This window comes from Aliiglaciecola aliphaticivorans (genome assembly GCF_054782055.1).
In genome coordinates, this window is the sequence record NZ_BAAGTF010000060.1 from 1,234 (window position 1) to 100,056 (window position 98,823).

Annotated in this window: 101 protein-coding genes, 1 pseudogene and 1 riboswitch; of the genes and pseudogenes, 49 read left to right on the top strand and 53 right to left on the bottom strand. The window is 40.5% G+C overall.

Features of this window, described 5'->3' with window-relative positions; translation table 11 throughout:
• Window positions 1–177, top strand: a pseudogene (locus ACYVIL_RS19665) (IS110 family transposase); the annotation flags it as partial.
• A 417-nt stretch (window positions 178–594) separates the two neighbouring features.
• Here the strand turns inward: ACYVIL_RS19665 and ACYVIL_RS19670 are convergent.
• The 5 genes from ACYVIL_RS19670 to ACYVIL_RS19690 all read right to left on the bottom strand — a co-directional run bounded on the left by ACYVIL_RS19670 (window position 595) and on the right by ACYVIL_RS19690 (window position 3,030).
• Window positions 595–975: a hypothetical protein gene (locus tag ACYVIL_RS19670; protein ID WP_460314384.1), complete on the bottom strand. Its 381-nt coding sequence runs from the start codon at window positions 973–975 to the stop codon at window positions 595–597.
• A 126-nt stretch (window positions 976–1,101) separates the two neighbouring features.
• Entirely contained in the window at window positions 1,102–1,494 is a 393-nt protein-coding gene (locus tag ACYVIL_RS19675) for a hypothetical protein (protein WP_460314386.1), read from the bottom strand.
• A gap of 84 nt (window positions 1,495–1,578) precedes the next feature.
• Entirely contained in the window at window positions 1,579–2,010 is a 432-nt protein-coding gene (locus tag ACYVIL_RS19680) for a GNAT family N-acetyltransferase (protein WP_460314388.1), read from the bottom strand.
• Between the two features lie 126 nt (window positions 2,011–2,136).
• Window positions 2,137–2,571, bottom strand: a complete 435-nt coding sequence (locus ACYVIL_RS19685; RefSeq protein ID WP_460314390.1) for a hypothetical protein — start codon at window positions 2,569–2,571, stop codon at window positions 2,137–2,139.
• A gap of 114 nt (window positions 2,572–2,685) precedes the next feature.
• Window positions 2,686–3,030 (bottom strand): VOC family protein, encoded by a 345-nt coding sequence (locus ACYVIL_RS19690; RefSeq protein ID WP_044446102.1) that lies wholly within the window; start codon window positions 3,028–3,030, stop codon window positions 2,686–2,688.
• Between the two features lie 445 nt (window positions 3,031–3,475).
• On the opposite strand from ACYVIL_RS19690, the gene ACYVIL_RS19695 reads away from it, so the two are divergent.
• Together ACYVIL_RS19695 and ACYVIL_RS19700 are read left to right on the top strand one after the other, a co-directional pair.
• The gene (locus ACYVIL_RS19695; RefSeq protein ID WP_460314393.1) at window positions 3,476–3,871 is read left to right on the top strand and encodes an STAS/SEC14 domain-containing protein; all 396 of its coding nucleotides are present in this window, start codon (window positions 3,476–3,478) and stop codon (window positions 3,869–3,871) included.
• 248 nt (window positions 3,872–4,119) lie between these two features.
• Window positions 4,120–4,521 (top strand): hypothetical protein, encoded by a 402-nt coding sequence (locus ACYVIL_RS19700; RefSeq protein ID WP_460314395.1) that lies wholly within the window; start codon window positions 4,120–4,122, stop codon window positions 4,519–4,521.
• Window positions 4,522–4,536: 15 nt separating this feature from the next.
• On the opposite strand, the gene ACYVIL_RS19705 is transcribed toward ACYVIL_RS19700, so the two are convergent.
• From ACYVIL_RS19705 to dapA, 4 genes are all read right to left on the bottom strand, one after another.
• On the bottom strand, window positions 4,537–5,151 hold the full coding sequence (locus ACYVIL_RS19705) for a flavin reductase family protein (protein WP_460314397.1): 615 nt from the start codon (window positions 5,149–5,151) through the stop codon (window positions 4,537–4,539).
• A gap of 127 nt (window positions 5,152–5,278) precedes the next feature.
• Window positions 5,279–6,382 (bottom strand): phosphoribosylaminoimidazolesuccinocarboxamide synthase, encoded by a 1,104-nt coding sequence (locus tag ACYVIL_RS19710; protein ID WP_460314399.1) that lies wholly within the window; start codon window positions 6,380–6,382, stop codon window positions 5,279–5,281.
• A 35-nt stretch (window positions 6,383–6,417) separates the two neighbouring features.
• Window positions 6,418–7,524 carry an outer membrane protein assembly factor BamC gene (bamC, locus tag ACYVIL_RS19715; RefSeq protein WP_460314401.1) on the bottom strand — a complete coding sequence of 369 codons (1,107 nt, stop codon included), beginning with the start codon at window positions 7,522–7,524 and terminating at the stop codon, window positions 6,418–6,420.
• Window positions 7,525–7,546: 22 nt separating this feature from the next.
• Entirely contained in the window at window positions 7,547–8,434 is an 888-nt protein-coding gene (gene dapA, locus ACYVIL_RS19720; RefSeq protein WP_460314403.1) for a 4-hydroxy-tetrahydrodipicolinate synthase, read from the bottom strand.
• Between the two features lie 230 nt (window positions 8,435–8,664).
• Here dapA and ACYVIL_RS19725 point away from each other — a divergent pair, with 230 nt between their 5' ends.
• Together ACYVIL_RS19725 and bcp are read left to right on the top strand one after the other, a co-directional pair.
• Window positions 8,665–9,192: a glycine cleavage system transcriptional repressor gene (locus ACYVIL_RS19725; RefSeq protein WP_303474044.1), complete on the top strand. Its 528-nt coding sequence runs from the start codon at window positions 8,665–8,667 to the stop codon at window positions 9,190–9,192.
• 75 nt (window positions 9,193–9,267) lie between these two features.
• Window positions 9,268–9,735 carry a thioredoxin-dependent thiol peroxidase gene (bcp, locus tag ACYVIL_RS19730; protein WP_303474043.1) on the top strand — a complete coding sequence of 156 codons (468 nt, stop codon included), beginning with the start codon at window positions 9,268–9,270 and terminating at the stop codon, window positions 9,733–9,735.
• A gap of 79 nt (window positions 9,736–9,814) precedes the next feature.
• On the opposite strand, the gene ACYVIL_RS19735 is transcribed toward bcp, so the two are convergent.
• Entirely contained in the window at window positions 9,815–10,888 is a 1,074-nt protein-coding gene (locus ACYVIL_RS19735; protein ID WP_303474042.1) for an AI-2E family transporter, read from the bottom strand.
• A gap of 319 nt (window positions 10,889–11,207) precedes the next feature.
• Between ACYVIL_RS19735 and bepA the strand changes: the two genes are divergently transcribed.
• Entirely contained in the window at window positions 11,208–12,668 is a 1,461-nt protein-coding gene (bepA, locus tag ACYVIL_RS19740; protein WP_460314510.1) for a beta-barrel assembly-enhancing protease, read from the top strand.
• Here bepA and ACYVIL_RS19745 read toward each other — a convergent pair.
• Window positions 12,665–13,159: a TlpA family protein disulfide reductase gene (locus ACYVIL_RS19745; RefSeq protein WP_460314406.1), complete on the bottom strand. Its 495-nt coding sequence runs from the start codon at window positions 13,157–13,159 to the stop codon at window positions 12,665–12,667. The two genes, bepA and ACYVIL_RS19745, sit on opposite strands and share 4 nt — an antisense overlap.
• Before the next feature lie 133 nt (window positions 13,160–13,292).
• On the opposite strand from ACYVIL_RS19745, the gene arsC reads away from it, so the two are divergent.
• From arsC to ACYVIL_RS19760, 3 genes are read left to right on the top strand one after another with little or no spacing between them, the layout of a single operon-like run.
• Window positions 13,293–13,646 (top strand): arsenate reductase (glutaredoxin), encoded by a 354-nt coding sequence (gene arsC, locus ACYVIL_RS19750; RefSeq protein WP_303474040.1) that lies wholly within the window; start codon window positions 13,293–13,295, stop codon window positions 13,644–13,646.
• Entirely contained in the window at window positions 13,646–14,236 is a 591-nt protein-coding gene (wrbA, locus tag ACYVIL_RS19755; protein WP_460314408.1) for an NAD(P)H:quinone oxidoreductase, read from the top strand. The genes arsC and wrbA overlap by 1 nt, the downstream gene beginning before the upstream one ends.
• The gene (locus ACYVIL_RS19760) at window positions 14,233–14,655 is read left to right on the top strand and encodes a DUF2069 domain-containing protein (protein WP_303474039.1); all 423 of its coding nucleotides are present in this window, start codon (window positions 14,233–14,235) and stop codon (window positions 14,653–14,655) included. Before wrbA ends, ACYVIL_RS19760 begins: the two co-directional genes overlap by 4 nt.
• Before the next feature lie 88 nt (window positions 14,656–14,743).
• Here the strand turns inward: ACYVIL_RS19760 and hda are convergent, their stop codons facing one another.
• Together hda and ACYVIL_RS19770 are read right to left on the bottom strand one after the other, a co-directional pair.
• The gene (hda, locus tag ACYVIL_RS19765) at window positions 14,744–15,466 is read right to left on the bottom strand and encodes a DnaA regulatory inactivator Hda (protein WP_303474038.1); all 723 of its coding nucleotides are present in this window, start codon (window positions 15,464–15,466) and stop codon (window positions 14,744–14,746) included.
• 1 nt (window position 15,467) lies between these two features.
• On the bottom strand, window positions 15,468–16,586 hold the full coding sequence (locus tag ACYVIL_RS19770; protein ID WP_460314411.1) for a DUF2066 domain-containing protein: 1,119 nt from the start codon (window positions 16,584–16,586) through the stop codon (window positions 15,468–15,470).
• A 237-nt stretch (window positions 16,587–16,823) separates the two neighbouring features.
• Between ACYVIL_RS19770 and purM the strand changes: the two genes are divergently transcribed.
• From purM to fadE, 4 genes are all read left to right on the top strand, one after another.
• A complete protein-coding gene (gene purM, locus ACYVIL_RS19775) occupies window positions 16,824–17,864 on the top strand; it encodes a phosphoribosylformylglycinamidine cyclo-ligase (RefSeq protein ID WP_460314413.1) in 1,041 nt (346 codons plus the stop codon).
• Entirely contained in the window at window positions 17,865–18,515 is a 651-nt protein-coding gene (gene purN / locus ACYVIL_RS19780; protein WP_460314415.1) for a phosphoribosylglycinamide formyltransferase, read from the top strand.
• Window positions 18,475–19,215 carry a DUF3108 domain-containing protein gene (locus ACYVIL_RS19785; protein ID WP_303474032.1) on the top strand — a complete coding sequence of 247 codons (741 nt, stop codon included), beginning with the start codon at window positions 18,475–18,477 and terminating at the stop codon, window positions 19,213–19,215. The genes purN and ACYVIL_RS19785 overlap by 41 nt, the downstream gene beginning before the upstream one ends.
• 214 nt (window positions 19,216–19,429) lie before the next feature.
• A complete protein-coding gene (fadE, locus tag ACYVIL_RS19790; RefSeq protein WP_460314417.1) occupies window positions 19,430–21,892 on the top strand; it encodes an acyl-CoA dehydrogenase FadE in 2,463 nt (820 codons plus the stop codon).
• Window positions 21,893–22,041: 149 nt separating this feature from the next.
• Here fadE and ACYVIL_RS19795 read toward each other — a convergent pair whose 3' ends face one another.
• The 3 genes from ACYVIL_RS19795 to ACYVIL_RS19805 all read right to left on the bottom strand — a co-directional run bounded on the left by ACYVIL_RS19795 (window position 22,042) and on the right by ACYVIL_RS19805 (window position 24,709).
• Window positions 22,042–22,731, bottom strand: coding sequence for a hypothetical protein (locus ACYVIL_RS19795; protein WP_460314419.1), 690 nt, complete (start codon window positions 22,729–22,731; stop codon window positions 22,042–22,044).
• A 314-nt stretch (window positions 22,732–23,045) separates the two neighbouring features.
• Entirely contained in the window at window positions 23,046–24,041 is a 996-nt protein-coding gene (gene add, locus ACYVIL_RS19800; RefSeq protein WP_303474029.1) for an adenosine deaminase, read from the bottom strand.
• 44 nt (window positions 24,042–24,085) lie between these two features.
• Window positions 24,086–24,709, bottom strand: coding sequence for a response regulator transcription factor (locus ACYVIL_RS19805; RefSeq protein ID WP_460314422.1), 624 nt, complete (start codon window positions 24,707–24,709; stop codon window positions 24,086–24,088).
• A gap of 198 nt (window positions 24,710–24,907) precedes the next feature.
• Between ACYVIL_RS19805 and cmoA the strand changes: the two genes are divergently transcribed.
• Both cmoA and cmoB read left to right on the top strand, forming a co-directional pair.
• Entirely contained in the window at window positions 24,908–25,636 is a 729-nt protein-coding gene (gene cmoA / locus ACYVIL_RS19810) for a carboxy-S-adenosyl-L-methionine synthase CmoA (RefSeq protein ID WP_303474027.1), read from the top strand.
• A 1-nt stretch (window position 25,637) separates the two neighbouring features.
• A complete protein-coding gene (gene cmoB, locus ACYVIL_RS19815; RefSeq protein ID WP_460314424.1) occupies window positions 25,638–26,609 on the top strand; it encodes a tRNA 5-methoxyuridine(34)/uridine 5-oxyacetic acid(34) synthase CmoB in 972 nt (323 codons plus the stop codon).
• A 73-nt stretch (window positions 26,610–26,682) separates the two neighbouring features.
• Here cmoB and ACYVIL_RS19820 read toward each other — a convergent pair whose 3' ends face one another.
• The 11 genes from ACYVIL_RS19820 to moaA form a co-directional block, all read right to left on the bottom strand.
• Complete coding sequence (locus tag ACYVIL_RS19820; protein ID WP_303474025.1) at window positions 26,683–27,084, bottom strand: YkgJ family cysteine cluster protein; 402 nt, start codon at window positions 27,082–27,084, stop codon at window positions 26,683–26,685.
• Between the two features lie 75 nt (window positions 27,085–27,159).
• Entirely contained in the window at window positions 27,160–27,513 is a 354-nt protein-coding gene (locus ACYVIL_RS19825; protein ID WP_368411641.1) for a RidA family protein, read from the bottom strand.
• A 90-nt stretch (window positions 27,514–27,603) separates the two neighbouring features.
• Window positions 27,604–28,080 carry a Rid family detoxifying hydrolase gene (locus tag ACYVIL_RS19830; RefSeq protein WP_303474023.1) on the bottom strand — a complete coding sequence of 159 codons (477 nt, stop codon included), beginning with the start codon at window positions 28,078–28,080 and terminating at the stop codon, window positions 27,604–27,606.
• Between the two features lie 21 nt (window positions 28,081–28,101).
• A complete protein-coding gene (locus tag ACYVIL_RS19835; RefSeq protein ID WP_460314427.1) occupies window positions 28,102–29,175 on the bottom strand; it encodes a dienelactone hydrolase family protein in 1,074 nt (357 codons plus the stop codon).
• Window positions 29,176–29,185: 10 nt separating this feature from the next.
• On the bottom strand, window positions 29,186–31,441 hold the full coding sequence (locus tag ACYVIL_RS19840) for a TonB-dependent receptor (RefSeq protein WP_303474021.1): 2,256 nt from the start codon (window positions 31,439–31,441) through the stop codon (window positions 29,186–29,188).
• 280 nt (window positions 31,442–31,721) lie between these two features.
• A complete protein-coding gene (gene moaE / locus ACYVIL_RS19845; RefSeq protein ID WP_303474020.1) occupies window positions 31,722–32,195 on the bottom strand; it encodes a molybdopterin synthase catalytic subunit MoaE in 474 nt (157 codons plus the stop codon).
• Window positions 32,196–32,197: 2 nt separating this feature from the next.
• Window positions 32,198–32,440: a molybdopterin converting factor subunit 1 gene (moaD, locus tag ACYVIL_RS19850; RefSeq protein WP_460314430.1), complete on the bottom strand. Its 243-nt coding sequence runs from the start codon at window positions 32,438–32,440 to the stop codon at window positions 32,198–32,200.
• 15 nt (window positions 32,441–32,455) lie between these two features.
• Window positions 32,456–32,983 (bottom strand): cyclic pyranopterin monophosphate synthase MoaC, encoded by a 528-nt coding sequence (moaC, locus tag ACYVIL_RS19855; protein ID WP_460314432.1) that lies wholly within the window; start codon window positions 32,981–32,983, stop codon window positions 32,456–32,458.
• Between the two features lie 2 nt (window positions 32,984–32,985).
• On the bottom strand, window positions 32,986–33,525 hold the full coding sequence (gene moaB / locus ACYVIL_RS19860) for a molybdenum cofactor biosynthesis protein B (RefSeq protein ID WP_303474016.1): 540 nt from the start codon (window positions 33,523–33,525) through the stop codon (window positions 32,986–32,988).
• A 30-nt stretch (window positions 33,526–33,555) separates the two neighbouring features.
• Window positions 33,556–34,152: a molybdenum cofactor guanylyltransferase gene (gene mobA, locus ACYVIL_RS19865; RefSeq protein ID WP_460314434.1), complete on the bottom strand. Its 597-nt coding sequence runs from the start codon at window positions 34,150–34,152 to the stop codon at window positions 33,556–33,558.
• 2 nt (window positions 34,153–34,154) lie between these two features.
• Window positions 34,155–35,123: a GTP 3',8-cyclase MoaA gene (moaA, locus tag ACYVIL_RS19870; RefSeq protein WP_303474014.1), complete on the bottom strand. Its 969-nt coding sequence runs from the start codon at window positions 35,121–35,123 to the stop codon at window positions 34,155–34,157.
• A riboswitch (molybdenum cofactor riboswitch) is annotated at window positions 35,114–35,343 on the bottom strand. (Overlaps the previous gene by 10 nt.)
• Window positions 35,344–35,591: 248 nt before the next feature.
• Here moaA and ACYVIL_RS19875 point away from each other — a divergent pair.
• The 8 genes from ACYVIL_RS19875 to ACYVIL_RS19910 all read left to right on the top strand — a co-directional run bounded on the left by ACYVIL_RS19875 (window position 35,592) and on the right by ACYVIL_RS19910 (window position 44,811).
• Window positions 35,592–36,506 carry a kinase gene (locus tag ACYVIL_RS19875; protein WP_460314437.1) on the top strand — a complete coding sequence of 305 codons (915 nt, stop codon included), beginning with the start codon at window positions 35,592–35,594 and terminating at the stop codon, window positions 36,504–36,506.
• Complete coding sequence (locus ACYVIL_RS19880) at window positions 36,503–37,345, top strand: HAD-IIB family hydrolase (RefSeq protein ID WP_303474012.1); 843 nt, start codon at window positions 36,503–36,505, stop codon at window positions 37,343–37,345. The genes ACYVIL_RS19875 and ACYVIL_RS19880 overlap by 4 nt, the downstream gene beginning before the upstream one ends.
• Entirely contained in the window at window positions 37,338–38,561 is a 1,224-nt protein-coding gene (locus ACYVIL_RS19885) for a glycosyltransferase family protein (protein WP_303474011.1), read from the top strand. Before ACYVIL_RS19880 ends, ACYVIL_RS19885 begins: the two co-directional genes overlap by 8 nt.
• 18 nt (window positions 38,562–38,579) lie before the next feature.
• Window positions 38,580–40,340, top strand: a complete 1,761-nt coding sequence (locus tag ACYVIL_RS19890) for a sugar phosphorylase (RefSeq protein WP_303474010.1) — start codon at window positions 38,580–38,582, stop codon at window positions 40,338–40,340.
• A 367-nt stretch (window positions 40,341–40,707) separates the two neighbouring features.
• Window positions 40,708–40,917: an EF-hand domain-containing protein gene (locus ACYVIL_RS19895; protein WP_303474009.1), complete on the top strand. Its 210-nt coding sequence runs from the start codon at window positions 40,708–40,710 to the stop codon at window positions 40,915–40,917.
• Between the two features lie 289 nt (window positions 40,918–41,206).
• Window positions 41,207–42,064 (top strand): TraB/GumN family protein, encoded by an 858-nt coding sequence (locus tag ACYVIL_RS19900; protein ID WP_460314440.1) that lies wholly within the window; start codon window positions 41,207–41,209, stop codon window positions 42,062–42,064.
• Window positions 42,065–42,220: 156 nt separating this feature from the next.
• Window positions 42,221–43,447 carry a molybdopterin molybdotransferase MoeA gene (gene moeA, locus ACYVIL_RS19905; RefSeq protein WP_460314442.1) on the top strand — a complete coding sequence of 409 codons (1,227 nt, stop codon included), beginning with the start codon at window positions 42,221–42,223 and terminating at the stop codon, window positions 43,445–43,447.
• Window positions 43,444–44,811 carry an MATE family efflux transporter gene (locus ACYVIL_RS19910; protein ID WP_303474006.1) on the top strand — a complete coding sequence of 456 codons (1,368 nt, stop codon included), beginning with the start codon at window positions 43,444–43,446 and terminating at the stop codon, window positions 44,809–44,811. The genes moeA and ACYVIL_RS19910 overlap by 4 nt, the downstream gene beginning before the upstream one ends.
• A gap of 114 nt (window positions 44,812–44,925) precedes the next feature.
• Here the strand turns inward: ACYVIL_RS19910 and ACYVIL_RS19915 are convergent, their stop codons facing one another.
• From ACYVIL_RS19915 to zwf, 5 genes are read right to left on the bottom strand one after another with little or no spacing between them, the layout of a single operon-like run.
• Entirely contained in the window at window positions 44,926–45,576 is a 651-nt protein-coding gene (locus ACYVIL_RS19915; protein WP_303474005.1) for a bifunctional 4-hydroxy-2-oxoglutarate aldolase/2-dehydro-3-deoxy-phosphogluconate aldolase, read from the bottom strand.
• A 5-nt stretch (window positions 45,577–45,581) separates the two neighbouring features.
• Window positions 45,582–46,535 (bottom strand): glucokinase, encoded by a 954-nt coding sequence (locus ACYVIL_RS19920; RefSeq protein WP_303474003.1) that lies wholly within the window; start codon window positions 46,533–46,535, stop codon window positions 45,582–45,584.
• Window positions 46,525–48,360, bottom strand: a complete 1,836-nt coding sequence (gene edd / locus ACYVIL_RS19925; protein ID WP_303474002.1) for a phosphogluconate dehydratase — start codon at window positions 48,358–48,360, stop codon at window positions 46,525–46,527. Before edd ends, ACYVIL_RS19920 begins: the two co-directional genes overlap by 11 nt.
• Before the next feature lie 8 nt (window positions 48,361–48,368).
• Window positions 48,369–49,061, bottom strand: coding sequence for a 6-phosphogluconolactonase (gene pgl / locus ACYVIL_RS19930; protein ID WP_460314445.1), 693 nt, complete (start codon window positions 49,059–49,061; stop codon window positions 48,369–48,371).
• 1 nt (window position 49,062) lies between these two features.
• Entirely contained in the window at window positions 49,063–50,556 is a 1,494-nt protein-coding gene (gene zwf, locus ACYVIL_RS19935; protein ID WP_303473999.1) for a glucose-6-phosphate dehydrogenase, read from the bottom strand.
• A gap of 287 nt (window positions 50,557–50,843) precedes the next feature.
• Between zwf and ACYVIL_RS19940 the strand changes: the two genes are divergently transcribed.
• From ACYVIL_RS19940 to ACYVIL_RS19950, 3 genes are all read left to right on the top strand, one after another.
• Window positions 50,844–51,695 carry a MurR/RpiR family transcriptional regulator gene (locus ACYVIL_RS19940; RefSeq protein WP_303473998.1) on the top strand — a complete coding sequence of 284 codons (852 nt, stop codon included), beginning with the start codon at window positions 50,844–50,846 and terminating at the stop codon, window positions 51,693–51,695.
• A 199-nt stretch (window positions 51,696–51,894) separates the two neighbouring features.
• Window positions 51,895–53,331, top strand: a complete 1,437-nt coding sequence (pyk, locus tag ACYVIL_RS19945) for a pyruvate kinase (RefSeq protein WP_303473997.1) — start codon at window positions 51,895–51,897, stop codon at window positions 53,329–53,331.
• A 232-nt stretch (window positions 53,332–53,563) separates the two neighbouring features.
• Window positions 53,564–54,736 carry a saccharopine dehydrogenase family protein gene (locus ACYVIL_RS19950; RefSeq protein WP_460314513.1) on the top strand — a complete coding sequence of 391 codons (1,173 nt, stop codon included), beginning with the start codon at window positions 53,564–53,566 and terminating at the stop codon, window positions 54,734–54,736.
• A gap of 115 nt (window positions 54,737–54,851) precedes the next feature.
• Here ACYVIL_RS19950 and ACYVIL_RS19955 read toward each other — a convergent pair whose 3' ends face one another.
• On the bottom strand, window positions 54,852–55,403 hold the full coding sequence (locus ACYVIL_RS19955; RefSeq protein WP_460314448.1) for an NAD(P)H nitroreductase: 552 nt from the start codon (window positions 55,401–55,403) through the stop codon (window positions 54,852–54,854).
• 256 nt (window positions 55,404–55,659) lie between these two features.
• On the opposite strand from ACYVIL_RS19955, the gene sppA reads away from it, so the two are divergent.
• Both sppA and ACYVIL_RS19965 read left to right on the top strand, forming a co-directional pair.
• Window positions 55,660–57,522 (top strand): signal peptide peptidase SppA, encoded by a 1,863-nt coding sequence (gene sppA / locus ACYVIL_RS19960; protein WP_460314450.1) that lies wholly within the window; start codon window positions 55,660–55,662, stop codon window positions 57,520–57,522.
• A gap of 34 nt (window positions 57,523–57,556) precedes the next feature.
• Window positions 57,557–58,105 (top strand): SprT family zinc-dependent metalloprotease, encoded by a 549-nt coding sequence (locus tag ACYVIL_RS19965; protein ID WP_460314452.1) that lies wholly within the window; start codon window positions 57,557–57,559, stop codon window positions 58,103–58,105.
• A gap of 27 nt (window positions 58,106–58,132) precedes the next feature.
• On the opposite strand, the gene yfbV is transcribed toward ACYVIL_RS19965, so the two are convergent.
• Window positions 58,133–58,579, bottom strand: a complete 447-nt coding sequence (gene yfbV / locus ACYVIL_RS19970) for a terminus macrodomain insulation protein YfbV (protein ID WP_303473988.1) — start codon at window positions 58,577–58,579, stop codon at window positions 58,133–58,135.
• A 343-nt stretch (window positions 58,580–58,922) separates the two neighbouring features.
• On the opposite strand from yfbV, the gene trxB reads away from it, so the two are divergent.
• The 4 genes from trxB (at window position 58,923) to infA (ending at window position 61,622) form a co-directional block, all read left to right on the top strand.
• The gene (gene trxB, locus ACYVIL_RS19975; RefSeq protein ID WP_303473987.1) at window positions 58,923–59,879 is read left to right on the top strand and encodes a thioredoxin-disulfide reductase; all 957 of its coding nucleotides are present in this window, start codon (window positions 58,923–58,925) and stop codon (window positions 59,877–59,879) included.
• 39 nt (window positions 59,880–59,918) lie between these two features.
• Window positions 59,919–60,617, top strand: coding sequence for a leucyl/phenylalanyl-tRNA--protein transferase (gene aat / locus ACYVIL_RS19980; protein WP_460314455.1), 699 nt, complete (start codon window positions 59,919–59,921; stop codon window positions 60,615–60,617).
• A gap of 2 nt (window positions 60,618–60,619) precedes the next feature.
• Entirely contained in the window at window positions 60,620–61,321 is a 702-nt protein-coding gene (locus ACYVIL_RS19985) for an arginyltransferase (protein WP_303474073.1), read from the top strand.
• 82 nt (window positions 61,322–61,403) lie between these two features.
• Window positions 61,404–61,622: a translation initiation factor IF-1 gene (gene infA, locus ACYVIL_RS19990; protein WP_008844395.1), complete on the top strand. Its 219-nt coding sequence runs from the start codon at window positions 61,404–61,406 to the stop codon at window positions 61,620–61,622.
• A gap of 94 nt (window positions 61,623–61,716) precedes the next feature.
• Here infA and clpA read toward each other — a convergent pair whose 3' ends face one another.
• Together clpA and clpS are read right to left on the bottom strand one after the other, a co-directional pair.
• Entirely contained in the window at window positions 61,717–63,981 is a 2,265-nt protein-coding gene (gene clpA, locus ACYVIL_RS19995; protein ID WP_303473983.1) for an ATP-dependent Clp protease ATP-binding subunit ClpA, read from the bottom strand.
• A 268-nt stretch (window positions 63,982–64,249) separates the two neighbouring features.
• Complete coding sequence (clpS, locus tag ACYVIL_RS20000; protein ID WP_303474072.1) at window positions 64,250–64,570, bottom strand: ATP-dependent Clp protease adapter ClpS; 321 nt, start codon at window positions 64,568–64,570, stop codon at window positions 64,250–64,252.
• A 226-nt stretch (window positions 64,571–64,796) separates the two neighbouring features.
• Between clpS and cspD the strand changes: the two genes are divergently transcribed.
• Complete coding sequence (gene cspD, locus ACYVIL_RS20005) at window positions 64,797–65,015, top strand: cold shock domain-containing protein CspD (RefSeq protein WP_303473982.1); 219 nt, start codon at window positions 64,797–64,799, stop codon at window positions 65,013–65,015.
• Window positions 65,016–65,132: 117 nt separating this feature from the next.
• On the opposite strand, the gene ACYVIL_RS20010 is transcribed toward cspD, so the two are convergent.
• Complete coding sequence (locus ACYVIL_RS20010; RefSeq protein WP_460314460.1) at window positions 65,133–67,355, bottom strand: NADP-dependent isocitrate dehydrogenase; 2,223 nt, start codon at window positions 67,353–67,355, stop codon at window positions 65,133–65,135.
• Window positions 67,356–67,661: 306 nt separating this feature from the next.
• On the opposite strand from ACYVIL_RS20010, the gene ACYVIL_RS20015 reads away from it, so the two are divergent.
• The 4 genes from ACYVIL_RS20015 to purB all read left to right on the top strand — a co-directional run bounded on the left by ACYVIL_RS20015 (window position 67,662) and on the right by purB (window position 71,528).
• Window positions 67,662–68,237, top strand: a complete 576-nt coding sequence (locus tag ACYVIL_RS20015) for a pseudouridine synthase (RefSeq protein WP_460314462.1) — start codon at window positions 67,662–67,664, stop codon at window positions 68,235–68,237.
• A gap of 148 nt (window positions 68,238–68,385) precedes the next feature.
• A complete protein-coding gene (gene mnmA / locus ACYVIL_RS20020; RefSeq protein ID WP_303473979.1) occupies window positions 68,386–69,510 on the top strand; it encodes a tRNA 2-thiouridine(34) synthase MnmA in 1,125 nt (374 codons plus the stop codon).
• Window positions 69,507–70,145, top strand: a complete 639-nt coding sequence (gene hflD / locus ACYVIL_RS20025) for a high frequency lysogenization protein HflD (protein WP_460314464.1) — start codon at window positions 69,507–69,509, stop codon at window positions 70,143–70,145. The genes mnmA and hflD overlap by 4 nt, the downstream gene beginning before the upstream one ends.
• Before the next feature lie 9 nt (window positions 70,146–70,154).
• Entirely contained in the window at window positions 70,155–71,528 is a 1,374-nt protein-coding gene (gene purB / locus ACYVIL_RS20030; RefSeq protein ID WP_460314466.1) for an adenylosuccinate lyase, read from the top strand.
• 55 nt (window positions 71,529–71,583) lie between these two features.
• Here the strand turns inward: purB and ACYVIL_RS20035 are convergent, their stop codons facing one another.
• From ACYVIL_RS20035 to ACYVIL_RS20055, 5 genes are all read right to left on the bottom strand, one after another.
• Window positions 71,584–72,165 (bottom strand): dienelactone hydrolase family protein, encoded by a 582-nt coding sequence (locus tag ACYVIL_RS20035; RefSeq protein WP_460314468.1) that lies wholly within the window; start codon window positions 72,163–72,165, stop codon window positions 71,584–71,586.
• Window positions 72,166–72,190: 25 nt separating this feature from the next.
• Window positions 72,191–72,955: an SDR family oxidoreductase gene (locus ACYVIL_RS20040; RefSeq protein ID WP_460314470.1), complete on the bottom strand. Its 765-nt coding sequence runs from the start codon at window positions 72,953–72,955 to the stop codon at window positions 72,191–72,193.
• Between the two features lie 88 nt (window positions 72,956–73,043).
• On the bottom strand, window positions 73,044–73,808 hold the full coding sequence (locus tag ACYVIL_RS20045) for an SDR family NAD(P)-dependent oxidoreductase (protein WP_303473973.1): 765 nt from the start codon (window positions 73,806–73,808) through the stop codon (window positions 73,044–73,046).
• Window positions 73,805–74,812, bottom strand: coding sequence for an NADP-dependent oxidoreductase (locus ACYVIL_RS20050; protein ID WP_460314473.1), 1,008 nt, complete (start codon window positions 74,810–74,812; stop codon window positions 73,805–73,807). The genes ACYVIL_RS20045 and ACYVIL_RS20050 overlap by 4 nt, the downstream gene beginning before the upstream one ends.
• A 26-nt stretch (window positions 74,813–74,838) precedes the next feature.
• Window positions 74,839–76,638, bottom strand: a complete 1,800-nt coding sequence (locus tag ACYVIL_RS20055) for an acyl-CoA dehydrogenase (protein ID WP_460314475.1) — start codon at window positions 76,636–76,638, stop codon at window positions 74,839–74,841.
• A gap of 152 nt (window positions 76,639–76,790) precedes the next feature.
• Between ACYVIL_RS20055 and ACYVIL_RS20060 the strand changes: the two genes are divergently transcribed.
• From ACYVIL_RS20060 to ACYVIL_RS20070, 3 genes are all read left to right on the top strand, one after another.
• Entirely contained in the window at window positions 76,791–77,774 is a 984-nt protein-coding gene (locus tag ACYVIL_RS20060) for a GlxA family transcriptional regulator (RefSeq protein WP_460314477.1), read from the top strand.
• A gap of 281 nt (window positions 77,775–78,055) precedes the next feature.
• Window positions 78,056–80,362 (top strand): TonB-dependent receptor, encoded by a 2,307-nt coding sequence (locus ACYVIL_RS20065; RefSeq protein WP_460314479.1) that lies wholly within the window; start codon window positions 78,056–78,058, stop codon window positions 80,360–80,362.
• Between the two features lie 489 nt (window positions 80,363–80,851).
• Window positions 80,852–81,160: an isoamylase early set domain-containing protein gene (locus tag ACYVIL_RS20070; protein ID WP_303473962.1), complete on the top strand. Its 309-nt coding sequence runs from the start codon at window positions 80,852–80,854 to the stop codon at window positions 81,158–81,160.
• Between the two features lie 109 nt (window positions 81,161–81,269).
• Here the strand turns inward: ACYVIL_RS20070 and ACYVIL_RS20075 are convergent, their stop codons facing one another.
• Both ACYVIL_RS20075 and ACYVIL_RS20080 read right to left on the bottom strand, forming a co-directional pair.
• Entirely contained in the window at window positions 81,270–82,196 is a 927-nt protein-coding gene (locus ACYVIL_RS20075) for an electron transfer flavoprotein subunit alpha/FixB family protein (RefSeq protein WP_303473961.1), read from the bottom strand.
• Window positions 82,196–82,945: an electron transfer flavoprotein subunit beta/FixA family protein gene (locus ACYVIL_RS20080; protein WP_460314482.1), complete on the bottom strand. Its 750-nt coding sequence runs from the start codon at window positions 82,943–82,945 to the stop codon at window positions 82,196–82,198. The genes ACYVIL_RS20075 and ACYVIL_RS20080 overlap by 1 nt, the downstream gene beginning before the upstream one ends.
• A 434-nt stretch (window positions 82,946–83,379) precedes the next feature.
• Here ACYVIL_RS20080 and ACYVIL_RS20085 point away from each other — a divergent pair, with 434 nt between their 5' ends.
• The 4 genes from ACYVIL_RS20085 (at window position 83,380) to fldA (ending at window position 86,763) form a co-directional block, all read left to right on the top strand.
• Window positions 83,380–85,026, top strand: coding sequence for an electron transfer flavoprotein-ubiquinone oxidoreductase (locus tag ACYVIL_RS20085; RefSeq protein WP_460314484.1), 1,647 nt, complete (start codon window positions 83,380–83,382; stop codon window positions 85,024–85,026).
• A 106-nt stretch (window positions 85,027–85,132) separates the two neighbouring features.
• Complete coding sequence (locus ACYVIL_RS20090; RefSeq protein WP_460314486.1) at window positions 85,133–85,918, top strand: alpha/beta fold hydrolase; 786 nt, start codon at window positions 85,133–85,135, stop codon at window positions 85,916–85,918.
• Between the two features lie 60 nt (window positions 85,919–85,978).
• Window positions 85,979–86,197, top strand: coding sequence for a DUF2788 domain-containing protein (locus ACYVIL_RS20095; protein ID WP_216047512.1), 219 nt, complete (start codon window positions 85,979–85,981; stop codon window positions 86,195–86,197).
• A 41-nt stretch (window positions 86,198–86,238) separates the two neighbouring features.
• Window positions 86,239–86,763, top strand: a complete 525-nt coding sequence (fldA, locus tag ACYVIL_RS20100) for a flavodoxin FldA (RefSeq protein ID WP_303473957.1) — start codon at window positions 86,239–86,241, stop codon at window positions 86,761–86,763.
• Window positions 86,764–86,882: 119 nt separating this feature from the next.
• On the opposite strand, the gene ACYVIL_RS20105 is transcribed toward fldA, so the two are convergent.
• Entirely contained in the window at window positions 86,883–88,835 is a 1,953-nt protein-coding gene (locus ACYVIL_RS20105) for a methyl-accepting chemotaxis protein (protein WP_460314489.1), read from the bottom strand.
• Between the two features lie 342 nt (window positions 88,836–89,177).
• Between ACYVIL_RS20105 and fur the strand changes: the two genes are divergently transcribed.
• Window positions 89,178–89,600 carry a ferric iron uptake transcriptional regulator gene (gene fur / locus ACYVIL_RS20110; RefSeq protein ID WP_303474069.1) on the top strand — a complete coding sequence of 141 codons (423 nt, stop codon included), beginning with the start codon at window positions 89,178–89,180 and terminating at the stop codon, window positions 89,598–89,600.
• A gap of 37 nt (window positions 89,601–89,637) precedes the next feature.
• Here the strand turns inward: fur and alr are convergent, their stop codons facing one another.
• The 5 genes from alr to ACYVIL_RS20135 are packed head-to-tail and all read right to left on the bottom strand — an operon-like array spanning window position 89,638 to window position 94,138.
• Window positions 89,638–90,768: an alanine racemase gene (alr, locus tag ACYVIL_RS20115; protein ID WP_303473955.1), complete on the bottom strand. Its 1,131-nt coding sequence runs from the start codon at window positions 90,766–90,768 to the stop codon at window positions 89,638–89,640.
• 46 nt (window positions 90,769–90,814) lie between these two features.
• Window positions 90,815–91,678 carry an aminotransferase class IV gene (locus ACYVIL_RS20120; protein WP_460314491.1) on the bottom strand — a complete coding sequence of 288 codons (864 nt, stop codon included), beginning with the start codon at window positions 91,676–91,678 and terminating at the stop codon, window positions 90,815–90,817.
• Window positions 91,679–91,693: 15 nt separating this feature from the next.
• A complete protein-coding gene (locus ACYVIL_RS20125; RefSeq protein ID WP_460314493.1) occupies window positions 91,694–92,668 on the bottom strand; it encodes a 5-oxoprolinase subunit C family protein in 975 nt (324 codons plus the stop codon).
• Window positions 92,665–93,378 carry a 5-oxoprolinase subunit PxpB gene (gene pxpB / locus ACYVIL_RS20130; RefSeq protein ID WP_460314495.1) on the bottom strand — a complete coding sequence of 238 codons (714 nt, stop codon included), beginning with the start codon at window positions 93,376–93,378 and terminating at the stop codon, window positions 92,665–92,667. The genes ACYVIL_RS20125 and pxpB overlap by 4 nt, the downstream gene beginning before the upstream one ends.
• Before the next feature lie 31 nt (window positions 93,379–93,409).
• Window positions 93,410–94,138, bottom strand: a complete 729-nt coding sequence (locus tag ACYVIL_RS20135; protein WP_460314516.1) for a 5-oxoprolinase subunit PxpA — start codon at window positions 94,136–94,138, stop codon at window positions 93,410–93,412.
• Between the two features lie 127 nt (window positions 94,139–94,265).
• Between ACYVIL_RS20135 and ACYVIL_RS20140 the strand changes: the two genes are divergently transcribed.
• Window positions 94,266–95,099, top strand: coding sequence for a CvfB family protein (locus tag ACYVIL_RS20140; protein WP_303473951.1), 834 nt, complete (start codon window positions 94,266–94,268; stop codon window positions 95,097–95,099).
• 30 nt (window positions 95,100–95,129) lie between these two features.
• The gene (locus ACYVIL_RS20145; protein ID WP_460314498.1) at window positions 95,130–95,525 is read left to right on the top strand and encodes an OsmC family protein; all 396 of its coding nucleotides are present in this window, start codon (window positions 95,130–95,132) and stop codon (window positions 95,523–95,525) included.
• Window positions 95,526–95,589: 64 nt separating this feature from the next.
• Here the strand turns inward: ACYVIL_RS20145 and yiaA are convergent, their stop codons facing one another.
• The 3 genes from yiaA to ACYVIL_RS20160 form a co-directional block, all read right to left on the bottom strand.
• On the bottom strand, window positions 95,590–96,051 hold the full coding sequence (gene yiaA, locus ACYVIL_RS20150) for an inner membrane protein YiaA (RefSeq protein ID WP_460314500.1): 462 nt from the start codon (window positions 96,049–96,051) through the stop codon (window positions 95,590–95,592).
• 126 nt (window positions 96,052–96,177) lie between these two features.
• On the bottom strand, window positions 96,178–96,987 hold the full coding sequence (locus ACYVIL_RS20155; protein WP_460314502.1) for a DUF2145 domain-containing protein: 810 nt from the start codon (window positions 96,985–96,987) through the stop codon (window positions 96,178–96,180).
• A gap of 54 nt (window positions 96,988–97,041) precedes the next feature.
• Entirely contained in the window at window positions 97,042–97,401 is a 360-nt protein-coding gene (locus ACYVIL_RS20160) for a hypothetical protein (RefSeq protein ID WP_460314504.1), read from the bottom strand.
• A 127-nt stretch (window positions 97,402–97,528) separates the two neighbouring features.
• On the opposite strand from ACYVIL_RS20160, the gene ACYVIL_RS20165 reads away from it, so the two are divergent.
• Together ACYVIL_RS20165 and ACYVIL_RS20170 are read left to right on the top strand one after the other, a co-directional pair.
• Window positions 97,529–98,278 carry a helix-turn-helix domain-containing protein gene (locus ACYVIL_RS20165; protein WP_460314506.1) on the top strand — a complete coding sequence of 250 codons (750 nt, stop codon included), beginning with the start codon at window positions 97,529–97,531 and terminating at the stop codon, window positions 98,276–98,278.
• A gap of 102 nt (window positions 98,279–98,380) precedes the next feature.
• The gene (locus ACYVIL_RS20170) at window positions 98,381–98,596 is read left to right on the top strand and encodes a hypothetical protein (RefSeq protein ID WP_460314508.1); all 216 of its coding nucleotides are present in this window, start codon (window positions 98,381–98,383) and stop codon (window positions 98,594–98,596) included.
• Window positions 98,597–98,823: the final 227 nt, after the last annotated feature.

The following is a 98,823-nucleotide window of genomic DNA, read 5'->3' on the forward strand; positions in this document are numbered from 1 at the left end:
AAAGCACAACTGAGATTATGTCGTCGATATCAACGACTGATGCACAAAGGTAAACACTACAATGTAGTTGTCACAGCCATCGCTAGAGAAATGATTGCCTATATCTGGGCTATCTCACGGGAAGTCGTATTACCGCAGGTTAACCCAAAATTACGCTTATCTAGGGTGCCTGCATGAGAGAAGAGTTTGAGTTAATGCATTGGGTCAAGCATCGGCTGTGGCACAACCACCGAGGGCGTTAGGATGGCAATAATGCTAACCCATTATTGAACCACGAACATAGACTGAAGACAGGTGTCACGACGGAATAAGTAAGGTAGGCGCTGTTCATTAAAAGATGAATAATCCACGAATACCAGCATGACAACCGACGAATTTACTTGCTTCACTCGATGCGTTAACTCAATTTATTTGAGCAACAAAAATAGGCTTATAAAGGTTTAGGCAAGATCGTTACGTTTTAATTGACATGGGGAGTCATACCAACGCTTTGCCAAGGGGCAAATGCGAACGTTGTTGGGCGAAGCCCAGTGAGTATTTGTCCCAGCCGCGCTTTTTGCGGCGAACTTAGGCAACTTGTTATGTGCGTGCATGCTAGAGCACGTGAACATCGTTGATTGTTGCAGCATATTCGTGATTTCCTGTTGGTACGAACTCAAATTCAACAGTTAAGTCTGTTATCTCACCATTAGCAGGTAAGTAAAAGCCGAAGATCAATGAGCCTGAATCGGTTTCTAGATACTCAGGGTAACAATTCGCTATATCTTCGTTTTGAAAACTGACAGGGACACTGCTTCCAAAATAACCTTGAACTACGTCTCTTAGCTCGGATTCTGCCCATACAACACCGTAGTTATTTTTGATATCAATGAGCTTTGCCGCACCTTCAAATTCATTTGTGGCAAGTAAGTTTAACCAGTGTTGACAATAACGTTTAAGTTGATTCTCTTTATCTTCATTGGTGATTGACAGCATCAGATACCTTAAAGCACATAACGCTTAACATATGGGGCGCAAGCTTGTTGGCTATACTTGCGAAGAATGAGCTGAGCCAGCGAGTTTGCGTCCCAATGAGCGCAGCGAATGAACATAATGTTTTTGTTAGGTGCGTGTATATTCAAAACTATCTAATAACTCCGCTGCATAAATTTTTTGGTTTTCATTAAGTGTGTCCGTATCCAATAAGGAGCGCACCATCCTCCAATCATCCTCTTTGGTAATTCTACCTCTGGAAGTAATTTTGAGAAAAGTTTTATATGATTGGTTTTCTAAAATTACTAGCGATGGTAAACCAAGATTCAGTAGTTCTGACTCTAAATTTTCTCGTTGAGTAATTTTCATATGAGAGCAAACTTCTAAGGCGTCTTGTGCTACTTGTCGTACATCTGAAATTGGAAAGGTCATTATATGAGCTTTAGTCAACTTCATTGTTGAATCACCTTGCCCAAAGACAAGTTCAGTAAATTCAGCAAGTAGTTCCTTTTCAGTTTTCACTAAAGCACCTAACGCCTCGCCTTTACGGCATTTGCTTGCTGACCGCCGTTTGGCCAGCGAGTAAATGTCCGAAACAGGCGCTTGTTATAAAGCCTTTGCATAGATGTCCGGCATGTATATTTCCATAAAAGTACTCGGATTCCGCAAAGGTGTGAAGCCATACTTATTGTACAATCCGTGCGCATTTGAAGTAGCTAACGTAAAACGCCGCACGCCATTAACACTTGGGTGCTGCACTACGGCCTCCATTAATTTCCTGGATATCCCCTGTCCTCGATACTCAGGCCAAACGATAACATCAACAAGGTTTGCGAAAGTTGCTTGATCCGTAATGATTCGGCTGAACCCTACTTGCTCTTTGCCTATATAAGCACCTATACAAACCGAATTTTCAATACCACGACTTACAGTGTCGTAAGTAATCCCTTGCGCCCAGGTACTTTCCGTTGTCAAAAAGTGATGAATTTTTGCAACATCAAGCAGTGACTTATCATCACTAACGGTTAGTACTGACACAGAACCTCCATGGCTTTATAACTTTTTAAATAAGGGGCGCAGACATGTGGGCTAAAATCCGAACGAAGTGAGTCAGCCCACATGTTTGCGTCCCAGCCCGCGCAGCGGGCGTACTTAATTTTTTTGTTATATTGCATTTTTCAATACAGCCTTTGTTTTACCAAGAGGGTTAACCGCTAGGCGCTGAAGCTGCATCCCAAAGTTACAAATTGCTTGAGGCTCGACTTTCATATCAAAGTTAACTTTATAGTTTTCGTTTCTGACATTTGTGAAAGATTCGATGTGAGCAATAGTAACAGCAAACATTGTATGTCCAGAATTGTCTATACAGAAAGCATGAATGGAGAAATATGAAAGATCGGGGGTGGAACGGCTTTTGAACTCGAACTCATCTTTTGTGTTTCGAGGAAATTTCTCAAGAAGCTTTCCCAGATGATCAATCTCCTCTCTATTTGTATAGCAATCTGCTTGACCAGAGAACTGCCCATTACTACCGAATATAGAGATTTCAAATAAAGATTCATCTTCCCATATTGATGAAACTACGAGCTGACTTTCCATGTTACTCCTGCAATATAACTTTAAGCTAAGGGGCGCAGATGCGTGGGGCATAATGGCGCAGCCGCCCCGCGTATTGGCGTCCCAGCGACCGAAGGGAGTGGCTTGAGCGTTTTGTTAGCTGCCCAACTGCGTAATGTGCAACAGTTCACCTACTGGCCCCCATAAATAAAAAACTTTGCCCCAAGATTCTTGTTGTATTGGCGTAATCTTGGATTTGTTTTCCGACTTAGAACATATCTCATACGCATCGTATATGTCTGAAACGCAGATTTGCAACATGAAGTTCTTGGCCATGTCCTCATTGTAAAAGCGCTGCAAAAAGAAAAGGCAATCTCCGTTTTCAAAAAGCGTGAGGTCATCGGTTACGTATTCTGATTTGAATCCAATTTCCGAGTAGAAAGATTTAGAAATCTCGTAATCCTTACTTGGAACAAATGTTTTTATATCTATTACATCCATGAATCTTTCCAAAGGCAGCTAACAATATTATTAGTTAGAAAAAATCCCTTTTATTACGCGGAATATTTCCTGTATTTAACATGAGTCATTTTTAGCATATTTGTTAACTGTCTGTACAGGTTAAAAATATTAGCAAGATAAAATGATTAGTTTGCATATAAAACGGAAATTTTCCCTAAATTTGCATTGGTACGGAAAAAATCAGTTTTACCTGAATTAGTAATATTAATTTTAACGGTTTGCTATTTAATTTGGGGCTTAATGTTATCTCTGTTTAACAGCCACTTATTGGCACAGTTGAGAGATTGTCATCTCTTCTTTAAAGTGAAAAATAATTCCCATTGCACTTTCTCGAATTTTGAGATTGTGTCATATTTACACTACATTATGACTAGTGCCCTTTAAAAATGGACTATTTTGGCTCATTTGATAGTGATTTGTATCAATGAAAACACCCCTAGGCTCTTATCAATTTCGTGTTGAAGATAACATTGTTTATCAAACATTTAGAGGTATGTTCAGTGGGCATACCGCTGCAACATACTTAAGCGAAACTAAAAAAATGATTAACCAGTTCGACGGCAAACCGTTTGCTATGCTCATAGATATTAGTGATATGCTGGGCCTAACCCCAGAAGGATATGAGATGATTGATAAATTTAACCACTGGGTAAATTCGCAGAATCTCGTCGCCAAAGCAATTGTCGTTTCAAACGATGTGATAGGCAAAATTGTATCTGAACGCGTACCTGAATTAAAAAAACAGAACGTCAGGTATTTCCATGATCTCCATGATGCTATTGAATGGGTCAAGAACACTCAAACCAACAACTCCCTATAACATCGTTAAACTCTAACTAGGTTAACTCAACCTAAGGCTTTAATTCCTATAGAATTTCAACACCTATAAAGATCAATAACTCCCTTACAAGCCTGTTAAAACGGGATGTTTCATTTCTTATACTTTAGGCTAAATTAGCGTTATTTTTGTTTATTTTAGCGTCAACTTAGCTATCATCTTAGCATCAGAGGAAAAAACTAACCCGTTTGCTACCTAAGCTAAGCAAACCTAATCAAGAGGGAGTAAGGATGATGAATACACCTTATGGTTCTTACAACACGTTTATTGATGGCAATACCATAGTTGTGCGTTTCGCCGGTATGTTTAATGTAGCAACTACCAAACTTTTCGTTCAAGAAGCGAAAAGCTTAATTGAGCAGTTTGGAGACAAACAGTTTTTAGTGTTGGCCGATATGCTCCATCTAGAAGGGGCAACACCGGAAGCCTACACTGTTATAGATAGTTTTAATCGTTGGATAAACACCCGAAATATGTTGGCCAAAGCGCTAATCATTGAAAATAAAATTATCGCTCAAATCGCCAGGCTAAGAGTCGAGTCTACGAAATACCAAAATATCCAGTACTTTAAAACGAAAGAAGATGCGTTGAGCTGGTTTAGTGAAATTCAACAAAAACAAATTGCAAGTTAAGCCAACGCTACGTAACTATTTAGGGCGTAGCATTTCAAATTGTTGCATATCATTCACAGCAAAGTAGTCTCCAGCCCCACCGCCTCGTAATATGGGCTGATTGTACGTAGTTTGATACACGCCATCTACCACAGCAGACTTTTCAATATGAACGGCTACAACTTCGCCTAACACTAGGTAGCTATCGCAAACATCACCATTTTGCGATTGTAGTTGAATCACTTGTGTTGTTTTACATTCCATAGTTACCGGGGAACTGGCAACCTGAGGGGTATCTATTATTTTAGATCTGCCCTTTTCCAACTCAGCAAATTCGAATTCATCACCGTCTATCATTGCACTGGTAAGATTCATTTTTTCAGAGAGTTCCCGAGTCACTAAATTCCAGCAAAACTCTCCCCTTTGCTGGGCGTTTTCTACAGAATCTTTAAATCCAATGCTAGAAAAACCAATGATAGGTGGTGTGTAATTAAATGCGTTAAAAAAACTATAAGGGGCAAGGTTAGCCACGCCTTGTGCATTTAGGGTTGAAATCCAACCTATAGGTCTAGGCGCAATAATGGCATTAAATGGATCATGCTTGAGGGGATGGCCTTCTTTAGGCTCATAAAAATAGTAATTGTTCGACATCACAAATGCTTTCCAAAGGTTTTATGTTCTTCAGACTTTTAGATTATCATTCTTAATCATTTACACGCTAAAAACTGATCCTTAGTTTATTATCTTGTCATTAAATCTTGATACAAGATCAATTTAATCAATCCACTAATCCGTATTTGTCTTGCAGAACGCCAATGATCTCTTGTTTAGGATTATTGCTAAGCTTTATGGGTTTACCCGTTATTTTCTCAGCTATATTTAAGTAGGTTTGTGACAAATCCATAAGCGCTTGCTGAGGCAACAGATTATTTTGTGCAAGTGCAGCTCGTTCTGGCATTCTGTCTTTGTTTAACAAAATGTCAGGCTCCGGAAAATAACTTAAAAGCATTTGCCTAAAACCCTCTTTAGAGTTTTCGATCACTTTGCCGTCTCGATATGCAGGACCATCCCAAATACGAGATGAATCAGGGGTCCCTACTTCATCCATATAAATAAGCTTGTCTTGCCCTTGTCTATCTTTAACATAACCAAACTCAAATTTTGTATCTACAAATATTTGATCAATATCAGATAACGCCGAAGAAATAAGGTCAAAGCCCTGTTTTAGAAGCTTTTCATACAAATCAACATCACTGATCTGTTTAAAATTAAAGCGCGCAAAGTGCTCGACAATCGATTGCCTAGTAATATTGGCATCATCGGCTTCTTGCACACCGGGAATTCCTGTGAGTACACCTTTGGTTGATGGTGTTATCAGCAACTCGGGTAATTTACTGTCTTTCTCAAGGCCTTCAGGCAGTTTGATACCGCAAAAATCACGATCACCTTTGCTATAAGCACGCCACATGGAACCCGTAATGTACTGTCTTCCAATCGCTTCTATGAGCACAGGTTTGGCTTTTTGAACTATCCAAACCAACGGATGAGGGACATCCAAAATGTGACTATCGGCCAACCCATGTTGTTTAAATAAATCGAACCAATGATTTGAAATGGCATTTAACGCTGCACCTTTTCCCGGAACACCGTCTAAGCCTTGTTCAGCGCGCCACACGCAATCAAATGCAGAAATACGATCACTAATAACCATCACGGCTAAAGGGGTATCTTCTGCCACGTCATAATTGTTTTGCAGAATTAGCCGACGACTGTCTTGTTCGGTTAACCAATATACCGAACGAACTTTGCCACTGTGAACGGGCTCATTCGTTCGAATGGGTAAGTCATCATTCACCGCTAAAACCGTGTTGGCTAAACTCATACTACAAATTCCAATAAAACGCGCATTGTTATCAATTAAATATCTAAGTTCTCTGTGCCCATGGCTTCTTTAAAGTCAGGATACAAATCAGTTACTTTTTTAACCTCAAAAGGTTCGCTTTCTTCATTCAACAGGGTAAAAGAGGTTTTCGGCCCTTGTTTTTTCACCTGAATACGATAGTCCGTTTTTTCTAAATCAAGTTGACCGTCGCTTTTTGAGAATAAATTATCCCACCAGGAGCTCTCTGCCCCACCGTAATTAACAAACAACAGGCCGGTAGATTTATCCAAATCTTTTACATTAAAGCCCAGTTTGCGAAGAACAAGCAGCAAACGAGGCCAAACCAAGTCATATTGACCATCCACTACGTAAGCAGGATCGCCATCAGCATTGAATCCCATTTCTAAAGCAAAACCATTGCGGATTTGACGGATTCTCTTCACATCTTCCAAACGCACTTGCTTTTCGTAATGACTGATCACTTGGTTTAAGATTTCGACTTCGTTACGACGCGATTGCTCAAAATTAAGATCGGCAATCACTTCTTCACCCACAGTCTCTAAATAATCACGTAGTACAACTTTTAATTTTGCTGTTCTACCGTGGGGTTTAATATCTAAATTAAACTCAAATCGACGTCCAATACTGCGCTCAGTAGTTGTCCAGTTAAACCAGCTATTGTTTTCATCTGGTTCAATAATCATCCAATCAGTTACTAAAACTTGTGCGTCTTTGTCAAATTCAACAACGCCAATGTCTCTTTCATCTAAAAAGCTGATCACTGAATTCCAAATGGTTGTATCTAAAGGCTCAGAATCATCAATTTGGTCAAACCAAACGGTAGCTTCTTTTAAACCTTCCTCTACATGGGAACCAGAAACCAAAGGCAGTACTAAAGACGGCGAAGTTACCGTAACTTTATCGCCAATTAACTCTTTTGGCGCATTCTCGCCCAACTCTGGAATATCATAATCGTTCTTATAATATGGCTTGTCTAAGTCACTGGGAACTTTGTAAGCCACATTTTCTTCAGACTCTACGTAGTCATAATCACCATTGGCACGCTGCCTTTCTTCAAGGCTAGTACAACCGCTTAAAGCGCCTACACCTAGACATACTGCTAAAATTGTCAATCGAGCCATGCTTAATTCCTTTGTGTTTTTTCTAACCATTAATTGTAATGCCTGTTGCACGCATGACGTCTTCGATTACATTTTTGGATTGGAGTTCCGGAAGAATTAATGGTAAGCGTAAAAAAGCACTGTCAATTAAACCCATTTTGTACAAAACCCACTTCGGCAGTACTGGATTGGGCTCAATAAATAAAGCGTCGTGAAGCGCTGCAACCGACTGATCAACTTTTTTTGCTTCAGCAAAATCTTTAGCTGCGGCTAACTCACACATTTTTGCCATTTCAGCCGGTACTATGTTTGCCGTTACCGAAATCACACCGTGGCCACCGTTGCATAAAAATTCGCAGCTAGTAAGGTCATCACCGCTAAGCAATAAGAAGTCATCTGGCACTAGGGGTTGGGTTTGCTTCAAGCGCGCCATATCCCCTGTTGCATCTTTTAATCCCACAATATTTTTGTGTTTTGCTAATACCGCAACGGTTTCTGGCAGCATATCAGCAACAGTTCTACCTGGTACATTGTAAAGAAGCACAGGTAAATCAGTGGCATCGGCGATGGCTTCAAAATGGGCAATCATGCCTTTTTGCTGTGGTTTATTGTAATACGGCACCACACTTAAAAAACCAGCAATACCGGTATTAGCCAATTGTTGACTTAAAAAAATCGCTTCAGAGGTTGAGTTTGCGCCACTCCCCGCTATCACCGGGATCGCATTATTCGCATATTCAACGGTTTTTTTCACCACTTCGATATGTTCTTCAAAGGGTAAAGTTGCTGATTCGCCGGTTGTGCCTACAGACACCAAACCATGAGTTCCATTTTCAACATGAAACTCAACAAGCTTTTTAAGTCCAACATAATCTACCTCCCCGTCTGGGTGCATCGGGGTTACAAGCGCTACAAAACTACCTTTAAACATGTTTTCTCCACAAAAATGAGCGCCTAATGGTAATGATCAAGGCCGCTAAAAACAAGCAGATAATCAATAAAATAGTCTTACCTGAATCTGTTTACTAAATAGTGCAACAGACTTGGGTTTTGTCGCCCTAATTTAGTTCTGCATAAATAAACTCAAATAGTTGTTTTTTAAAAGTTTAAAAATTCCTTTATAATAGTCCTTTCGTTTTTACTTTGAATTAATTTTAATTAATGAAACAACAACTCATCGTTACTATTCTGGGCGGTAATAATATGGGAATTTTAAGTGAAATTTCCAATACTGTTAGCGCTACAGGTTGCAATATTTTGGACAGCCGCCAAGCTATTTATGGTGAAGACTTTTCACTTACCATGATTTTGGAAGGCTCACAGCTGGAAATTACTAAGGCTGAGCTGAAAATACCTCAAACCTGTCAAAGCCATGATCTACTCTCTATGATGAAGCGTACCAAGCGTCACAGTAAACAAAATTTGGAACATCTTATTGATGTACAAATCAGTGGCGACGATATTCCTGGTGTGATCCACAAGGTGTCTGCTTTGCTAACGAGTTTCGATGCAGCAATAAGTGCATTGCGGCAGCATACGTTCACTGACCAAGATAGTCAGAAGGAAAAGATGAAGGTCAAATTTGTCGCAAGCATGCCTCTCGAGGGTGATATGACAGGGCTTACCACTCAATTCCATGCACTACTAGATAGCTTAAATTTGTCTGGTAAAATTAGTGAAAATCACTAATTTACCCCGCGGGTTGCAAAGGTAACGGCACAAAGAGTGTTAACCATAACTTAATCAACTATTTAGGATCATTACATGAACCGACTTAAAGCCGGCGATAAAGCGCCGCAATTTACACTTCAAGATCAGAATGACAATGCCGTCTCATTGGCAGATTTTAAAGGCAAGCATGTTTTAGTGTATTTTTATCCTAAAGCAATGACCCCAGGCTGCACTGTGCAAGCCCAGGGTTTACGAGATTCAAAAGCTGAGTTGGATAAACTGAATGTGGTTACGTTAGGGATCAGCCCAGATGCACAGAAACGTTTACCCAAGTTTGCCGAAAAAGAACAACTAAACTTTACGTTATTGTCAGATGAAGACCACGCAGTGGCAGATCAATTTGGCGTTTGGGGTCCGAAAAAGTTTATGGGACGCGAGTATGATGGGATCCATCGCATCTCTTTTTTAATCGATCCTGAAGGTGTTGTTTCCCATGTATTTGACAAATTCAAAACCAAAGATCACCACCAAGTCGTGCTAGATTTCTTAACCAATAGTTAAGTTAAACTCGCTGAATATCAAAAGGGAGCAAGTTTGCTCCCTTTTTTGGTTCTCCATTTCAGCACTGTGCAAATGCGCTTTAGAGGCTAGTTTCTTGTTCAGGACTTACACTGGGAGACCAAGCGTTGATAACGGCTTTAACCAATGTTGCCAGAGGGATGGCAAAGAATACGCCCCAGAAACCCCACAGACCGCCGAAAAACAGCACAGCCACAATAATATAAATGGGATGTAAACTAACGGCTTCAGAAAATAAGATAGGCACTAGTACGTTTCCGTCTAACCCTTGGATGATTGCGTAGGCAATCATTAAATACCAGAAATCCGGAGTGATCCCCCATTGGAACAAGGCCACAATAGCAACGGGTAAAGTAACTACAGCCGCGCCTATGTATGGAATTAAAACGGAAAAGCCAACGAGTACCCCTAACAACACGGCGTAACGAAGATCCATTAGGGCAAAAGTAATCGAAGACACTGCCCCCACAATAATAATTTCAATCACTTTACCGCGGATATAATTAGCGATTTGTAGGTTCATTTCCGAACTTACCTGTTTAATCAAGCGGCGTTCGTTAGGCATAATACGTAATAAATTCTCAATTAATAAGTTCTTATCTTTGAGCATAAAAAACAACATCAAAGGCACTAAAATGAGATAAATGAGTATTGCCCCCACATCTGCTAATGAACTAAATGAAGCGGAGATAAGGGTTTCGCCCACTTGGACAATTTTTTGATTGATCTCCTCCAATATATTCTGAATATGGTAAATTTGAATAAAATTTGGATACAACTCTGGCAGCGTTAACAACCACTCTTGACCTTTATTCCATATTTGAGGAGTTTCCTTGATCAAATTCACACTTTGTTGGGTAATAACCGGAACTAAGCCAATAAAGGTCAAAATACACACAGCAATAAATGCCAACACAATAATTGCGGTAGCATACATTCGGTTTATCCCTAGCCTCATTAACTGCATTAATGGCCAATCCAGTAAATAGGCGATAACGGCTGCCACAATAACGGGCATCAGTATATCGCCCCAAATAGCGAATAATACGGATACAAAGATCAGTAGCATGAGTAGCATAAGAGAATCCGGATCCGAAAACTTACGCTTATACCAGCGATCTAACATCTCAAACATGTAATTTCCTGCCTATTTTACTTCTGTGGGGGTTGTTTCCTGAACACGACATTGACTGTAATGCAATTTGCTGCGAGGTTCGATAAATACCTGCATAATAACTTACACTATATTTGCACGTTTAATCATTAAAATTAAATGAAATTAGAATATAAGATATCTGCTCTTATATGCTGAGTGTAATGATATATTACCGCTAGATTTACATAATATTGACGTTATAAACTGAACTTATTTGCCCGTAACTGTTTCAAATAGGCGAATTAACCCATACATATAGAGTGGATAGAGAAATTTGAGAGAAGTTAGATTGAAAAATATGACTAAGTGTCTTGTTGTAGCAGTAGCTTCTGGCCTATTCGCCCTTACCTCAACATTCGTGGGAGCGCAAGTTAGCGACCAGCACCAACGCAATGCCTTACCAGAAATTGGCGTTGTGGCATCAGATGCCATTAGTATTGACAAAGAAATGCAAATTGGCGAAATATTAATGCGCCAACTTCGTGGTCAAGCGCCGCTGGTTAACGATCCTTTATTAGACGAATACCTACAAGATTTAGGCAATCGTCTGGTGGTACAAGCAGATAATGTAAAATTCCCTTTTAAGTTTTTTCTAATAAATAATGCAGATATAAACGCATTTGCATTTTTCGGTGGTCATGTTGGGGTGCACACAGGGTTAATATTCAACTCAGACAATGAAAGTGAATTAGCCTCTGTGCTTGCCCACGAAATTGCCCACGTGACTCAGCGCCATATTGCCCGAAAAATGCAATCCCAACAAAAGTCCACGCCGCTCCAGTTAGCTTCCATTTTCGGTAGTGTCTTGTTAGCCATCGCCAATCCCGAAGCCGGTATGGCAGCGTTAAGTGCAACCAATGCTGCCGCGCAACAAGCGTCCATCAACTATACTCGGGCTAACGAGCGGGAAGCCGACCGTATTGGTATTCAAGTATTGGCTCAAAGCGGTTACGATCCCAATGCCGCTGCATCATTTTTTGGAAAATTAGCGGAAAAATATCGACTACAATCTACGCCTTTTGCGTATTTATTGACTCACCCCCTACCACAATCCCGTATTGCCGATGCGCGCAGTCGAGCAAGTTCGTATAATGTGCGACAGGTGCCAGCAAGACTGAGCTTCCACCTAGCAAAAGCGAGGATCGTTGCTCGTTATTATGGCAATCCAAAAGACAATATTATCGGTTTTAAAGATATCCTTGATAAACAACAATATGTTTTCAAACAATCTGCAATGTACGGCTTAGCCCTGTCTTATTTTGAAAATGAGCAATATGCAGAAGCACAAAAAATCGTCCAGCAACTATTAAATAACGATTCGAATAACCTTTTCTATTTGGATATTGCCACCGATTTGTCCATCGCTCAAAAAGACTTCGAACCGGCCATTGCGATGTTATCAGAACAAGCAAAACATACCCCCCACAATAGTGTGATAACGCTTAATTTAGCTAACATACTGATTAAAAAAGGGGATATTAAAAAAGCGACAAACTTGCTAAAAGACTTTTTGTTGGTGAACCCGAAAAACTTATTGGCCTTACAGTTGTTAACAGATGCATACCTGGAAAGTCGTCAAATGTTAGAAATGCACCAAAGCAAGGCTGAGGTATATGTTTTGGTAAGTGCCTATGCCAGAGCCATAGATGAGCTTCACAGCGCATATAACTTTGCCGGTGACCGACAACTAGAAAAACAACGAATCAGGGCCAGAATCGATCAAATCAGAGAACAAATAGACAAGATCAAATCCCTTTAGCTAGACTGCAACAGTTGTCGTTGTCGAAGCTGGATAATAATATTCTGTAAACTTGCATTACTTTGTTCGCCTTGAAGCTGTTTAATTAGCGCTCCGTCGGGGCCAATAATAAAAGTGGTGGGTAAAGATTTCGGTTTGCTAAAAACCGTATTTTCTGGCAAACCTGAAATGATCCTAAAATCAATTTGATACTTTTGTTTTAACGCCAGTAACTCTGGCGTGGGCAGATTATCAAAATTGACGGCCAACAATGCGACATCTGTTTCTCCATCCGCAAAGCGTTCAAACTGGTTCAGCTCTGGAATTTCTTTTAAACAAGGGGCACACCACTCTGCAAAATAATTAACGACTAAAAACTGTCCGTTAAAATCTTGCCATTGATAACTTTTCCCTTCCACAGTTTCAAAGTCAGATTTAAGATTCAAAGACAAGTAAAAACCAGCTACGGCCGCTGCTAACCCAAAACTAACGAAGATCAATTTTTTAATCATAAACCCTGTGTTTCCTATTTTACCCTTCGCTTCCTACATGAAATTAGCATAACAAACCAAATAATATTTGTTGCCGCCATGCATTACCCTTTAGAATACTGCAATTTAATTGGCAATGAAAAGTAAACAAATTATGCAAAACTTACGAATTTATCATAATCCTCGCTGTAGCAAGAGTCGACAAACCTTAGCATTGCTAACGGACAAAGGCTTACAGCCCGAGATTATAGAATATTTAAAAACGCCACTATCAGTTTCGCAAATCGAAGGGCTTATGGCATTGCTGAATATTGAGGATCCGCGTAAAATGATGCGCTTAAAAGAAAAAGATTATACTGAAAATAATCTTGGTGATGAAAACGTCACTGCATCCCAGTTAATTTCTGCCATGGCCACCTACCCTAAACTAATTGAACGCCCAATTGTTGTGAATAACAATCAAGCTAGAATTGGTCGTCCGCCAGAATCGGTATTGGACATCCTATAGTGGGCCCTATTCTAGTTTTGTACTACAGCTTACATGGCGCAACGCGAAATTTAGCCAACAAAATTGCATTAGGTGCGCAAATGCAAGGGGCCGACGTGATTGTTCGCACTGTACCTACGGTGTCCACAGGCATAGATTTTGAACAGCAACCTGTGCCTGAATCAGGAGATCCCTATGTAACCTTAGAAGAGCTGGCTAGTTGCAGCGGATTGGCGCTGGGCAGCCCTACCCGATTTGGCAATATGAGCAGTGCCATGAAACACTTTTGGGACTCAACCTCATCTTTGTGGCTGTCTGCTAATTTAAGCGGCAAGCCAGGATGTGTTTTTACCTCATCGAGTAGCTTGCATGGTGGGCAAGAATCAACGTTATTAACCATGATGATCCCTTTACTACATCATGGCATGTTAATTAGTGGCCTTCCCTATTCTGAGCCTGAGTTACACTCAACAAAAACCGGTGGTAGCCCATACGGCGTTAGTCATCTGAGTGTTCAAAATAAATCTGAATTGAGTCAAGACGAGCAAGCTTTGTGTATTGCCCAGGGAAAAAGACTTGCTTTGATAGCCCAAAAACTAGGACAAAAATGAAAATTCCAACCAGTATTTATCGAAAGTTAGCCTTAGTATGTTATCTGTTGTTGTTAGTTTGGGTTCCTGTTTGGCATCTCTTGTTGGCAACGCCAACGGGCAGAAGTGAGCAATTTGAAATATTCTTAACCTTTGCCTGGACCATTCCTTTGTTATTTCCCATGGCTGGAATTTTACGTGGCAAACCTTACACCCACGCATGGGCAAACTTTATTGTCATGTTCTATATCATTCATGGTCTCACCAGCTTTTATGCCGTTGCCGATGAACGTTATTATGCATTCATCGAAATTGTATTGAGCTTTGGTATGTTTATTGGTTGTAGCTTCTACGCCCGACTTAGGGGAAAAGAATTAGGACTTAGCATTCCTAAATTAAAAGATGAAATGGCCAAAGAAAAAGCCTCATTTGAAAAATAATGACCAGCGCGGTCATCATAAAGCAGCATTTTTAGATATTCAGCAATCTAAACAAGTAAAATAAGCCAAGGCGCTGCTGCGCCAAGGGCTAAAGATCTAGCACTTGTTTTATGAAGGGAATACTAATTTTTCGTTTTTCTTGTATACCTTGGAATTGCAGTTCATCCAGGGCGGCCACAAGACTATGCATATCCCGTTTCGCATGACTGATCAAAAACTGTAAAGATTCGCGAGAAATACTAATACCTCGCTGTTTAGCTTTAATATTTAACGCGTCACAAGCATCTTGGTCATCAAGGGGCGCTAAACTGAAGCTAATTCCCCAGGCTAAACGTGAAACCAGGTCAGCTAATTCAAATTGCAGTTGTTTAGGTCCGCGGTCACAGCTTACAACAAGCTTACACACCTGAGTTTCACGAATACGGTTAATTAAATCAAACAGTGCAGTTTGCCAATCTTTACTATGCTGAATATGCTGAATATTATCGATGCATAGCAGTTGAATGTTTTCCATCCCATCTAAAATGGTGTGGGGATAGCGAAGTGACGCATCAAGGGCCAAATAAAAATGGGATTTGTTTTGTTGCGCCGCATTGTGTGACATAGCCACTAATAAGTGACTTTTACCCGTCCCAGCGCCACCAGATATATAGGTCAGAAAAGGCAACTCAGTGGAATTACTTTGTTCAACAAGCAAACCACAATGCTGATAAATCAATGAGTTATCACCTACCACCAAAGAGTCGAAAGTCTGTTCGTCTGGCAAATCAACATCGAGTGAAATTTGTTTTGGTAACTGGTCGTCAACCAAATTAAGGTCTCCAAAAATAGGGTTTATTGACTTCAGGTTGACTAAAACCGTCCCTTGGACTTTCAATTCTATTGTCTAACAGGAATGCTTCGTCAAGATTTTCCTTTGCCCCAAACAATTCCAACTCAAACGTGGAAAAACCACCTTGTTGTTCAACCAAAGTCACATCGATAACCACTGACAAGTTAGTTAAAAATTCTAACACGTCCACGTAGGCAGTTAAGGATGAAATATTCCCAATCACGATTTGTGTTTTATTATCAGAACCGTCGCCCGCTATTGCTTCTATTGCATATTTTGCAGCTAATTTATCGGTGATCATATCTATGGCTTTTTGCACTGCATCTTCTGGTGAGCTCGCTTCTACCTCACCAGAATCAAATGTACCGCGACGCGTGATCAGCCATTCAAGTACCCACACATTGAGTTTTTTAGGCTCGACTTGCTGCAGGGCTTCATCATCCTCTAACAAGCTACTAACCGGTTGTTCAGTACGATAAAACAAACGCCCTGACATGACGTATTCGGTACCATAACGTTCACTGGCTTCGACCAAGTTTTGGGTGTAACTCGACCAAACATCGTAAACACTTACCTGCTGAATATCCGTTAAGTCCATGATTGGAAAAGCGATTTCAATACCACGACTATTGGCGGTTTGTTTTGCCAAGTCGATTAAATTTTGATGCTCACTATCGGTTAACAGCTGACGAGTGCCCGTGTCTTTATCTTCTATTGCCAACCATACGAGGGTTTGAGGACGATGCTTACCCCAAATAGAAAAACCGGTTGAACGCAGTATGCTTTCTACCTGATTTACATCAAACTCTGCTTTATACAATAGTCCTTCAGCGGTTGATTCATAGGTATATGCCAGTAGGATATTCTGTGCATTATTTATATAGCCTTTAATTTCCTTGTCGGTCAACAACCCTCTATTTCCGCTGACCTTCACTAAGACTTCAGCAAGCGCTTGCTTCACTGCTTTTTTTTGCGCCGTTATAGATTGGTCATCAACGACGACAGACGCGTTATACAGTCCTTCAACAACCGCAGCCTTCGCTCCGTTAATTTGGCCAATAAGTAATAACGTTAAAAACAGCAGACAACGCATTCGCATTAAACACTCTTGAAAATTCAAAGCAGTATTGTCATAGATCTAAAATAAAATTTCATCAATTGTTTAATGTATGTTTAGCATTAACGTATGTTTTTCCAGCAAATTGACGTTTTTTTTGTTAAAAAAATCTACTTCCCTGACAAACTTTGTTACCTTGCTAGAAAATACCTTGATTTACAGTACCTTTTCTTTTGCCATACTGATAAAATCCGCAAAAATTTTTTACTGAGGAATATTGTGAGCGATTCTAACCCATCTCTGAGCTATAAAGACGCAGGCGTCGATATTGATGCAGGAAATCAACTGGTAGAACGAATCAAGTCAGTGACCAAGAAAACTCACCGTCCAGAAGTGAAAGGCGGTTTGGGAGGTTTCGGTGCGCTGTGTTCAATTCCTCAAAAGTATCGCTCACCTCTTTTGGTGTCAGGTACCGATGGAGTAGGAACTAAACTCAGATTGGCAATGGACCTAAAACGCCACTTTGGAATTGGTATTGATTTAGTTGCAATGTGTGTTAACGATTTAATCGTGCAAGGAGCTGAGCCGTTATTCTTCTTAGATTATTACGCAACAGGTAAGCTCGATGTTGACACTGCAACTGAAGTGGTTAGTGGCATCGGAGCAGGTTGTGAATTATCCGGTTGTGCACTCATTGGTGGCGAAACGGCTGAAATGCCTGGCATGTATCACGGTAACGATTACGACGTAGCAGGATTCTGTGTTGGCGTAGTTGAAGCTGACGAAGTGATCGATGGCAGTAAAGTCGCACCAGGCGATGCCATCATTGCACTGGCCTCTTCAGGTCCTCATTCTAATGGCTACTCGTTAGTCCGAAAAGTATTGGAAGTTAGCGGTACCGATCCTGAAACACCATTTCAAGATAGCACCATTGCTGACCACCTATTGGAACCCACTCGAATTTATGTGAAGTCGGTTTTAGCGCTATTGGAAAAACACCCAGTACATGCCATTTCCCATATCACTGGCGGTGGTTTCTGGGAAAACATACCTCGAGTATTACCAGATAATGCTAAAGCAGTGGTGAAGCGAGATAGTTGGACACGCCCAGCGATTTTTGATTGGTTACAAGAAAATGGCAACATCACTGAACATGAAATGTTCCGAACTTTTAACTGTGGTGTTGGTCTGATGATTGTATTACCTCAAGCAGAAGCCGAAGGGGCAGTGAATTATCTGAATGAGCTAGGTGAAAATGCCTGGGTATTGGGTGAAATAGCCCAGTGCGGTGAAGAACAAGAACAAGTTGAGATTGTTTAATTGAACGGTTCAGTAAAATCTATTGTTGTTTTAGTCTCTGGTAATGGCTCTAATTTACAGGCCATTATCGACTACTTTAGTGATAAAACGGATATCGCTCAGGTTACCGCCGTTATTTCAAACGAACCCACTGCATTTGGTCTTCAGCGGGCACAAAATGCTGGTATTGACGCACTTTGCGTAAACCATCGGGAATTTGAAAGCCGCGGTGAATATGACCAGGCGTTGAAAGCAGAAATTGACAAGTACTCCCCTGACTTAGTGGTACTGGCTGGATTTATGCGTATTTTAACCGAACAATTTGTGAGTAGTTTTAGTGGCAAGATGGTTAACATCCACCCTTCTCTACTGCCTAAATACAAAGGTTTAAATACCCATCAAAAAGCCATTGATGCGAAAGATTTAGAGCATGGTGCTTCTGTGCACTTTGTGACACCAGAACTGGATGGTGGCCCGGTAATTATTCAATCCAAAGTGCCAGTTTTTGAGCATGATACAGCCGCTGAATTAGCTCAAAGAGTTCAGCAACAAGAGCGAAATATTTATCCACTTGTTGTAGACTGGTTCTGTAGGCAGCGATTAATGATGATCAACAATAAGGCAGTATTAGATGGACAGGAACTTCCTCAAAACGGATATGCGACTGATTAAATGCTTATTTAGCGGAATAGTTTTATTCTGCCTAACCTTAGGTGCTAGCGCACACGCTGCTGAATTGATTGAATTCGATGCCCAATACAAAGCATTTCGCTATGGTAAGGAACTGGGTACTGCCGAGCTAAAACTGGAATCCCTGGGTCGTGAACGTTTTCGGTTGTCTTATCAATCCAAAGTATCCATGTTTTTTCTGTCTGATAAACGCAGTGAAGTTAGTTTGTTTAGCTTTACTGACGATAAAATTGTTCCTTTCAAATATAACTACGAGCGAACGGGATTTGGTTCTGATAAGAGCTTAGTTGCTCAGTTTGACCGACAAAAGAATTCCATCAAAATAAATAACGACTCAAGCTTACATTGGCATAATGAATTCGATAATCAACTTTATCGTTTAGACATTCAATTGCAATTGGCTGAAGGCAAAAAAGACTTACAATACAATCTATTGAACTATCGTGGAGAGCTAAGACAATATAATCTTGTGGTTATGTCTACTGAGCAATTGTCACTCCCCTATGGCTTGCTAGAAGGTGTTAAAGTCAAAATTGTTCGTCCCAATTCTAGCCGAGAAACCTACGCATGGTTTGCACCATCACTCAACTATCAGTTAGTTAGATTAAAGCAGCTTAAAGACGGAGAAGAGCAAGGTGACATACAGCTTTCTGCTTTTTCATCGGGTCCAGAAGCAAACTAACATCCACTTTGCATAAAATTACGTAATAATTCCTGTAATAGGTCAACTATTTTTAAAACGTTAGATCTCGCGCAAAGAAAACGTCTATTTAGCAATTTAGGCTTGAAAACAGCGCTAATATAGCCATGCTTATAATTAGCTATAAGATGAATGCATTTGATCTCCATCAAAAACAGGCATATTTTTAGTTCTTAGTCAGAAAAAGGTCTTTTGAATGAATATTATATTGTGGTTAGTCACCGTTATCGGTGCTGTAGGCGTCGTCAGCTTTCTCAGGCTGAAGTTATTAAACGCCAGTGTGATAGTGGGCTTAGTATTGCTGCTTGCAACAACGTTTGGGTATGTAGGCTTTTTCACTTGGTTAGTGTTTTTAGCCATTGCAATTCCATTAAACATGGAGTCCATTAGAAAGCAGTACATGACCCAGCCGATGTTAGATATGTATCGCAAAATTATGCCGGAAATGTCCACCACTGAAAAAGAAGCGATTGATGCGGGTACAGTTTGGTGGGACGGCGAAATTTTCAGTGGTGATCCTGATTGGCAGAAATTGCATGCCATTCCTAAGGCGGTATTAAGCGCTGAAGAGCAGGCATTTTTAGATGGGCCAGTGGAAGAAGCTTGCCGCATGGTGGATGACTGGGAAGTCCATCATACCCGTGCCGATTTATCCCCTGAAACTTGGCAATTTCTGAAAGACAATAAATTCTTCGCCATGATCATTAAAAAGAAATACGGCGGATTAGAATTCTCAGCTTATGCTCAATCCAGAGTTTTACAAAAATTGTCTGGATGCAACGCAGTTTTGGCCACAACGGTCGGTGTACCGAACTCTTTAGGTCCTGGAGAACTACTTCAACACTATGGTACTACCGAACAACAAGATCACTATTTGCCGCGCCTAGCCACAGGTGACGAAATTCCTTGTTTTGCCCTAACTGGCAGAGAAGCAGGTTCAGATGCAGGCGCAATTCCAGACACCGGCGTCGTCTGCAAAGGCACTTGGGAAGGCGAAGAAATCATTGGTATGAAACTGACCTTTGATAAACGCTATATTACCCTAGCCCCTGTAGCCACTGTTATCGGCTTAGCCTTTAAGATGACCGACCCTGAAGGTCTATTAGGCGATGAACCTGATTTAGGTATCACCTGCGCCTTAATTCCCCGGGATACTGAAGGCTTAGAAATTGGTAACCGTCATTTTCCGTTAAATGTCCCCTTCCAAAACGGACCATTGAAAGGCACCGACATCTTTGTTCCTCTAGATTATATTATTGGTGGTGCAGAAATGGCCGGCCAAGGCTGGCGTATGTTGGTTGAGTGCTTATCAGTTGGACGATGTATTACCTTGCCTTCAACTGCAGCCGGTGGTACAAAAACCATGGCTTTAGCCACAGGTGCTTATGCACGTATTCGTCGCCAGTTCAAAATGCCCGTAGGTAAAATGGAAGGTATTGAAGAGATGTTAGGCCGTATTGGCTCTAACGCTTATATGATGGACGCGGTAACGAGTTTATCCACCAAAGGAGTAGATTTAGGTGAAAAACCTTCGGTTATCTCAGCCATCTGTAAATATCACCTAACGGAAAAAATTCGCTCTGTGGTTAACGATTCCATGGATGTTCACGGTGGTAAAGGCATCATGCTTGGTCCAAATAACTATTTGGGTAGAGCTTATCAAGGTACCCCCATTTCAATTACCGTTGAAGGCGCGAACATCTTAACCCGTAATATGATGATTTATGGGCAAGGTGCGATTCGCTGTCATCCCTTTGTGTTGAAAGAAATGTATGCCGCAGGCAAAGAAGATGAAAATGAAGCTTTGGCAGAATTTGACCAAGCAGTATTCGGACACATTGGGTTTGCAATGAGCAACTTCTTCAGAAGCGGATGGTATTCACTAACCTGTGCAATCACCGCAGACTCCCCTTTTGACGATGAAACCAGTCAATACTACAAAGCCATGAAACGTTACAGTGCCAATATGGCATTGCTATCTGATGTAGCAATGGGTGTACTTGGCGGTGAATTGAAACGCAAAGAAAGGCTATCGGCTCGTTTAGGGGATATTCTCAGTTACCTGTATTTAGGCTCTGCTACCCTTAAAAAGTTTGATGATCAAGGTCGTCAAAAAGAAGATTTAATACTGGTACATCGCGCCATGCAAGACTGTTTGTACTCGTTAGAAACCGCCATTGATGAGTTATTGCATAACTTCCCGAATAAGGCATTAGGCTACTTTCTTCGAGGGATCATTATGCCCTTTGGCAAGAGTTTCGCTAAACCTGCCGATGAACTCGATCATCAAATTGCCACCTTGCTGCAAACGCCTGGAGATGCCCGTAATCGCTTAGGTGAAGGTCAATATCTGGGCCGCGACGAAGGCAACCCTATGGGTAAATTAGAGCAAATTTTAGATGACATTCTAGCTGTTGAACCCCTTTACGACAAAGTCTGTAAGGCCGCAGAACAGCGCTTCCCTTTCACCCAGTTAGATGAAGTAGGTAAAAAAGGCTTAGAACTAGGTGTATTAACCGCGGAAGAGTCTGAGTTAATGGCGCGCGCAGAGCAAGGTCGATTAGATACCATAAACGTTGACGACTTTACATCTGAAGAGTTAATGGCTGATAAAACCTTACTCAAGCCTAAAAGAAAGAGTCGTAGCAAGGCAAGTTAATGAATAAATAACGCCTTAGCACAAATCATAATGATGCAAAAATCCCACTTTTGAAGTGGGATTTTTTTTATTCAACTCCAGCCTAATTCGTTTGCAAGAATAACTCAAAATACATCGAATTTCCCCCAACAGCGCCCCATTGTTTCAGACTAGTATCGTAATCCGTGTTGTAACACACATCCCATGGGCACAACTTTCGATTCAATGACGGTCAATTGTGTGAAATCAATTTTACTGATTTGATCTTCCTTTAATACCTTAGAAATTTCAAAATATGCCGAACTGTAGGGTGCATTTTCAGGGCGCAATTCTAAATATGGATACTGTCTGTATAACCAATCTCCGATTAAATAACTTTCAATCTGTGCAGATGGATTATCAATAATGAAACGGTATTTTCCATTGGATGCTAACTCCAAATCGACCTTTAAATTACATCCTTCACTGAGTTGTAATTGATAGACGTGGGCGAGATCTTGTTTAAATACACCGTGCTCATGGCTTTGTTCTGGAAAAATAAAAAGTGCAAGGGAGTTTTTAGTGTACCAATGATTACCTTTAGTGAGACCTTGAATATTGTTAATAGGGACACCTAGTTGTGCAAATAGGTTTTCTGCGCGGGCTAAGGTTTCAGGATCGTCTAATAACAATGAATATAAGATGGTATTTTCAGTAATTGTTGTAGGAAAATCGAGTTGATTAAACTCAACTAAAAACTTCTCTTCTGTTAAGGCATGGTCGAGGTCAAGGCGTTGTTGCTTGTCTAAATACTTGGCGTAAACAAAAACCGTGGGGTGTGAAACGCAGCCACTTAGTAAGGCCAGACTTATCACAGACATAATCCAACAAAAGCCCTTCAAGGCAGGTTGGAAATTGTTGTCGTTCACCATCACAATCCTTTAACTAAAAAAACCTACGCCTGTAATCGTTTTCTTTAAATATGAGCCAAAGGGTTGCATTGACATTGGCTATTTTACTTCCTAATTGCCAAATCGGGAGTTTGCTCCTAAGCACCTCATTGTTGAATGAAATTGACGAAAAGAAAATGCCCTTTAAGTCTTAAAAGCCATGCTCAAACCTATCTCGAGTAAAGTGCCGATTGCTTCCCTGCTGTTTAAACACAATAGTAAAGAAGACTTTTTCACTGCCCGTCTTAGATTTTTTTATCTAACAGTGTTTTTTTGTCGTCTTCACTTAAAAACGCGGCTTTTACCCCGTTAAGCTGAATATTTTTCAACTGCTGCTCGGATATGCCAAGAACCTCGTTAGCAACCTGATACTCATGGGCAATATCGATATTTGAAACCGCTGGATCATCGGTATTTAAGGTAACTAAAACTTGATGCTTTAAAAAAGTTGCCAGCGGATGATGTTTTAAATTTTTGACGGTGGCAGTTTGGTAATTGGACGTTGGGCAAGACTCAATAGCAATGTTGTTATCCGCCATATAAACCAATAACTTTTCATCTTGGACAGCGGAAACTCCGTGGCCAATGCGACTTGCGCCTAATTTATAAATCGCGTTCCAAATACTTTGCGGACCATCAGCTTCACCGGCATGTACCGTAATATGCCAGTCGGCATCCCTAGCTTTAACAAAATGATCGGTAAATAACTCAGCTGGATAACCTAACTCATCACCAGCTAAATCAAGTGCCACAATATCATCTTGATAATGAAGTAACGCCTCGAGCTCTTGCATGCAAATGTCAGCACCAAAGGTACGACTCAAGATGCCAATTAAATTCGCTTTTACGGCAAAATCTTTCTCGCCGGCTCTAACCCCATCGATAACGGCGGAAATTAACTCAACCATATTCAAATTATGGGATTGCGCCATATAGTATGGAGAAAAGCGTAACTCAACATAATCTAAGCGGCTATTTTTCGCATCACGCATGTTTTCATAGGCAACTTGATAACACGCATCATAATCAGCTAATACCGACACCCCTACATCGAGTTTCGCCAGAAACGCCAACAAATCACTGGTTTTATCGTGAATTTGAGTTAATTTCTCTACTTCTTGCAGGGTTTTCGCGGGAAGCTCAATTTGATGTTTTTGAGCAAGCTCCCAAATGACATGGGGCTGAATATTCCCATCTAAGTGTCGATGCAAATCGACTAAAGGAAGTGAGTAATCTATCATCGTATTGACCTTGAAAAATAAGTAATCTTCCTATTACCTAAGATTTAAATATTTGACTGCAATTTTTCAACCAACAATACAGCTTGTGTTCTGGTGTTGACTTTCAGCTTTTTAAATATTGCACTAGTATGAGCTTTAACCGTTGCTTCCGTAACGTCCATATCATAGGCAATTTGCTTATTGAGCATGCCTTCTTGCAAATAATTTAACACTTGAAATTGCTTAGGGGTTAATTCAGCCACCATTAGAGCAATTTCTTGCTGCTCAGCTGAGATGCTATCAATCTGGCTTTTCATTTCTTCAGGAAGCCAGGTCCCTCCGTTAAGGACGTTATCGATAGCTTCTGCAATGGAGGAAATTGCCGCAGATTTCGAAACAAATCCTTTTGCACCATAACCAATAGCCTGGGAAACCACTTTAGGATGATCACTAGCAGGGACATCTGGAAAATCTCCACAGACCCGAATGATGCCATAAAAATTCTCACAACCCGGCATGCTTAAATCAAGCAAAATAATATCTATATCGCCACAAGTTTCTAATGAATCTAATGTTGTCTCAAGTGCATCTGATTCAACAAATGCAACGTCTTTATATAACGGACTCAAAGCACCTTTTAATGCTTCCCTGAATAGCGGATGATCGTCCGCTATTAGAAATTTAGGCATGAAACTTCCCTTTTATTTTACTTATTTAAATTATCGTCAAAACCTGCCTTAGACTTTAGTCTATATTTGCTCAAGTTTAAACTAAGTTTTTCAACTTGTACCCATAATTTCAATAGATTGAGCTTAATTTGCTAACACTGATCGCCACAGGTAGAATTGCCGAAATTTTTCTATATTCGTGTTTGTGAGTTAAAAACGATGAACCAAAAAGACGCGATCTACTCGCAACCTAAGTCTAAAGTTAACGACTTTTGTTTTGATGAGGCAGTTGCTCAAGTATTTCCTGATATGATCCAACGTTCTGTGCCGGGTTACAGTACTATAATTGATAACATTGGACTAATTGCTAATCGTTTTGCTCAGCAAGACACTAATCTATACGATTTAGGCTGCTCATTAGGGGCTGCAAGCCTAGCCATGCGCCGCAGTGTTAAACAAACAGGTTGTCAAATTATTGCGGTTGATAACTCCCAAGCGATGGTTGATAAATGTTTGTTGCATTTAAACGCATTTAAATCAGATATTCCAACCAATGTGTATTGTGATGATATTCTTGATATTGAGATAGCAAATGCCTCGGTAGTTGTACTTAATTTCACTATGCAATTCATTCCACCGACTCAACGGGATTTTCTGATCCAAAAAATTTACGCTGGTATGAAGCCAGGCGGTGTACTGGTGCTGTCTGAAAAAATTCGCCATGAAAATGACTTAGCCAATGATTTGGTTATTGATTTGCACCATGAATTCAAACGCAACAATGGATACAGCGAGTTGGAAATCAGTCAAAAGCGTTCAGCGATTGAAAATGTCATGTTAGTTGATTCATTGGAAACCCATAAAACGAGACTGGCCAATGCAGGTTTTAAAAACTTTGTGATGTGGTTTTGTTGCTTCAATTTTACATCAATGTTAGTGGTGAAATAAAATGGCACATCAATGGTTTAAACAGTTTTATAGTCTAATTGCCGAAACAGCATTAAGCGACTGGCTGAACGTATTACCTGCACAAATTTCCGCCTGGGAGAAACAACAATTACACGGTGATTATGCAAAATGGCAAAAGTTACTGAGCAAACTTCCCAACACGGACGTCACTTCGGTTGAATTAAAGTCTGATGTGAAAATTGGTAGAGCAGACGATATTGATGAATACACGAAACGTCAAATAACAGGTCTGTTAAAGCAATTTAAACCTTGGCGTAAAGGGCCTTTTTATATTCACGATATTTTCATTGATACTGAATGGCGTTCAGATTGGAAATGGGATCGTGTTTTACCCCATATAGAATCACTAAAAGACAGAACAGTTTTAGATATTGGTTGTGGTAGTGGATACCATATGTGGCGAATGCTAGGCGAACAAGCAAAGTTTGTAGTGGGCATAGATCCGACTCAGTTGTTTCTTATGCAATTTCAGGTCATTAAGCATTTTAACCCCAACCCTAACATTCATTTGTTGCCAATAGGCGTTGAACAGTTACCTGAGTTAAAAGCCTTTGATACGGTATTTTCTATGGGTGTTTTGTATCATAGACGTAGCCCAATTGATTTTTTACAACAACTCAAACAGCAACTTCGACCTGGTGGACAATTGGTTTTAGAAACACTGGTCATTGAAGGTGATGAACACAGTGTATTGATGGCTGGTGAGCGCTATGCGCAAATGCGTAATGTGTGGTTTTTACCCAGCACAAAAGCGCTTACGGTATGGTTAGAACGCGTTGGTTTTAAAGACGTTAAAGTGGTTGATGTGGGGCCCACCAGTTTGCAAGAGCAGCGCAAAACGGATTGGATGGACAGCCAATCTTTGGCGGACTTTTTAGATCCCACCGATCATACTAAAACCATTGAGGGCTACCCTGCCCCAATTCGTGCAGTGCTTACCGCGACAACTTGATAGGGCATTCTTAAAACGCCCTATCAAATGACTTACATGTTTCTAAGCTAAGGGCAAACTTGGTTTTATACTCTTAGGAAAAGTTTGATGGCCGACTATCTTTCATCAATATATCAAGGGCTTTCTGTGCTTGTGTTTGATCGCTAATATCTTTTATTTCAATCATTTCACATTCATCCCGGATCATTTCTGAAATAAGACTGGGATAATGGCGACAATCTTCCGGTCTATTTTCATAAATACTGCAGCTGTATTTTTTAGGGGAAAGCCCATTGGCTTGTGGCTCTATTTCAAGAAAAGGACAGGTTTTCAGTCTTATGCCTGATTTAGGATCAAACCAAATTTGATTGTTTTTCACGTAATCAAAAATCTCAGGATTAAATAATTCCCACAAGTCTATTTCTTCTTTTGAAGCGCTTAGATCACCACCACCGTATTTAATACAGCACTTTCCACATTGATTGCAGTCTTTCATTATTCACAAATTTAAAAACTAAACCCCACTGTAGTCTAACAAATATGAAAATTCATCGGGATTTAAAGTTGAAGATTAGACTATCTCTGCTGCGACTACAGAAATCTCAACCAATAAGGCTTCTCGGGCCATTTTAGCTGCCACACAAGCTCTTGCAGGCGCATGACCTTCCGGCACCCAAGCATCCCACACCGCATTCATGGCAGCGAAATAGCTCATGTCTTTAACATAAATGGTTGCCGAAAGTAGATGTTCTTTATCACTACCTGCTTTTTGTAAAAGCTCATCGACTTTTTCAAGCATAGTGGTGGTTTGTTCAGTAATATCTTTTTCGGCGTCTTTGCAGACTTGCCCACACAAATAAATCGTGCCGTTATGTTTAACAATACGACTCATTCTGGCACTGGTTTCAATTCTTTCTATCATTATTTTAGGATCGGCTAAGTTGAAGTGCGGCGGAGGATAACACGAGAGCCAACCTAACTTAAACGACTATTGGTTAACGCTCGCTTTAAAAGCTTAAGCGTCGGCAGCCAACGCCATGCATTCAATTTCAACTCGACCGCCTAACCCTAAACCACTGCCTGCAACGGCACTTCGCGCAGGTAGTGAGTCTTTAAAATATTGCACATAAACGTTATTCACATCTCCCCATTCGTTTATATCTGCCAGAAACAACGTGCATTTAATCACCTTATCCATGCCGGAGCCAAAACGCTCTAGGGTTGCTTTAATATTTTGCAAAGCCTGATGTGTTTCGGCCACCACGCCACCTTCTACCAGCTTTAGTTGTCCAGGAATGACACCCAACTCCCCTGACAAATATAAAATGCCATTGGCTTCTACAGCTTGAGAGAATGGCAAATTTAACTGTTTAAATTGCTCAGAGCTCAGACGCTTTATGCTGTTACTAGCTTGTGGATTAGCGTGACTGGCAACTGGAAACAACGATACCAAACTAAAAAGAACGAAAAATACAGTAGCCAAACACTTCATAACAACTCCTTTATGCTGTAATTAATTTAATAAATACGCAGCGGTATATTGAGCAAGTAGTAAATTAGAAAGACTATGGGTTTGCTTATCTTGTCCCATTATATATCCCTCAGACATACAAGACTGTTGCATTTGTCCTAATAAGCCGAGTCGAAAATGGTACTGTTCTTGGCGACTCAATTCAGCGGGTACCGCAATTGTAGTACCGTCAATTTGCCAATCACCATTTTCCAACAATACTTGTTTGCATGGTGCGGGGTTTAACGTAGCAATGAATTGCCTTGGGGTAGCCATTTCCCACCCGTGACCAGCACTGGGGAAAATAGTACTACCAATTGCCGAACCTGCGTCTCTTAAACGATTTTCAAGACGTGCACAAGCCTCCAAGTCATTTGATTTGTCTTCGGCCCCACGTAAGCTGAACAAAGGCGCTCCGGTGGTTTTAGCCGTTTGCAAGTCAAAATGACAAGGCCCGTAATAATCTAAATGTAAGGCAAATGGCGATACCTGTGGAGCCATATTTTGCTGAATACGACTATCTAAAGCAGCGCGAGTCGCCATGCCACCATAAGAAAAACCCATTAACCCTATTTTTTCAGGATTAATTGCCGGGTGCTGATTTAGAAATGTAAGCGCACTATAGGCATCAGCAGTTTCATCAGCATCACTGACAATTGCCACTCTCAGTCCATAAGGTGTCTCTTCGGTTACCCCCCTCGCTTCGTAGGAATTTACGACTAAACCCGCAATCCCATGATCAGCCATCCATTGACCATAGGCAAGCTCACGGCTCGGCAGAATTCCGCCGCTACCGTGGAGTATCACCATAGCGGGTACCGGGTTGTCAGCACTGGCACCTGGTGGTAAGAACAATTGCCCTTTAACCGTAGTGGTAGCAAGTGTCTGTTCCGGCAAAACCAACCATTTATAATCTCCAGGAGTGACTGAAGAAAAATACACTTCACCATGGGTGTTTTCAGTCACCTTACTGATGGCTGGATAATCCGGAAAATCAGGTAGTGGCGGTGGCTGCCTCTTTTCCTGCGATAAACTAACGAATGAGACACATGCTAAACACAACAAAAACAATCGCATTGTTTTCTCCTTAGAAGCTATAAACGACTTCTACACCGTAAGTGCGAGGCTCTTGATAATTGGTGGTGACAGTACCGAAAAAGTCTTTACGATTATCAATGGGATCGCGCACATCGGCTAGATTACGTCCCCAAAGATAGGCTTCCCAACCATTATTCGTGCCGAGTAAACCGATACGAGCATTGACCAAAGTAATACTGTCTACATGACCAAATTCGACCACAGTGCCATCGGCCAAAGTGGCAGTTTCAACATTATCAACGGTAGTAAAGAAACCACTGCTGTGAGTCACATCTAAACGCAACGTTAAATCAGCATTCAGTGAGCTAATTTCAGTAATGTATTGCGCACCAATTGAGAAGTTGCTGTCAGGCGCATTTATCAGGTCTTTTCCTTCCGCATTACCGCCTCCAGTTAAACCACCGGGAAAGCTATCAAATTCAGTATCTAATAACCCCATACTTGCTTGAATTTCTAAGTTACTAATAGGTCTGTAAGTCATTTCAAGCTCTATGCCTTGGGTATTAGCCTTAGCAGCATTGCGGATGGAAATAGAAGATGCACCATTCCCCAAATCAATAAACTGATTAACTTGATAGTTCTCAAACTCTGATCTGAATGCCGCAAAGTTTAAAATTAGACTGTTACGGTAAAAGTTACCTTTTAACCCTAATTCTGCACTGCCCACCGTTTCTTTATCGAATTGAATACCGGCAGCTAAGTCAGCATTGGTGATAAAATCGAGGTTATACCCACCACTTTTGAAGCCGGTGGAATATTTTGCATAACCGTTTAAGGATTTATTAAAAGAATGATTAAAACTCAACGCATAAGAGATATAGTTATCACTGCGCGAATCAATGAGTGGACCATCGGTACTGCCAATTCCAAAAATGCCTGAAGCAGAACCATCTAATAACCAGTCTAGATCTTTTTCTTCCGTAGTGTAGCGCAGTCCTAATGCCAAAGAACTGTCCTCAGATAGATCATAACCCCCGTTAAAATAAGCAGCGTAACTATCGGTTGTTACAAAACCGGTATTAGTCACCACTGAACCTGGCACATTACCTAACAGAAATGCATGAGCACCATTGATTGCATCACGTCGTGTTTCGGCGTCCTGACGATATAAATATAGGCCTGCTACGTAATCAAACGCTGACTCATCCTGAGGAGATATAATTTGAAACTCTTGAGACCATTGCTCGTATTGGTCTGAATATTCTATGACGAGAAAGTCGACCACTGAATAATCTGAGTCATTACGGTAAAAAATATCCGTATCGCGATATGCAGTAATAGATTTTATATCGTAACCACTGTCCATTTGATAAGAAAGATCCAATGAGCCACCAACTATATCGCGCTTTTCATAAGTATCTATGGTCGTTGCTACTTCGTCTTTCTCCGGTGCTGCAGCGTCCAGTGTAGTGCTGAATGTATCTGATATCGCTTCCCCTAAAAAGGACAAGCGTTCCGTATTGAGACCATCAACACTGAAATTTAATTCTAATTTATCAGATAATTGCGAACGGAATTGTCCTCGATAAGCTAATGCATCACGTTCATTTAAATCATTACCGGTGGTTAAGTTTTTGATGTAACCATCCCGGTCTAACTTAGTGACTGAAAATTTTGCGGCGCTGGTATCTGAAACGGGCAGATTGATCTGCCCTTGAAATTCTCTTGCCCCCAAATTACCGATAGACGCACTAAACTTTCCTTCTAATTCGTCAGACGGTTTTTTGGAAATTAAATTAATCGCACCAGCGACAGTATTTTTGCCGAATAAGGTACCTTGTGGTCCACGCAATACTTCAACTCGTTCTAAGTCTAGTAACTCTTGGTTTAAGGCGGGTGATTGACCAAGATATACCCCGTCCAAATAGACCCCGACTCGCGTATCAAAACCAATATTACGGCTATTTGCCCCTACTCCACGAATCGTAATGGCCGAGGTGAAGTCAGTGGTGCGGGTGATCGATAAGTTAGGGATGAAATCAGCTAATTCTGTTAATTGAGTAATACCGGTTTGATCGATACTCGCAGCACTGAAAGATGAAATGGCAATAGGAACTTCAGATAATTGTTGAGTTCTTTTTTGAGCGGTAACGACAACAACTTCATATTCTTCTTGGTCGTCAGAATCTGCGGCAGGTGATTGTTGTGCAAAACAAGTAGAAGAAAGTGCTAGTGCAACACCGGCAACCACTCCCTTGCGATAAATAGAAAATTGGCTAGGTAAATCTGTAACGAGATTGTTCATTAAAGGTTCCTTTTTCTTTATTTTTAAAAACAATTCACTTAACAGAACAAACAATGCTGCTCAGTAATCCCATGTTGATAGTATTTTCATTACTTGGCAAGCTAAGTTGTTAATGAAATTGAAAAATTTGTTAATTCAAGAGCAAATTATGCCGTCTCAGGGAACAAATAAGCGCTACTATAAACGTTGATTAATTGAACCTATAAATTCAATTAATGGCATTATAGACGTTAGCAAAAAATAGAGTGAAAATAAGATTGAAGTGACAGGTGCAGTGAGATTATGTATCCCACTTTTGCGCAGCCAATTCGTCTGACTGCTTTTTTTGAATCCAATGTTCGCTACCTTGCCTTAATTCCTTTTTCCAAAAAGGTGCATTTGTTTTTAAAAAATCCATTAAAAATTGGCAAGCTTCAAAAGCTTCGCTTCGATGTTTCGAGCTCACACCTACAAACACAATTTGCTGGTTAATCGCCAATTGCCCCACTCGATGAATAATCGTCATCGCGCCTAATGACCACTTTTGAGCCGCTTGCTTTGCAAGGTCGTTAAGCACCTTTTCGGTCATACCTGGATAATGTTCGAGGAATAACCCACTAACACTTTCGCCTAAATTCATATCCCGTACTAACCCTGTAAAGGTCACAATTGCGCCATATTGGCTACCGTGATCCTTTAGCCGCTGATATTCTTGTGCATGATCAAAGTCAGCCTGCTGGACGATAATATTGATTAAAGGGGCAGATTCAACCATTTTCATCCTCCCGTAACAGGTGGAAAAAACGCAATTTCATCGTCCTCATGAATAGCAGTATCAAAGTCACAAAGGGTTTGATTCACCGCCACCAACACATCCTTAGATGACAAATATTGCTGCCAAAGATCCCCTCTTGAAGCTAATATTTCTCGTAGTCCGCCAACAGTATCAGGACAGTCGTTCACCAGTAGTTCAGCAACGCCAAGTTGTTCCCTAAGTTGACCAAAAAACAGAATTTTCATTAACAGCCTCTTTTTTTAACTAGCGCTGGAGCGAAGCCAGTTGCCAGTTTTTCCACCACGTTTCTGCTCAACTTTAATATCACCTATTAGCATATGAGGGTCAACGGCTTTACACATATCAAACAGGGTTAATGCCGCAACAGACACTGCAGTCAATGCTTCCATTTCCACTCCGGTTTGCCCCGCCAATTTGCAGGTTGCCAGAATATTAACGCGGTTAGTCGTTGAATCCACCGAAAAATCCACTTGTACTTTAGACAACATCAATGGGTGGCAAAGTGGTATTAAGTCGGCACATTTTTTCGCCCCTTGAATACCAGCAATACGCGCCACTGCAAATACATCACCTTTAGCATGCTGACCATTGGTAATCATGTTTAACGTATCGGCTTGCATTTGCACAAAACCTGACGCGACAGCCGTGCGCTGCGTTACCGCTTTTTCAGTTACATCTACCATATTCGCCTGACCATGTTCATCGATATGGCTTAAGCTCTTTCCTTTATCTGGCGATTGCTGGCTTACTTTGTTATTTGATTGCACATTTATCCCCTAGACTCACACTGATTAACATCGAGGTTTTTTAAATGCACGACAAAATTACAAGGCTTATGACGACTGTCCAGTTGTTCCAATAAAATGTCTTGCCAACCAGTTTTGCAAGCCCCGGTCGACCCTGGTAAACAAAATATGGCTGTGCCGTTGGCCATGCCACCTAGTGCTCTAGATTGCACAGTAGAAGTGCCAATTTGCTGATAAGAAATCTGTCGAAACAATTCGCCAAAACCTTCAATGTGTTTATCAAATAACACTTCTAAAGATTCAGGTGTCATGTCTCTAGGGGTAAAACCTGTTCCACCAGTGGTAAGCACAACGTGAATATTGTCGGCTAATATCCAATTGGAAACGATACTGCGCAGTTGATACTTATCATCTTTACATATACGTTTTTCTACCACCTGATGCCCAGCAGACGTAACAGCGTCAACTAAATAGCGTCCTGAAGTGTCGGTTTCTTCATCCCGTGTATCTGACACAGTCAATACTGCGATATTGAGTGATTTAAAGTGATTAATTGCAGGCATTAGCCCTCCATAAAACCATACTAAATTCTCCTAACATTGGCTTATGTTTTCCATTTTAAGCATTTGCTCGGGAGTGTTTACATTGTAAAAAGCATCTTTTGCGATTTGACCATCATCGTATTCAACTTCAACTGCGTTAAGTTTATTCAGTAAAGCAAAAATAGATCTATTGTTGGACTGAATTTGTTGGTTCAGTATTGCAGCAAACTGTTCAGTAAGCTGAACCATAAATGGCATGGGCTGAGAACGGTAAAAGCCCCCTGCTTGCTGTTCCTTGCCTTTTAAAACCAAAGACTTTAAACAATCAGCAGGGAATAGCGGCATATCAATGGGCACAACTAATACACTGTCGGCTCCATTTAACCTATGTTTCGGAAGACTTAACACTGCGTCTAAGGCTGCTAAGGGTCCTATTCCAGTCTTACGATCAGGCATCGCCCCTTTAAGGGTATTGGAACTTACAATGTAGTTGTGTATGCCAATGGATTCGAAACGTCTGATGGCAAGCTGCAAAAAAGACTCACCGTGGAGACTCAAGGTCGCTTTGTCTACCCCCATTCGACTTGATTGTCCGCCAGCTAAAATTAACCCTAAGGTGCTATTAAGGGAACTGTGTTCAGCGTTCATAACTAACCGCCTAACATCGCCAAATGTTTAGTTGCCCCAGTGAAGCCTTGATCAAGCCAGTGGGTGGCATCTTTATCCCCTAATAATTGCTGTAATTGTTGTTGCAGTGGTTGGGTATCTGTTTGTTGCAAATACGGTCGTATGTCTAGTCCTTTATCCGCAAATAAACAGAGGTGTAACTTGCCTGTAGCACTTACTCTAAGGCGGTTACAGCTGGCGCAAAAATCTTTACTGTAAGGCATAATAAGGCCAATTTTACCTTGATAATCGGGATGCCAAAATTCTTGGGCAGGCCCTGCAGTGTTATTTTGAATCACAGGACTCCAGCCACCTTCCAGTAGATGTTGTTTAATTGGCTCACCAGATAAATGATTTAATTTAAAGAAGTCTTTATTGTCGCCGGTTTCCATCAATTCAATCAGTCTGAAGGTAATAGGCGTATTTTTTAACCAGGCTAAAAACGCACCAAGTTCATTTCCGTTATATTGGCGCATTAAAACACCATTGACTTTCACCTTCAGGCCGCGCTCAAGGCCGCGTTGAATACCTAACATAATGGTTTCGAGTTTATCGTGCCCGGTAATACTTTCAAACATGCGGGGGTCGAGACTATCGATACTCACATTCAATGAATTAAGTCCTGCGTCTGCCCAAGCATCTATTTGTTGATGCAAACGGTAACCATTGGTGGTAATGGCTACCTGCTCAATCCCAGGGGTAGAGGCGGCTATTTGAATGATCTCTGGCAAGTCTTTACGTAACGAAGGTTCACCTCCGGTGATCCTAATTTTCTTGGTACCTAAGGTGGCGAAACCAGCACAAATATGGCGAATTTCAGACAAACCTAAAAAATTACGATCGGAGTCGCATTGATAACCATCAGGAAGGCAATAGTCACAATTGAAGTTACATACATCTGTAATGGACAGCCGCAAGTAATGGAAGCGACGCCCAAATTTATCTTTTAACACGTTAAACACCTTTCCAAAGTCACGAACAACCAAATTGTTGAACATGTAGCGGGAGGCAAACTAGTTTCCCAATTTACCCTGGCAACCCATAATAGTTGCGGCCAAAACTACCTATATTGTTTTTATAAGTTTTCACTGAAGTAGATACAAAGTACCTTTAACAAATCGGTAAAACTTATTTGCAATACTTAGTAGTAGAGGCTCGGAGTTTCATTTTTAATATCACTTACTAAATTAAGTAACCACTTAACATTAGTATAGCATTGATGATAATGTCATTTAACCTCACTATGGAGGTGCAACGCAAATAGTTTATATTTTCTAATAATGCTTTACGTGCTCTTTATTAAAAATGTATTTTTGCTGCAGTTGTTAGACGCTATTAGCACTATATTGGCACGTTTGTTGTAAGTTCTATTTGATGATAATAAAAACTCCAATTAATTATTTACTCTATAAAGGCCAATTTTGAAGGTAACCCCAGAATCTAAAAGGCTACTTGAAGCCTTTATCGAAAAACACCAACTCGATACGAACTTTGGCGAAGTTGCGCTAACATGGTTCATTCCATTAGCTGAAAAACTTAAAGCGCACCACGATAGTGCAAAAAGACCGATTTTTATCGGCATAAATGGCTGCCAAGGCTCCGGAAAATCGACTCTCACCGAGCTTTTACTTACCTATTTAATCGAGATTAAGCAATTAAACGTTATTAATCTCTCCTTAGATGACTTTTACTATTCAAAAACTCACCGACAACAATTAGCGGCTAATGTTCATCCATTGTTGGCAACCCGTGGTGTGCCAGGAACCCATGATACGAACTTGTTAAAACAGGTTTTACTTGGGTTGAAAGATCAGCAAACTGGCTTTGCTATTCCGAGATTTAATAAAGCAACTGATGACCCTTTCCCCAAGCAAGAGTGGCCAATTATCGAAAAGCCTGTGGATATTGTATTGATGGAAGGTTGGTGCTGGGGCGTGACTGCACAAACGGATGAACAGCTCAGCGTACCGATCAATACGTTAGAATCAGAAGAGGATAAAGGTAATGCTTGGCGAACCTATGTCAATCAACAACTACAAACAGAATACCAAAACTTATATCAATTAATGGATTTTTGGATAATGCTAAAGGCTCCCTCTTTTGAGTGTGTTTTTGACTGGCGACTACAACAAGAACAAAAGCTTATTCAAAAATTAGCAACTGCTTCTGATCCAGAAGCTAACAGTGGAATTATGTCGGCAAACGAAATCAAGCGATTTATTCAGCACTATCAAAGACTTACTGAGCAGAGTTTAGCAACCTTGGCTGACTCATGTGATGTGGTATTTGATTTAGATAAGCAACGCAAAATTATCAACGTAAAGGGGGTAAAATGAGCGACCAGTTTGTCATTTTCACCGATATGGATGGCACCTTACTGGATCATCACTCTTACAGTCACGAAGCAGCACAACCAATGCTTTCTTTTTTAAAAGACAACAATATTCCTGTCATCCCGAACACGAGTAAAACCTATGATGAAATGCAGGAATTAACTGACCAATTAGGCATTCAAGGACCCTTTATTGTCGAAAATGGCGCGGCGATCCATATCCCCCACGGGTTCTTTAAGAAAAAGCCCGCCAATACCCAATGGGTAGGTAAAAATTGGGTGCGTAACTTTACTTCTAAAAAGAGTTATTGGTTGAGTTTGCTAAAGAAAATTGAAAACGACTTTGTTGGCCAATTCACTCACTTTTCTAAAATGACACTTCGGGAAATATGTGATGCTACGGGCTTGGAACCAGAGCAGGCTAAACGAGCCTCGAATAGGTTATATGGTGAACCGGTTTTATGGCTGGGGAGCGAAGAACAAAAGAAAAAGTTTATCCATTGTGTCCAACAACTCGGAGCAAAAACCCTGATAGGTGGACGCTTCATTCATATTTCTGGAGAAACAGATAAAGGCGCTGCGCTAAATTGGTTTGTGGGCGAGTTACAACGACAATATCCCGATATCAATTGGGTTTCAATTGCATTAGGTGATGGCCAGAACGACGCAGCTATGCTGGATGCAGCCGATATAGCAGTACGCATAAAATCCCCTGTTAACGACTATCCTCAACTACAACGCACAGAAAATGTGTTTGATAGCCAACTCGAAGGACCTGAGGGTTGGACTGAATGTCTTCAACAAATCTTAAATATAACGTTAAAGGAGCCAGAAAATGGCTGATTTTTATCAAAACGGAATAACCACAACTTTACACCAACTTTCAAACCGTCCCATTGAAGAAATGGAGTCTGAATTGTTGGCTTTTTCAAAAAAACGCCCCTTAGGTTTGCTCTTACCCAGCTTGTTTTCAGAGCTTGAAGGCCAGGCTATGCCGAATATAATCGACAATATCAGCAAAGTCCCCTATTTGAACGAAATTGTAATTGGTTTGGATAGAGCATCGAAAGAGCAGTATCAACACGCCATCAAGTTTTTTGACAAACTTCCACAACACCATCGTATTTTATGGAATGATGGTCCACGTTTGAAGGCTATTGATAAAGAATTAGCTGATTTGGGTCTAGCGCCTAAAGAAATGGGTAAAGGTCGCAATGTATGGTATTGCATGGGTTATATACTAGCCACGGGCCGCACAGAATCTATTGCTCTGCATGATTGTGACATATTAACTTACGAACGAAGTTTACTTGCCAAATTAATTTATCCAGTGGCTCACCCCCAGTTCAACTACGAATTTTGTAAAGGCTATTATGCCCGTGTTGCCGATGGAAAAATAAATGGTCGAGTGTCTAGATTACTAGTTACACCTTTATTACGCGCGTTAAAACGTACCGTAGGTAATAACGAATACTTAGAATTTATGGATAGTTTTAGATATCCATTGGCTGGCGAATTTTCCTTTAGACGAGATGTGTTAAATGACATTCGCATTCCCAGTGATTGGGGATTAGAAATAGGCGTATTGTCAGAGATGCACCGAAACTACTCCCACAACCGATTATGCCAAGTAGACATTGCAGAAACCTATGATCACAAGCATCAAGATCTGTCTTTACACAATGATCAAGGTGGGTTGTCTAAAATGTCCATTGACATTACTAAGGCCTTGTTTCGTAAGCTTGCGACCCAAGGGTTCACTTTCACCAATGAGTCATTCCGTACATTAAAAGCCACCTACTTCCGCATCGCCTTAGATTTTGTTGAAACCTATCACAATGATGCGGTCATGAATGGTCTTGAGCTTGATATTCATAGAGAAGAAAAAGCGGTCGAAATGTTCGCTTCAAATATTATGAAAGCCGGTCAAAGTTTCCTTGAAAATCCAATGGAAACACCCTTTATTCCGAGTTGGAATCGAGTCATAAGTGCTGTACCAGATATACTTGACCGCATCAAAGATGCCGTTGAATTGGATTACGAAGAGTTTCGATATTAAAAGTAAGGGGAAACATCAATGTCTGAAGCTTATACGTGGCTGTGTGAAAAAATACAACATCACTTAGACGTGATTTATCAAGGGGTTGATATTCCTCAAAGTAGCGAGGAATTATCAAAATCTCTTATCACCACAATGAGATTAGATGGGGTTTGTGACAAACAAATACCTGTACCCCATCAAAATCATTGGAGCGAAAAAGACATTATATTAATTACCTATGGGGATAGCATTGAGTCTGAAATGCAAACCCCATTAGTTACCTTGCACCAATTTTTAAACAATCATGTGAAAGACACCATAAATGGCGTACATATATTGCCATTTTTTCCATATAGTTCCGATGATGGTTTTGCCGTAATAGACTATTCGAGTGTGAATGAGTCATTAGGAAATTGGTTAGATATAAAGTCAATTTCAAGTAATTATCGACTCATGTCGGATTTAGTCATTAATCATTGTTCATCGCGAAGTGCATGGTTCGATAATTTTATTAAAGGTGAAGGGCCTGGAAGTGACTTTTTCTTTACGGTTGATGAAGATTATGACACTTCAAATGTTGTCAGGCCCCGAACATCCGAATTATTACGGGAAACCAAAACTGAAAATGGGACAAAGAAGGTTTGGTGTACATTTAGTCATGATCAGGTGGATTTTGACTTTCAAAACCCCAAAGTATTAAGTGCGTTTGTTGAGATCATTCGTCAGTATTTAGATCACGGTGTGAGAATTTTCAGATTAGACGCCGTTGCCTTTCTATGGAAAAAATCCGGCAGTACTTGTATCAATCTTGAAAAAACCCATGAAGTCATTCGCTTACTTCGTACCTTAATCGAATACGCACAAAACGATTGCATTATCATTACTGAAACCAACATTCCTAATCGTGAAAACCTCACGTATTTCGGTAATGCGAACGAAGCCCACGCGGTATATAACTTTTCATTGCCGCCTTTACTGGTTAATACTTTAGTCACCGGTGATTGTACTTATTTAAAGAACTGGTTAATGAGTATGCCTCCGGCACAAAACGGTACGACTTATTTTAATTTTATTGCTTCCCATGATGGTATCGGCCTGCGCCCTGCAGAAGGACTGCTGGAAGAAAATGAAATTAATACTCTGGTTAACACAATGCAAAGTTTTGGCGGAATGGTGTCTTGGCGCACACTTCCTGGTGGTAAACAGAAACCTTACGAGATAAACATTGCCTTATTTGATGCCCTAAAAGGCACCACAAAAGGACCTGATAATTTAGGCATGGAAAGGTTCATTTGTGCCCATGAAATTATGTTTGCCCTTGAAGGGATCCCAGGCTTGTATGTGCATAGTTTATTAGCAACAGGAAATGATTATGAGCGGGTTACCAATACGAGTCAAAATCGTTCGATTAATCGTAAACGTTGGGATATGTCGGAACTGGAAGACCAGCTGAATAATAAAGATAGTCAGCATGCCATTGCTCTAAAGCGTATGAATCATTTGTTGTCTATACGCATTAATCAAAAAGCCTTTCACCCTAACGCGACCCAGTTTACTTTGCAGTTAGGCGCTAAATTATTTGGCTTTTGGCGTCAAAGTATTGATAGAAGACAAAGTATATTCTGTATCAGTAATATCACAGATACAGATCAAACAGTTGTTATGTCAGATATTAACTTAATTGGTACAGACTGTTGGTGGGATTTAATCACAGGAAACGAAGTCATTTTAGATCACTCCGATTTTGTTTTGAGCCCCTATCAAACCGTTTGGATTAGTAATACTCGTAGTATGTAAGATTGTTAGAACGAGCTCTTAAAGATTGGTGGTGTCTTCATTTTAGTAAGCTGCTTTTTAGCAGCGTTGCTTTTTGGCACCACCTTATCTTTATGATTTGACAGATAAATATTTTACCCTAAATATTAATGTGACTTAACGCACACACCTTAACATGTTTTTTACATGCAACCTTTAAAATAATTTACACCTTCCGCACCGAAACCATTCTAACCCATTGTATTTTATTGATTTATTAAACCTGGCATGGTTAGTGTAACACCCCACTTACACAACAAATCTTATTGTTGTTTTGTTAAAAGGCGATGCAATTAATGCCTACAATTAATCTAAAACACGAAAGTCTAAATTAAGTGGAGATTGAAAAATGAAAAAAACTATCCTGATCAGCGCGTTTGTTTTAGCCAGTAGTTCGGTTTATGCCCAAGAAGACAAAATATCGATTTTAGATTCAGATGCCGATGGTCGTATAAGTGTAGAAGAAGCAGCAAGTGATCCTGCTTTGTCTGCGGTTTTTGCAAAATTAGACGTCAATAAAGACGGTTACCTTACCCAAAGCGAATTAGCCGACCACTAGCGATTCAGCGTCCATGGCAAACAATGGCAACACCGACCGTGCGTGGGTGTTGCTATTTTCTATTCCAAACTATCTGGAAATATTTTACCCCAAAGTTCCCATTTAGACATATTTTTAATATTTTAAATATGTTATCAATAGATTTCAGAGTTCGTGTTTACCTAATGTAGTGACTTTTATGAGCATTCAGGTCAAAAAATCAACTACATTTGTACTGAGGAGCTCGATCTTAAAATATCCTCTTCTATTTGAAACAATTAATTTAGAAATTATTCAAGGAATTTACAGCATGTACAAAATTTTATTCGTGTCACTTTTGATGCTTTTACAGTCTTTTTATACGGTGGCTTCCCCCGTATGGAAAGTAAGTAAAGGCGATGACCAAGTGGTTATTGGTGGCACTATTCATGTTTTAAGTGAAAAGGATTACCCCTTGCCGGATAAGTTCGAAAAAGCATATGAAGCTTCAGATACCCTTGTATTTGAATCGGATATTAGCAGAATGAACAGCCCCGAATTTCAACAACAATCATTGCACTATATCCTGCTGCAAGATGGTAGAACCATCAAAGATTTCTTATCAGAGAAAACCTACAAAGCCCTAGAGGTTCATTTGCAAGAACGCAACCTGTCGATTCAACAATTTGCAACCTTAAAGCCCAGTTTCTTATCCGTCACCTTATCCATGATTGAGCTGCAGATGATGGGCGTAAGTAGTGCTGGAGTCGACGCCTATTACTCAGTAAAAGGCATTGGCGATCAAAAACATATTGATTGGTTTGAACAACCAGAAGAACAAATGGCAATGCTTGCCGATATGGGTAAAGGCGACGAGGATGCAATGATTGCCTATGGTTTAAAAGACGTAGCAAATATTAAACAGATGATGCCTAAACTCATTGAAGCTTGGCGTACGGGTGATTTAGATAAACTAGCCGAATTGGGTATCGATGAAATGGAACGTGATTATCCAGAGATATATGATCAATTATTAGTGCAACGAAATAAAAATTGGATACCGAAGATTGAACAGTTTTTTGGTAATCAGCACAGTGAGTTAATTTTAGTTGGTGCCTTGCATTTGGCGGGAGATCAAAGCGTCCTTAAACTGTTGCAAGAAAAAGGCTACAAAGTCGAGAAATACTAACTTCGTCAATGGGGTAGCGATTGAATTCCAAATGCATTCACTACCTCTTCACTCTTTACAATCTAAACTCACATTTACGCTATTTTGATTTGGTAAGCGACTAAAATCACGTTATATTAGCGCCCTCTTTTACTTCTAGCCTTAGTGTTCATTTGAATGAAAAACAGTGACTCAAACAAACCAACCTTGATGCCCATTGAAACAGCATTAGTTGAAATGTTAAAGCAATGCCAAGCCTTAGTTGAGCGCGAAACAATTTCTGTGCTCCATGGGTTAAATCGTATTACCGCTGAAGCTGTTTTCGCAAATCGCCAAGTGCCGCCTAGCAATAATTCGGCTATGGATGGGTTTGCATTCCACGTTGATGGTACTTCACCTGTAGGCACTAAATTGTCTATCCAAGGTCAAGCGTTAGCTGGCGTCCCCTTTGAAGATGAAGTAAAAGCAGGACATTGCGTTAGCATCACCACAGGAGCCATACTTCCGCCTGGCACGAACACTGTGATGATGCAGGAAAATGTTCTTATAAACGAAGGTCATATCGTTCTAAATCAAGAGGTAAAAGCAGGTACCAGTGTGCGCTTAGCCGGTGAAGATATTCAATCTGGACAACAAATTATTCCTGCGGGTGAAAAGCTAACCCCTGCTCATATGGCCTTATTAGCATCCATTGGCGAGTCATCAGTCGTTGTTTTCCGCCGCCCCAAAGTGGCGGTAATCGCTACAGGTGATGAGTTAGTGCCACCTGGAGAAGAGTTAAAAAGCGGGCAAATTTACGAGAGCAACCGATTTGCCCTGCACGGCTTACTGCAACAGATGAATGCCGATATTCTCCACTACGGTATTGTTGAAGATGATCCTAACAAAATTGCAGAGGCTTTTTTGGACGCAAGTGAAAATGCGGATGTCATTTTATCTTGTGGAGGGGTATCTGTTGGCAGTGCAGACTACGTTAAACAAGTTTTGCAAAAAATTGGCCAGATAAACTTTTGGAAGGTAGCTATTAAGCCAGGTAAACCTTTTGCATTTGGCTCAATTAACAAGGCTATTTTTTGTGGCTTACCGGGCAATCCTGTATCTTCCTATGTCACTTTTCAGAAACTAGTCACTCCTGTGCTAGATAAATTAATGGGACGCACTCCTCCCCTTTCCCAGACTGTCAACGCTACGTGCGCTGAACCTATTTATAAGCGAGCTGGACGCGCCGACTTTCAACGGGGTATCGCCTATCAAGATGAACACGGCGAATATTGGGTCAAACCCAATGGTAGCCAAGGCTCAGGCATAATGTCTTCCATTGCTAATGCAAATTGCTATATCCTCCTTGAAAAAGATCAAACTAACTTGCCAACAGGTGCAAAAATTAAGATTGAATTATTTTGACTAATTTAAAAATAGAACTAAAACAGCTAGTCAGTCTGACTTGGCCACTACTTATCGCGCAAATAACACAAACCCTTATGGGGGTATCTGACACCATTATGGCTGGCCGATATTCAGCTACAGATATGGCCGCGGTAGCCATTGGCTTTAGTATTACTATTCCTATTTTATGCTTTGTGCAAGGCTTAGCCATGGCCATTCCGCCTATTGTCGCGAAATTGCATGGTGCAGGAGAAACGAAGAAAGCGGCATATACTGTCCATCAAGCCACTTTCTTGATTATCCCAGTATCCCTTTGCATTACCCTTTCAGTATTTTATCTCGAATACTGGTTTTCGTTGATGGACATAGAAGACAATTTACGCAAAATCACCACTGATTATATGAAATATATTGTGCTATCAGCGCCTGCTTTTGCGGGTTATCAAATTCTTCGCAACTACTGTGAAGGGTTGTCGTTTACTAAACCAACGATGCTGATTATGGGGTTAGGCTTAATTATCAATATTCCAGCCAACTACATCTTCATATACGGTAAATTTGGGATGCCAGAGATGGGCGGTGTCGGCAGTGGTTTAGCCACAAGTTTAGTTTTTTGTACCATGTTTATAGGAACAGCTTGTTATATACACTTTTCCAAACGTATTAATAGCAATCTATTTGATGGCTGGTCGAAGCCTGACTTTAATCAGATTTATATAACCTTAAAACTGGGACTACCCATCGCCCTAACCTTACTTTTTGAAGTCACTCTATTTGGTGTAGTGGCGTTACTATTATCTCCCCTTGGGCCGCTGACAGTTGCCTCCCATCAAATTGCCCTTAACTTTTCAGCCACAATGTTTATGTTTCCGTTAAGTTTAGGGATGGCCACTACCATACGAGTTGGCCATTTTTGGGGTAAACAAGATCAAGTGGGAGCAGCCTTGGCAACCAAAACAGCAATCCTGTTAGGGCTTTTTATTGCGTGCTTCACAGCATTACTAACCATAGTCGCCAAAGAACAAATTTCAATGTTGTATACCGAAAATAGAAAAGTGATAGAGTTGGCCATGAGTTTGATGACTTTAGCAGCAATGTTTCAACTATCTGATTCCATACAAGCCATCTCCGCAGGCGCATTGCGCGGTTACAAAGATACCACAGCCATGTTTATCATCTGCTTTTTTGCCTATTGGGGGGTGGGTTTACCCACAGGGATTATTTTGGCACTAACCGACTTTGTTGTGCCAGCTTTAGGCGCATCAGGATTCTGGATTGGATTTATTTGTGGTTTAACCAGTGCAGCTATCATGTTGGGGATCAGACTGAACGTTATTCAAAAACGCTTAAAGCTCAGCCCAGAGGTATTCGAACGTGCTTGAGTGCTAAACAACAACCTTGATATTATCCTGCAGAGCACATCTTTTAAGCCTTCGTTCATAAAAAAAGCTTGTAATCAATACAAGCTTTTGTTGACTAAATTACGAAAAACGCTATTAGGATAGTGTTTTAGCACCATCAACTGCAGCTTTAGCAAGCTCAGTGATACGATCCCAATCACCCGCTTCTACTGCATCATCAGGCACTAACCAAGAACCACCGGCACACTGCACGTTAGGCAATGATAAGTAGTCAAGGTAGTTATTAGGGCCTATTCCGCCAGTCGGACAAAATGTAATGTCAGGGAAAGGACCACCAATTGATTTCAGTGCTTTAATGCCACCTGAGGCTTCTGCAGGGAAAAATTTAAAGTGGGTATAACCAATGTCCAATCCTGTCATCAACTCAGATATTGACGCCACACCAGGAATAAGGGAGATGGATGAACGTTTACCGGCTTCCAATAAGCTAGTAGTTAAGCCTGGGCTAATAGCAAAAATTGCACCTGCTTCTTCAACTTGCTTCAGTTGTTTTTCATTGGTAACAGTGCCGGCACCAATAATAGCTTCAGGCACTTCTGCTGCGATTTTTCTAATCACATCAAGAGCAATCTCTGTACGTAAAGTCACTTCAAGAACACGAATGCCACCTTTGATTAACGCTTTAGCGACAGGTACTGCATGTTCAATGTTTTTAATCACTAATACAGGTACTACGGGTCCCTGACTAAATACTTCTTGCGAACTCATTTTCCAATTAAATGACATAATGTTTACTCCTTATGATTCTGTTGTAAATAGGCAGCTGCGCCCAATAAACCATGATCAGGTTCTATAATGATGTAAGTTGGAATGTTTAAGACATAATGTCTAAATCGTCCCTTGTCTTCAAAACGAGCACGAAACTTACTACTTTTAATAAACTCAACAAAACGAGAAGCAATACCGCCACCGATATATACGCCACCATGAGTTGCTAAATTAAGCGCTAAGTTACCTGCAAAACTACCCATAATCTTGCAAAACTGTTGCAATGTTTCCACGCAGAGTTCGCATTCTTCCGATAGCGCTTTTTCAGTAATTTGGGCTGGATCAGCATAAATCGCTGCTTGCTGTTTTTTCTCTGCCAGCCCTTCATAGATATGTACAATGCCTCTTCCCGACAGCACTTCTTCAGCAGAAACATGTCCTAATTTCTTTTTCAAGTAATGCCAAATAGCGAATTCATTTTCGTCATTAGCGGCAAAATCAACATGTCCACCTTCTCCATCGAGTGCTTTCCAACCTTTATCCGTAAACGTTAGATGTTCTACTCCTAGTCCCGTACCTGGTCCAAAAACCGCAATATTGGCATTCAATTTTGGCGCACCAGCGCCAATTTGCACTTTTTGATCATCTTTTAACACCGGCAATGAATGCGCCACAGAAGTGAAGTCATTAATAACCCCCAGCCAATCCAAAGATAACCCTTTGGTTAGTTGCTCAATGGAAAACTCCCAGGTGTGATTGGTCATTTTGACCCAATCACCGATTACAGGACAGGCAATAGCAATACAACCATAACTAAATTCAACCTCAGGAAATTCGCTGAAGTAATGTTTGATAGCATCTTCTATGGTTGCAAAATCAGCACACAGATATTTTTTTATGTTGATTAACTTATGCTCTTCAACTTGGCAAATACGAATATTTGTGCCGCCAACATCAGCGACAAACTTAAAGGTCATGTTGGTTTCCTGAACCCGCAAATAACGAACAGGCACCTTGTTCTGCACCCGTTAATGAGTTGCGCATAGAGGCGAACATTTCACGTCCCATGCCCACCTGATGTTTGTCGGTTTGCGCAACTTTTGCTTTTCGCTTGGCAAGCTCTTCTGCATCAACCAATAAACTCATATCACCTGTTTCAGTGTTAAGTTCAATCAAATCACCTGTTTCAACTTTGGCGAGTAAACCGCCGTGATAGGCTTCAGGGGTTACATGTATAGCGGCAGGTACTTTACCAGAGGCACCTGACATACGACCGTCAGTAACCAAGGCAACTTTAAAACCTTTATCCTGAAGTACGCCCAAAGGAGGGGTTAAACTATGCAGCTCAGGCATACCGATGGCTGCTGGACCTTGGAAGCGCACGACAACAATACAATCTTTGTCTAAGTCACCCGCTTTAAAGGCATCCGCTAATTCGAATTGATCTTCAAATACCACAGCAGGCGCTTTCATTTTGCAATGAGGCTCACGTAAGGCTGAGGTTTTCATTACCGCACGGCCTAAATTACCATGTAATACCGATAAACCACCATCGGGTTTAAAGGGCTTAGCAACCGATGAAATAACCTCTTTATCAAATGACTCAACCGGACCATCTTGCCAGGTTAACTCACCATCTTTTAAAGTAGGTTCTTTGGTATATTGCTCCAAGCCATCGCCACAGATGGTTTTAACGTCATTGTGCAACAATCCTGCGCTGAGTAGCTCTTTAAACAAGACAGCCATGCCGCCGGCTGCTGTGAAGTGGTTAATATCCGCAGAACCATTGGGGTAAATACGCGTCAACAATGGTACTGCATTGGAAATATCCGAAAAGTCATCCCAATTTATTTCATATCCAGCAGCACGCGCCACTGCCACTAAATGCATAGTATGGTTAGTTGAGCCACCTGTTGCCAGTAGAGCGACCAAACCATTTACCAGAGCTTTTGCATCTACAATATGACCTATGGGCGTATAATTATCACCTAAATCGGTTAATCGAGTAACTTGACGGGCCGCAGCTTTAGTCAGTTCATCCCGTAGATCTGTTCCTGGATTTACAAAGGACGAACCTGGTAAATGCAAGCCCATCACTTCTACGACTAATTGGTTACTGTTCGCAGTCCCGTAAAAGGTACAAGTTCCCGCTGAATGATAACTTTTCGATTCAGATTCAAGTAATTCTTTGCGCCCTACTTTCCCCTGAGCGAACATTTGGCGTACACGCGCTTTCTCTTTATTGGGTATACCTGATGGCATAGGACCAGCAGGAACAAAAACAGTGGGAAGGTGCCCAAAACTCAAAGAGCCCATTAGCAGCCCGGGTACAATTTTGTCACAAATACCCAGCATCAAAGCACCATCAAACATATTATGCGACAGTCCAACAGCGGTAGATAATGCAATCACATCACGGCTCATCAAGCTCAAGTCCATACCTGGATTGCCTTGGGTAACACCATCACACATGGCCGGAACACCGCCTGCAAACTGAGCTACACTGCCGATATCTCGTATCGCGTCTTTAAGAATTTGCGGATACGCTTCATAGGGTTGGTGAGCAGAAAGCATGTCATTGTATGAGGATACAATGGCAATATTAGATTTCGTTAAGCTGGTTAAATCAGCCTTATCTTCGGTATTACAGGCTGCAAAGCCGTGGGCTAGGTTACCGCAGGATAACACTCCACGATGTGGCCCTTGCAAGCGTGCACTTTCAATTTTATCGAGATAATTTTGTCTGGATTGTCGACTTCTTTCGATAATCCGTTCGGTTACTTCTTGAATCACAGAATTCATATGTTCTCCTAAGCAGCCCAAATAAGTTTCACATCAGTATTATTAAAGACGGCTCGTATAGGCATTTCCAAGGCGTCATCACTTTGCTGCGCAATGTCGATAATACGTTTTTTAGATTCACCAACTAAATGCAAAAAGATATTCTCGCTTTTAAGAATACTTTTTAAGGTGAGTGACATTCTTTGATTAGGTGCAGTGGTGGGGGTAACCGCAATATAATCACTATCTATATCCGTATTTAACCCCTGCTCTATTTGTTCTGAACATGGAAACAATGAAGCTGTGTGACCATCTTCTCCCATGCCAAGAATCAAAACATCAAAAGGCGTTTTTATTTTAGCTAGGTTTTCATTTAGGAAAGACACTGCGTTACGGGCATCGCCTTCCGAGGTTTTTAAACCATAAAAATTCGCTGCTGCCGCGTTATTGATGAGTAGTTCACGCTTAACCATAGCAGCATTACTTGCAGGATCACTTTCTTCCACCCAACGCTCATCCACTAAGGTAACGTCAACTTTATCCCATTCCAGTGTTTGCGTTGAAAGTTGGTTAAACAATTTTGCTGGGGTACGCCCGCCAGAAACCGCAAGGCTAGCACGACCGTTTTTAGCTATCCCGCTTTTTAAAATGTCTGCAATTTGCGCTGAAAAATCTTCATTCAATTCTTCAACAGAAGAAAATTTAGTTTCAATTAACGCCATATTATTTTTTCTTCCCAATTCGAGATTCATACCAAGCACGATTGTCTCGAGCTAGCAGCGCTATTGATGCTACAGGTCCCCAGGTTCCCGCTTGATAGGGTTCAGGCAAATCATTGTTCGCTCCCCAAGCTCGGAAAATTCCGTCCACCCAAGTCCAAGCTTGTTCAACTTCATCGCGTCGAACGAATAGTGCTTGATTCCCGATCATCACTTCTAACAATAATTTTTCATATGCGTCGGCAATTCGATCGTCTTTGAACTCTTCTGAGAAACTAAGGTTCAAGCGCGACTTTTGTAAGTCCATAGATCCACTACTGGTCAATCCTGGAACTTTATTCATGACGGTGATTTCGACACCCTCATCAGGTTGTAAGCGTATGGTCAGTTTATTAGGAGGCAATTGCGCAAAACTTTCACCAAACAAGTTGTGAGGCTGACGTTTAAAATAGATGACCACTTCACTGGTTTTACTGGGTAAACGTTTACCAGTGCGCAGGTAAAAAGGAACCCCTGCCCAACGCCAATTATCCAGATGTACTTTTAGAGATACAAAGGTTTCTGTTTCAGATTTAGTATTCGCCCCTTCTTCATCCAGATAACCCGGTACTTCTTTCCCTTTTACAAAACCGCCAACATATTGACCACGCACGGTATCTGTTTGCACATTGGCTGCGGTAATAGGTCTAAGTGCTTTCAGAACTTTGAGCTTTTCATCACGAATGCTGTCGGCATCCAATACAGCGGGAGGCTCCATTGCAATCAACGTGAGAATTTGTAACAAGTGGTTTTGCACCATGTCACGCATTTGTCCTGCTTCATCAAAGTAACCCCAACGGCCTTCGATTCCCACTGATTCGGCCACAGAAATTTGCACGTGATCGATGCAGTTGTGGTCCCAGTTAGTGGCAAAAATTGAATTAGCAAAACGCAATGAAACCAGATTTAACACTGTTTCTTTACCCAAGTAATGATCAATGCGATAAATTTGCTTTTCGTCGAAGAATTCTGCCACTTGATCATTGATCACTTTGGATGATTGCAAGTCATGACCTAGGGGTTTTTCAAGCACCACGCGAACACTTGAATCGATAACACCCGCATTGTGCAAGCCTTTACAAATATCACCAAAAATAGAAGGCGGAGTTGCTAAGTAGCAGACCATGGTACGCGAACTATCTATGTGCTTTTTAAATGTTGGGTAGTTGTCGACGTCTTTCATATCGACACACACATACTGGAGCTTTTCTGCAAAGCGCTCCCAAGTTTCTTCACATATGGTTTCGCCACTAAACTCAACGATACTATTTTTTACATCTTCAACGTATTCTTCATCACTTATATCTTGACGGGCGGCGCCGATAATTTGTGAATCGGCATGCACCAAGTTTGCTTTTTCTAATTGATATAAAGCCGGCAATAATTTACGGCGGGCTAGATCGCCTTTTGTGCCAAAAAGGACAAAATCACATGGTTCAATAGAATTTTCCAATACCATTTTAATAACCTTTGTAGAGAAGAATGAACACTAATAAAATGTAATTACAACACATGAATTACGTATTATTATGACAATTGATCTAAAATTTAACATTATATGTTGTAATATTACAACACATTACGACTCTTGTTTAATTACAAATATTATGTTTATTTTACCAAAGCTAATAAAAAATGCTGGCTAATTTGATAAAAACTTACAACAATTACAGTAACAAAGCGGCAAAATGAGTATTAAATGCCGATTATTTTAAGTCAAAACATAACAATAAGATTTATGCACCGATGAATATTCTTGAAAAAATAACACAAAATAAGTCTGTTTTTAGTAAATCTGAAAGAAAAGTAGCGGATATTATCCTCGACAATCCTCAGACTGCAATACATTCAAGTATAGCTACCCTTGCTAAAATGTCAGATGTTAGCGAACCTACCGTCAACCGATTTTGCCGCCGTTTGGATACCAAAGGCTTTCCAGATTTCAAATTACACTTAGCCCAAAGTCTTGCCAACGGAACGCCTTATGTCAATAGACACGTGGAGGAAAGTGACGGCCCTGACGAATATACTAAAAAAATATTCGAATCAACCATGGCATCACTAGAGGTTGCGAGACAATCGGTGGATATTAATACCGTTAATCGTGCCGTTGATTTACTCACTCAGGCGCAGAAAATATCATTTTTCGGATTAGGTGCCAGTGCTTCTGTTGCCCATGATGCCCTCAATAAATTTTTCAGATTTAACGTGCCAGTCGTTTATTTCGAAGACATTTTAATGCAGCGCATGAGTTGCATGAATAGCACAGAAGATGACGTTGTGGTGTTAATCTCCCACACTGGCAGAACGAAAAGCTTAGTGGAAATAGCTCATATCGCCAGAGCAAATGATGCAACTGTTGTGGGTATCACCTCGAAAAATAGCCCCCTAGCCAAAGAATGTAATTTAGTGTTGTCGTTAGAAGTTCCCGAAGACACCGATATGTACATGCCAATGGCATCCAGAATCGCCCAATTAATTCTAATTGATATTCTTGCTACAGGCTTTACGTTAAGGCGCGGCGGTAAGTTTAGAGAAAACCTTAAACGGGTAAAAGATACCCTCAGAGGCTCTAGATTTGAAAAAAGAGATGAGTAGCTACAACAAAGTGTCATTTAAGTTTCATCAAATTTTTAATGAAATAAATTCACTTTTACGACACTTTGCACTACTATTTTGTAATAAAATTACAAAATCTTGAACTTGTAGTCGTGTTATTTGCCGAAAAAACACAAATCGGCTTTTTATTCGCCAATTCAGGTTATTTTTTAACAAACCAAGTCGGACACTAAATTCTATGTTAAGACGTACTAAAATTCTCGCTACTCTTGGACCCGCAACCGATACTCCTGAAATGATTGAAGGCATAATCAAAGCAGGTGCAAATGTTGTGCGTATGAATTTCTCTCACGGAACTGCTGAAGATCACATCAACCGCGCGAAAATCGTTAGAGATGTGGCGAAAAAACTAGGGAAATACATTGCCATTCTTGGTGATCTGCAAGGTCCAAAAATCCGAGTGTCTCGATTCAAAGAAGGCCCCATTACTCTAAAAATTGGCGATGGATTCATTCTTGATGCTGAAATGGCTAAAGAAGATGGCAATCAGCAAGCCGTTGGTATTGATTACAAAGCGCTTCCGGACGACGTTCACCCTGATGATTTATTGTTGTTAGATGATGGCCGTATTCAATTGTTGGTCGAAAAAGTAGAAGGCAGAAAGGTTTTCACCAAAGTCACCGTTGGCGGAAAGCTCTCAAATAATAAAGGGATCAATCGTTTAGGCGGTGGGTTGTCAGCAGAAGCACTAACAGAAAAAGACAAACAAGATATCAAAACCGCAGCACAAATGGATGTTGATTATTTAGCGGTTTCATTTCCTAGAAGCGGTGCCGATTTAGATTACGCCCGCAAACTTGCAGTAGAAGCAGGTTGCAGAGCCCTTATTTGTGCAAAAGTTGAACGAGCTGAGACCGTTGCCAGTGACGAAGCGATAGATGACATCATTCAAGCTTCAGACGCAGTAATGGTTGCCCGTGGCGATTTAGGAGTTGAAATTGGCGATGCTGAGCTAGTGGGCGTGCAAAAGAAATTAATTGCTCGTTCCAGACAAATGAACAAAGTGGTCATTACAGCTACGCAAATGATGGAATCGATGATTAGCAGCCCAATGCCTACCCGCGCGGAAGTCATGGACGTAGCAAACGCAGTCTTAGATGGTACCGATGCAGTGATGCTTTCAGCCGAAACCGCAGCTGGTGACTTTCCAGTTGAAACCGTTGCCGCTATGGCTCGGGTTTGTGAAGGAGCTGAAACCCATCCAAGCGTCAAAATATCGAAACACAGAGTTGATGAAAAATTCGCATCCGTCAGTGAAACAGTAGCATTATCTGCGGTGTATGCGGCGAATCACTTAGCAAGTATTAAAGCACTTATTGCCTTAACAGAAAGTGGTAGTACATCTAAAATTATGTCTCGTATTACCACCTCCCTACCTATTTTTGCATTGTCACGTCATGAGTCAACGTTAAATACCATGGCCTTGTTTAGAGGTGTAAAGCAGGTTTACTTTGATTCTCGAGGCAGTGAGCCAGGTAAGTTAAAACAAGATGTGATTGATGTGCTTAAAAGCAAAGGTATCGTTGAAAGCGGCGATTGCTTTGTTATGACTTACGGTGATGAAATGGAAACCATAGGGTCCACTAACGCATTTAAAATCGTTACCGTACCTTAACAAGTAACGTAACGCGTTAATTAAGGCATTATTACAGAGCTGTGTAATAGTGCCTTTTTTAATTGTCATCCATAATTAACTTCTAAAAATTACACTTCTAAGTTTACGATCCTATCTTGAGCTTAACTATTTGCCATATCAATAGTCGCTAATAAGTCATATCAACTCTTAATTTAAGATTAATTTGTTTACTATCTTTGTTCCTTTAAATAGAAAATGATTAGTTGAAAATATTATGTCGAAAACAACTTACGATGTGATTGTATACGGAGCCACTGGTTTTACTGGCCAACTCGTTGCAGAATACCTAAGCAATACCTATTCAGGTAAACAAGCTCTAAACTGGGCTATTGCTGGGCGTAATCTAGACAAACTCAAACAAATAAAATCAGATTTGAATCTGAGTTCCGAGGTCGACTGTTTAGTCGCAGACTCAAATGATTTAGACACTCTAAAATCCCTGGTTCAAAGCACTAAGGTAGTGTTAACCACAGTCGGTCCCTATCAATTATACGGCAACGATTTAGTGGCCTTGTGCGCAGAGTCTGGAACAGATTATGTCGATCTTTGTGGTGAACCCACGTGGATGCACGATATGATCGCCCAACATCAAGATACTGCGGAAAAAAGTGGCGCTAGAATTGTATTTTCATGTGGATTTGATTCAATTCCTTTCGATTTGGGCGTGTATTTCCTGCAACAAGAAGCCAAACAAAGATTTTCACGAACTTTTAGTCGAGTGAAAGGGCGAGTAAGAGGTATGAAAGGTACATTTTCAGGTGGGACTAAAGCCAGTTTACAAGCCACTATGGCTGCGGCCAAGAAAGATAAAGGAGTTATGCAAGTTTTACTCAATCCGTTTTCCTTAACCCCTGGTTTTAACGGTCCTGAGCAGCCTCTAGGCAATAAACCTATATACGAAGAAGAGTTTAATAGTTGGTCAGCCCCCTTTATCATGGCAGCAATTAACACTCGCAATATTCATCGTTCAAACTATTTATTATCCCATCAATATGGTGAGGACTTTATTTACGATGAAATGATGTTCACAGGACCAGGAGATAAAGGTAAAGCCATTGCCGAGCATGTAGCTGAAGATAAGAGTATGGCGAGTGATGAAGGGCCTAAACCAGGCGAAGGGCCAAGCAAAGAAGAACGAGAAGCCGGCTTTTTTGACGTTGTTTTTTCCGCTCAAGAAGGTGATAAGCATCTGATGGTCAGCGTAAAAGGTGCGATGGATCCTGGTTACGGTACAACGTCAAAGATGATTTCAGAGTGTGCCGTTTGTCTAGCTAAGGATGATCTAGAAGTAAAAGGCGGAATTTGGACGACGGCTCCTGCTATGGGAAATAAATTAATAGACCGATTAGTTGCTAAAGCGGGGATGACGTTTACGCTGGAATAGCGCAATTTTCTATCTTAATTGATAAGATAACAAACACAATAAAAACGCCCCTTAAAAGGGGCTTTTTTGATTAAGGGGTTGAATATTAAACTATCTACACATTCATTCCGACTCATCAATTCCAAAACTCAAAATACTCAGCGCTGTCTCTTTGCGGGGCTGGCATGGCATCATTTGTAGGCGTACCTAGGTACAAAAAACCAACGATTTCATCTTTTTCTTCTAAAAAGAAGGCACATTTAACATCTTCATTCTGGGCATAAGAACCGGTTCGCCAAACGCCACCAAAACCTTGGGCAACTGCGGCCATTTGCATACTATGAACAGCGCAAGAAGCTGAAGCTACCTGCTCAACCCAGGGTACTTTAGGATGCTCTGAATACTTTGCGATTGCCACTATCACCATTGGCGCTCGCAGGGGCATTTGCGGTGCTCGCTGGATCTGGTTTTCATCTAGACCTTCATTGATTGCGGCTTCTTCAAAAATCTCGCCTAATTTAATCAATCCCCTGCCCTGACAAACCACAAACTTCCAAGGTGTCAAACCAGCATGATCAGGCGCCCTGAGGGCCGCTTGCATAATTGTCTCGAGCTGCTGACCTTGAGGAGCGGGCCCCTTCAATCTGGGTTGAGAACGCCTGTGTAACAGTAAATCCAGTGCTTGCATAATAACCAAATGACTAAAATTGAAATTCAGATATTAGTATGCAAACTTCATTGTTTGACTGCAACCGCAAAGTTACCCTGTTAAGCTATTTTTAATCAGAGTGGATTTAGTGTGGGAAAAACACATGCCCAGGCTGCAAATGGGCAAAATTCACCATAAATATCTGCCCATTCATAAAAAATTACATTTGTGTTGTCGCTAAATTATTAAAATTCGTTAGGATAAGTAAATTGTACAATTTCAGGTGAATTTCTATATGGCAAATGGTAGTAGTTGGACTAAATCTTTTTTTGTTGGGATTTGGACAGTTTTAAATTTCTGTCGAAAAGCATTTTTTAATATTATTTTTATTATTTTAGCAATCGGCTTAATTGCGATGTTAATGAAAGATGATGGCAAAGTATTAGTCCCGAAAAGTACCGCTTTAGTGCTCAATATTGAAGGCGACATAGTGATAGAGAAGCGCTATGTTGATCCAATGAATAAATTTTTAGAAGAAGCATTTGGCCAAAAACCAGAAAATCCAGAAGTGTTATTAAAAGATGTGTTGTTTGCTATAGAAAACGCAAAACACGATAATCGAGTTAAAACCATGATTCTCCAGCTCCAAGGTATGGGCAATGTAGGCATGGATAAAATGAAACAAGTCGCTGTCGCAATTGACGATTTTAAGGAAAGTGGTAAGCCAGTCTATGCGGTCTCAGATTTCTATACTCAAAGTCAGTATTACCTCGCAAGTAAAGCTGACAAAGTGTACATGAATCCTATGGGTGCCATGATGTTTGAAGGTTACGGAAGATACCCCCTATATTACAAAGCGGCCCTTGAAAAACTGAAAGTGACAACTCACGTATTTAAAGTAGGTACATACAAATCTGCGGTAGAACCTTACATTCGCGATGATATGTCTGAGCCAGCGAAAGAAGCCAATAAAGCGTGGTTGACTGTACTATGGAATCAATACAAAGCTGATGTTGCCGCAGCGCGCAATTTAACGACCAATGACTTTGATGAAGACCTCGACAAATTTTTAGTTAAATTTGAGCAAGCCGATGGTGATTTTGCCGCCTACGCAATGGCAAACGGTTGGGTAGATGGGTTACCTACTCGCGAAGAAGTCAGACAGGAAATAATTGATATTGTTGGTGAAGACAAGGAGCATAAGAGTTTTAGTCAAATAAGCCTAAACAACTATCTAAAAGTGATTAAACCCATTTATCACCTTCCTCAGGTAGATGTTGATCATGTTGCAATAGTCGTCGCCAAAGGTGAGATCTTAAACGGCACACAAAAACCTGGTGACATAGGTGGTGACAGCACCGCTAATTTGCTTCGCAAGGCCCGCCTGGATGACACAATAAAAGCCGTTGTACTTTATGTTGACTCTCCTGGTGGCAGCGCTTTTGCGTCAGAAATCATTCGACAAGAAGTTGAAAACCTTAAAGCCGCCAACAAACCGGTAGTGGCGCTAATGAGCACTTATGCTGCGTCAGGTGGCTATTGGATATCGGCAACTGCTGATGAAATTTGGGCTGCACCAAGCACTATCACTGGCTCTATTGGTATATTTGGCATGTTTATGACTTTTGAAGACTCTTTAGATTATCTTGGTATTCACTCTGATGGTGTTGGTACAACCGACTTTGCTGGATTAAGTGTGACAAAAGCCCTTGATCCAAGAGTGGGTCAAGTCATTCAAATGAGTATCAATCATGGTTATCAAGATTTCCTAAATTTGGTAGCAATCTCAAGAAACATGAGTGTTGATGAAGTGGATAAAATTGCTCAAGGTAGAGTTTGGATTGGTGAGACTGCGAAAGACTTAGGATTAGTCGATAACCTTGGTTACTTAGATAATGCCGTTTCCGCTGCAGCTGATTTAGCTAATTTAGAAAATTACGAAACCAAATATGTAGAACGCGATTTAAGTCCTAGTGAAAAATTCTGGAAAGAGTTTTTAGGACAGGCATCAGCAACAGTTGGTCACGGCACCTTCGCTAAAAAAGACTCTGTCGTATCTGGCGTTATTAAAGATCTTTTAGAACAAGTTGATGCAGTTACCAAACTAAATGATCCGAATGGTATTTACGCCCATTGTTTAGTTTGTGAAGTAAACTAACTTCTATTATCCTACCCACGATTAATGGCCAACTTTGGCCATTAATCATTTTCTCTACACTCAATTAACCCTATGCATTAGCCCACTTGAAATGATCAACCCAGAACAACAAACTCGAATTCAGCGTCGTTTAATCGAATGTATACAGATGGCTGATAGGTATTTCAATCAGACGTTTGTTGCCCCTCAATTGTTGTTCAATCAAAGGGGAAATATAGCCGGAACCGCTCATCTTCAAAAAAACATCATAAAACTCAACGCAACTTTGTTAAAAGATAATTTCGAAGAGTTTATGCAAACCGTTTTACCCCATGAAGTAGCGCATATTGTTGCTTTCCAGCGATTCAATCGTGTCAAACCCCATGGTATTGAATGGCAATCCATCATGCACAATGTGTTCAATCTGCCACCTAGGGTAAGGCACAAAATGGACACCACTAAAACTCAAGGGAAGATGTTTGATTATCAATGTAAATGTGGAACCGTAAAACTGACGGTTCGAAGGCATAATAAAGTGGTGAATAAACAACAGATTTACTGCTGCCGAAAATGTCAGCAACAGTTAGTACAGATAACGCAATAAAGCACTATTTTAACAATGATGGAATTATTAAAACCATTGCTTGGTAAACACTTTATCAAGCTCTTTAAACGCAGTTTTCAATAGTTTCGCCAATTCTTTATAACGAGGTTGAGAGCGTTGTTGGTTAACCTTCACACCTTGTAATTGCATTTTATGATGAATTTCCTGATACCAAGCGCGCAATGCTGGAGGAAGGGTTTGATTAGATCGATGACCTAACCACATTAACCCCTGCATAGGCAGGCTCAGAAAAAAAGCGCCTATTGCGATGCCCTGAGGTATAAAGCTATCGCCGTAAAAGTTGATAATAGAAAACGTACTTAATACAGCAAGTGGTGGCATGATGGTAATCGACAACTTAGTAGCGCTAATTACCCGATATTCGGGAAACAGCCCATTCAACTGCTTTTCCATTGGCCAAGTTTTCATATATTCTTGACCATCTTTAAATATTCCGGTCACACTCTGAGACATTTGAATCCTTGCTGTTTAATGACGTAGTACTGTATATAAGGATAATCTTTAATCACAAAATTTACCAAAATAAATTAGCAGAATGAGTAAATTCACCACTATTCAATTGAAACAATGTGTAAATTGAACAAAAAATTTAAAATTTAGGGCGATTTATTTTCCGATTAAGAGAATATAAAATACAACTTTTCACTAAGTTTAATTAAAATCTTAAATTATTTGATCTAAATACAATTTTTACCGTTGAATCTAGCTTAAAAATCCATATGTTTAAAAGCACTTTTTAATTTATTTATTGGTCAGACGGATTGCTTCAATCCTGACTATTTTCGGAGAACAATTTATGTCTGAAGTAAGACACGTACGTCTTTTAATTTTGGGATCGGGTCCAGCCGGCTATTCTGCTGCTGTTTATGCTGCACGAGCTAACCTAAACCCTGTTTTGCTGACAGGGATTCAACAAGGTGGACAGCTTACCACAACAACAGAAGTTGAGAACTGGCCAGGGGACCCTGAGGGATTAACTGGGCCAGACTTGATGGTGAGAATGCAGAAACATGCTGAAAAATTTGATACAGAAATCATTTTTGACCACATAAACAAAACGGATCTATCCAAACGCCCTTACACTTTGGTAGGCGACAATGGCACTTATACCTGTGATGCATTAATTATAGCCACAGGTGCATCAGCAAAATATCTAGGGATGGAATCTGAAACAGCATTCATGGGTAAAGGGGTTTCAGCCTGTGCCACTTGTGACGGTTTCTTCTATCGCAATCAGAAAGTCGCAGTCATTGGCGGTGGTAATACTGCTGTTGAAGAAGCACTGTATTTATCAAATATTGCCTCAGAAGTGCATGTTATTCATAGACGCGATTCATTTAGAAGCGAAAAGATTTTATCTGATCGTTTATTTGAAAAAGCTAAAAATGGCAACGTAGTTTTACATTTAGACAGAACCTTAGATGAGGTACTGGGTGATGAAATGGGCGTAACTGGGGTACGCATAAAAGATGTTAATTCGGAAGCGACCGAAGAAATCGACATCATGGGCTTGTTTGTTGCTATTGGGCATAAACCAAACACCGATATATTTGAAGGTGAATTGGATATGAAAGATGGCTATATCAAGATTAACAGTGGCCTTGAAGGAAACGCAACGCAAACTAGCGTGGAAGGTGTTTTTGCCGCCGGTGACGTTTGCGACCATGTTTATCGTCAGGCGATTACATCTGCGGGAACTGGCTGTATGGCGGCACTGGATGCTGAAAAGTTCTTGGATGCATTAAGCGATTAAGCAGTTAAGGTCGAGCTTGTTTTAGAGAGAACATAAACCATGATTTCCTTGTACAAGCTTGACACTTCTCTCACCTTCCCATCTCCTTTAGATGCCTTAAAAGACCCCAATGGTCTGTTAGCTTTTGGAGGTGATCTTAGTGTCCCTCGCTTAGTAAGGAGCTACCAACATGGTATTTTCCCTTGGTTCTCAGCCGGGGAGCCTATTTTATGGTGGAGTCCCGATCCACGAGGCGTGCTTTTTACTGAAAAGTATAAAAGTAGTAAAAGTTTGCTTAAACATATCCGTAAAACCACGCCTAAGGTCACCATGGATACCTGCTTCAATGATGTTATCGACGCCTGCTCTACCATTCCACGAAAAGACAATGGCACTTGGATAACCACAGAAATGATAGAAGCCTATAAAAATCTACACCAGGCTGGTTACGCCCACTCCATAGAAGTTTGGAATGATGAGGGTTTAATTGGCGGATTATATGGTGTGTTTGTCAATAATGTGTTTTGTGGAGAATCCATGTTTAGCCGCCAAGCTAATGCATCTAAAGTTGGGTTTCATTATTTAGTTGAGTTGCTAAAAGCCAATGACGTCAGGCTAATTGATTGCCAAATGCAAAACCCACACTTAGCCAGTTTGGGATGCGAAGAAATACCCAGAAAAACGTTTTTGGAATTATTGGCCTCTGAAGTGGAAAAGAAACCCGCTAAATTTTGGGCCCCTCAGGTGCTAACAGCATGAACATGAAATTTGGTATAACTCAGCAATTTCAATGCAGTTATCTGGAGAAGGAACAAGAACAATTACTGGTGTTGGTAACAGACAGTGATGATCAACTGGATCATCAATACAATTACCTACTCGGACATGGTTTTCGTCGCAGTGGGGAACAAATTTATCGGCCACACTGCAATCAATGTAACGCGTGCCAGTCCATTAGAATTCCAGTGGATGCATTTTTAGCATCTAAGAGTCAACGTCGTATTATAAATAAAAACGCTGATATTCAAGTATTAACCAGTTCCAACAGTAAAGCCGAATACTACCCTATTTATGCCGAATATATAAACCAACGTCATAACGATGGGAGCATGTATCCTGCCAGTAAAAATCAATATACTGGATTCATCGAATGTGACTGGCTAGATACACTTTTTATCGAATTTTATATGGATGACAAACTCATCGGTGTCGCGGTTACCGATGTGTTGAGTGACGCATATTCTGCGCTTTATACATTTTTTAAACCAGAATTCGCTAATCGATCTTTAGGAACCTTCTCCATTTTGCAACAAATTGAGCAAGCCAAGCTCAATAATAAATCATTTTTGTATTTAGGATATCAAATAGATGCCTGTCAAAAAATGCGCTATAAGGCGAATTTTCACCCACATCAGCGCTTTATTAACAATAAATGGCAATTAATCACAAAAAAAAGCACATAAGCGCTTTACTCTTGGCCGCATATTGGGCAAAATCTGCGCGGCATTTTTGACACTTATTTATTAATTGAGGTAAACAACTTACATGGCGAAAGAAGACTGTATTGAAATGGAAGGTACCGTATTGGACACACTTCCTAATACTATGTTCCGCGTTGAATTAGAAAACGGACACGTCGTCACTGCGCACATCTCCGGAAAGATGCGCAAAAACTATATACGAATATTAACTGGCGACAAAGTAACAGTTGAGATGACTCCTTACGACCTAACAAAAGGCCGTATCATTTATCGCGCCAGATAAGACACGTTCCTTTTGCTAAATTAGCATTAAAAAACCCAGCATTGCTGGGTTTTTGTTTATCTAGTCTGTGTTCTATGGGTAACCCGTTAGAATACTAAACTTTACTCGCTTGCTTAGAGCTTTGATTAGAATAATCGAAATTAAGCTTGTCGTCTTTGACGCTAATTTTGACGGTTCCGCCATTGACTAGCTCACCAAAGAGTAACTCATTGGCTAAGTTTTTCTTCACATGCTCTTGCATCGTTCTAGACATTGGACGCGCCCCCATGGCTCTATCGTAGCCTTTTTTCGCCAACCACTGACGAGCAGCATCATCAATTTCCATCGAAACGCCCTTATTGTCCAATTGGACTTGCAGTTCAATGATAAATTTATCGACCACTTGTAAGATAACGTCTGATTCAAGATGATTGAACCATATAATGCCATCTAAGCGGTTTCTAAATTCTGGTGTAAATATTTTATTGATTTCACTAATTGCGTCAAAGCTGTGGTCCTGCTGTTTAAAACCAATGGAGGTTTTAATGGTTTCTTGAACACCCGCGTTGGTTGTCATCACTAAAACCACATTGCGGAAATCAACTTTACGTCCGTTGTTATCGGTTAAGGTTCCATGATCCATCACTTGCAACAATATGTTGTATATATCACTGTGTGCTTTTTCAATCTCATCGAGTAACACAACACAATATGGGTTTTTAATCACCGCATCGGTTAACAACCCACCTTGATCAAAGCCGACATAACCAGGAGGTGCGCCGATTAATCGACTGACCGCATGACGCTCCATATACTCAGACATATCAAAACGGACTAACTCTACGCCCATTATTTTAGCGAGTTGCTGAGTGACTTCAGTTTTCCCCACACCTGTAGGCCCGGCAAACATAAAGTTACCTATGGGTTTAGTTTCCACCCCTAAACCGGAGCGCGACAAGCGAATGGCGTCAGACAAGGTTTCAATCGCTTTGTCTTGACCAAACACAACCAGTTTCAAATCACGAGTCAGATTTTTCAATGTTTCTTTATCTGATGCTGACACTGACTTTTCAGGAATACGGGCCATTTTGGCAATGATATGTTCAATTTCCCCTACGCCTATGGTTTTGCGTCGTTTAGAAACCGGTAACAAGCGCTGAGACGCACCAGCTTCATCGATGACATCTATTGCCTTATCAGGCAAGTGACGTTCGTTTATGTACTTAGCAGAGAGCTCTGAGGCCGCTTTAATCGCTTGATTCGTAAAGCGCACACTATGATGTTTCTCGTAACGACTTTTTAAGCCCATCAGTATTTTAGTCGTATCAGCAACACTTGGCTCAGTCACGTCAATTTTTTGGAAACGACGAGCTAACGCCCTATCCTTCTCAAAAATTCCTTGATACTCCTGATAGGTTGTTGAACCGATACAGCGCAGTTCGCCACTACTTAACTTGGGTTTCAATAAATTAGATGCATCCATCACCCCACCGGAAGCAGCTCCTGCGCCAATAATAGTGTGAATTTCATCAATAAATAATATGGCATCTTCGTCTTTACTCAGCTCTTTGAGAATACCTTTCAAGCGTTTTTCAAAGTCGCCACGGTATTTCGTGCCCGCCAGTAATCCGCCTAAGTCCAATGAATATACGGTGGAAGATGCAATTACTTCAGGAACTTCATTGTTAACGATGCGATAAGCTAAACCTTCTGCAATAGCGGTTTTACCTACACCTGCCTCGCCCACTAGAAGAGGGTTATTCTTGCGTCGCCGACATAAAATTTGAATTGTGCGTTCTAATTCTGAATCTCGGCCGATGAGGGGATCAATTTTGCCTGCTTTAGCCTGCACGTTTAAGTTTGACGAGTACTTTTCTAGTACTGAGGTATTTTCTTCACCCTCGGCAGTTTCATCTTGGCTTTCAACATTTGCTTCGTCATCGTTTTTACTTACGCCATGGGATATGTAATTAACCACATCCAATCGGGTAACGTCGGTTTTTTTCAGAATATAAACCGCTTGAGATTCTTGTTCACTGAAAATCGCTACTAAAACGTTAGCACCGGTAACTTCTTCTTTCCCGGACGATTGCACATGGAATACGGCGCGTTGCAATACCCTCTGAAAGCCTAAAGTGGGCTGAGTTTCTCGATCACTTGTATCATCTTCTAAAATGAGTGGTGTGGTGTCTTTAACAAAATCGATTAGCTCGGCTTTGATAGACTCAATATTGGCTCCACACGCTTTGAGAGCTTCTCTGGCGGCTTTATTATCCAAAAGCGCTAGTAACAGATGTTCCACTGTCATAAATTCATGACGATGCTCTCTGGCAAAGATAAACGCTTCGTTAAGGGTCTGCTCTAAATCTTTATTCAACATACTTATACCCTCCTAAAATCGGGTTGGTTGGTTAACCCTGAAGAAAACTGACTTGGGTTGTTATCTTCTGAATCAGATAAAACCTTAATGATCAGTTTATTAGCCACAAAAACCGCCTTTAAAAATTGACGTTTCCATGGTTAAAGCCTCCATTTCTACATATTTCTTCGTTATCAGACTCTCTGATTCAAAGGTTAAAATCAATTGTTTTATGCGATCATTTGCATAAAAAACGCTATTTAAAAAAATTAACTGTACACCCTTTTGCCTATGCTTGCTCCATGCTGCACATTAAAGGATGCTGATGTTTTCTAGCATACTGATTGACCTGCATCACTTTTGTCTCAGCGATTTGGGCGGTATAAACACCGCATACAGCACGCCCCCGATAATGTACTGTCAACATCAGTTGATTGGCTTTTTCAGCATCCATGTTAAAAAAGCGCATCAACACCTCAATGACAAAATCCATCGGAGTGTAATCGTCGTTATTGATCAAGACCTTGTACATGGGAGGCGGTTCAACTTTCTTTTTGATTGCCTCTAAGTGCTTATCGTGATCTATGCTTATTGTATTATCTTTACTCATATTCAAATAATAGTGCCGTTTTGACAAAAATTGTGCTGATTTACGATTAATTGTGCTGTTTTTCGTTATTTTTGTCGATTAAATTAATTTGACCTTGACATTAGTAGGTTAAAATATCTACATTTTACATAGGGCAAAACGTTGTGCAGTCGATTTGCCTCATCTCTACACTCTTATAGTGGGGATTATGCAGTGTCAGTTCAAGGGATTAAAAGGAAGCAGATGTATGGCGGTTGGAAAAGTCAAATGGTTTAACAATGCAAAAGGGTTCGGTTTTATTGTTCCTGATGATGGTGGAGAAGATATTTTCGCACATTACTCCACAATTAAGATGGACGGTTATCGATCTTTAAAAGCGGGTCAAGAAGTGACTTATGAAGTTCAGCAAGGGCCAAAAGGCTTGCACGCTGAGAACATAGACATCAGCGATGAACCTGAAAGATAGTTAAACTAGACTTAATACTACTTTTCAAATAAAAAGCAGGCTATTTAGCCTGCTTTATTTGTAAGTTTTATTTTCGACCCCAACCTAAAGGATGGGATCGATTAATAACACATTCAATTAAGAAACAATTGAATTCAGTGTTTCACTAGGACACATAGCTTTAGTAATTAAGCTTTCGTTTGGATAATAATATCCACCGATATCAGCAGGCTTAGCCTGAGTAGCATCAATTTCCGCAACAATACTCTCTTCATTGTCACTTAATGCTTTTGCAATAGGCGCAAAATATTCGGCTAATTCAGCATCTTCTGTTTGGCTAGCTAACCCTTGAGCCCAATACATAGCCAGATAGAAATGGCTACCACGGTTGTCAAGTTGACCCGCTTTACGTAATGGTGACTTGCCATTATTTAATAGCGTTTCAGTGGCTTTATCTAACTCCGCTGCCAACAACTTAGCTTTGCTATTGTCATTTTTAATCGCTAGATCTTCAAGAGATACCGCGATTGCAAGGAATTCACCTAAGGAATCCCAACGCAAATGCCCTTCTTCAACAAACTGTTGAACGTGTTTTGGAGCAGAGCCGCCCGCACCGGTTTCAAACAATCCGCCACCGGCCATTAGCGGCACGATAGATAACATTTTTGCACTGGTTCCTAATTCCAAAATTGGGAATAAGTCAGTTAGGTAATCACGTAATACGTTTCCTGTTACAGAAATCGTATCCAATCCACGAATAGCACGCTCCATGGTGTAACGAATAGCACGAACTGGAGCCATTATTTCAATGTGTAACCCTTCTGTATCATGCTCTTTTAAGTATTCAGTTACTTTGTTAATTAGTTGAACATCGTGAGCACGTTCATCATCTAACCAAAAAATTGCTGGCATACCTGAAAGTCTTGCACGAGTAACCGCAAGTTTCACCCAATCGCGAATTGGCGCATCTTTCGCCTGACACATACGCCAGATATCACCTTCTTCAACATCGTGCTCAATAAGCACATTGCCATCTTGGTCGATAATTTGAACTTTACCGTCGCCAGTCATTTCAAATGTTTTATCGTGTGAACCGTATTCTTCAGCTTTTTGAGCCATCAAACCGACATTTGGTACTGTGCCCATAGTCGTGGGATCAAATGCACCGTGGGTTTTACAGAAGTTAATGACTTCCTGATAAATTGTTGCATAAGTACTTTCTGGGATAACCGCTTTAGTATCTTGAGGTTTTCCATCTGGTCCCCACATCTGACCGGAACTACGGATCATGGCAGGCATAGACGCATCAACAATAACGTCGCTTGGCACGTGCAGATTCGAAATACCTTTGTCTGAATTAACCATCGCTAGTGGCGGACGGTCTTGGTAACAACGATTGATATCTGCTTCTACTTCTGCTCTTTGTGAAGCAGGTAATGTGGCGATTTTATCGTAAACACTGCCTAAACCATTATTAGGATTAACCCCTAGCTCATCAAACAAGTCTTGATACTTGTCGAATAACTCTTTGTAGAAAACCTTAACACAGTGTCCGAATACAATCGGGTGAGACACTTTCATCATGGTTGCTTTAACATGTAAAGAAAACAAAATGCCCGTTTCTTTTGCATCTTGAATTTGCTCTTCAAAAAATGCACACAAGGCTTTTTTGCTCATGCACATACCGTCAATCACTTCACCAGCAAGCAAATCAACACGAGGTTTGAGAGTGGTTTTATTTCCCGCAGTGTCAGTGAATTCAATACTAACATGACCGGCTTTTTCAACGGTTACAGATTTCTCACCTGAGTAAAAATCTCCGCCTTGCATGTGGCCTACGTGGGTACGAGAAGCCTGACTCCATGGCCCCATTGAATGAGGATGTTTTTTTGCATAATTTTTAACTGCAGTAGGTGCTCTGCGGTCAGAGTTACCTTCACGAAGTACTGGGTTTACTGAGCTACCTAATACTTTACCGTATTGGTTTCTAATTTCTTTTTCTTCGTCTGTTTGCGGATTTTCAGGAAACTCAGGTAATGCAAAACCATTATCTTGAAGTTCTTTAATCGCAGCTTTTAATTGAGGAATTGAAGCACTGATGTTGGGTAGTTTAATAATATTTGTTTCTGGAACCTGGGTAAGATCGCCTAAAATTGATAATGCATCGGGAACTTTCTGCTCATCAGTTAGGTAGTCAGGGAAAACAGCCAAAATTCTGCTAGCTAACGATATATCACTCACTTCAACTTCGATACCAGCTGCATCCGCGAATTTACGGACTATGGGTAAAAGTGAATAGGTAGCCAACGCAGGGGCTTCATCAGTTTTTGTGTAAATAATCTTAGACTTTGATGTAGTCATTATATACCTCAGTGGTGGCGGCGGAACCGCCTGGTTAATCCAAATTACTCAGACGAAAGCGATGATAAATAAAATATCTATCAATAAACTTAAAAATTTGAGCACAGATTCTAATCAATATAGCTATTATAACCAGTACTTTATTACATTAATTATGCATAAAATATACTGTGGTTTCGCACCGAACCGCAAAAAATAGTTCATCACGAAAGATTATAGATGCTAACAATCAATGATATATGGGCTAAACTCGGTTTACCAGATCCAAGCACACTAAAACCATAAAAAAGTGAATAGTTATTCAAAATGAATCGTAAAAAGCACGTAAAAAAGAAATCGATAGGTCAAAACAGGACGGTACTTTTATTTAATAAACCTTTCGATGTACTGACTCAATTTACCGATGACCAAAATCGTAAGACCCTCAAAGACTATATAAACGTACCTGATGTATACGCTGCCGGGCGCTTAGATCGAGATAGTGAAGGTTTATTAGTGTTAACCAATGACGGTAAACTGCAACATCAAATTGCCAACCCAAAACAAAAAACGTCGAAAACCTACTGGGCACAGGTGGATGGTGACATTAGTCAAGAGGCAATCAATAAACTATGCGCTGGGGTTAAGTTAAAAGATGGGCCGACTATGCCTGCAAAAGTTAAAAAAATACCACCTCCAGAGGTTTGGGAGCGGCACCCGCCAGTCAGATTTCGAGCCAATATTCCAACAAGTTGGATATCCTTAACCATTCAGGAAGGACGGAATCGCCAAGTGCGGCGAATGACAGCGGCAGTGGGCTTCCCCACTTTGCGACTCATTCGTTATCAAATTGGCCAGTGGACCATTGACGGCTTAGAAAACGGAAAATATCGAATTTTGTAGCAAGGCTTAAGAAACCCTTTTAAAAATTTTTGAACAATGAAATTTTGGTTATAAATTAGTTCTTTTTTGTAATCCCGTGTATTTAACTAAAGGCTTTATTTTGCTAGACTTGCCGCCCAATTTAGCAGCCAAGAATTCGCCAGCCAATATGTCAAATACAAACACGACAGCAAATTTACAAAACGCTAACAAAAAAGTCATCGTTGGAATGTCTGGCGGTGTAGATTCTTCTGTTGCAGCTTACCTTCTTCAACAACAAGGTTATCAAGTTGAAGGCCTGTTTATGAAAAACTGGGAAGAAGATGACAGTGACGAATATTGTTTAGCGGCTGAAGATCTGGCTGATGCGCAAGCGGTAGCCGACAAACTTGGCATAGAGTTACATACAATCAATTTCGCTGCGGAATACTGGGATAATGTTTTTGAATATTTTCTTGAAGAATATCGGGCGGGTCGCACGCCTAACCCCGATATTATGTGTAATAAGGAAATCAAATTTAAGGCGTTTTTAGAATTTGCTGCAGAAGATTTAGGTGCAGATTATATTGCTACCGGACATTACGTGCGTCGTGAAATGAGAGAGGGTCATTGGAAGATGTTACGTGGTCTAGATAGCAATAAAGACCAAAGCTACTTCCTATACACTTTGGGAGAAGAACATATTGCCAAAACCTTATTTCCCGTTGGCGATATCGAAAAACCTGAAGTGCGCAAAATTGCTGAACAACAAGACTTTATCACCCACGATAAAAAAGACAGCACAGGTATTTGTTTTATTGGCGAGCGCAAGTTTAAAGACTTTTTAGGTCAGTATTTACCAGCTCAACCCGGTATTATTGAAACCGCTGAAGGGGTTGAAATTGGCCAACATGACGGACTCATGTTTCATACTTTAGGCCAACGTAAAGGATTACACATTGGCGGTAAAAAAGAATTTGGTGACGAGCCTTGGTATGTGGTCGACAAAGATGTTAAGCGTAACGTTCTCATTGTGGGTCAAGGTGCCGACCACCCTGCCCTGTATTCAGTGGGCTTGGTCGCCAATCAGTTGCATTGGGTAGATCGTTTAGGTCCCCAACAAGAAATCCGTTGCGCGGTTAAAACACGTTATCGTCAGGAAGATATTCCCTGTATCATAACGCCACTACCTGATGGTCAAATTAAAGTGCTTTTTGACCAACCACAAAAAGCCGTTACGCCCGGGCAGTCGGCAGTATTTTATCAGCAAGATGAATGTCTAGGTGGCGGAATTATAGAGAGTTATTTGCGTTGAACATAGACCACGATAAAGAAAAAACCTTGGCCTTAGCTGGCGTATGTCAAGCGGCAAGCCTAGTGCAGTCTGTCGCCCGTAAAGGGGAAGCTGACAATAATGGGTTCAAAGCAAGCATAAATAGTCTAGTTTTAACGGATGCTCAAAGCACGGTTGAAGTGTATGGCAGTATTGAAAACTTAGAAATTGGATTAGGTACGTTAATTGCCCAATTAGGTAATACGCCGATGCAAAAAGATGCAGAAATTACCCGCTATATTGCTAGCCTGTTAGGTCTGGAACGTAAACTTAAAAAATCTTCAAAAAAATTGGGCGAACTTTCGAAACGTATTGAACAAATACAACGTCAAACCGCCCATTTAGATTTATTTGACGAACAAATGATCAGCAATTTAGCCAGTATTTATTCTGATGTAATTAGTCCTTTGGGCTCAAAGATCCAAATTGCCGGCACACCTGAGCAATTGAAGAAAAACACCAATCAACACAAAGTCAGAGCCCTTTTATTGAGTGGTTTACGATCCGCTGTATTGTGGCGGCAGTTGGGCGGTAAAAGACGACAAATTTTATTTAATCGAAAAAGTATTGTAAGCAACGCTATTGCATTGCAACAGTCTATTCATCAATCCCTATAGGAGTACTTCATGGAATTGTCTGCACTCACAGCAGTTTCCCCCGTTGATGGCCGTTATGGCGCTAAAAGTTCAGCCTTAAGACACTTTTTTAGTGAATACGGTTTATTAAAATACCGCGTTCAAGTTGAAGTTCGTTGGTTGCAAAAACTTGCAGACACAGCTGAAATAACTGAAGTACCTCCATTTTCTCCAGAGTCAACAGAATTGCTCAATAGCATTGTTGATAATTTCAGTGAAGATGATGCCCTGCGTATCAAAACAATTGAAAGAACCACCAATCATGATGTCAAAGCCGTTGAGTACTTTTTAAAAGAAAAAGTCGAACACAACAGTGAACTTAATAGCGTAAACGAATTCATTCACTTTGCTTGTACCTCTGAAGACATCAATAATTTGTCCCATGGTTTAATGTTAAGTGAAGCCAGAGAGCAAGTTATTTTACCTTACTGTGATAAATTAATTTCTGAAACAAAACGTTTGGCCATTGAATACAAAACCATCCCAATGATGGCAAGAACCCATGGACAACCAGCCTCTCCAACCACTATGGGTAAAGAGATGGCGAATGTCATGCATCGTCTGCAGCGTCAACGCCAACAAATTCAAGATGTGACTATTCTAGGTAAAATTAATGGTGCTGTGGGTAACTACAATGCACACATTAGCGCTTACCCTAACATTGATTGGAATGGCTTTTCTCAATCCTTTGTGGAAAGCTTAGGGCTTGATTGGAATCAATATACCACCCAGATAGAACCCCACGATTATATCGCTGAATTGTTTGATGCTATGGCGCGTTTTAACACCATTCTTATTGATTTTGATCGCGATGTTTGGGGCTATATCGCACTGGGTCACTTCAAGCAAAAAACCATTGCCGGAGAAATTGGTTCCTCAACCATGCCTCACAAAGTAAATCCCATTGACTTCGAAAACTCCGAAGGAAATCTAGGTTTAGCCAATGCGATGTTTAATCATTTAGCCACTAAGTTGCCGATTTCAAGATGGCAACGAGACTTAACTGACTCTACAGTATTGAGGAATTTAGGTGTAGGCATGGGCTATTCTGTTATTGCGTATGAATCTACTTTAAAAGGGATCAGCAAGTTACAAGTTAATGAGCAAAGTTTACTCAACGAACTCAACAATAATTGGGAGTTGTTAGCAGAGCCTATTCAAACAGTCATGCGACGCTATGGAATTGAAAAGCCATACGAGAAGTTAAAAGAGCTTACTCGCGGCAAGAAGGTCGATCAGGCTGCCATTGCAGAATTTATTGATAACCTCGACTTACCCAGCAATGTGAAAAGTGAACTAAAACAAATTTCGCCAGCGAACTACATAGGTGATGCAATCGCCCTAGTGGAAAAAATCACGGCCTAGTCGGTTTTAAATCGCAACACCACTGTGCATTAACGTCGTTATCGCTCCAAACAGATTAGATTTCTGCTTGGGGCGATAATCTCCGTTTAATTTCCGCCGTAAAAGTTAACTCTGCGTCCTTATCATATCCCCGAGATGATAGATTCATAAATCCATGTTCGTAATCGGTTTTGGTGCACTGCACATTATCATGTAGGGCCAGTTCCTGAATTACCTGATCAATATTGAAGTTTGGCTCTTTGTGAGGGAAATACAGTTGACTGGGAACAGAAGGTTTCAGCTTGGTAAAAAAGCGTATTTGGCCGGGATAAAAACCATAAAATCTATCGATACTTTGCGAATACTCTTTTTCACTTAGCAGCTTATACAAGGTGGCTGCTCCAGCACTAAATCCAATTACAGTTTTGTTAGACAGACTGGCTGCGAAAGCAGTTGAAATACGCATGGCATATTTTTCAATACCGCCAGCTTGCTGAAAAGCTGAATAGGCTAAGGCTTCATCCGTAAAATTAACAGAAGAAATATAAGGACTGACAATCGTTAATTGCCAGTCCGCCGGTAAAACCTGATTACACCAGTTTTTAAACGATTCGGTTTGTCCAAAAATATCAGAACAAACCACTAATTGATGGGCCATGGTAATACTTATTTAGATACAGACATTACGCCATCATACCACCATCAACCACAACTGTAGTACCGGTTGTATAACTTGATGCATCAGATACTAAGTACAAAACGGTACCCGCCATTTCGTCAGGATCGGCCACTCGTCCTAAAGGTATAATTTTCAGAGCTTGTTTTAGGATCTTATCGTTGGTAGTGAGAGCTGACGCAAATTTAGTGTCTGTTAATCCGGGCAAGAGCGCATTCACACGAATATTCAAACTGCCACATTCTTTAGCAAATGCTTTGGTCATACTGACGACAGCCGCTTTTGAAATAGAGTAGATACCTTGCATATCCCCTGGTGACAGCGCATTCACAGAAGCTGTATTTAGGATCACGCCACCGCCCTGCTCTTTCATCATTTTACCGGCGGCCACTGACATGAAAAAATACCCGCGAATATTCACATCCACCGTTTTATCGTAGGCAGCAAGATCAGTATCGAGAATATGACCGAAAAATGGATTCGCCGCAGCGTTGTTAACTAAAATATCTAACTGTCCAAACTGCTCTTTGATTTGCGCAAACGTCTCATCTATCTGTGCGATTTCGCCTACATGACATGCCATAGCATGCGCTTTACCGCCATTATCGCGAATGCTTTGGGCAACTGCCTCACAACCATCAATTTTGCGGCTAGAAACAATCACTTCTGCACCATAAGCAGCTAATAATCTGGCGATCGACTCACCAATGCCTCGACTAGCCCCTGTTACCAATGCGACTTTTCCAGTTAAATCGAATAAATTTTTGTTCATTTTTTGTTCCTGTAATGTTTCTATATCAGTATTCTCAAGAACGAATACCAGCTGTGTACCTAACTAGCCCCAAATTAAAACGAGATAACTAAGCGGTTAAGCCACCATCTAACACCATTGAGTGGCCAGTCATGAAACTTGATTCATCACTGCATAGCCATGCAATGGCATAGGCGATTTCTTCAACTTCACCTAATCGTTTCATGGGATTCGCACTCACCAGCGTGTTTTGTTGTTTCTGATTGAAATTGGCTAACACATTTTCAACCATCGGGGTTTTAATAAAACTTGGACAAACTGCATTAATACGAATATTTGCTCGTGCGTATTCAATGGCAACAGACTTCGTTAACCCAATTACGCCATGCTTAGATGCACCATAGGCTGAAATAGTTGGCGCGCCGGAAATCCCGGCCACCGAAGCCAAATTGATGATATGGCCACCACCCACTTCTAACATGTGTTGAATTGCTTGTTTCATGCAATACCAAACACCGGTTAAATTAATTGCGATATTACGATGAAACTCTTCGTCTGGCACATCCAACATACGCGCTGGCATGTGATCGACACCCGCGTTATTGAGAGCCACATGAATTTGTCCGTACTTAGCGATTGCGGCTTTATAAAAAGCGTTAACCGAATCTTTTTGTGTTACATCTAATTCAAAAAATGCAACCTCATAGCCTTTCCCTTGAAGGGATTCGCATAGGGCAGCACCTGCAGCCACATTGCGATCGCCAAAAAACACCTTGGCTCCACGGGACGCTAATAATTCGGTGGTTTTTGCACCAATGCCTGATGCTCCGCCAGTAACTACAACATGTTTATTTTCTACGTCAGCCGCTTTCATGATGAATGATCCACTTTGAGTATTAATTTACCGAAGTTTTCACCTCTAAACAGCATAAGCAAAGTTTCGGGGAACGTCTCTAAACCTTCAACCACATGCTCTTTGGCAATTAACTTACCCTTTGCAATCCAACCAGACATTTCTGCAGCTGCTTTAGGATAATTTTCAATATTATCAAAGACGACTATACCTTCCATCCTTGCTCGATTTACCAACAAGGTTAAGTAATTTGAAGGACCTTTAACGGCAGTCGTATTGTTGTATTGACTAATGGCACCGCAAATCACAATTCTGGCTTTCATATTTATCTGGGTGAGAACATCATCGAGGATTTCACCACCTACATTATCAAAAAACACATCAACACCGTCAGGGCACTGCTCTTTTAGGCCCTTTTTAACATCTGAATTTTTGTAATCAACAACACCATCAAATCCGAGTTCATCCACAAGATAACGACACTTGTCTTCGCCACCTGCAATTCCCACCACGCGACAGCCTTTAATTTTAGCGATTTGGCCAACAACTGTACCCACCGCACCTGCAGCGCCGGATACCACGACAGTTTCTCCCGCTTTAGGCTGTCCAGTATCCAAAATACCAAAATAGGCAGTCATCCCAGGCATTCCCAGCACGCCTAGATAACGCTCTAATGGAGCTAAATTAGGATCTACTTTATAAACTCCCTGGGTTGAAATAACTGCATAGTCACTTACGCCGAAACCACCATAAACAAAATCACCAGTACTAAAGTTGGGATCTGTGGATTCGAGCACCTCACCTACACCACCGGCACGCATCACTTCGCCAATCTCAACGGGGGGAATGTAAGACTTACCTTCATTCATCCACCCTCGCATTGCAGGATCGAGGGAAATATAAAGTACTTTGACTTTAACTTGGTTTTCCCTAAGTTCAGGTAATTCAGTCTCGACCAAATCCCAGTTATCAGCGGTTGGGGTTCCAACTGGTCTGGAAGCTAAAAGAAATTGTCTGCTTTTCATAATAATTTATTCCTTATAATCTGTGCTTAAAACCATTCTGGTTGCATGTCACTGCAACTATTGTCGAATGCTTCCAAAAGTGTTAAATCTCTATCTATTAAAGGGAGTTCCCAATTAACGTAATATTTTGCGGCTTGAATTTTGCCAAGGTAATATGGCTTGTCTTCTTCATTACATTTCAGCAATGCTTTTTCCGCAACGTTTGCTTGACGGATCCAAATCCAACTCATCACAATGCTCGAAAACACGTTCATAAAACACTGGGCGTTGGCCAGTAAATTAGGCAGTTTGTCACTTCGTAATGCATCCCCAAGCACTGGAATTAGTGGCTGCATTTTTGCCATGTAGCCCAAAGTAGACTTCACTAAGGGAGCACATTTCTCCCCCGTTGCGTTATTAAAATCCGCTAAAATCCGGGTTTGTAATGTATTTAAACCCGCTCCTTTTGCTTGCCATAACTTTCGGGTGAGTAAATCTAGAGCTTGAATGCCATTAGTGCCTTCATGTATGGGGTTGAGACGATTATCCCGCCAGCACTGTTCCACTGGGTATTCTCTGGTATAGCCGGCCCCGCCTAGGATTTGAATAGCTAAGTCATTGGCTTTCACACCAAACTCTGATGGCCAGGCTTTCACCACTGGAGTCAGTAAATCTAATAACTCCTCTGTGACCTTTCTTTCTTCAAAGGATTCGAGTGTTTTGGCATCATCCACTAATCGAGCGGCATACAAGCACAAGGACATCGCGCCTTCCACATAAGATTTTTGCGCTAACAACATACGCTTCACATCACCGTGATTGATAATTTCAGTTGCTGGATCTGTGGGGGCATTTTTAGGCGGAATACGGCCTTGAGTGCGGTCTTTAGCATAAGCTAAAGAATATTGATAACCGCTATATCCAATCATGGCGGCTCCGAAACCCACCCCGATCCGCGCTTCGTTCATCATCAAAAACATGTACTTAAGTCCTTGATGGGCTTCTCCCACTAAATACCCGTGACAATCACCATTCTCACCAAAACTCAATGCCGTTGAAGTGGCCCCGCGATATCCCATTTTGTGGATCAATCCGGCCAAAGCAACGTCATTTTTTGTGCTTGGTTCACCAGACTCGTCTAAACGATATTTAGGCACAACAAATAGTGAAATGCCTTTGACTCCCGCTGGTGCTCCCTGGATCTTTGCCAATACTAAATGAACAATATTGTTGGATAATTGGTGTTCACCGGCAGAGATATACAATTTACTCCCCTTGATACGATAACTACCATCTTGGGCTTCAACTGCACTGGTACGAATATCTGCCAATGAAGACCCTGCATGGGGCTCGGTTAACGCCATAGTGCCGGTAAATTCACCGCTTAGCATTCTGGGCATGAATTGCTGTTTAAGACTTTGAGATGCAAAATTACCGATTACATTGGCCGCCGCTACAGTTAAAAAAGTATAGGCTGAACTAGAAGGGTTCGCGGCCATAAAATAGCCAGAGGTTGCCATCATTATGGTTTCAGGAAGCTGCATACCGCCTTCTTCGAAATCATAACGACCGGCCATAAACCCTGCTTCGTTATAGGCATCAAATGCTTCTTTTACTTGTGGGATCATATGCACCGTTTTGCCGTCAAACTTGGGTTCATCGGCATCTGCAATGGCATTATGGTTTGCAAATTTCTCACTCGCGATTTTGTTTGCCGTGGATAAAATGGCATCAAAGGTTTCAACATTGTGTTCAGCAAAACGTTCACGTTGTAAAAGTGATTCAGTATTGAGTACCTCATATAATTGAAAAGGTAACTCTTTAGGGTGGATTAATTCGTCATTCATTAGCTGCATCCTCGGTTAGATCATACCGCTAGCATCACATATTTATGCCTGCAGGCTAACTGTCATTATTGACTCTTTTATGGCTAATATCGCCACACATTCATAACCGTGATAAGCTTGTAAAAACCCAACTTATATAGAGTCCTTTTAACGTGCATAAAGTCACCATTTTAGGTTTTGAACATGCCTACGCCAGCGCTGTAACAGGTGCGTTAGATATATTTGCGTTGGCCGGTGTAACTTGGCAGCGTATGCAAGGTCAATCGCCGGAACGACTGTTTAATGTTCAATTGGCCTCAGTGGGCAAACGCGATATTGTGTGTATTAACCAGCTCACGTTAAAGAGTCAAATTGCCATTGAAGATGTGACGCACACTGACATTTTAATTATTCCGACTATTGGTGGAAAACTTGAAGAGGTGCTCTCAGCGAATCGTAATCTTTTACCGTTTTTACGCTACTTTAATAGTAACGGAACTGATATTGCGAGCAATTGTAGTGGTGCATTTTTTCTAGCAGAAGCCGGTATTTTAAATAACAAAAAAGCAACCACACACTGGGGTTATGCAGAGACGTTTGCCAAACGTTATCCGTCGATTAATTTGCTAGCCAATAAACTCATTACCCAAGATGGCAATATCTATTGTTCTGGTGGTGGTATGGCGTGGCTAGATCTTGCCCTTTTGTTGATTGAGCGATATTGCGGCCATGATGTTGCCACCAATACAGCCAAAGCTCAGGTATTAGACATATCCCGCGGCAATCAAGCCGCCTATGCACAATTAAGAAGTAAAAAATATCATCAAGACGCGGAGATATTAAAAGCCCAGGAATGGTTAGAAACTCACTACCATCAAGCCATATCACTCGATCAATTGGCTAAACAGGTCAGCTTAACAAATCGCACTTTTTTGCGTCGCTTTAAAAGTGCTACTGAACAAACGCCATTTTCCTATTTACAATCTATTCGCGTCGAAGCTGCTAAAAAGTTGTTGGAAACGGAAAACGATTCTTTAGAAGCCATAGTGACAAAAGTGGGCTATGAAGATACGCGATCTTTCACTCGGTTATTTAATTCTTTAACAGGGTTATCTCCAAGCCAATATCGTAAAAAGTTCTTTCGTATACAAAGCTAACTAAGCGTTAAAAAAACGTCATCAAAACCTAGAAGACAAATAGAAAAATAGCAAAGGCAATCATTGCGCCCTAAAAACAAACCATAAACGTCACTTTTACGGAATTATTTAGATGCTGACGATTTAGATTGGATTCTATCGGTATATAAAATTACACTAATGGGCATATTGATTATGCTAAGCCCAAATCAACCATTTTCTAACAATAAATCCGCTTTTTCCTTGATAGAAAAAGCACAAGGATAAACACACACTTAAATTTACTAATAACTGGTCATATTATGAAAAAACTTAACAAAACAGCTATTGCTTTGTGTATCCAATCGGCTTTAATCAGCCAATTAAGCTTTGCCCAAGAGCAGAATACAGAGGCGACTGAACGTAGTCTGGAAAAAATCACAGTAACTGCGCAAAAACGTACACAAAGTATTCAGGATGTACCTATTTCTATAGCCACATTAAGCGGCGAACGTTTCGAAAGTATCTTTTCAGGTGGTGAGGATATCATTGCTTTGGCGGTAAGAGTGCCAGGCCTTTATGCCGAAACATCCAATGGTCGAGTCGCACCTCGCTTTTATATTCGAGGACTGGGCAATTCAGATTTTGATTTAGCAGCTTCTCAGCCAGTTTCTATCGTGATGGATGACGTCGTAAAAGAGAATGTTATTCTGAAAAGTTTTCCATTATTTGATGTCTCTCAGGTAGAAGTGATACGTGGCCCTCAAGGGACGTTATTTGGACGCAATACCACTGCGGGTATTGTAAAATTTGATTCCGTAAAACCCAGTGAAGACTTCGATGCTTACATGAAACTAGGTGTGGGTAATTTAGGTACTTTGAACTTTGAAGGTGCAGTGGGAGGTGGGTTAACCGATAACCTAGCTGGACGTTTTTCCGTTTTATCGCAAAACCGTGACGATTGGATAGATAATGCCTACACAGGAGAAAACGACGCCATGGGTGGTTTCGATGAAAAAGCATGGCGCGGCCAATTACTGTTTTCTCCAAGTGATGACTTTTCTGCACTACTCAATGTTCATGGCAGAGAACTCGACGGCACAGCTTCCATTTTCCGAGCGAATATCTTTACAAAAGGTAGCAACGATCTAAATGAAAATTTTGACCGAGATGTACTTTATTATGATGGCGATATTGACGGTAATGGAGCTGACAACAATCCACAAGAATATAGCAACTATGGTGCGTCTCTGAAATTAGAGTTTGGCCTAGAAGACATGTCTTTAACCAGTATTACCGCCTATGAACAAGCCGATGGATATAGTTTAGGCGATATTGATGGTGGTGTTGTTTTAAATGAACCAGCTGATATTAACGGCGATGGAACGGAAGAAACCACCTACCCTGGAAATATTGCCTTTTCTGCAGTCACCCAAGATAAATTAGATGATTTAGAGCAATTCACGCAGGAAATTCGCCTGGCCAGTGAAACCGATGATGCCTTGAGCTGGCAACTGGGTGCATTTTATTATGATGCATCGTTTAATGTGACCAGTATTGATGGATTTTACGGCGCGACAACGGTCTTTCATGAAAACACCACTTGGGCTATTTTTGGCCAAACTTCTTATCAAGTTAACGATAAATTAGAGGTGACTGGTGGCTTGCGTTATACCTATGATGAAAAATCGTTAATGGTTGGCGAACAAAATGTTGATGGCTTTGCCCTGGTGATTGGTGCAGCCTCAATACAAGACTACGAAGATATCAATGTAGATGACGACCAATTAAGTTGGGAAATCAGCGCCAATTATAAACTGGATAGCGATACTTCTTTATTTGCTCGATTAGCAAATGGTTTTAGAGCACAAACCATTCAGGGACGAGATATTGCATTTGAATCGGATCCGTCAGTGGCCGAAGCAGAGACTATCAACTCCGCAGAGATAGGAATCAAAAAAGACCTACTAGATGATACTTTACGTATTAATGCCGCTGCTTTTTACTATGAAATTGATGACATGCAACTCAGTGCAATTGGCGGTGGAGCGAACACCACAGCGTTGATCAATGCTGACAAAGGTGTTGGCTACGGGTTTGAAATCGATGTGGAATATTTGGTCACCGATTATCTGACGTTAACTGCAGGATACAGTTATAACCACACTGAAATTCAAGACGAAAATTTAACTATTTTACCTTGTGGCGCCAGCGCAGATTTTGCTTTCACGGGTAATTGTACTGTCTTCGATCCTCGCCCAGATGGATACGCAGCTAGCATTGATGGCAACGCATTTCCACAAGCACCGGAAACCATTTTCAACTTCACTGCGAGATACGCGACCCCGGTTGGCGATGATGGTGAAATATTTGTTTTCACCGATTGGGCTTTCCAAGGTGAAACCAGCTTATTTTTATATGACTCCGTGGAATTTACCACTGACAGTAATTATGAAGGCGGACTACGCATTGGCTATGAAAACTATCAAAACAACTACAGCATTGCACTCTTTGGTAGAAATATAACCGATGAAGAAAACGTAAAAGGTGCAATTGATTTTAATAACCTGACAGGAATAGTGAATCAACCTCGCATCTTTGGTATTGAAGCAAAAATTAGCTTCTATTAAGGAAAAATATTCTATAAAACTAAAAGCGATCCTTAGGGATCGTTTTTTTCTGCCAATGTAAGTGGTTTACTACATGTATACAGCTTATTTGTGTTATCCAACTTGTATTATTCCAAACAACAATTAAGTAAGTTACTAATTATTCAAATCTCAAAATAAAAACACAAAGCACTAATGTTGAACGTAGTGGATTAATTTTATATCAACAAATGGCTACTATTTGATCTAGATTAAAACAAAGTGGCACAATTTCTGAGTTAATAGAGAGTATAAGCAAATTGATCGTTCAATATGCCTTGTTTTACACTAAATAAGTGCATAAAATTTAGACACCATCTAAATTTTGCACCGATAAAGGGCATGTTTTGTATGATTTACAGTCAATGAACGTGATTTTTTGTAATTCCATTTCACAAAATTAGATTAAAACTGTAATATTGCCGAATTAATAGACTATTAATGTAATTTAATTACCATGCGGAGGGGCATATGAGCTTCAAGAAACAATACCTTAAGTCAAAACCAGTGTGTAAAGTCACTTTCAAGTTGTCGAAAGAAGAAGCTAAGAATGCTGAAACAGTGCGTTTAGTAGGAGATTTCAATGATTGGGATATCGAGACATCTCCTATGAAGAAATTGAAGAACGGTTCTTTTTCTTCAACCATAAACCTACCTGCGGATGCAGAGTATCAATTTCGATATTTGTTAAATGATGAAGAGTGGGAAAACGATTGGAACGCGGATGCTTATGTGACATCGCCAATTTCGTTTGACGAAAACTCAGTCGTATCAGTGTAATTTTTGTAAGCTATTTTAAAAGAGAAAACCAAACCAAATTATCATGAATTATAAAAAAGGCAGTCTTGCTTCATCATAGCAGACTGCCTTTTTGATTTTTCTATATAGTTTAAAGTGCAGCTTCTAACTCAGGCAATACATCAAACAAATCGCCCACTAAGCCATAATCGGCTACTTGGAAAATTGGCGCTTCTTCATCCTTATTAATAGCAACAATCACTTTTGAATCTTTCATACCCGCTAAATGCTGAATAGCACCAGAGATCCCTACCGCAATGTATAATTGAGGAGCGACAATCTTACCCGTCTGCCCTACTTGCATATCATTTGGCACAAAGCCAGCATCAACAGCAGCACGTGAAGCACCAATAGCAGCGCCTAACTTATCAGCGATACCTTCAAGTAATTTGAAGTTTTCACCATTTTGCATACCGCGACCACCTGAAATAATCACCTCAGCAGCGGTTAATTCAGGACGCTCAGATTCGGTAAGCTCTGCGCTGACAAATGCTGATTTATCGGCAACTTTAAGGGTATCAATTGTTTCAACTGCAGCAGAACCACTTTCTTCTGCTCCATCAAATGCTGACGCACGCACAGTAAGTACCTTTTTGCTATCACTACTTTGTACAGTAGCAATCGCATTACCCGCATAAATTGGACGCACAAAGGTATCTTCGCTCTCTACTGCGATAACATCGGAAATTTGTGCAACATCTAAAAGGGCTGCTACACGGGGCATAAAGTTCTTACCCGTAGTCGTTGCCGCTGCAATTACATGGGAATAATCTGCAGCTAACTCAGTGACTAAGTCAGCAATATTCTCAGCCATTTGGTGAGCATATTCTGCGTTATCGGCCAGCAATACTTTGCTTACGCCGGAAATTTTAGTTGCTTGTTCAGCGACTGCTGCACAATCTTGCCCAGCAACCAAAACAACTACGTCAGCTGCCATTTTACTGGCTGCATTGACTAGTTTGTGAGTTTCAGTTTTTAATTGTTCATTGTCGTGTTCTGCATATACTAAAACAGCCATTAGATCACCTTCGCTTCAGTTTTTAATTTGTTGACCAGCTCTGCTACATCTGCCACTTTTATGCCACCTGAACGCTGTGCTGGTGGAGTAACTTTCAATGTTTTCACATTCGATGTAAGAGATACTCCGAAACCATCAGCTGGTTTAACATCAATGGGTTTACGTTTTGCTTTCATGATATTAGGCAGAGTTGCATAACGGGGTTCATTAAGTCGTAAATCTGTAGTGACTACGGCTGGAAGATTCAATTCAACAGTTTGCAAACCACCGTCGATTTCCCGTGTCACTTTCACTTTTTCACCTTCAACATCAACAACAGATGCAAAAGTACCTTGAGGCATACCTGAAATGGCAGCTAACATTTGACCGGTTTGGTTGTTGTCGGAGTCAATTGACTGTTTACCTAAAATAACCAACCCTGGTTGTTCTTCTTCAACCACTTTTGCTAATAGTTTTGCCACTTGAAGGGAATCTAAATTTTCACTGGTATCGATTTGGATACCACGATCAGCTCCCAAAGCTAGGGCTGTTCTAATTTGCTCTTGGCAGGCTTTGTCACCAATTGAAACCACTACAATTTCATCAGCAATACCTTTTTCTTTTAATCGAACCGCCTCTTCTACAGCAATTTCACAAAATGGATTAATTGACATTTTTGTATTGGTCAAATCGACCGCGCTGTTATCGGCTTTAACGCGAACTTTTACGTTGTAATCAATGGCACGTTTAACCGGCACTAAAATTTTCATGTTTACCTCTATACGATATAAAGTGTCGAAAAGTTGTAACGCAAAATCTGCGTATTTGTAAGGTTGTCTAAATTTACTGGCTGTTTACCTAAACGTCAACGACTGTATTACAAACTTACAAATCAATGTTTCAGTATTTTAGCCATAAATATAGCCAATAATTTCCATTTGAGCTTCAGTTTTATTATGTTAATGTTAATAAAAAGTACTATTTTTCAACCTTATTATTGCTTCACATTTACATTTTAATTAAGCCCTAACTATTTGATATAGTTAACATTAATATCAAGCAAAAGGACGTTATCAGGTGCTATGTAGTAGATAATGGAAACTATATGCGTGATGAATAGTAGCAAACAATTTTGGTAAGTATGAGTGATAGTTGCTTAACTATTTATTTCTTTAATTAATAGATATCTATAAGGGAGAAACCCGTGGAACGTGAATCGATGGAGTTCGATGTGGTGGTAGTAGGCGCAGGTCCAGCTGGTCTATCAACCGCATGTAAAATTATGCAATTAGCTCAGCAAAACGAACAAGAGCTTATGGTATGTGTTGTCGAAAAAGGTTCTGAGGTAGGTGCTCATATTCTTTCAGGCGCAGTGTTTGAAACTCAAGCAATGGATGAACTCTTTCCGGACTGGAATGAGCGTGGTGCTCCTATCACGACTAAAGTGACCGAAGACCACATTTATTATCTAAAAAGTGAAAATTCTGCTACGCAATTACCTAACTTTATGACACCTAAGACTATGCATAATCATGGGAATTATATCGTCAGTATGGGTAACGTCTGTCGTTGGTTGGCGGAACAGGCTGAGCAATTGGGAGTGGAAGTTTTCCCCGGTTTCGCCGCTTCAGAAATAATTTATAATCAGGACGGCAGCGTCGGCGGAATTATTACTGGCGACATGGGCATAAGCGAGACAGGCGAACACAAAGACAGCTATATGCCTGGCATGGAACTAAGAGCTAAATACACAGTGTTTGCTGAAGGTTGTCGAGGTCACTTAGGCAAACAACTTATATCTAAATTTGAACTCGATAAAGATGCTGCACCTCAACATTACGGTATTGGTTTTAAAGAAATTTGGGATATCGATCCTAGCAAACACCAAGAAGGTTTAGTGGTTCACACTGCGGGTTGGCCTCTAAGCAGTGAAACAGGCGGCAGCTATCTTTACCATGCTGAAAACAATCAAGTTTTAGTGGGTATCATTATCGACCTAAATTATAAAAACCCGCACTTGAGTCCCTTTGATGAATTCCAAAGAGTAAAACAACACCCTGTATTGAAACAATACTTAGAAGGCGGCAAGCGTGTATCTTATGGCGCGAGAGCGATTGCTAAAGGTGGATATAACTCCCTGCCCAAGATGACCTTCCCGGGTGGAATTCTGGTGGGTTGCGACGCGGGTACTCTTAATTTCGCAAAAATTAAGGGAAATCATACTGCCATGAAATCCGGTATCTTAGCAGCTGAAACCATAGTGGAAGCTATTAGCCAAGATAAAGTCGGTCAAGACCTAACGTCCTACACTGAGAAATTTGAGAACTCGTGGTTGTATAAAGAACTGTATAGTTCACAGAATTTCGGCGCAGCCTTGCACAAGTTTGGCACCTTTTTAGGGGGCGCTTATAATACCTTTGAACAAAATATCTTGGGCGGAAAAGTTCTGTTTAAGTTAAAAGATACAAGTACTGATCACGGCGCTATTGGTTTAGCGAGTGAATTTACTAAAATAGATTATCCTAAACCTGATGGTGTTATTAGCTTTGACAAACTCTCTTCGGTCTTTTTATCCAATACCAACCATGAAGAAGATCAGCCTTGTCATTTGCGATTAAAAGATCCCGCTACGCCTATTGTCATTAATTTGCCCAAATACGATGAACCTGCGCAAAGGTATTGCCCTGCCGGTGTGTATGAGATTATTGACAGCCCAGAAGGCGATAAACAGCTACAAATTAATGCTCAGAACTGTGTACATTGTAAAACCTGCGACATTAAAGACCCTACACAAAATATCGTGTGGGTGACGCCTGAAGGCGCAGGGGGACCTAATTACCCGAATATGTAACTAAATGATTAAGCACATAGGCAGAAAATTGCTAATTTCTGGCTATGTGCAATTAATTCAATTAAATTGCTTGTATATCCGTTCACTTATCCCTATCTAACTACTTATGCAATCAATTAATTATCATCTAAGCAGCAACGAAGCTGAAAAACCTTATTTAGTACTTTTACATGGCCTTTTTGGCAGCCTAGATAATTTGTCTATGGTAAGAAAAGCTCTTGAAAGCAAATACAATGTACTGAGTATCGACTTACCTGATCACGGTAAATCCGCCTTCACTGACGGATTCTCGTTCACCGGGTATGCCAACAAAATAGTGCAATTAATAGCGTCTTTGAACATCCAAAAAGTATCCATTTTAGGGCATTCTTTGGGTGGTAAAATAGCCATGAAAATAGCCCTTGATAATCCCCAACTAATCGAAAAGCTAGTTGTAGCTGATATTGCTCCGGTAAGCTATACACCTCGTCATCAGAACGTTTTTAGTGCATTAAACGCGGTGAACTTAGAAAGCATAACTTCACGAAGTGATGCTGATGCTGTGATGTCTGAATATTTAAAAGAGCCAGGTGTCAGTCAATTCTTACTAAAAAGTTTAAAGCAAGTTGATGGCAAGTGGCGCTGGGATTTTAACTTACCGCTGTTGCAACGTGATTACTCGGCTATTTCTGAAGGAATTGCTAGTGATAATGTTTGCTTGGCCCCCGTACTCTTTATTAAAGGTGGTCAGTCAGATTACATATTGCCAGAACACAAATCAGCAATTAGTGCTTTGTTTCCAAACAGCAGTGCAAAAGTGATTGGCTCGGCTGGTCACTGGTTACATGCTCAAAAACCCGTCATTTTTAATCGTTTGGTTAACGATTTTTTGCAAAATGATACTTGTGGGTAATTCGCTTGTGTCACTTTGTATGGTATATTCTGCGCGTTTTTTTATTCAGAAGGTTTTGCGATGCTAAATGAATATTATGAGCAAATAGAAGCTATCGTGTTAAACCTGACCTTGGTTGCGCTTTTTGCCTTAATGGGATTTGCGATACACGATGTGTTAAAAAAGAACAATGTGCCCTTCCTTGGTCGAGCCGTTGTTTATCTTGTTTTATTTTTAGGTGCAGCCGGTTTTATTGCTAAAGGTTTGATCCAGATCTTTTGGGAAAACAGTGGTATTTAATATAATTAGGCATCGAATTAGTTAAGTAAAGGAAAGTTGGAATGGCAAGTGTAGGTTTATTTTTTGGAAGTGATACAGGCAACACAGAGCACGTTGCAAAAATGATCCAAAAAGAACTGGGTAAGAACCTTATTGATGTTCACGATATTGCTAAAAGCAGTAAAGAAGACATTGCTGAGTTTGATTTACTTTTATTCGGGATCCCAACTTGGTATTACGGTGAAGCTCAATGTGATTGGGATGATTTTTTCCCGGAGTTGGAAGAAATTGATTTCAATGACAAACTAGTGGCTATTTTTGGTTGTGGCGATCAAGAAGATTACGCCGAATATTTCCTAGATGCGATGGGCATGATTCGTGATATCGTCGAAGCTAGAGGCGCTATTCTGGTCGGCCAATGGCCTTGTGAAGGTTATGATTTTGAAGCATCTAAAGGCATGGCAGATGATGAGCATTTTGTTGGGCTAGGTATTGATGAAGATCGTCAACCCGAGTTAACGGAACAAAGAGTGAAAGATTGGTGTAAGCAAATTCACGAAGAACTTTGTTTGTCTGAATTAGCCTAATCTTTCGAATTTAGCATGCCCTCTTCTGTGTACACAAGCGTTGGTCGGTTTTAACAACCCTAGCGCTTATTTTTTGGCGTAAAAATAAGTAATTAAACAATATTAGCTTTGTATAAATACTACAATTTAAACTGACTAACCGCTTTTTTCATTTCCACCATTAAATCCGTTAGTGTTTGATTTGCCGCTGCAGAAGAATGAGTAGATTCTGCACTTTTCTCAGCCAAAACAACAATCTCGGCTAGGTTATCTGCTATTTTCTCAAATAACCCATCTTGTTCTACACTATCGCTGACAATATCTTGATTCATTTTCCGTAAACTATCTATGGTTTCGTATATTTCAGCGACTTGTTGCGCCACATCAAAAATTTGCGCTTCGCTTTGCTTGGCGTAATTTGCACCTGTATTGATAGCCTTGACTGCTTGTTCTGCATCGGTCTGAAAACTGGCTATCATAGATTCAATTTCTTCCGTGGAGTTTTGAGTACGATTTGCTAACGTGCGCACTTCATCAGCAACCACAGCAAAGCCTCTCCCCTGTTCACCCGCTCGCGCTGCCTCTATCGCAGCATTTAAGGCTAACAAGTTAGTTTGCTCGGCAATAGTTTTAATCACATCTAAAATACTGCCGATTTTCTTACTATTTTCATCTAATCTATTAATTATTTTTGAGGAGTGAGCAGCTTGCTGAGTTTGTTCAGATATTTGAGTTTGCGTGGAGGATACTAACTTTCTGACATTGGCACTTTGTAAGCTTACCTGTTGCAACTGCTGCATTCCATTTTGAATATGTTCGGTATTCATTTTACTGGCTTGTCGAATTGAATGGGTATCCAATGCTGTTAAGCCCAACTGTTCCTTTTGTTGCTCAACTTGATGCAACGTTTGTTTACTTAAATTGGCTGTCGTCACCGTAGCATTTTCCAATGACTTTTCTTGAATAAGGATCTTTTCAATCACTGCATGCAAGTTTTCAGTGACCTTATTAACGTTCTTTGCCAATACCGCAAACTCATCTTGGTTTGTAGAATAAGCTTTGTGGGTTAAATCTCCACTGCTAATTACAGCCAAACTGCGATTAATTCTGGCCAACGGCAGGGCGATACTACGTGTGGCAATGCTGCCAAATACGATCGCTGCCAATAGGGCAAAAATCAATAAGATTAACCCCTTCCAGATATTTGAGTTAACCGTTTCTATAATGGCCTGTTGCCCTAGCAACGTGTCTTGATTGACCTCTGAAAAAACCGTTGAAAAATGCTGCCTTGCACCATCTAAATGCTCATTCGCAATAGCGTAAAAAGCGTTTGCCTGAAGTATTAAGTCTAGTCTGTTACCTTGTTTTGAAAACAAACCGGGCTCTTGCTGTAGTGTATTTTGTAACTGCAAAAATTGTTCATTGAGCGACTGCACGTATCCTTCAGTATCAATGCTTTGTGCTAATCTATTAATATAGTCGATGTCGACTTGTACGTTGCTCAGAGTAAACTCAATGTCACCCTTGATGGTTTCACTTAATTGATTATCATTAGTAGCAATATACTCTTTGATGGAAGTAAACAATGGCATAATTTTGTTATCTGCATTAATGGCTGTACCTATTAACACTTCAAGATTAGGATCCTCGTTTTCCAAAAATGTCATATCGCCTAACAGGGCGCTGGTTTCGTCCGCCATGGCAACAATATTGGTGGCTGTCTGCTTGATCTCAATATTCAATAATAATTGGTTGCGTTTTGCCTGGAACATACTTTTAGATTGCTCAACGTATGCTAAAGCGCTCTGTAAACCCTGTTGAAAAGAAACATTTTTAGCACCTATTAGTTGATCAAGGTTTTCAAGATTAAGCAAAAACTCCGATGATAATAGCTCAAAGTTCTGTTGATTAGCGTCTAATTCATCCAATGATTGTTCGAAATAACCTTTAGTCGAGATTGTGGCAAGTGACAAAATACCGGTTTGAATTTGTAACATGTTTCCCTGCACTGGCATTTTGTGTTGAACCACACTTTTAGCTGATTGACGTATGTCATCTAAACTAAGATAAGAAACTAAATTTGTGACTAACATTACACACCCGAACAATATAAAACCGGTAATAATTTTGCCTATGACATTAAGTCCCATAATTAACTTTAGCCCTAATTAATCTATTATTTTATTAACCAACCTCGATGAGTTTTCATTAACATTGACGTCAGCTTGGCCCAGCCCACCTAATTTAGCTAATTTGCGCAGTCACCTTGGTAGTTAGATTTCATTCTTTGGATCATCCTTAAAGAGTAGCATGTTACAAAAATGTTGCTTTGGTCGGAATATTTAACGACTTTAATGATTAGTTTGTTCGCTATCCCTTTCATATTTCCTATACTTCCCTATAATGAAGCCACCAGTTATCGTTTAGAAAAACAGATGGATCAAAATAAAGAATTAAAAAAAGCAGGGCTTAAAATAACCCTACCAAGATTAAAAATTCTCGAGGTTTTGCAAGCGCCTGCAAACCAACATATAAGTGCGGAAGACGTATACAAGCTATTAATAGAACAAGGTGAAGAAATAGGCTTAGCCACGGTTTATCGCGTTCTCAATCAATTTGATGATGCCGGAATATTAAACAGACATCATTTTGAAGGTGGTAAATCCGTATTTGAAATCAGTCATAAGCAACATCACGATCATTTAGTATGTTTAAAATGTGGCAAAGTGATCGAATTTGAAGATCCGATTATTGAAAAACGTCAAGAAGAAGTAGCAGCTCAAAATAAAATGAAATTAACCCATCACAGTTTGTATCTGTATGGTGAGTGCACTGACGGAACTTGTGACGAAGATTAGTCACGATGAAGAGAAGATTGAATTGAAATTCAATCTTCTATGAATTGATGGTTCTGCGACGAGTGCGTTTTGGCATTCTAGTGACTAGTTCATAACCTATAGTATCTGCCCAAGATGCCACTTCATTTACCAATAAATTTTTTCCCCACAACTCTACCTCTGAATCAATTTCTATCCCTGTTAAGCCTGTCACGTCAACAGTGATCATATCCATAGAGACTCTGCCACACAACTTAGCGTGTTGTCTATTCACTAACACTGGAGTACCAAGCTTAGCAGTACGAGGGTATCCATCACCATATCCTGCAGCGATGGTGGCCACGACAGAATCTTTGCTGGCGACCCAAGTATTCCCATAGCCCACCGTTTCTCCTTTAGGCACATTCCTAAGAGCAATCACCTTGGACATAAACGCCATAACAGGGAGTAGTTGTTGCTGCATGCTATGCTCAGGTAAGTTATCTACAGACAGTTTATTCGTGGGCATAAACGGCGAAACGCCATATAACATGATGCCAGGACGATTCCATGTCCCCCGCGCTATAGGCCAAGCTTTAAGCCCCGCAGAATTAGCGATACTGGTTTCAATTTGAATAGAAAAATGGCTCTCCAACTGCTTATGACAGTTGGCAAATTTTTCAATTTGTTGATTGGTAAAGTGATTATTAGTTTCGTCAGCAGAAGATAAATGCGTCATGAGCACCACATTTTTTACCTGCTTTACGCCTTTTAACCTTGCGTAAATATCCATGACCTGTTCAGGCAAAAAGCCAAGTCTATGCATACCGGTATCAACCTTCAACCAAATAGCAATCTGTTGTTTCGCGTCCAAATTTTCAAGCATTTGACACTGATAAAGGTTATGCATAACCACGCTAAACCCATATTGACAGGCGATAAACAGTTCCTCTAAGCTAAAACATCCTTCCAACAACAATATTGGTGCAGTAATACCTTGTTGACGTAATTCAATTCCTTCTTCTAAGCTAGAGACCGCAAACATAGAAACAGTTTGTTCCAGCGCCTTAGCAATTTCTGCTGCACCATGGCCATAAGCATCCGCTTTAACCACCGCCACAGTTTGACTGTCTGGAGATAGTGATTGAGCATAATGGCAATTTGCAATTAAAGCGTTTAAATCGATTGTAATTTCAGTGGGGCGTGTCATTAAGTCGCGTGTCCTGATGCAATAAAAAGTAGTAAAAAATTAAAAGTCAGTAATCATATTTAAATTGATTAAATAACGAATTCACTTCTTTATATGTTTTTCCAATCTTGCCACTTCCAATTTTTTCTCCGTCTAAGGTTATCGCTGGTGCAATATTTTTAGTCGAACTGGTTAACCAAATTTCATCCGCAGATCGAGCTTGTTGTAAAATGATATTTTGCTCCAAGACTTGATAATCAGTATGCGTTCTCAAAAGATCTAAAACAATTGCCCGTGTAATCCCTGGTAATAATTGCGAGTCCAAAGACGGCGTAAAAATCTGTTTATTTTTAACCACAAAAACATTGCAAGATGATGCTTCTGTAATTTGCTCAGCTTCATTGAAAAGCAAGCATTCATCGACATTGTGATCTTGACTACTTTGGTAATGTAAAACGTTGCCCAACAAAGAGGTAGACTTAATATGACATTGACGCCAGCGCAGATCTTGCTGGCTTACTAAGGCCAACCCTTGGTGATTCCCATCATCATAATTAACTGGTGGTTTAATGGCGTAACACATCATAAATAAGGTTGGTTCGATATTGTCAGGGAAACCATGTTGCCGTTTAGGACTGACCCCTCGACTCACTTGAATATAAATGGCCAGGCTATCTCCGCTATTTTGCCTTAACAGATCGCTTAAAAGCTGTCGCCACTTGTCCTCAGACCAATCTAAGTTAATGCCTATGGCTGTTAAGCTATTTTGCAAACGTCTGATATGTGGAGCAAAGCCGACCATTTTCCGGTCATAGGCGGGTATTACCTCGTAAATCCCATCCCCAAACAAAAAACCACGATCAAGTGGGGATATCATCGCCTCACTTTGGGGCATGAAAGTACCATTAAGGAATACAATTGAATCGGTCATATTACTGCCAAAATATTAGTTAGATTGAATTCGGGTGAAAAGCTTAGCGTGTTTAACTTCTGCCAGATTAACCAAGTTGTGGGCGGTTTGAATGTCAATTGCTGAAAAAGTGACTTTGCATCCAGGTGTTGCTTGAGACAATTTGTCACAATCAACGGACAAGACACTGCCCACCTTGTAGTAGCCTCCTACAGTCTGCCTATCATCCAACATAATAATAGGTAACCCTTGCTGAGGAATTTGCACAGCACCTCGGGTAATTCCTTCTGATAACATTGGTTGATTTGGTGCCGCAATAGGATTGCCAGTCAACTTACAAGCCATTCTACTTGAGTCGGGGCTTACAACGTATTGATTAAGATATAGTTGCCTTATCGCCACAGCTGAAAAGTCGTTAATTTGATAGCCCTCGACCAATCTCAAGGTTAATTCACTATTTGCCGCAACCTTAACACTTCTTTGGGCCTCAAGAGGAGCGATTTTTGGTATTTTGAGCTCAGTGGCAGGAGTTTGACTATAGAATGCAATTTGATCTCCGAGCTTCAATACTTGCCCGTCTTGCGTTAAGCCCCCTAGCCTATCGCGCATAACCGTTGTGCAACTTCCAAAGATTTCTGGTACATGAAAACCTTGATGGACAGCCACATAACTACGAAGCCCATTATCGGATTTATTAATGGTTAAAACATCACCGGCATTCAATTTAAAATTGCGCCAAGATAGGAAAATGCGATCATTAATAGAAATCTCAGTAGCGCCCCCAGATATCGCCACCTGGCAATAAGAAAGGGCTTTGAAACTAAATCCGCAACCAACTACTTCAATACTAGGGGCAATATCTTTATTATCACATAACCAGTTAGCCCATAGGCAACTGCGTCGGTCTGCCGGACCACCAGAGGTGATCCCCAAGTGCTGGTAGCCTCTTCGACCTGAATCCACTAACATACTTTGTAAGCCAGTAGTCATTATTTCAATAACATGATTCACGAATTGTGCTCCAGCATTTGGTAATACTTATCTTCACTAATTTGCTTAAACCTAACGGTATCGCCTACTTTGAATGGAGAAGGTGATGTTCGTTTTGGAGCAAATAATTCTAGCGGACAAACACCAACAATATTCCATCCTCCTGGCGATTCATTAGGATAGATAGCGGTTTGTCGATCAGCGATAGCCACTGCACCTTTTGGCACTTTCTTACGAGGGGCTGTTAATCTAGGGGTGGCTATATTGTCATGGGTTTCCCCTAGAAATGCGAAGCCAGGCGCAAAACCTAAACAATAAACTCGGTAGCTGAGTTGTTGGTGCAGTTGAATAACTTCATGGACAGGCATGTTATTGTGTTTAGCAATTCGCTGTAAATCGTTGTCTTCAGGCAAGCCATAGCAGACCGGGATCTCAACAATATTCGGTGTCAGTGAAGTACCTGCGTTTACGCCATTGTCATTTTGTAGAGTCTTAACCAATTCTAAAATGCGTGCTTTCACTGCAAAAAAATCTGTAAGAAAAATGTCGAAGCTAATTAAAACAGAATGATATGCAGGGATAACCTCTTGCACCCAAGGAATATCTGTCTGTTGCAATAGATGCACAAACATACTTACCTGTTGATTTTTTTCATTGAGTGTTAGCCCATCAAAATAGACAATTAAGGCATTTTCGCTGGCTACATTTATCGTAACTTCTGGGTACTTCATGATTCGATTGACTTAACTAGTTTAAAGACAGTCATAAAGATAATAGCTCACGGATATGTTTCACCGCTTCGGCTGCACCTTTACTATCACCATGGACACATAGTGTGTCTATTTTTAACGGTAAAACATGTCCCGATGCAGATACTACTTCTTGGCTTTCTACCATTCTTTTTACCTGCGCAAACATATCATTTAGCTGCAACACGGCTTCGGGTTTAGCGCGGGATAATAGCAACCCTGTTTCTGTATATCGCCTATCTGCAAAGGCTTCAAATTGAAGTTCAACATGATACTTATTTGCTATTTGCTTGAAAGATTGCCAATCCGATACCGCTTGAACGACCAAAATTAATCCTTCTGAATATAGACTGACAGCCTTTACAACAGTTTCAAATAAACTTTGGTTAGCCATCATATCGTTATATAAAGCGCCGTGTGGCTTGACATAATCGACAGTTTTAGCATGAATTTTAGCCATGCCCTCTAATGCCGCAATTTGATAATGTAGCAGTGGAATTAGTTCAGCTTCGGACAAGGCCATACTGCGACGACCAAAACCTTGTAAGTCAGGGTAGGAAGGATGTGCACCTATTATTACATTGTGCTTTTTTGCAGAGACGATAGCGGATTGCATAGCCTGCGGGTCACCACTGTGAAAACCGCAAGCAATGTTAGCCATGTCGACGTATGGCATAATTAAATCGTCATGCGGCATGCGCCACGCCCCATAACTTTCACCTAAGTCACAATTTAGTTTGATCAAGCGCTTATTGCTCCATGTAAATTCAGATATAATGGTGATCTAAGGCGAGTTCAACATAGTGATTTTCACACAGATCACAACTAAGATTCGCTAGTTTACTTTATTCTTAAAAAAAGTCAGGTGTATGCTACAAATTGGAAAAATGAATCGCTTAGAAGTGGTTGACAAATTGCCCTTTGGATTTTATCTAGATGGTTCCCAAGTGGAACGTATTTTACTGCCAAATGGTTCTGCGCCTGAAGGTTGTGAAGTTGGTCAAATGGTCAATGTTTTTATTTATCATGACAGCGAGGATCGCATTATTGCGACCTCTAAGATCCCCCTCGCCCAGGTAAATGAAGTTGCGGTATTAAAAGTAAAAAGCCTAACGCGTGTTGGTGCTTTTTTAGATTGGGGGTTAGAAAAAGATCTTTTAGTTCCTTTTAGTGAACAAGAACGCCCTATGTCCGAGGGTGTTGAGTATGTCGTTTATGTATTTGAAGATCCAGAAACCGGACGCCTTGCAGCATCTACTAAGCTTCGCGACTTTTTATCTGAAGAGGGTCATGATCTTAAAGCTGGAGTAGAAGCAGATTTGATCATTTGTGGTCGCACAGATTTAGGCTACAAAGCGGTGATAAATGGTACTCATCTTGGCCTAATTTTTAAGGACGAAGTGTTTAAACCAATTCGAACTGGTCAACAGATGAAAGGTTTCATTAAACGTATTCGCGAAGACGGAAAAATTGATTTGTGTTTTCAGTTTCACAATGAACAAGCAAGAAAAGAGCTAACCGAGCTTATCATTGACGATTTAATAGCCCATGACGGCCTTTCAACGTTAACCGATAAAAGTCCTCCCCATGAAATTACTCAGCGCTTTGGAGCCAGTAAAAATGCCTATAAAAAGGCTTTGGGATCGCTGTTTAAACAAAAACGTATTTTAATCGATAAAACGAAAATCACACTAGTAAAGTAAAACTATAACGACCTTAACAAGGAACAAGAAATGCAAGCCACTGTTACCTGGCAAAAAGATATGCTGTTTGATTGTGAAACCGAATCGGGTAAAAAACTCCAATTAGATGGCAATGGTGATCAATTAACACCAATGGAGACAGTCCTATTATCCGTAGGAGCCTGTTCTTCCGTTGATGTAGTTGAAATTATGAAGAAATCTCGTCTGCCTCTAACAAGTTGCCGATGTGAACTCAAAGCAACTCGAGCAGATTCTGCTCCAAAAGTATTTACCGATATTCATGCAGAATATGTAGTTAGCGGTGAAAAAATAAGTGATAAACACCTAGCTCGTGCAGTGCAGTTATCCTGTGAAAAATATTGTTCAGTGATGTTGATGTTAACTGGAAATGTGAACATAACCACGTCTTATCGAGTTGAAGAGTGATAAAGAAAGAAGCCTGTTTATTTGATAAACAGGCTGTACTGGTTTTGCTTATGTCTTTTTGTTTTTAGATTACGACCGGTTCTGTGGTTTCTGCTGCTTCAACGGCAGTGGAATTATCTAAAGCTTGTTTATCTCTAACGTTTTTTTGGACAGTCACAGCTGCAAACAAACTTAATGTATATGCCATAGCGTAAAATCCCTTTTCACTCAATAATAAATCAGCATTGATCAAACCAATCACTAAAAGCCCTATGGCTAGACCGGAAGATAACCATGACAAGGTGCTGTAAATAGATGAAGTGTTTATACCTTCAGCCTTATCTCGTACATTTTTCTGCAAAGAAACTGTAGAAAATAATCCATAAAGTAACGTTATTAGATAGTAACCTTTTTCATTAAGTAACATTTGAGCATTAAAGAGCCCCACACCATAAGCACCGATGCCGATAATCAAAGCTGCAACAGCTGCATAGGTATAAGATTTTGTTGGGGCGTGCATAGAAGTCGTTACCGTTTGTGTTGTCATAATAATTCCCTGTTGTTTAATGTGTTATCTAAGGTATGGATAAAGCTTGCCTTCAACAAGGCCATTAATAAACCCAATTTTTAAATGTAGCTTATTTCAAGCCCTAAAGTTTATTATTAATATACCTTACAATGAGTTTATATCTCCGCTTGCCGTGAAAGTAATAAATTCACTGGCCAATTCGTTCTGTCTTAGGTAATTGCCAATGGTGGTAAACGTCGTTGTAAATACCTTGCCGTCGTGATCTTTAGTAGTGACATCATCCATGAATAGAGAGCCAAAAAACAATTTAAATGGGTTAGTCTTGACCTGTTGTGCATGGAAATGTGCTTTTGCATTAACCTTCAATTGTGCAACATTTCGCGTGCCGTAGATGGCCGAATTAAGTAAATCTAGAGTGTACTCAGTACAGTTTTGAAAGGTCGAATTGAACGGGTTAGCAATAACCGAATAGTGTTGATTGTGCAGAGCTTTATCGTTTCCCGAAGCGATCAATTCTATCAGTTTTTCCTGTACTTCTTTGCGTGGAATTAAAATGCCGGCAGTTAATTCATGTACACCCCAGAAGAAATCCACTGGATAGTCGACAATGAGTTCACTTTGATTCGGCTTTCCATTTATTTGATAAAGGTTATGTATTGCGTAACCTTGCACTACTTCACCATTGTCCAAGGTAATATTTGAATACAATGCTACTGCCGTATGGGTAAACTTAATTCCTTCAGGCAAATCTTTCTCTGGCCTCCCTACTCTTGCAATAATAAATGCTCTAGCGCCCTTAGAGGCTGCATATTTTTCAACGTCTTTAGCAAATTTAATAATTTTCTTAGGCTCGTGCTGACTAGGAGCATCACTTTGACTGCCAGCAAATACAATGTTAGGCAAAAAACTAAACGTACTAATCATGATGAGTAGATAATATGTTCGAGATTTCATTTCCTTAGTCTCCGTACAAAAGTTATTAGAATTATTCAAAAGCGTCAGGCTAATTTACTGTCGTTTAATCACTTGATTAGGGGCAGGATCAGCAGTGATAGTATGCTCAGTGATAATCAATGTATGTTGATGATGATGTTCATGAGAAGCACTATGGGAGGACATGAGGCCATCACTTAATGTATCCCCGGCCTCTACAACAGCGCTTCCAGCAACTAAGCTCACGCTACCTGCGACTATCACTGGGGTGACCATTACCACGCTAGCCACTTTAGCGGTAGAAGCTAATCCTTCCGATGTAGCTAAAGCAGTATGTTTACTTGCCTGTCCACTATGATGGACAGATCCTTCAGCAAGTGCGTTCAAAGATGATGTAGATAAAATGATTATTAAAGCAGTAGTTAAGGCTTTCATATTGTTCTTCCTGTTTGTTGTGAACGAGATGAACAATAGCTTTCAGGTATACCCTGTGTAAACAATACTGTTTTATGTATACTAAACATCAACCATTAGTTTATTATTTTAATACCCGAGGGAAGGAATGAGTCAAATTGGACAGGTAAGTAAAACGCTCAAGCAACTTTTAAAACAACATCAAATTACCTATCGAGCGCTTGCCGATAAGTTAGCAATGAGTGAGGCCAACATAAAACGCATTTTTTCAACTAATAGTTTTACACTAGAACGTCTTGAAGAAATATGCGACATACTGCAGATGTCACTTTCTGACCTGTTTGTGGTAGCACAGCAACAAACCGAGAAACTCAGCCAACTTACGGAAGAACAAGAACTACAATTACTCGCCGATCCTAAATTACTGCTGGTTGCTGTGTGTGTGCGGGATTCGTGGAAATTTAACGAATTGATTGAACACTACGATATTGATCAATACGAATGTACCCACTTATTAGCAAAACTAGACAAACTTAAAATAATCAGCTTGTTACCCAATAATCACTATAAGACCTTGATTGCTCAAGATTTTAGATGGATACCTGGCGGTCCGTTAGAGAAATTTATGGAACAGGAGGTAATGGTGAAATTCATGGCTCCCAAAAAAGATGAAAAGTGGAATTTCAGGCTTTATATCCGGGGTAGATATTCACAAACGTCAATAGAGATTATTCAGCGCAAGTTAAACCAGCTAACTAAGGAAGCATCTGATCTCAACCAAGAAGATGCCTCACTACCACTATCTAAGCGTCAACACATGGGCATATTGATGGCAATGCGACCTTGGGAGCCCTCACTATTTGAAAGCATGCGCAGAGTTGATGATGGGGACAGTTGATGGTGGTTTATCAATATTATGGGACAAATTGATAAACCACTGAATAATATGTTAGGTTAATATTCGAGCTATGTGAGTTTTAATTTGACCTGGGAGGAATAAATGACATCGGAAAACTCAAATAAAGATGACAATAGCTTTATGCATTTTGCTGCACTTAAAACCGCAATAGTGAATGGCGAAACGCAGACTGTAAAAAGTCTTATATCTGGGCATTCAATGCAAGAACTTGAAAAAAGCTACCTCATTGATTTAGCTAATTTAAACAACAACAGCGCCGTTTTAGCGTTACTTAAAGGTATTCCTGTGAAAAAGTAAGCTTGATTGAAATTCTCCTAAGCTTTTCTTTTGTTGGACAGCCACAAATTTAAAATCAAGACAGCCACAAACTAGACCACCTCTTTCAAGTAATCAACTAGGCTTTAGGTATTAGATTCAACAGGAAGAACTATGCCTTTAGCAAGGAAGCGTCAAATTTGTTTGACGGACACTCCCTACTATCACTGCGTGTCCCGCTGTGTTCGTCGGGCTTATTTGTGTGGGAA

What these genes read in the sequence shown, in the direction of transcription:
- purB (WP_460314466.1), top strand. Translation starts at nt 70,155, where the DNA reads ATGGAATTGTCTGCACTCACAGCAGTTTCCCCCGTTGATGGCCGTTAT.
- fur (WP_303474069.1), top strand. Translation starts at nt 89,178, where the DNA reads ATGGATCAAAATAAAGAATTAAAAAAAGCAGGGCTTAAAATAACCCTA.
- ACYVIL_RS20055 (WP_460314475.1), bottom strand. Translation starts at nt 76,638, where the DNA reads ATGAATGACGAATTAATCCACCCTAAAGAGTTACCTTTTCAATTATAT.
- ACYVIL_RS20040 (WP_460314470.1), bottom strand. Translation starts at nt 72,955, where the DNA reads ATGAACAAAAATTTATTCGATTTAACTGGAAAAGTCGCATTGGTAACA.
- ACYVIL_RS19690 (WP_044446102.1), bottom strand. Translation starts at nt 3,030, where the DNA reads ATGGATGTAATAGATATAAAAACATTTGTTCCAAGTAAGGATTACGAG.
- ACYVIL_RS20015 (WP_460314462.1), top strand. Translation starts at nt 67,662, where the DNA reads ATGAATCGTAAAAAGCACGTAAAAAAGAAATCGATAGGTCAAAACAGG.
- add (WP_303474029.1), bottom strand. Translation starts at nt 24,041, where the DNA reads ATGATAGATTACTCACTTCCTTTAGTCGATTTGCATCGACACTTAGAT.
- ACYVIL_RS20010 (WP_460314460.1), bottom strand. Translation starts at nt 67,355, where the DNA reads ATGACTACATCAAAGTCTAAGATTATTTACACAAAAACTGATGAAGCC.
- ACYVIL_RS19760 (WP_303474039.1), top strand. Translation starts at nt 14,233, where the DNA reads ATGAAAATTCCAACCAGTATTTATCGAAAGTTAGCCTTAGTATGTTAT.
- sppA (WP_460314450.1), top strand. Translation starts at nt 55,660, where the DNA reads ATGGCAAATGGTAGTAGTTGGACTAAATCTTTTTTTGTTGGGATTTGG.
- ACYVIL_RS20090 (WP_460314486.1), top strand. Translation starts at nt 85,133, where the DNA reads ATGCAATCAATTAATTATCATCTAAGCAGCAACGAAGCTGAAAAACCT.
- pgl (WP_460314445.1), bottom strand. Translation starts at nt 49,061, where the DNA reads ATGGCGTTAATTGAAACTAAATTTTCTTCTGTTGAAGAATTGAATGAA.
- ACYVIL_RS19955 (WP_460314448.1), bottom strand. Translation starts at nt 55,403, where the DNA reads ATGCAAGCACTGGATTTACTGTTACACAGGCGTTCTCAACCCAGATTG.
- ACYVIL_RS19895 (WP_303474009.1), top strand. Translation starts at nt 40,708, where the DNA reads ATGAAAAAAACTATCCTGATCAGCGCGTTTGTTTTAGCCAGTAGTTCG.
- mobA (WP_460314434.1), bottom strand. Translation starts at nt 34,152, where the DNA reads ATGAACGCTGAACACAGTTCCCTTAATAGCACCTTAGGGTTAATTTTA.
- ACYVIL_RS20145 (WP_460314498.1), top strand. Translation starts at nt 95,130, where the DNA reads ATGCAAGCCACTGTTACCTGGCAAAAAGATATGCTGTTTGATTGTGAA.
- moaD (WP_460314430.1), bottom strand. Translation starts at nt 32,440, where the DNA reads ATGAAAATTCTGTTTTTTGGTCAACTTAGGGAACAACTTGGCGTTGCT.
- ACYVIL_RS20165 (WP_460314506.1), top strand. Translation starts at nt 97,529, where the DNA reads ATGAGTCAAATTGGACAGGTAAGTAAAACGCTCAAGCAACTTTTAAAA.
- ACYVIL_RS20155 (WP_460314502.1), bottom strand. Translation starts at nt 96,987, where the DNA reads ATGAAATCTCGAACATATTATCTACTCATCATGATTAGTACGTTTAGT.
- ACYVIL_RS20140 (WP_303473951.1), top strand. Translation starts at nt 94,266, where the DNA reads ATGCTACAAATTGGAAAAATGAATCGCTTAGAAGTGGTTGACAAATTG.
- ACYVIL_RS19920 (WP_303474003.1), bottom strand. Translation starts at nt 46,535, where the DNA reads ATGACCTTTAAGTTTGTCGCTGATGTTGGCGGCACAAATATTCGTATT.
- ACYVIL_RS19885 (WP_303474011.1), top strand. Translation starts at nt 37,338, where the DNA reads ATGGCTGATTTTTATCAAAACGGAATAACCACAACTTTACACCAACTT.
- ACYVIL_RS19795 (WP_460314419.1), bottom strand. Translation starts at nt 22,731, where the DNA reads ATGTCTGTGATAAGTCTGGCCTTACTAAGTGGCTGCGTTTCACACCCC.
- ACYVIL_RS20045 (WP_303473973.1), bottom strand. Translation starts at nt 73,808, where the DNA reads ATGAAAGCGGCTGACGTAGAAAATAAACATGTTGTAGTTACTGGCGGA.
- ACYVIL_RS19770 (WP_460314411.1), bottom strand. Translation starts at nt 16,586, where the DNA reads ATGCGAATGCGTTGTCTGCTGTTTTTAACGTTATTACTTATTGGCCAA.
- ACYVIL_RS20105 (WP_460314489.1), bottom strand. Translation starts at nt 88,835, where the DNA reads ATGTTAGTCACAAATTTAGTTTCTTATCTTAGTTTAGATGACATACGT.
- ACYVIL_RS20170 (WP_460314508.1), top strand. Translation starts at nt 98,381, where the DNA reads ATGACATCGGAAAACTCAAATAAAGATGACAATAGCTTTATGCATTTT.
- moaE (WP_303474020.1), bottom strand. Translation starts at nt 32,195, where the DNA reads ATGGTTGAATCTGCCCCTTTAATCAATATTATCGTCCAGCAGGCTGAC.
- ACYVIL_RS19805 (WP_460314422.1), bottom strand. Translation starts at nt 24,709, where the DNA reads ATGCCTAAATTTCTAATAGCGGACGATCATCCGCTATTCAGGGAAGCA.
- ACYVIL_RS19745 (WP_460314406.1), bottom strand. Translation starts at nt 13,159, where the DNA reads ATGATTAAAAAATTGATCTTCGTTAGTTTTGGGTTAGCAGCGGCCGTA.
- edd (WP_303474002.1), bottom strand. Translation starts at nt 48,360, where the DNA reads ATGAATTCTGTGATTCAAGAAGTAACCGAACGGATTATCGAAAGAAGT.
- arsC (WP_303474040.1), top strand. Translation starts at nt 13,293, where the DNA reads ATGCAAAACTTACGAATTTATCATAATCCTCGCTGTAGCAAGAGTCGA.
- ACYVIL_RS19725 (WP_303474044.1), top strand. Translation starts at nt 8,665, where the DNA reads ATGAAACAACAACTCATCGTTACTATTCTGGGCGGTAATAATATGGGA.
- ACYVIL_RS19785 (WP_303474032.1), top strand. Translation starts at nt 18,475, where the DNA reads ATGGACAGGAACTTCCTCAAAACGGATATGCGACTGATTAAATGCTTA.
- trxB (WP_303473987.1), top strand. Translation starts at nt 58,923, where the DNA reads ATGTCTGAAGTAAGACACGTACGTCTTTTAATTTTGGGATCGGGTCCA.
- ACYVIL_RS20095 (WP_216047512.1), top strand. Translation starts at nt 85,979, where the DNA reads ATGCTAAATGAATATTATGAGCAAATAGAAGCTATCGTGTTAAACCTG.
- cmoB (WP_460314424.1), top strand. Translation starts at nt 25,638, where the DNA reads ATGGCACATCAATGGTTTAAACAGTTTTATAGTCTAATTGCCGAAACA.
- zwf (WP_303473999.1), bottom strand. Translation starts at nt 50,556, where the DNA reads ATGGTATTGGAAAATTCTATTGAACCATGTGATTTTGTCCTTTTTGGC.
- ACYVIL_RS19710 (WP_460314399.1), bottom strand. Translation starts at nt 6,382, where the DNA reads ATGAGTTTAGCCAACACGGTTTTAGCGGTGAATGATGACTTACCCATT.
- ACYVIL_RS20065 (WP_460314479.1), top strand. Translation starts at nt 78,056, where the DNA reads ATGAAAAAACTTAACAAAACAGCTATTGCTTTGTGTATCCAATCGGCT.
- ACYVIL_RS20035 (WP_460314468.1), bottom strand. Translation starts at nt 72,165, where the DNA reads ATGGCCCATCAATTAGTGGTTTGTTCTGATATTTTTGGACAAACCGAA.
- clpA (WP_303473983.1), bottom strand. Translation starts at nt 63,981, where the DNA reads ATGTTGAATAAAGATTTAGAGCAGACCCTTAACGAAGCGTTTATCTTT.
- ACYVIL_RS19735 (WP_303474042.1), bottom strand. Translation starts at nt 10,888, where the DNA reads ATGTTTGAGATGTTAGATCGCTGGTATAAGCGTAAGTTTTCGGATCCG.
- ACYVIL_RS19695 (WP_460314393.1), top strand. Translation starts at nt 3,476, where the DNA reads ATGAAAACACCCCTAGGCTCTTATCAATTTCGTGTTGAAGATAACATT.
- yiaA (WP_460314500.1), bottom strand. Translation starts at nt 96,051, where the DNA reads ATGACAACACAAACGGTAACGACTTCTATGCACGCCCCAACAAAATCT.
- ACYVIL_RS19915 (WP_303474005.1), bottom strand. Translation starts at nt 45,576, where the DNA reads ATGTCATTTAATTGGAAAATGAGTTCGCAAGAAGTATTTAGTCAGGGA.
- fldA (WP_303473957.1), top strand. Translation starts at nt 86,239, where the DNA reads ATGGCAAGTGTAGGTTTATTTTTTGGAAGTGATACAGGCAACACAGAG.
- ACYVIL_RS19985 (WP_303474073.1), top strand. Translation starts at nt 60,620, where the DNA reads ATGAAATTTGGTATAACTCAGCAATTTCAATGCAGTTATCTGGAGAAG.
- infA (WP_008844395.1), top strand. Translation starts at nt 61,404, where the DNA reads ATGGCGAAAGAAGACTGTATTGAAATGGAAGGTACCGTATTGGACACA.
- ACYVIL_RS20120 (WP_460314491.1), bottom strand. Translation starts at nt 91,678, where the DNA reads ATGACCGATTCAATTGTATTCCTTAATGGTACTTTCATGCCCCAAAGT.
- ACYVIL_RS19830 (WP_303474023.1), bottom strand. Translation starts at nt 28,080, where the DNA reads ATGAAGTGTTTGGCTACTGTATTTTTCGTTCTTTTTAGTTTGGTATCG.
- clpS (WP_303474072.1), bottom strand. Translation starts at nt 64,570, where the DNA reads ATGAGTAAAGATAATACAATAAGCATAGATCACGATAAGCACTTAGAG.
- ACYVIL_RS19835 (WP_460314427.1), bottom strand. Translation starts at nt 29,175, where the DNA reads ATGCGATTGTTTTTGTTGTGTTTAGCATGTGTCTCATTCGTTAGTTTA.
- mnmA (WP_303473979.1), top strand. Translation starts at nt 68,386, where the DNA reads ATGTCAAATACAAACACGACAGCAAATTTACAAAACGCTAACAAAAAA.
- ACYVIL_RS19670 (WP_460314384.1), bottom strand. Translation starts at nt 975, where the DNA reads ATGCTGTCAATCACCAATGAAGATAAAGAGAATCAACTTAAACGTTAT.
- ACYVIL_RS19900 (WP_460314440.1), top strand. Translation starts at nt 41,207, where the DNA reads ATGTACAAAATTTTATTCGTGTCACTTTTGATGCTTTTACAGTCTTTT.
- pxpB (WP_460314495.1), bottom strand. Translation starts at nt 93,378, where the DNA reads ATGAAGTACCCAGAAGTTACGATAAATGTAGCCAGCGAAAATGCCTTA.
- moaB (WP_303474016.1), bottom strand. Translation starts at nt 33,525, where the DNA reads ATGCCTGCAATTAATCACTTTAAATCACTCAATATCGCAGTATTGACT.
- ACYVIL_RS19700 (WP_460314395.1), top strand. Translation starts at nt 4,120, where the DNA reads ATGATGAATACACCTTATGGTTCTTACAACACGTTTATTGATGGCAAT.
- ACYVIL_RS20080 (WP_460314482.1), bottom strand. Translation starts at nt 82,945, where the DNA reads ATGAAAATTTTAGTGCCGGTTAAACGTGCCATTGATTACAACGTAAAA.
- bamC (WP_460314401.1), bottom strand. Translation starts at nt 7,524, where the DNA reads ATGGCTCGATTGACAATTTTAGCAGTATGTCTAGGTGTAGGCGCTTTA.
- cmoA (WP_303474027.1), top strand. Translation starts at nt 24,908, where the DNA reads ATGAACCAAAAAGACGCGATCTACTCGCAACCTAAGTCTAAAGTTAAC.
- ACYVIL_RS19705 (WP_460314397.1), bottom strand. Translation starts at nt 5,151, where the DNA reads ATGTCGAACAATTACTATTTTTATGAGCCTAAAGAAGGCCATCCCCTC.
- ACYVIL_RS20075 (WP_303473961.1), bottom strand. Translation starts at nt 82,196, where the DNA reads ATGGCTGTTTTAGTATATGCAGAACACGACAATGAACAATTAAAAACT.
- ACYVIL_RS20070 (WP_303473962.1), top strand. Translation starts at nt 80,852, where the DNA reads ATGAGCTTCAAGAAACAATACCTTAAGTCAAAACCAGTGTGTAAAGTC.
- fadE (WP_460314417.1), top strand. Translation starts at nt 19,430, where the DNA reads ATGAATATTATATTGTGGTTAGTCACCGTTATCGGTGCTGTAGGCGTC.
- pyk (WP_303473997.1), top strand. Translation starts at nt 51,895, where the DNA reads ATGTTAAGACGTACTAAAATTCTCGCTACTCTTGGACCCGCAACCGAT.
- ACYVIL_RS20050 (WP_460314473.1), bottom strand. Translation starts at nt 74,812, where the DNA reads ATGAAAAGCAGACAATTTCTTTTAGCTTCCAGACCAGTTGGAACCCCA.
- ACYVIL_RS19685 (WP_460314390.1), bottom strand. Translation starts at nt 2,571, where the DNA reads ATGGAAAGTCAGCTCGTAGTTTCATCAATATGGGAAGATGAATCTTTA.
- ACYVIL_RS19840 (WP_303474021.1), bottom strand. Translation starts at nt 31,441, where the DNA reads ATGAACAATCTCGTTACAGATTTACCTAGCCAATTTTCTATTTATCGC.
- dapA (WP_460314403.1), bottom strand. Translation starts at nt 8,434, where the DNA reads ATGTTTAAAGGTAGTTTTGTAGCGCTTGTAACCCCGATGCACCCAGAC.
- ACYVIL_RS19820 (WP_303474025.1), bottom strand. Translation starts at nt 27,084, where the DNA reads ATGAAAGACTGCAATCAATGTGGAAAGTGCTGTATTAAATACGGTGGT.
- moeA (WP_460314442.1), top strand. Translation starts at nt 42,221, where the DNA reads ATGAAAAACAGTGACTCAAACAAACCAACCTTGATGCCCATTGAAACA.
- cspD (WP_303473982.1), top strand. Translation starts at nt 64,797, where the DNA reads ATGGCGGTTGGAAAAGTCAAATGGTTTAACAATGCAAAAGGGTTCGGT.
- ACYVIL_RS20160 (WP_460314504.1), bottom strand. Translation starts at nt 97,401, where the DNA reads ATGAAAGCCTTAACTACTGCTTTAATAATCATTTTATCTACATCATCT.
- aat (WP_460314455.1), top strand. Translation starts at nt 59,919, where the DNA reads ATGATTTCCTTGTACAAGCTTGACACTTCTCTCACCTTCCCATCTCCT.
- bcp (WP_303474043.1), top strand. Translation starts at nt 9,268, where the DNA reads ATGAACCGACTTAAAGCCGGCGATAAAGCGCCGCAATTTACACTTCAA.
- ACYVIL_RS19940 (WP_303473998.1), top strand. Translation starts at nt 50,844, where the DNA reads ATGAATATTCTTGAAAAAATAACACAAAATAAGTCTGTTTTTAGTAAA.
- ACYVIL_RS19890 (WP_303474010.1), top strand. Translation starts at nt 38,580, where the DNA reads ATGTCTGAAGCTTATACGTGGCTGTGTGAAAAAATACAACATCACTTA.
- bepA (WP_460314510.1), top strand. Translation starts at nt 11,208, where the DNA reads ATGACTAAGTGTCTTGTTGTAGCAGTAGCTTCTGGCCTATTCGCCCTT.
- yfbV (WP_303473988.1), bottom strand. Translation starts at nt 58,579, where the DNA reads ATGTCTCAGAGTGTGACCGGAATATTTAAAGATGGTCAAGAATATATG.
- ACYVIL_RS19880 (WP_303474012.1), top strand. Translation starts at nt 36,503, where the DNA reads ATGAGCGACCAGTTTGTCATTTTCACCGATATGGATGGCACCTTACTG.
- alr (WP_303473955.1), bottom strand. Translation starts at nt 90,768, where the DNA reads ATGACACGCCCCACTGAAATTACAATCGATTTAAACGCTTTAATTGCA.